This window comes from Vibrio sp. HS-50-1 (assembly GCF_024747315.1).
Lineage (GTDB): Bacteria > Pseudomonadota > Gammaproteobacteria > Enterobacterales > Vibrionaceae > Vibrio > Vibrio diabolicus.
On the sequence record NZ_JAMPZF010000005.1, the window covers coordinates 1 to 115343 of the forward strand.

95 protein-coding genes, 1 rRNA gene and 2 other annotated features (1 of these 98 running past the window's edge) are annotated in these 115343 nt (G+C 44.9%); of the genes, 39 read left to right on the plus strand and 57 right to left on the minus strand.

Annotation, left to right across the window (positions count from 1 at the left end):
* From NDJ01_RS05165 to rluD, 4 genes are all read right to left on the minus strand, one after another.
* Window positions 1-486 (minus strand): 16S ribosomal RNA (locus NDJ01_RS05165); the annotation flags it as partial.
* Window positions 487-994: 508 nt separating this feature from the next.
* Window positions 995-3568, minus strand: a complete 2574-nt coding sequence (gene clpB / locus NDJ01_RS05170; RefSeq protein WP_005397478.1) for an ATP-dependent chaperone ClpB — start codon at window positions 3566-3568, stop codon at window positions 995-997.
* 144 nt (window positions 3569-3712) lie between these two features.
* Window positions 3713-4441, minus strand: coding sequence for a peptidoglycan editing factor PgeF (gene pgeF / locus NDJ01_RS05175; RefSeq protein ID WP_053808618.1), 729 nt, complete (start codon window positions 4439-4441; stop codon window positions 3713-3715).
* A 1-nt stretch (window position 4442) separates the two neighbouring features.
* Window positions 4443-5420 carry a 23S rRNA pseudouridine(1911/1915/1917) synthase RluD gene (rluD, locus tag NDJ01_RS05180; RefSeq protein WP_005385913.1) on the minus strand — a complete coding sequence of 326 codons (978 nt, stop codon included), beginning with the start codon at window positions 5418-5420 and terminating at the stop codon, window positions 4443-4445.
* Window positions 5421-5556: 136 nt separating this feature from the next.
* Between rluD and bamD the strand changes: the two genes are divergently transcribed.
* The 5 genes from bamD to yjjX all read left to right on the plus strand — a co-directional run bounded on the left by bamD (window position 5557) and on the right by yjjX (window position 10546).
* Window positions 5557-6285: an outer membrane protein assembly factor BamD gene (bamD, locus tag NDJ01_RS05185; RefSeq protein WP_258586393.1), complete on the plus strand. Its 729-nt coding sequence runs from the start codon at window positions 5557-5559 to the stop codon at window positions 6283-6285.
* Window positions 6286-6433: 148 nt separating this feature from the next.
* Window positions 6434-7915, plus strand: coding sequence for a lytic transglycosylase F (locus NDJ01_RS05190; protein WP_309475423.1), 1482 nt, complete (start codon window positions 6434-6436; stop codon window positions 7913-7915).
* Between the two features lie 325 nt (window positions 7916-8240).
* Window positions 8241-8567, plus strand: coding sequence for a ribosome hibernation-promoting factor, HPF/YfiA family (gene hpf / locus NDJ01_RS05195; RefSeq protein WP_005397484.1), 327 nt, complete (start codon window positions 8241-8243; stop codon window positions 8565-8567).
* A gap of 108 nt (window positions 8568-8675) precedes the next feature.
* Window positions 8676-8797, plus strand: a sequence feature (Phe leader region).
* A gap of 12 nt (window positions 8798-8809) precedes the next feature.
* Window positions 8810-9988: a prephenate dehydratase gene (gene pheA / locus NDJ01_RS05200; RefSeq protein ID WP_005397485.1), complete on the plus strand. Its 1179-nt coding sequence runs from the start codon at window positions 8810-8812 to the stop codon at window positions 9986-9988.
* 24 nt (window positions 9989-10012) lie between these two features.
* On the plus strand, window positions 10013-10546 hold the full coding sequence (gene yjjX / locus NDJ01_RS05205; protein ID WP_046873939.1) for an inosine/xanthosine triphosphatase: 534 nt from the start codon (window positions 10013-10015) through the stop codon (window positions 10544-10546).
* Window positions 10547-10657: 111 nt separating this feature from the next.
* Here yjjX and trpR read toward each other — a convergent pair whose 3' ends face one another.
* Both trpR and sltY read right to left on the minus strand, forming a co-directional pair.
* Window positions 10658-10966, minus strand: a complete 309-nt coding sequence (gene trpR / locus NDJ01_RS05210; protein WP_012842123.1) for a trp operon repressor — start codon at window positions 10964-10966, stop codon at window positions 10658-10660.
* A gap of 13 nt (window positions 10967-10979) precedes the next feature.
* Window positions 10980-12926 carry a murein transglycosylase gene (gene sltY / locus NDJ01_RS05215; protein WP_374044590.1) on the minus strand — a complete coding sequence of 649 codons (1947 nt, stop codon included), beginning with the start codon at window positions 12924-12926 and terminating at the stop codon, window positions 10980-10982.
* Window positions 12927-13290: 364 nt separating this feature from the next.
* Here sltY and ettA point away from each other — a divergent pair, with 364 nt between their 5' ends.
* From ettA to NDJ01_RS05230, 3 genes are all read left to right on the plus strand, one after another.
* Complete coding sequence (ettA, locus tag NDJ01_RS05220) at window positions 13291-14958, plus strand: energy-dependent translational throttle protein EttA (protein ID WP_258586395.1); 1668 nt, start codon at window positions 13291-13293, stop codon at window positions 14956-14958.
* 231 nt (window positions 14959-15189) lie between these two features.
* Window positions 15190-15558: a PilZ domain-containing protein gene (locus NDJ01_RS05225; RefSeq protein WP_258586396.1), complete on the plus strand. Its 369-nt coding sequence runs from the start codon at window positions 15190-15192 to the stop codon at window positions 15556-15558.
* A gap of 28 nt (window positions 15559-15586) precedes the next feature.
* The gene (locus NDJ01_RS05230; protein ID WP_253652045.1) at window positions 15587-16588 is read left to right on the plus strand and encodes a peptidoglycan DD-metalloendopeptidase family protein; all 1002 of its coding nucleotides are present in this window, start codon (window positions 15587-15589) and stop codon (window positions 16586-16588) included.
* Window positions 16589-16665: 77 nt separating this feature from the next.
* Here NDJ01_RS05230 and tyrA read toward each other — a convergent pair whose 3' ends face one another.
* The 3 genes from tyrA to nagZ form a co-directional block, all read right to left on the minus strand.
* Entirely contained in the window at window positions 16666-17793 is a 1128-nt protein-coding gene (gene tyrA / locus NDJ01_RS05235) for a bifunctional chorismate mutase/prephenate dehydrogenase (RefSeq protein ID WP_258586397.1), read from the minus strand.
* A gap of 21 nt (window positions 17794-17814) precedes the next feature.
* On the minus strand, window positions 17815-18891 hold the full coding sequence (locus NDJ01_RS05240; protein ID WP_005397501.1) for a 3-deoxy-7-phosphoheptulonate synthase: 1077 nt from the start codon (window positions 18889-18891) through the stop codon (window positions 17815-17817).
* Between the two features lie 207 nt (window positions 18892-19098).
* Complete coding sequence (gene nagZ, locus NDJ01_RS05245) at window positions 19099-20082, minus strand: beta-N-acetylhexosaminidase (RefSeq protein WP_006743111.1); 984 nt, start codon at window positions 20080-20082, stop codon at window positions 19099-19101.
* A 99-nt stretch (window positions 20083-20181) separates the two neighbouring features.
* Here nagZ and NDJ01_RS05250 point away from each other — a divergent pair, with 99 nt between their 5' ends.
* Window positions 20182-21294: an anhydro-N-acetylmuramic acid kinase gene (locus tag NDJ01_RS05250; protein ID WP_258586398.1), complete on the plus strand. Its 1113-nt coding sequence runs from the start codon at window positions 20182-20184 to the stop codon at window positions 21292-21294.
* A 20-nt stretch (window positions 21295-21314) separates the two neighbouring features.
* On the plus strand, window positions 21315-22244 hold the full coding sequence (gene murQ / locus NDJ01_RS05255) for an N-acetylmuramic acid 6-phosphate etherase (RefSeq protein ID WP_258586399.1): 930 nt from the start codon (window positions 21315-21317) through the stop codon (window positions 22242-22244).
* 51 nt (window positions 22245-22295) lie between these two features.
* Here the strand turns inward: murQ and NDJ01_RS05260 are convergent, their stop codons facing one another.
* Both NDJ01_RS05260 and NDJ01_RS05265 read right to left on the minus strand, forming a co-directional pair.
* Window positions 22296-22568, minus strand: a complete 273-nt coding sequence (locus NDJ01_RS05260; protein WP_012842127.1) for a hypothetical protein — start codon at window positions 22566-22568, stop codon at window positions 22296-22298.
* A gap of 113 nt (window positions 22569-22681) precedes the next feature.
* Window positions 22682-23023 (minus strand): DUF2799 domain-containing protein, encoded by a 342-nt coding sequence (locus tag NDJ01_RS05265; protein WP_012842128.1) that lies wholly within the window; start codon window positions 23021-23023, stop codon window positions 22682-22684.
* A gap of 280 nt (window positions 23024-23303) precedes the next feature.
* On the opposite strand from NDJ01_RS05265, the gene NDJ01_RS05270 reads away from it, so the two are divergent.
* The 4 genes from NDJ01_RS05270 to NDJ01_RS05285 all read left to right on the plus strand — a co-directional run bounded on the left by NDJ01_RS05270 (window position 23304) and on the right by NDJ01_RS05285 (window position 27957).
* On the plus strand, window positions 23304-24788 hold the full coding sequence (locus NDJ01_RS05270) for a carbon starvation protein A (protein ID WP_005381914.1): 1485 nt from the start codon (window positions 23304-23306) through the stop codon (window positions 24786-24788).
* Window positions 24789-24981: 193 nt separating this feature from the next.
* Complete coding sequence (locus NDJ01_RS05275; protein WP_046873944.1) at window positions 24982-26652, plus strand: sensor histidine kinase; 1671 nt, start codon at window positions 24982-24984, stop codon at window positions 26650-26652.
* A 31-nt stretch (window positions 26653-26683) separates the two neighbouring features.
* Entirely contained in the window at window positions 26684-27412 is a 729-nt protein-coding gene (btsR, locus tag NDJ01_RS05280) for a two-component system response regulator BtsR (RefSeq protein WP_006743107.1), read from the plus strand.
* 71 nt (window positions 27413-27483) lie between these two features.
* On the plus strand, window positions 27484-27957 hold the full coding sequence (locus NDJ01_RS05285) for a low molecular weight phosphatase family protein (RefSeq protein WP_258586400.1): 474 nt from the start codon (window positions 27484-27486) through the stop codon (window positions 27955-27957).
* A 46-nt stretch (window positions 27958-28003) separates the two neighbouring features.
* Here NDJ01_RS05285 and ispH read toward each other — a convergent pair whose 3' ends face one another.
* From ispH to murJ, 6 genes are all read right to left on the minus strand, one after another.
* Window positions 28004-28969 (minus strand): 4-hydroxy-3-methylbut-2-enyl diphosphate reductase, encoded by a 966-nt coding sequence (gene ispH / locus NDJ01_RS05290; protein WP_047009110.1) that lies wholly within the window; start codon window positions 28967-28969, stop codon window positions 28004-28006.
* 23 nt (window positions 28970-28992) lie between these two features.
* On the minus strand, window positions 28993-29424 hold the full coding sequence (gene fkpB / locus NDJ01_RS05295) for an FKBP-type peptidyl-prolyl cis-trans isomerase (RefSeq protein WP_012842130.1): 432 nt from the start codon (window positions 29422-29424) through the stop codon (window positions 28993-28995).
* 156 nt (window positions 29425-29580) lie between these two features.
* On the minus strand, window positions 29581-30090 hold the full coding sequence (lspA, locus tag NDJ01_RS05300) for a signal peptidase II (RefSeq protein WP_005397302.1): 510 nt from the start codon (window positions 30088-30090) through the stop codon (window positions 29581-29583).
* 73 nt (window positions 30091-30163) lie between these two features.
* Window positions 30164-32992, minus strand: coding sequence for an isoleucine--tRNA ligase (gene ileS, locus NDJ01_RS05305; RefSeq protein WP_258586401.1), 2829 nt, complete (start codon window positions 32990-32992; stop codon window positions 30164-30166).
* 64 nt (window positions 32993-33056) lie between these two features.
* Entirely contained in the window at window positions 33057-33992 is a 936-nt protein-coding gene (gene ribF / locus NDJ01_RS05310) for a bifunctional riboflavin kinase/FAD synthetase (protein ID WP_046873948.1), read from the minus strand.
* A gap of 70 nt (window positions 33993-34062) precedes the next feature.
* The gene (gene murJ / locus NDJ01_RS05315; RefSeq protein WP_074192056.1) at window positions 34063-35625 is read right to left on the minus strand and encodes a murein biosynthesis integral membrane protein MurJ; all 1563 of its coding nucleotides are present in this window, start codon (window positions 35623-35625) and stop codon (window positions 34063-34065) included.
* Between the two features lie 305 nt (window positions 35626-35930).
* On the opposite strand from murJ, the gene rpsT reads away from it, so the two are divergent.
* Window positions 35931-36191, plus strand: a complete 261-nt coding sequence (gene rpsT / locus NDJ01_RS05320; RefSeq protein WP_005381938.1) for a 30S ribosomal protein S20 — start codon at window positions 35931-35933, stop codon at window positions 36189-36191.
* A gap of 306 nt (window positions 36192-36497) precedes the next feature.
* Here the strand turns inward: rpsT and NDJ01_RS05325 are convergent, their stop codons facing one another.
* Together NDJ01_RS05325 and nhaR are read right to left on the minus strand one after the other, a co-directional pair.
* Complete coding sequence (locus NDJ01_RS05325) at window positions 36498-36800, minus strand: metalloregulator ArsR/SmtB family transcription factor (RefSeq protein WP_005397309.1); 303 nt, start codon at window positions 36798-36800, stop codon at window positions 36498-36500.
* A 289-nt stretch (window positions 36801-37089) separates the two neighbouring features.
* On the minus strand, window positions 37090-37980 hold the full coding sequence (gene nhaR, locus NDJ01_RS05330; RefSeq protein ID WP_005381942.1) for a transcriptional activator NhaR: 891 nt from the start codon (window positions 37978-37980) through the stop codon (window positions 37090-37092).
* A gap of 386 nt (window positions 37981-38366) precedes the next feature.
* Here nhaR and NDJ01_RS05335 point away from each other — a divergent pair, with 386 nt between their 5' ends.
* Together NDJ01_RS05335 and NDJ01_RS05340 are read left to right on the plus strand one after the other, a co-directional pair.
* Window positions 38367-39512, plus strand: coding sequence for a Na/Pi symporter (locus NDJ01_RS05335; RefSeq protein WP_065645183.1), 1146 nt, complete (start codon window positions 38367-38369; stop codon window positions 39510-39512).
* Between the two features lie 148 nt (window positions 39513-39660).
* Entirely contained in the window at window positions 39661-40803 is a 1143-nt protein-coding gene (locus tag NDJ01_RS05340) for a flavohemoglobin expression-modulating QEGLA motif protein (RefSeq protein ID WP_065645170.1), read from the plus strand.
* Window positions 40804-40872: 69 nt separating this feature from the next.
* Here the strand turns inward: NDJ01_RS05340 and NDJ01_RS05345 are convergent, their stop codons facing one another.
* The 5 genes from NDJ01_RS05345 to rppH all read right to left on the minus strand — a co-directional run bounded on the left by NDJ01_RS05345 (window position 40873) and on the right by rppH (window position 46212).
* Window positions 40873-41724 (minus strand): thymidylate synthase, encoded by an 852-nt coding sequence (locus NDJ01_RS05345; protein WP_065645169.1) that lies wholly within the window; start codon window positions 41722-41724, stop codon window positions 40873-40875.
* 9 nt (window positions 41725-41733) lie between these two features.
* Window positions 41734-42555, minus strand: a complete 822-nt coding sequence (gene lgt / locus NDJ01_RS05350) for a prolipoprotein diacylglyceryl transferase (protein WP_239945566.1) — start codon at window positions 42553-42555, stop codon at window positions 41734-41736.
* An 88-nt stretch (window positions 42556-42643) separates the two neighbouring features.
* On the minus strand, window positions 42644-43435 hold the full coding sequence (locus NDJ01_RS05355) for a sulfite exporter TauE/SafE family protein (RefSeq protein WP_005385965.1): 792 nt from the start codon (window positions 43433-43435) through the stop codon (window positions 42644-42646).
* 6 nt (window positions 43436-43441) lie between these two features.
* Entirely contained in the window at window positions 43442-45688 is a 2247-nt protein-coding gene (gene ptsP / locus NDJ01_RS05360) for a phosphoenolpyruvate--protein phosphotransferase (RefSeq protein WP_053808601.1), read from the minus strand.
* Between the two features lie 2 nt (window positions 45689-45690).
* Window positions 45691-46212 (minus strand): RNA pyrophosphohydrolase, encoded by a 522-nt coding sequence (gene rppH, locus NDJ01_RS05365; RefSeq protein WP_005381953.1) that lies wholly within the window; start codon window positions 46210-46212, stop codon window positions 45691-45693.
* A 619-nt stretch (window positions 46213-46831) separates the two neighbouring features.
* Here rppH and mutH point away from each other — a divergent pair.
* The gene (gene mutH / locus NDJ01_RS05370) at window positions 46832-47512 is read left to right on the plus strand and encodes a DNA mismatch repair endonuclease MutH (RefSeq protein ID WP_258586402.1); all 681 of its coding nucleotides are present in this window, start codon (window positions 46832-46834) and stop codon (window positions 47510-47512) included.
* Between the two features lie 15 nt (window positions 47513-47527).
* On the opposite strand, the gene NDJ01_RS05375 is transcribed toward mutH, so the two are convergent.
* On the minus strand, window positions 47528-47839 hold the full coding sequence (locus NDJ01_RS05375; RefSeq protein ID WP_005397320.1) for a DUF6482 family protein: 312 nt from the start codon (window positions 47837-47839) through the stop codon (window positions 47528-47530).
* A gap of 154 nt (window positions 47840-47993) precedes the next feature.
* Between NDJ01_RS05375 and NDJ01_RS05380 the strand changes: the two genes are divergently transcribed.
* Window positions 47994-49028 (plus strand): NADP(H)-dependent aldo-keto reductase, encoded by a 1035-nt coding sequence (locus NDJ01_RS05380; protein WP_047009105.1) that lies wholly within the window; start codon window positions 47994-47996, stop codon window positions 49026-49028.
* Between the two features lie 134 nt (window positions 49029-49162).
* Here the strand turns inward: NDJ01_RS05380 and NDJ01_RS05385 are convergent, their stop codons facing one another.
* From NDJ01_RS05385 to xerD, 7 genes are all read right to left on the minus strand, one after another.
* Complete coding sequence (locus NDJ01_RS05385) at window positions 49163-49414, minus strand: hypothetical protein (RefSeq protein ID WP_005397324.1); 252 nt, start codon at window positions 49412-49414, stop codon at window positions 49163-49165.
* A gap of 528 nt (window positions 49415-49942) precedes the next feature.
* Window positions 49943-51277, minus strand: a complete 1335-nt coding sequence (gene vpsR / locus NDJ01_RS05390; RefSeq protein ID WP_046873964.1) for a cyclic-di-GMP-binding transcriptional regulator VpsR — start codon at window positions 51275-51277, stop codon at window positions 49943-49945.
* 244 nt (window positions 51278-51521) lie between these two features.
* Window positions 51522-53039: a lysine--tRNA ligase gene (gene lysS, locus NDJ01_RS05395; RefSeq protein WP_005397328.1), complete on the minus strand. Its 1518-nt coding sequence runs from the start codon at window positions 53037-53039 to the stop codon at window positions 51522-51524.
* A 34-nt stretch (window positions 53040-53073) separates the two neighbouring features.
* Window positions 53074-54172, minus strand: a protein-coding gene (gene prfB, locus NDJ01_RS05400; RefSeq protein WP_100068604.1) for a peptide chain release factor 2 whose coding sequence is annotated in 2 segments (ribosomal slippage) — window positions 53074-54096 and window positions 54098-54172 — 1098 coding nt in all. Because the reading frame shifts where the segments join, the coding sequence is not laid out codon by codon here.
* A gap of 173 nt (window positions 54173-54345) precedes the next feature.
* Window positions 54346-56085 (minus strand): single-stranded-DNA-specific exonuclease RecJ, encoded by a 1740-nt coding sequence (gene recJ, locus NDJ01_RS05405; RefSeq protein ID WP_258586403.1) that lies wholly within the window; start codon window positions 56083-56085, stop codon window positions 54346-54348.
* Between the two features lie 44 nt (window positions 56086-56129).
* On the minus strand, window positions 56130-56918 hold the full coding sequence (gene dsbC / locus NDJ01_RS05410) for a bifunctional protein-disulfide isomerase/oxidoreductase DsbC (RefSeq protein WP_258586404.1): 789 nt from the start codon (window positions 56916-56918) through the stop codon (window positions 56130-56132).
* Between the two features lie 59 nt (window positions 56919-56977).
* Window positions 56978-57895, minus strand: a complete 918-nt coding sequence (gene xerD, locus NDJ01_RS05415) for a site-specific tyrosine recombinase XerD (protein ID WP_005397336.1) — start codon at window positions 57893-57895, stop codon at window positions 56978-56980.
* 158 nt (window positions 57896-58053) lie between these two features.
* On the opposite strand from xerD, the gene fldB reads away from it, so the two are divergent.
* The gene (gene fldB / locus NDJ01_RS05420) at window positions 58054-58572 is read left to right on the plus strand and encodes a flavodoxin FldB (protein WP_005397338.1); all 519 of its coding nucleotides are present in this window, start codon (window positions 58054-58056) and stop codon (window positions 58570-58572) included.
* An 86-nt stretch (window positions 58573-58658) separates the two neighbouring features.
* Here fldB and brnQ read toward each other — a convergent pair whose 3' ends face one another.
* Window positions 58659-59969 (minus strand): branched-chain amino acid transport system II carrier protein, encoded by a 1311-nt coding sequence (brnQ, locus tag NDJ01_RS05425; RefSeq protein ID WP_006742676.1) that lies wholly within the window; start codon window positions 59967-59969, stop codon window positions 58659-58661.
* Window positions 59970-60299: 330 nt separating this feature from the next.
* On the opposite strand from brnQ, the gene NDJ01_RS05430 reads away from it, so the two are divergent.
* Window positions 60300-61019: a tRNA1(Val) (adenine(37)-N6)-methyltransferase gene (locus NDJ01_RS05430; RefSeq protein WP_258586405.1), complete on the plus strand. Its 720-nt coding sequence runs from the start codon at window positions 60300-60302 to the stop codon at window positions 61017-61019.
* Between the two features lie 107 nt (window positions 61020-61126).
* Window positions 61127-62350, plus strand: a complete 1224-nt coding sequence (gene srmB, locus NDJ01_RS05435) for an ATP-dependent RNA helicase SrmB (RefSeq protein ID WP_005396291.1) — start codon at window positions 61127-61129, stop codon at window positions 62348-62350.
* 109 nt (window positions 62351-62459) lie between these two features.
* Here srmB and yaaA read toward each other — a convergent pair whose 3' ends face one another.
* Window positions 62460-63236 (minus strand): peroxide stress protein YaaA, encoded by a 777-nt coding sequence (yaaA, locus tag NDJ01_RS05440; protein ID WP_012842137.1) that lies wholly within the window; start codon window positions 63234-63236, stop codon window positions 62460-62462.
* 111 nt (window positions 63237-63347) lie between these two features.
* Window positions 63348-64781, minus strand: a complete 1434-nt coding sequence (locus NDJ01_RS05445; RefSeq protein ID WP_012842138.1) for a sodium:alanine symporter family protein — start codon at window positions 64779-64781, stop codon at window positions 63348-63350.
* Window positions 64782-65502: 721 nt separating this feature from the next.
* Between NDJ01_RS05445 and NDJ01_RS05450 the strand changes: the two genes are divergently transcribed.
* Window positions 65503-65688, plus strand: a complete 186-nt coding sequence (locus tag NDJ01_RS05450; RefSeq protein ID WP_005396294.1) for a DUF3545 family protein — start codon at window positions 65503-65505, stop codon at window positions 65686-65688.
* Window positions 65689-65922: 234 nt separating this feature from the next.
* Here NDJ01_RS05450 and NDJ01_RS05455 read toward each other — a convergent pair whose 3' ends face one another.
* From NDJ01_RS05455 to nfo, 3 genes are all read right to left on the minus strand, one after another.
* On the minus strand, window positions 65923-66474 hold the full coding sequence (locus NDJ01_RS05455) for a hemerythrin domain-containing protein (protein WP_005396296.1): 552 nt from the start codon (window positions 66472-66474) through the stop codon (window positions 65923-65925).
* Window positions 66475-66586: 112 nt separating this feature from the next.
* Window positions 66587-67267 (minus strand): uracil-DNA glycosylase, encoded by a 681-nt coding sequence (gene ung, locus NDJ01_RS05460; protein ID WP_005396298.1) that lies wholly within the window; start codon window positions 67265-67267, stop codon window positions 66587-66589.
* A 283-nt stretch (window positions 67268-67550) separates the two neighbouring features.
* Window positions 67551-68438 carry a deoxyribonuclease IV gene (gene nfo / locus NDJ01_RS05465; RefSeq protein ID WP_046873969.1) on the minus strand — a complete coding sequence of 296 codons (888 nt, stop codon included), beginning with the start codon at window positions 68436-68438 and terminating at the stop codon, window positions 67551-67553.
* A 326-nt stretch (window positions 68439-68764) separates the two neighbouring features.
* Between nfo and grcA the strand changes: the two genes are divergently transcribed.
* Window positions 68765-69142, plus strand: coding sequence for an autonomous glycyl radical cofactor GrcA (gene grcA, locus NDJ01_RS05470; protein ID WP_005381814.1), 378 nt, complete (start codon window positions 68765-68767; stop codon window positions 69140-69142).
* Between the two features lie 92 nt (window positions 69143-69234).
* On the opposite strand, the gene NDJ01_RS05475 is transcribed toward grcA, so the two are convergent.
* The 5 genes from NDJ01_RS05475 to thrL form a co-directional block, all read right to left on the minus strand.
* The gene (locus NDJ01_RS05475; protein ID WP_258586406.1) at window positions 69235-69894 is read right to left on the minus strand and encodes an NADPH-dependent FMN reductase; all 660 of its coding nucleotides are present in this window, start codon (window positions 69892-69894) and stop codon (window positions 69235-69237) included.
* Between the two features lie 115 nt (window positions 69895-70009).
* Complete coding sequence (thrC, locus tag NDJ01_RS05480) at window positions 70010-71290, minus strand: threonine synthase (protein ID WP_047009100.1); 1281 nt, start codon at window positions 71288-71290, stop codon at window positions 70010-70012.
* The gene (gene thrB, locus NDJ01_RS05485; protein ID WP_047009099.1) at window positions 71287-72243 is read right to left on the minus strand and encodes a homoserine kinase; all 957 of its coding nucleotides are present in this window, start codon (window positions 72241-72243) and stop codon (window positions 71287-71289) included. Before thrB ends, thrC begins: the two co-directional genes overlap by 4 nt.
* 20 nt (window positions 72244-72263) lie before the next feature.
* Window positions 72264-74723, minus strand: a complete 2460-nt coding sequence (gene thrA, locus NDJ01_RS05490; RefSeq protein WP_065645164.1) for a bifunctional aspartate kinase/homoserine dehydrogenase I — start codon at window positions 74721-74723, stop codon at window positions 72264-72266.
* Window positions 74724-74776: 53 nt separating this feature from the next.
* Window positions 74777-74896 (minus strand) — a sequence feature (Thr leader region).
* Complete coding sequence (gene thrL / locus NDJ01_RS05495; RefSeq protein WP_074192076.1) at window positions 74832-74909, minus strand: thr operon leader peptide; 78 nt, start codon at window positions 74907-74909, stop codon at window positions 74832-74834. (Overlaps the previous feature by 65 nt.)
* Window positions 74910-75334: 425 nt before the next feature.
* On the opposite strand from thrL, the gene NDJ01_RS05500 reads away from it, so the two are divergent.
* Window positions 75335-75805 (plus strand): ribonuclease regulator, encoded by a 471-nt coding sequence (locus NDJ01_RS05500; RefSeq protein WP_065645163.1) that lies wholly within the window; start codon window positions 75335-75337, stop codon window positions 75803-75805.
* Here NDJ01_RS05500 and NDJ01_RS05505 read toward each other — a convergent pair.
* Together NDJ01_RS05505 and NDJ01_RS05510 are read right to left on the minus strand one after the other, a co-directional pair.
* Entirely contained in the window at window positions 75802-76284 is a 483-nt protein-coding gene (locus NDJ01_RS05505; protein ID WP_065645162.1) for a putative 4-hydroxy-4-methyl-2-oxoglutarate aldolase, read from the minus strand. The genes NDJ01_RS05500 and NDJ01_RS05505 overlap by 4 nt on opposite strands.
* Before the next feature lie 55 nt (window positions 76285-76339).
* Complete coding sequence (locus NDJ01_RS05510; RefSeq protein WP_031780532.1) at window positions 76340-76747, minus strand: DUF3293 domain-containing protein; 408 nt, start codon at window positions 76745-76747, stop codon at window positions 76340-76342.
* Window positions 76748-77108: 361 nt separating this feature from the next.
* On the opposite strand from NDJ01_RS05510, the gene arcA reads away from it, so the two are divergent.
* Window positions 77109-77825 carry a two-component system response regulator ArcA gene (arcA, locus tag NDJ01_RS05515; protein ID WP_005381824.1) on the plus strand — a complete coding sequence of 239 codons (717 nt, stop codon included), beginning with the start codon at window positions 77109-77111 and terminating at the stop codon, window positions 77823-77825.
* An 83-nt stretch (window positions 77826-77908) separates the two neighbouring features.
* Here the strand turns inward: arcA and NDJ01_RS05520 are convergent, their stop codons facing one another.
* From NDJ01_RS05520 to NDJ01_RS05535, 4 genes are all read right to left on the minus strand, one after another.
* Window positions 77909-78358 carry a hypothetical protein gene (locus NDJ01_RS05520; RefSeq protein ID WP_006742686.1) on the minus strand — a complete coding sequence of 150 codons (450 nt, stop codon included), beginning with the start codon at window positions 78356-78358 and terminating at the stop codon, window positions 77909-77911.
* 1 nt (window position 78359) lies between these two features.
* Window positions 78360-80714: an aerobic respiration two-component sensor histidine kinase ArcB gene (gene arcB, locus NDJ01_RS05525; protein ID WP_046873978.1), complete on the minus strand. Its 2355-nt coding sequence runs from the start codon at window positions 80712-80714 to the stop codon at window positions 78360-78362.
* Between the two features lie 241 nt (window positions 80715-80955).
* Window positions 80956-82704 (minus strand): diguanylate cyclase domain-containing protein, encoded by a 1749-nt coding sequence (locus tag NDJ01_RS05530; RefSeq protein WP_258586407.1) that lies wholly within the window; start codon window positions 82702-82704, stop codon window positions 80956-80958.
* 35 nt (window positions 82705-82739) lie between these two features.
* Window positions 82740-83699, minus strand: coding sequence for a TIGR01212 family radical SAM protein (locus NDJ01_RS05535; RefSeq protein WP_047009093.1), 960 nt, complete (start codon window positions 83697-83699; stop codon window positions 82740-82742).
* A 552-nt stretch (window positions 83700-84251) separates the two neighbouring features.
* Here NDJ01_RS05535 and gltB (NDJ01_RS05540) point away from each other — a divergent pair.
* The 10 genes from gltB (NDJ01_RS05540) to NDJ01_RS05585 all read left to right on the plus strand — a co-directional run bounded on the left by gltB (NDJ01_RS05540) (window position 84252) and on the right by NDJ01_RS05585 (window position 101359).
* Window positions 84252-88802, plus strand: a complete 4551-nt coding sequence (gltB, locus tag NDJ01_RS05540; RefSeq protein WP_258586408.1) for a glutamate synthase large subunit — start codon at window positions 84252-84254, stop codon at window positions 88800-88802.
* A complete protein-coding gene (locus tag NDJ01_RS05545; protein WP_258586409.1) occupies window positions 88802-90271 on the plus strand; it encodes a glutamate synthase subunit beta in 1470 nt (489 codons plus the stop codon). Before gltB (NDJ01_RS05540) ends, NDJ01_RS05545 begins: the two co-directional genes overlap by 1 nt.
* Before the next feature lie 450 nt (window positions 90272-90721).
* Window positions 90722-95185: a glutamate synthase large subunit gene (gltB, locus tag NDJ01_RS05550; RefSeq protein ID WP_258586410.1), complete on the plus strand. Its 4464-nt coding sequence runs from the start codon at window positions 90722-90724 to the stop codon at window positions 95183-95185.
* Between the two features lie 20 nt (window positions 95186-95205).
* Window positions 95206-96618 carry an FAD-dependent oxidoreductase gene (locus NDJ01_RS05555; protein ID WP_005396322.1) on the plus strand — a complete coding sequence of 471 codons (1413 nt, stop codon included), beginning with the start codon at window positions 95206-95208 and terminating at the stop codon, window positions 96616-96618.
* A 91-nt stretch (window positions 96619-96709) separates the two neighbouring features.
* Window positions 96710-97138: a DUF1499 domain-containing protein gene (locus tag NDJ01_RS05560; RefSeq protein WP_258586411.1), complete on the plus strand. Its 429-nt coding sequence runs from the start codon at window positions 96710-96712 to the stop codon at window positions 97136-97138.
* Window positions 97139-97201: 63 nt separating this feature from the next.
* On the plus strand, window positions 97202-97897 hold the full coding sequence (gene mtnN / locus NDJ01_RS05565) for a 5'-methylthioadenosine/S-adenosylhomocysteine nucleosidase (RefSeq protein ID WP_005396324.1): 696 nt from the start codon (window positions 97202-97204) through the stop codon (window positions 97895-97897).
* An 11-nt stretch (window positions 97898-97908) separates the two neighbouring features.
* Window positions 97909-98862, plus strand: a complete 954-nt coding sequence (locus tag NDJ01_RS05570) for a cobalamin biosynthesis family protein (protein ID WP_193447648.1) — start codon at window positions 97909-97911, stop codon at window positions 98860-98862.
* The gene (gene btuF / locus NDJ01_RS05575; protein ID WP_256965995.1) at window positions 98862-99686 is read left to right on the plus strand and encodes a vitamin B12 ABC transporter substrate-binding protein BtuF; all 825 of its coding nucleotides are present in this window, start codon (window positions 98862-98864) and stop codon (window positions 99684-99686) included. Before NDJ01_RS05570 ends, btuF begins: the two co-directional genes overlap by 1 nt.
* Before the next feature lie 69 nt (window positions 99687-99755).
* A complete protein-coding gene (locus NDJ01_RS05580) occupies window positions 99756-100376 on the plus strand; it encodes a TRIC cation channel family protein (protein ID WP_005387377.1) in 621 nt (206 codons plus the stop codon).
* A gap of 128 nt (window positions 100377-100504) precedes the next feature.
* A complete protein-coding gene (locus tag NDJ01_RS05585; protein WP_258586412.1) occupies window positions 100505-101359 on the plus strand; it encodes a LysR family transcriptional regulator in 855 nt (284 codons plus the stop codon).
* Here NDJ01_RS05585 and NDJ01_RS05590 read toward each other — a convergent pair.
* The gene (locus tag NDJ01_RS05590; protein ID WP_005396424.1) at window positions 101301-102080 is read right to left on the minus strand and encodes a TSUP family transporter; all 780 of its coding nucleotides are present in this window, start codon (window positions 102078-102080) and stop codon (window positions 101301-101303) included. The two genes, NDJ01_RS05585 and NDJ01_RS05590, sit on opposite strands and share 59 nt — an antisense overlap.
* A 234-nt stretch (window positions 102081-102314) precedes the next feature.
* Between NDJ01_RS05590 and NDJ01_RS05595 the strand changes: the two genes are divergently transcribed.
* Window positions 102315-103106, plus strand: a complete 792-nt coding sequence (locus tag NDJ01_RS05595; RefSeq protein ID WP_258586413.1) for a hypothetical protein — start codon at window positions 102315-102317, stop codon at window positions 103104-103106.
* Window positions 103103-103525, plus strand: coding sequence for a hypothetical protein (locus NDJ01_RS05600; RefSeq protein ID WP_074192040.1), 423 nt, complete (start codon window positions 103103-103105; stop codon window positions 103523-103525). Before NDJ01_RS05595 ends, NDJ01_RS05600 begins: the two co-directional genes overlap by 4 nt.
* A 529-nt stretch (window positions 103526-104054) precedes the next feature.
* On the opposite strand, the gene carB is transcribed toward NDJ01_RS05600, so the two are convergent.
* From carB to secA, 5 genes are all read right to left on the minus strand, one after another.
* Window positions 104055-107288: a carbamoyl-phosphate synthase large subunit gene (gene carB / locus NDJ01_RS05605; RefSeq protein WP_047009081.1), complete on the minus strand. Its 3234-nt coding sequence runs from the start codon at window positions 107286-107288 to the stop codon at window positions 104055-104057.
* 16 nt (window positions 107289-107304) lie between these two features.
* Complete coding sequence (gene carA / locus NDJ01_RS05610; protein ID WP_017821483.1) at window positions 107305-108444, minus strand: glutamine-hydrolyzing carbamoyl-phosphate synthase small subunit; 1140 nt, start codon at window positions 108442-108444, stop codon at window positions 107305-107307.
* Between the two features lie 481 nt (window positions 108445-108925).
* Window positions 108926-109735, minus strand: a complete 810-nt coding sequence (gene dapB, locus NDJ01_RS05615; RefSeq protein ID WP_258586414.1) for a 4-hydroxy-tetrahydrodipicolinate reductase — start codon at window positions 109733-109735, stop codon at window positions 108926-108928.
* Window positions 109736-109845: 110 nt separating this feature from the next.
* A complete protein-coding gene (gene mutT, locus NDJ01_RS05620; RefSeq protein WP_005396433.1) occupies window positions 109846-110244 on the minus strand; it encodes an 8-oxo-dGTP diphosphatase MutT in 399 nt (132 codons plus the stop codon).
* A gap of 166 nt (window positions 110245-110410) precedes the next feature.
* Window positions 110411-113140 (minus strand): preprotein translocase subunit SecA, encoded by a 2730-nt coding sequence (gene secA, locus NDJ01_RS05625; protein WP_258586415.1) that lies wholly within the window; start codon window positions 113138-113140, stop codon window positions 110411-110413.
* Window positions 113141-113548: 408 nt separating this feature from the next.
* On the opposite strand from secA, the gene NDJ01_RS05630 reads away from it, so the two are divergent.
* On the plus strand, window positions 113549-114007 hold the full coding sequence (locus tag NDJ01_RS05630) for a DUF721 domain-containing protein (protein WP_258586416.1): 459 nt from the start codon (window positions 113549-113551) through the stop codon (window positions 114005-114007).
* Window positions 114008-114121: 114 nt separating this feature from the next.
* Here NDJ01_RS05630 and lpxC read toward each other — a convergent pair whose 3' ends face one another.
* Entirely contained in the window at window positions 114122-115039 is a 918-nt protein-coding gene (lpxC, locus tag NDJ01_RS05635) for a UDP-3-O-acyl-N-acetylglucosamine deacetylase (protein ID WP_025768410.1), read from the minus strand.
* Window positions 115040-115140: 101 nt separating this feature from the next.
* A protein-coding gene (ftsZ, locus tag NDJ01_RS05640) for a cell division protein FtsZ (RefSeq protein ID WP_012842149.1) crosses the window boundary here: on the minus strand, window positions 115141-115343 show its final stretch. 1036 nt of this gene lie beyond the right edge of the window; 203 of the gene's 1239 nt are visible here — the last part of the coding sequence; its start codon lies beyond the right edge, outside the window; it ends in the stop codon at window positions 115141-115143.

A 115343-nucleotide genomic window follows, 5' to 3' on the forward strand; every position in this document is an offset into this window, starting at 1 on the left:
AATGCAGCTATTAACTACACTACCTTCCTCACGACTGAAAGTGCTTTACAACCCGAAGGCCTTCTTCACACACGCGGCATGGCTGCATCAGGCTTGCGCCCATTGTGCAATATTCCCCACTGCTGCCTCCCGTAGGAGTCTGGACCGTGTCTCAGTTCCAGTGTGGCTGATCATCCTCTCAGACCAGCTAGGGATCGTTGCCTTGGTGAGCCCTTACCTCACCAACTAGCTAATCCCACCTAGGCATATCCTGACGCGAGAGGCCCGAAGGTCCCCCTCTTTGGCCCGTAGGCATCATGCGGTATTAGCCATCGTTTCCAATGGTTATCCCCCACATCAGGGCAATTTCCTAGGCATTACTCACCCGTCCGCCGCTCGACGCCGTTATCGTTCCCCGAAGGTTCAGACAACTCGTTTCCGCTCGACTTGCATGTGTTAGGCCTGCCGCCAGCGTTCAATCTGAGCCATGATCAAACTCTTCAATTTAAGATTTTGTTCGGCTCAATGAATACTGAACATTACATAAAGTAATGTTTGAATTGACTGTGCTGAATCCGAAGATTCAATGGTCACTTCGTTTCATTGAAACCTAATTTGATACCGAAGTATCGAATTGGATTATCATCAACGAGTGCCCACACAGATTGATAGGTCTATATTTTTAAAGAGCACACTTTGAACTTCTCTTCAAAGTGGACGGCCATTTTAGCTAGATAACTTATCGTGTCAAACACTTTTTTAAGTTATTTATCTGCGAGTTAATTCTTAACTCACTAACCTTGTTGTCTAGGCTTCGCTTAACTTGCTTTCCCTTGACAACGGAGGCGCATTATAGGGCGTTCATTAAGGAACACAAGTGCATTTTTAAAAAAAAACTCACCTTTTTAGTTCATTCGTATAGAAAACAGGCAAAAGGTTCTAAAACATTATAGAAAAGGGGCCAAATGGCCCCTTGAATGTGATTTTCATCTCATTTCTTATTGTATCCGTGCAATTACTGATGGGCACGAATTTGGTCATTAGTAACGATTAGCTGCACTTTCTTGTCTGGAACAATTTCACCAGAAAGAATCGATTTGGCTAATGGGTTCTCGACATTCTGTTGAATTGCGCGTTTTAAAGGACGCGCACCATATACAGGGTCGAAACCAACTTGAGCGATCAAATCGAGTGCTTTGTCAGAAACCTCTAGTTGATATCCTTTTTCTTCTAGTCGTTTCGCCAAACGTTCTAATTGAATAGAAGCGATAGACTTGATGTGTTCTTGACCAAGAGGATGGAACACCACGATTTCGTCAACACGGTTCAAGAACTCCGGACGGAAGTGTTTGCTAACCACATCCATTACTTCACTCTTGATACCTTGATAGTCTAATGTTGCGAAATTCTCTTGGATACGAGATGAACCCAAGTTCGATGTCATGATCACAACCGTATTACGGAAGTCAACAGTACGACCTTGACCATCCGTTAAACGCCCATCATCGAGAACTTGCAGCAGAATGTTAAATACATCCGGATGCGCTTTCTCTACTTCATCTAACAAAATTACCGAATACGGCTTGCGACGAACCGCTTCCGTTAAGTAACCACCCTCTTCATATCCGACATAGCCTGGAGGCGCACCAACCAATCTTGCCACTGAGTGTTTCTCCATGAACTCAGACATGTCGATACGGACCATCGCATCTTCGCTGTCGAACATAAAGCTCGCAAGTGTCTTACAAAGCTCTGTTTTACCTACACCAGTTGGACCTAAGAATAAGAAGGAGCCAATTGGTCGGTTTGGATCAGAAAGCCCAGCTCGACTACGACGAATGGCATTCGATACAACAGAGACCGCTTCGCTTTGCCCTACCACACGATTATGCAGTACGTCTTCCATACGAAGTAGTTTCTCTTTTTCCGCTTCTAGCATCTTGGATACTGGGATGCCAGTTTGCTTAGAAAGTACTTCTGCAATCTCGTTGTCGGTTACTTTATTACGCAATAGTGTCATTTCCTGCATTTCCGCTTGGGTTGCAAGATCTAACTGCTTCTCAAGTTCAGGAATACGACCATATTGAAGTTCCGACATGCGGTTTAGATCACCAGCTCGGCGAGCAAACTCCATATCCATACGAGCTTGTTCAAGCTCAGACTTAATATGTTGAGTGCCAGAAAGTGCGGCTTTTTCTGTATTCCAAACCTCTTCTAGTTCAGCGTACTCACGTTCTTTTTCATTGAGTTCTTCATTAAGCGCTTTCAAACGCTTTTCACTCGCTTCGTCGTGCTCGTTACTAAGCGCCTGTTGCTCAATCTTAAGTTGGATGATTTTACGTTCAAGCTTATCTAATGACTCTGGCTTAGAGTCAATTTGTAAACGAATGCTTGAAGCCGCTTCGTCGATTAAGTCGATCGCTTTATCTGGCAGTTGACGGTCAGAAACATAACGATGTGACAAACTCGCCGCTGCAACAATCGCTGGGTCAGTAATTTCAACGTGATGATGAAGCTCATAACGCTCCTTCAAGCCACGTAAAATCGCCACTGTATCCTCAACGGTCGGCTCATCCACCAGCACTTTTTGGAAACGACGTTCTAACGCCGCATCTTTTTCGATGTACTGACGATATTCATCCAGTGTTGTTGCGCCAACACAGTGCAGTTCACCACGGGCTAATGCAGGTTTGAGCATGTTCCCCGCATCCATTGAGCCTTCACCTTTACCCGCACCAACCATAGTATGGAGCTCGTCGATAAATAGAATGACATTACCTTCTTCTTTAGCGAGTTCATTCAATACCGACTTCAAGCGCTCTTCAAATTCACCACGGTACTTAGCACCAGCAACCAGTGCGCCCATATCTAATGACAGCACGCGGCGACCACGCAGGCCTTCTGGTACTTCATTGTTAACTATGCGCTGCGCTAAGCCTTCAACAATTGCGGTCTTACCTACGCCAGGTTCACCGATGATCACAGGATTGTTTTTAGTACGGCGCTGCAATACTTGGATGGTACGGCGAATTTCATCATCACGGCCGATAACCGGATCCAGTTTGCCCTGTTCGGCTCGCTCGGTAAGGTCAATGGTGAACTTTTCCAATGCTTGGCGAAGTTCTTCTGCATTCGGGTCATTAACCTTTTGACCACCTCTGATCTTTTCGATTGCTTGGCTAACTTTTTGCTCTGTTAAACCGATCTCTTTGAGTAATTGCCCCAGTGGTCCGCGATCTTCTAAAGCAGCAAGCAGGAAGATTTCAGACGAGATATAGGAGTCTTGACGCTTTTGCGCCACTTTGTCACACAGGTTAAACAACGTGCCCATCGAACTAGAGAGCTGTACATCTCCACCGATGCCACTGACTTTTGGTAATCGATCTAGCATTTCACTCAATTTAGAGCGTAAATGCGTTACGTCCACATCCAGCATAGTAAGCAATGGACGAATTGGACTGCCATTTTGGTCAAGCAAAGCCACCATTAGGTGAACTGGCTCGATATATTGATGATCGCGCCCTAACGCTAGTGATTGAGCATCAGAGATAGCGATTTGAAACTTACTTGTGAATCGATCAAGACGCATATCTACCTTCCTAACCTCAACTAAAGGAAATTCTTTTGACAGTTAGAAAGATGGATACTCAGAGGAGGAATTTCAAGGGAGTGAATGAATAAAGATAGCTTTGCAAAAATAGCACTATGCATCTTGGCACTTTAGTGCTTATAACTAATCTTCAATCCAAATAAAGGTGGCTTGCCGACCAGTTTTACCATCACGGCGATACGAATAAAAAGAGGCTTTATCTTGGTAAGTACAAAGTCCAGAGTCAAACACTTGTGTCACACCAGCTCGATTTAGACGTTGCGTTGCCAGCTTTGACATATCAGCCAACCATTTACCTTTAGCCTCTCGTGGCATAAAAGCTTGATGTGCCAGAGAATCGACATCAACAAAAGCTTGCAGAACATCTTCACCGACTTCAAAAGCTTCAGGCCCAATAGCGGGCCCAAGCCACGCTATCACTTCACCTGAAAACAACGCTAATGCATTTTCGACAATACCATTTGCTAAGCCGCGCCAACCTGCATGAACGGCAGCGACCTGCGTGCCTTGTGTATTAGTCAATAATACAGGTAGACAATCGGCGGTCATCGCTGAACAAACAACATGGCTTGAAGAAGTAAATACACCGTCCGCATCAAGCACTTGTGTTGTTGGTTCATTTGCTTGAGCCACAACGGTCGAATGTGTTTGGTTTAACCAGATTGGCGCATTTGGCATGTTCGCCTGCTGCGCCAACCAAGCTCGGTTCTTCTCTACTAAAGACAAATCATCCCCAACGTGAGTACCTAAATTTAGCCCTTGATAAGGGCCTGTCGAAAAACCGCCTATACGTGTTGAGGCAAAAGCTTTGACATTTTTAGGCGCACGCCAATTCGGAATGATTGTCTTCATCTTAGAACTCTTCCGGTAAACCGTGCTCTTCCGTATCTTGACGAAGCGCTTCGGTCATCGCCACCATGTCATCAGGCACAGGGGCATGGAACTCAAGTACTTCTCCCGTAATTGGATGTTCAAAGCGTAGCATTACGGCGTGCAATGCTTGGCGATCGAAGCCACGGATCATTGCCGTTAGCTCTTCAGAAGCACCTGTCGGGATGCGAGCACGTCCACCATATGCAATATCACCGAGCAGCGGATGCTGGAGGTAAGACATGTGCACACGGATCTGGTGCGTACGACCCGTTTCAAGACGCAGACGGATACGTGTGTGTTCGCGGAAACGTTCAGCGACACGGTAGTGCGTTACCGCTGGTTTACCCATTGGTGCTACCGCCATAAGCGTGCGCTTGGTAGAATGACGACCAATAGGTTGGTCCACTTTACCGCCCGCTGTCATACGACCAATAGCGATCGCTTCGTACTCTCGAGTAATATTACGTTTTTGCAGTGCGCGAACCAGACGAGTTTGTGCAGGAACGGTTTTCGCCACCACCATCAGACCCGTTGTGTCTTTATCCAGACGGTGCACAATGCCAGCACGAGGCACTTCTGCGATATCAGGGTAATGATGCAACAACGCATTAAGCACCGTACCATCTGGCGTACCGGCACCTGGGTGAACCACAAAGTCACGAGGCTTATTGATAACGATAATATCGTCATCTTCAAAAACGATATCTAGCGGGATATCTTGCGCTTCCCAGCGTTCTTCATCTTCTAACTCGGCTTGCAATGTAATTTCCTCGCCGCCCATTACTTTGGTGCGAGGTTTGGTGACAACTTCACCATTAACTTGAACTTTCCCATCAAGCAGCCACTCTTTCAGGCGCGAGCGAGAGAAGTCCGCGAATAATTCGGCGATAGCTTGGTCTAAACGTTGACCTAACTGGCTATCTTTTACGGTATTTGTTAATACAATCTGCTGAGCCATATCGAACTTTTTTAAAAACTGTGAGACTAATGCTCACGACTGTGAAAAAATAGACTATTACGTCATTGTATCTGTTACTGGAAAGAAAGTAACGGCAGCTTAAGAAATATTTAGATTCAAGGAACAGACTCCTGATATGAAACGTCAGACTTTAACAGGCCTTTTAGCGGTATCCCTTCTGTTTGGATGTGCAAACAAAGAAGAAATCGTTCCTGATGTCCCGCCTTCGGAACTGTATGCAGACGCACAGATTTCTCTTCAAAGTGGTAATTGGCTTTCTGCAATTGAGAAACTGGAAGCATTAGACTCACGTTACCCATTCGGTGCCTACTCAGAACAGGTGCAGCTTGACCTAATCTATGCGTACTACAAAAACGACGACCTTGCTTTGGGCTTGGCAACCATTTCTCGCTTTATGCGTTTAAACCCAACCCATGAAAAGATGGATTGGGTGCTGTACATGCGAGGTCTAAGCCACATGGCGCAAGATCGTAACTTTATGCATGATTTATTCAGCGTAGATCGAAGCGATCGCGATCCTGAACCGGTAAAAAAAGCGTTTGATGACTTCAAAAAACTACTTCAACGCTACCCGAATAGCCCATATGCAGAAGATTCACAAAAACGTATGGTCGCGCTGAAAAACCGTCTAGCGAACTATGATTTAGCGACTGCTGACTTCTACCTTCGCCGTGAAGCTTGGGTCGCTGCTATTAATCGCAGCCAAGAGCTACAAAAAGCGTATCCAGACACAGAAGCTGCACGTAAGTCACTGACTATCCAGCTAGAGGCCTACAAGCAACTTGGTTTGGAAGACGCCGTAGCAAGAACTGAAAAGCTTATCGAGCTCAACCCTGTGAAGTAATTGAACTTGCTTTAAACTGAACCGCCACCGTTTTTACCGTGGCGGTTTTTTATTACTCTCAATAGTGTATTCAGCCCTTTCTTGATGATCTTCCTAGCTCCACATATGCTTAAAGTTCTCCTCCCCCCTTTATAAAAAGGATGTGAACGTGACGATATCTAAGCTTTGCGCAGTTATGCTGCTCCTATTGTCTGCTTCCGTTTGCGCACTGCAAATCTCGCCGCTCAAACAGCCTCCTTACACTGGGGACCTCGATGTCATCAAAGATAAGAATGTACTGCGCGTCTTAGTTTCTGCCGATTTAGGCTTTTACTACATTGAGGGCGGTACACCAAAAGGCATAGGCGCGGAATTGCTTGCGCATTTCGAAAAAGACCTTCGTAAACTCAAACCAAAGCTTAACGTACAAATTATTCCTGTTGCCCGCGACCAGCTACTGCCAGCCTTAGAAAACGGTTCAGGTGACTTAGTTGTCGCCAACCTGACTATTACCGACACGCGCAAACAGAAAGTGGAGTTCAGTTCACCCATCCTCACTGACATTCAAGAGTGGGTAGTGACAAACAAAAGCACACCAACGATGACGAAAATCGAGCAATTGAGCGGCAAAGAGATTTGGGTGCGTGCCAGTTCTAGCTACTTTGAGAGTATTCAAGCACTAAATAAGAAGCTAAATAAAAAAGGCTTGCCACCCGTTGTCGTACATTTTATTGAAGAAACACTGCAAGACTACGAACTGGTTGGGATGCTCAATAACGGCTACGTCAAAGCCATTGTTCTCGATAGTCATAAAGCCAAACTTTGGCTTAAAGTCATGGATGATATTCGAGCTCACCCAGAAATCCCTATTCGTGAAAATGGTAAAATCGCTTGGGCAATGCGGGAAAACAGCCCAAGTTTGAAAGCCGTCGTGAACAAGTTTATTCAGAAATCTCGTTCTGGGACACTGCTCGGTAACGTCATTTACGGAAAATACATCGATAACACAGGTTGGCTAAACAAAGCCCTTAACCCCAACAAAATTGCTCAACTAGAAAAGCTTGCTACGTTGTTTTCACGCTATGGCGAGAAGTACGATATCGACTATTTACTGATCGCAGCCGTCGCTTATAAAGAGTCCGGCTTTAATAACGACCTCGTTGGAAGTCGAGGTGCAGTCGGCATAATGCAAGTTCTACCCAGCACGGCTCGAGACCCTAATATCAATATCAAAAACGTTCGGCAGCTAGAAAACAATATTCATGCTGGCGTGAAGTATTTAGCATTTTTGCGTAAGCAGTACTTCAGTGATCCTGCTATTACGGCGGAAAATAAACTCTACTTTACCTTAGCTGCTTACAATGCTGGCCCCGGGAATGTAGAACGAATTCGTAAACGTGCAGCCCAGCAAGGCTACGATCCTAATGTTTGGTTCAATAACGTGGAAGTCGTTATGCGGAAAAGTTTAAGCTCAACGGTTGGATACGTTACCAGTATTAATCGCTATTACGTTATATACAAACAGCTAGAAAGTTTGGACCAGGTCAAAAATCTAGAGCGGGTATCACTGGCTCCAAAGGATCCCTTCTTCATGATACCGCTACGAAAAGTCAGTCAAACGCCAGACACAAAAAAGCCGCTTGTACAATAAGCGGCTTTGTAAATAAATTCGTCTGAGAGACTCAGTGACTATCATCACACTTTACGTATAGTTAAATTTTAACCACCTCTAATATTAGGCCGTAAAACTTCCCTAAAAACGAAGACGTTTTCAGCTGAGTACTCTATCCAATCTACGGATTTACTAACCGATAACAAGCAATTTCACGATAAATCTCAGCAGATCTTGAGTGAGATCACATTCATTTTTCATCATAAAAAACCCGAACAAAATAATGATCTGAGTCACATTTTTTTATACTTAAAGCGGTAATCTGAACTCAACCCATGAGGGATGCAACAGAGGAAAAACACTTATGACAATGAATATCACTGGCAAAAACATCGAAATCACCTCTGCAATCCGAGCTCATATTGAGAGCAAGTTTAAAAAACTGGAGAAATGGCAAGTAGACCTAATTGGTTGCCAAGCAACTTTCAGTGAGGAACCAAACAAACAGAAGAAATTCGAAGCGGTTATTAAAGTTCCTAAAGGCCAGCTCATTGCCTCAGCAACTCACGAAGATCTTTACGCAGCTATCAACGAAGTGGAGCAAAAACTAGAACGACAATTGAACAAGCTGACCCACAAACCTGAAGCTCGACGTGCAAATAAGCCTGAGCTAGTGGAAGAAGAAGAGTAAACTGACCAGATTGAGGAAATAGCGCCGAAAGGCGCTATTTTTTTGCTTGACGCTCTCCCCTGCCTTGCTTATTGTGTTTAAACACTCATAAATTAAGCACTATTTATGCATTTAACCTCACTGTTTATTTTTGACTTCTTTTTCCTCCCATAGTCGGAGGGGCGAACTCGTTTGTGAAAGAAAAGTCAAAAACAAACAGAAAGCCTCCCAAATCGGGAGGCTTTTTTATAAGGAAAGAATTGATGACTGACCAACCTATTTCCCTCGAAGAAATTCGTTTGCGCTTGAATGAGCTGGATGACCAACTTCTCAGCTTATTGTCTGAGCGCCGTAAACTCAGCATTGAAGTAGCCAAAAGCAAAGTACAAACCTCAAAACCCGTTCGTGATGCCGTTCGAGAACAACAACTATTAGTTAAGCTGATTTCTAATGGCCGAGATAAATACGAACTCGACGCGCAGTACATCACTAAACTATTCCATACCATCATTGAAGACTCAGTGCTTCTTCAGCAAAGTTACCTGCAAAACCTCGTTAACCCGCAACAAAGTCGTAAGCCACTTGCTCGCGTCGCTTTCTTAGGAGCCAAAGGCTCTTACTCGCACTTGGCAAGCCGCGAATACTTCAGCCGTAAAAATACAGAACTTATCGAGCTCAACTGCGAACACTTCAAAGAAGTGACTCAAACAGTAGAATCGGGCCATGCTGATTATGGTGTTCTGCCTATCGAAAACACCAGTTCAGGCTCTATTAATGAAGTGTACGACCTACTACAACACACGACGCTGTACATCGTTGGAGAGCTAACTCAACCAATCGAGCACTGCTTGGTTGCGAAAAAAGACATTCGTCTGGAAAACATTAAAACGCTGTATTCACATCCTCAGCCACACCAACAGTGCAGTGAGTTTTTAAGCCGTATGAAAGGTGTAAAACTGGAGTCTTGCGCCAGCACAGCAGATGCAATGCAAAAAGTCCAAGAGATGGATCGTGATGATGTTGCTGCAATTGGTAATGCATCAAGCGGTAAGCTATACGGCTTGCAAGCAATTCAAGGCAACATCGCAAACCAAACTGAGAACCATACTCGTTTTATCGTGGTTGCTCGCAAACCAGTTGAGGTTTCAACTCAGATTCCAGCAAAAACCACCTTGATCATGTCGACCTCCCAAGAGGCTGGCTCATTGGTTGAAACACTATTAGTGCTGCAACGTTACGGCATCAATATGACCAAGCTAGAATCACGTCCAATTATGGGGAACCCATGGGAAGAAATGTTCTACGTAGACTTGGAATCCCATCTTGCTTCGACAGAAATGCAACAGGCACTAGAAGAGCTAACAAAAATCACTAAACACTTGAAAGTATTAGGCTGTTACCCTAGTGAAAACGTAAAGCCTACCCAAGTAAAATTGAGTTAATAGACATCAGTGAGTAAAAAGATCATGGCAACCCAAAAAGTCGTAATCGCATCGCTAAACCCAGCTAAAATTAATGCCGTTCAAAGTGCATTTAACAGTGCATTTCCGCACCAAGAGTTCAACTTCGTTGGCGTCAGTGTACCGAGTGAGGTCGCAGATCAACCTATGACTGATGAAGAAACTCATCGCGGTGCACTAAACCGCGTTAAAAACGCAAAAGTAGAGATGCCAAACGCGGAGTACTATGTCGGACTTGAAGCGGGAATTGAAACAAACGTGACGTTTGCGTGGATGGTGATTGAATCGAATACTCACCGTGGTGAATCTCGCTCTGCGAGCTTAATGCTGCCGCCTAAAGTATTGGACAAACTCAAGCATGCGAATGAGCTGGGAGATGTCATGGATGAGGTGTTTGGTACCGAGAACATCAAACAGAAAGGTGGTGCCATCAGCCTGCTCACCCAAAACCAGCTGACTCGAAGTTCGGTTTACCATCAAGCCTTGATTCTGGCTCTGATTCCTTTCACAAACCCTGAGCATTTCCCTTCAAATTTATAACGCTCCCCCCCATTCGCTAGGTACGAAAAAGGGCGGAAATATCCGCCCTTTTTAACACGTTATCTTAACCACTAGTGATACCAATACCTAAAGGCGAATTGGAATCACTGGCTACTTAGATACCGCAACTTGCTCTAACAAAACCTTGAGTTTGTCTTTCTCTTCATCAGATTTAGACTTTAACTCGTTAGAGCCACGAGTAATAGTGGCAATACCCACGCCAAGCATCTGGCTGATCTGGCGTTGAGATAATTCTCCTTTAAGAAGCTCGTTAATAATATTAACGCGTGATATTAATGATTCTCTCTCATCACGTGACATCAGCATGGTTAACAGCATGTCATCTTGCTCACTGTCCATGCTAGTTCGAATTAGCTCAATAATCTGTTGCCAGTCTTTGTACTCGGGTTCGTGCGACATCAAGTTACCTCACTCAATACTTGGTATTGATCTCATGTTGATTCAAGAACGCGCCATCGATACCCAAAAGATCACGGTAATATGTTTCAAACATCAGGATGTTTTGTACATAACCGCGTGTCTCTCTAAATGGAATTGCCTCAATAAAGGCATAAGCATCCACTTTTCCTTGGGTACGCTCTCGCCACGTTTTTACTCTGTTAGGACCTGCATTATAAGCAGCAAGAGCAAAAATACGATTATTATCGTAATCCTCTAATAAGCCTTGCAAATAATGGCTACCAATTTCGATATTTTTGCCCACATTGTAGAGATCCTGCGTACCTTGATAACTCAACTTATATTTACGTGCCGTGTACTTCGCTGTAGCGGGCATGATCTGCATAAGACCACGAGCACCAACTGGAGAACGGGCTTCGACATCCAACGCACTTTCCTGTCGAGCTAGGGACATCATCGTCACGGGATCTATGTTGTGTTTTTTTGCATAAAAGTTAAACCACCAGCGATGCGCAATCGGGAACCTCAGTTCGATATTATCCCACATCTGCGCTTGAATACTCGCGGTCACCGTTAGGTTATGCCAACGCTTAGAAGACGCATAAGCCGCCAGCATCGCCTTTTCATCTTTCCCTACGCGGCGCAATAAATGTGCCCATTCACTTTTCGCTGCTGCAATTTTATCCGTCGCGATCAACTCTTCAATACGAACTAACGAGTCTTGATAGGGTTGAACCACTCGCTTATCAAACTTAACCGTATGCGTAGGGTATTTGATTGATTGTCCAATCGCATTAGCGGCTGCCACACTATAAAAGTTTCGCTGCCCGACCAAAGTCGCTAAACGCTGTTTCCCTGCGATGTCATCACCTAACGCAATTTCACTTCGTCCAAGCCAGTATTGCCAGCGAAGCGACGCTTGCTCTTCTTTATTGAGAACGGCAATCCACTCTTGTACGCCCTTCCAATCCGCGTTCTGAATCGCTAAGCGAATGCGAGTTTCAATGAGCGGTAAGTACTGGCTGGTTTTCGTTTTATCATCACGCCACTTAGCTAGTGACTCAGACTCAGTTCGGGTCAATCGAAATGCGATATAGTCAGCCAGGGCTTGCGCCTTTTCTGGAGAAAACTTCTGCCCTTTAATGACGGCATCATACGCACTCTGCGCTTGACTGGTATTCATGCGAGCTAGCTTTTCCAACGCATATTCGCTTTGCGCTCGATTAAAATCATTAGCCGGTTTTTTCTTCGCGAACTCCGCAACGCTTGAAGGGTTATCAAACAACGCCTTCATTTCTTTCGCTTGTTGCCTTGCCTGCGAGGATTTAGGCAATTTAAGTAAGTAACTCATCAAACTGCCATTACGTGCATCAAACGCCAGTAGCATACGCTGGAGAATTAATTCATCAGTACGTTCACCGGCCTTGTCCCATGCTGCGAATAATGGATCGCACTCATCGGCAATACTTCTGCCACGCAACCACATATGCTCAGCCCCTTTAAACGCGGCGACTTTCTTACCTTGCTCTAACTGAGCCACGTAGAAAATACATTGGTAACGCTCGCCACTTGGAATGACTTTTTGAAACTCAGTAATGGTTTTCCAATCTTTTTGCTTATAAAGATGGTTGAGGTATGGAGCGCGCACACGACGAGAAAAAGGAAACGACTCGTGCTCCGAAATAAATTCGTTCACCTGCTGTGGCGATTTTTCCGGTAACTGTCTAATAAACGTTCGGTAGTCCACATAAGGCGTCAGTGGATAGTCAGAAATTTTAGGACGGATCGAAAGGTATCCGTCGATGTCATTTTTATCTAATAAATCTTGAGCTTGCTCATAAACTTCACGCTGCTTTTCCAAACTCAGCGCGGCATTAGCACTCAAACTCATAGCACACAACGCGGCGGCGTAGCATACGTTTTTAGCCAATTCAGATACGTTGAATCTCATTTGTGTCATTTTCCCCAGACATATACTGCCCTAAAGCCTAGTTTTGTTAGAGTTCATGTGATGTTAAGGCAATTTTCACACATGCATCTATTTACACAGAATGCAGATGTCCATGTAAAGCAACTTAGTGTATTAAAAATTGTACTCGTCAAACTTTTAAGACGATGGAAACAAAGCGTTTCTAACTCGCATAGAAAACACTTCGTCATTCTTAACGAATAACAAAAGTGTATACCCTAACCGTGTAAGTTTCCGGTCAGCTCAAAATAAGAAATCCATTCGTTAGGGAAATTCTTGCAATGCGGTAACAAAAACAAAGCACTTGGTATAAAATGATGGGTTTGAATGACAGTTAATTTAGGAACGATCGGCAATGGCTGAATACGTATATACCATGTCGCGGGTGAGCAAGATTGTGCCACCTAAGCGTCAAATTCTTAAAGACATCTCTCTGAGCTTCTTCCCTGGTGCGAAAATCGGTGTTTTAGGTCTGAACGGTGCAGGTAAATCCACACTGCTACGTATCATGGCAGGTATCGACACGGATATCGACGGTGAAGCACGTCCACAACCTGGTCTAAACGTAGGCTACCTACCCCAGGAGCCTGTATTAGACGAATCAAAAACCGTTCGTGAAGTTGTTGAAGAAGCGGTTGCTGACGTTGCTGACGCACTGAAACGTTTGGATGCGGTCTATGCGGCTTACGCAGAACCAGATGCAGACTTCGACGCACTTGCAAAAGAGCAAGGCGAACTTGAAGCTCTGATTCAAGCGAAAGATGGTCACAACCTAGAAAACGCACTTGAGCGAGCTGCAAACGCACTTCGTTTACCTGAATGGGACCAAAAAATTGCGCACCTATCAGGTGGTGAACGCCGCCGTGTCGCTATTTGTCGCCTGCTACTTTCTAAGCCAGACATGCTGCTGCTTGATGAGCCTACCAACCACCTAGATGCAGAATCTGTTGCTTGGCTAGAGCGCTTCTTAGTGGATTACACAGGTACTGTAGTCGCTATCACCCACGACCGTTACTTCCTAGATAACGCCGCGGGTTGGATCTTAGAGCTTGACCGTGGTGAAGGTATCCCATGGGAAGGTAACTACACCTCATGGTTGGAGCAAAAAGATGCTCGTCTACAACAAGAAGCGTCTCAAGAAAGTGCTCGTCAAAAAACCATCGAGAAAGAACTTGAGTGGGTACGTAAAAACCCTAAAGGTCGTCAAGCGAAATCAAAAGCACGTATGGCACGCTTTGAAGAACTGCAAAGCTCTGATCACCAAAAACGTAACGAAACCAATGAACTGTTTATCCCGCCAGGTGAGCGCCTAGGTGATAAAGTTATTGAAGTGAAGAACCTAACGAAGTCATTTGACGGCCGTGTTCTAATTGATGACCTATCATTCAGCATCCCTAAAGGTGCGATTGTTGGTATCATCGGTGCGAACGGCGCAGGTAAATCGACCCTATTCAAGATGTTAAGTGGTACTGAACAACCAGATTCAGGCACAATTGAAATGGGTGATACAGTAAAACTAGCATCGGTCGATCAGTTCCGTGACAGCATGGACGATTCTAAAACCGTATTCCAAGAGATTTCTGAAGGCGCTGATATCATTAAGATCAACAGCTTCGAAATCCCTGCTCGCGCATACTGTTCACGCTTTAACTTTAAAGGCAGCGACCAACAAAAAATCATTGGTGAGCTATCAGGTGGTGAGCGTAACCGTGTCCACCTTGCGAAACTGCTTAAAGCGGGCGGTAACGTGTTACTACTCGACGAACCGACCAACGACCTTGACGTGGAAACACTGCGTGCTCTAGAAGAAGCACTACTAGAGTTCCCTGGTTGTGCAATGGTTATCTCGCACGACCGTTGGTTCCTTGACCGTATCGCGACCCACATCATTGACTACCGTGACGAAGGCCAAGTTAACTTCTACGAAGGTAACTACACCGAGTACATGGACTGGTTGAAGAAAACGTTGGGCCCTGAAGCCGCAGAACCACACCGCATCAAATACAAGCGTATTGCGAAGTAATCGCAACCCGCAAAGTTTGATTGTAATTTGTACAAAGGCCGCTATCATAGCGGCCTTTGTTTTCTTTGTTATAAAAAAGAGCTCATTAGCCCGTCTCGTTCGTTAAGAACATGACATTGCACTTACGTCACTCTGTAGCGACCTCGACACTTTTCAAACAGCAATCGAACATTTTTTGTTCGCATTGATATACTATTCAATTCTGTTTGAAGACATGACGAGAAAATGCACATGGCAGAGAGACGACGCTTTTCACGCATTCTCCATCAAGCGCCAGCGAAGGTAGAACAACGTGACTTGGCAATTGAAGCTAGGATTCAAGCTCTTTCCTTACATGGTTTACTCATGAAAGTGGAAGAGACTAAGGCTTTGGATCCAGCCCTTCCAACCCATGTTACTTTTTCATTTGATCAATCCGAACAAGTGATTACGTTAAAAGCGCAAATTGTGGATGTTTCTAAGTGTGAGATTAGGTTAAAGATCATCAAGATAGACATCGAGAGCATTAGCCAACTAAAACGATTTATAGAATTGAATGTAGGCAATAACGACCTTCTGAACCGAGAGTTAGAGCATCTCTCTGATTTAGGAGAAAAATAAATGAACGCCTATTTAAGTAACAATAACTATGTCTAAAAAAATCATCATGCAGATCCCGACGAAAGACGGCGATCAGCAGTTCTATTTGGGCCGCAGTTCGGTCCTAGCAGTATTTGCTTCGGTATTGGCATTACCCGCCGTCGTTGGTGGCGCGTGGTATCTCAATCAACAGCAGATACACAATAAAGACGAACTAACACAAACCATCGCCAAACTAGAAAGTGAAAAGGCCGAAATCACCGCGCTTTATGAAGAGCAGCTTGATACCAACCACTCGCTTTCTCAGTCATTGACCGATAAAAACAATCAAATTCAGCTATTAGGAAAACGGGTATTCGACGTCGAATCGGTTCTAGGTCTCGCTGACGAAGAGCTGATGATCGATGAAAACAACATGGCGTTAGAAGAGCGAATTGATGCAGCAGCTATCGATTCCGCGGTTCGAGCAACCATGTTTCGTTTGATTCCAAATGATAGCCCAGTGACATACCAACGTATTTCTTCTTCCTATGGCAGTCGCATTAATCCTATTTCAGGTAAACGACACGTTCATACTGGTATTGATCTTACCTGTAAACGAGGAGAAGAAATCCTCGCACCTGCAGACGGAGTGGTGGAAACCGTTCGCCCGAGTAATCGTGGCTATGGCAACTATGTCACTATTCGTCACTCATTTGGCTTTATGAGCTCCTTTGCTCACTTACAACGCTTTAAAGTGAAAAGCGGCCAATTTGTCAGTAAAGGCGATGTGATTGCTCAATGTGGTAGTTCAGGTAATTCCACTGGCCCGCACCTGCATTACGAGGTGCGCTTTCTCGGGCGAGCACTCAACCCTCAATACTTGATGGAGTGGACACCTGAAAACTTCAATTATGTATTTAAAAAAGAGAAAAAAGTGAAATGGGGCCCTTTAGTTCAATTGATTGATAATGTCGTGCGTCTGCAAGTCAATTTAACCAACTCCCCCTATCGCGACACCAGTATCAATACAGTATCAAGTGAAGATACCAGCAATACCGCGACTAACTGATTTATCTCTCGACACAAAAAAGAGCAGCGTAAGCTGCTCTTTTCGTTTCGGGCTCCACACGGATAGATAACCAGCGATTAACCGCGATGAATATTATCATTCGCCTGTTTGAGTAAGTTTTGGCTCTCATTCATAAATTGTTGTGAATAATCACCAAACCACTCACTCACCAGCTCAAAGCTTTCGACAAATTTGGCTTTATCTTTGCTATCCAAAATCGCAAGTGCTTCGCCGAAGCGTTGGTGGAATCGCTTAATCATGTCGATGTTTTCTTGCGATGAGAGAATAATGTCACCGTAGAGGTTTGGATCCTGACCAAACAGACGCCCTACCATCGCCAACTCCAGGCGGTAGATTGGTGAGCTCAACTTTAACAGTTGCTCAATGTTCGGGTTCTCTTTGCTTAGATGCATGCCGTAAGCAAATGAGGTGAAGTGACGCAGCGCTTGGATTAACGTCATGCCATGATCGTGCTCTTGCGCATCAATTTGACACAAGCTCGCGCCCCAAATACCAAACTGTTGCAGTAACCATTGGTATTGATCATTTCCACGCCCATCACAGTACACAATCACCTGCTTGGCAAGGCTCGGCACATCTGGACCAAACATTGGGTGTAAACCAACCACCGGTCCTTGGTGCACATTCAACATTGCTTGCAGTGGCTTAGATTTTATAGAAGTCAGGTCACACAGAATACAGTCTTGTGGCAGATTACCTAGCTTTTCAATCACACCTTCTGTTAGGTGAATTGGCACAGTAACCACCACCAGGCCCGCATCTTTTAGGATGTCATCCGCACGCTCCCAGTCTTTGCTACCAAGCACTTTGACTTGATAACCAGATAGCTTGAACATACGTCCAAACAGGCCGCCTAACTGGCCATTACCACCAATAATGACCACTGAGCGTAATTCAGGGTTCAAACACTTAAAACCGGAGTCTTTTTCACTGGCATAAGACTCACGCATGGTACGACGCAGAATATCTTCAATAAGCTGTGGAGGAATTCCCATTTTCTCAGCTTCTGCTCGGCGAGAAGCCAGCATCGCCGCTTCACGATCAGGGGCATAAATAGGCAAACCATGTTCGCTTTTTACTTCCCCAACTTTTTCTACGAGCGCCAAACGCTGAGCTAATAGCTCCAACATTTGCTTGTCGACTGCATCAATCTGCTCGCGTAATGCGTTAAGTTCAACTGCCATTGATGTTCCTTAAATCCTGTATTAATTAGCCTTTAGACGATTTTCTAAGAAAGGCACTAGCTCTTCATGTGCATGACGTAATAGTGCCTCAGTTGAATCCCAATTGATACATGCGTCAGTGATAGATACACCGTATTTCATTTCTTCAAGAGCTAAGTCAGAAGATTGATTTCCTTCATTGATATGGCTTTCAATCATAAGGCCGATAATGGACTTATTACCTTCACGGATTTGGTGAATCACATCCTCCGCGACTAATGGCTGGCGACGGTAATCTTTACGTGAGTTGGCGTGACTACAGTCCACCATTAGTGATGCATCAAGACCAGACTTCGCCATTTCTTGCTCACACTCAGTAACTGACACTGAGTCGTAGTTAGTTTGCTTGCCACCACGTAAGATCACGTGTCCATTAGCATTACCCTGAGTGGTCAATAGCGCTACTTGTCCCTCACGGTTGATCCCCATAAAACGGTGGCTAGAAGACGCAGCTTGCATCGCATTGATTGCGGTTGCCAAACTACCATCCGTGCCATTTTTAAAACCAATTGGCATAGACAGGCCACTTGCCATTTCACGGTGAGTTTGTGACTCCGTAGTACGTGCGCCGATCGCAGCCCAACTAAAAGTATCCGCCAAGTATTGTGGGCTAATTGGGTCCAGAGCTTCAGTCGCGAGCGGGATTTCCATCTCTGCCAATTCCACTAGCAGTTCGCGTCCAACATGCAGACCATGTTCAATATCGAAGCTGCCATCGAGGTGCGGATCGTTAATCAGCCCTTTCCAGCCGACCGTGGTGCGTGGTTTTTCAAAGTAAACACGCATAACAATATACAGTTGGTCACTTAGTTGTTCAGAGAGCGCTTTAAGACGTTTTGCGTAATCCTTCGCCGCTTCCACGTCGTGGATAGAACATGGACCACATACAACCAGCAGGCGATGATCCTTTTTATGAATAATATTAGCGATAGTTTGGCGAGACTCTTGAATAAAGCGGCGCGCTTTTTCACTCAAAGGAAGCTTGGTTTTTAGCTCCTCTGGGGTAATAAGAACCTGTTCTTCGCTAATATTAATATTGCTCAACTCACTTTTCTGCATAACTCTAACCTGTATATTTATTTTTACACCCAACCAAATCCTTGGTGAGACAACTAAGCTTTAACGACAAGATAACAGGCTAAAAAAGAAAAACAAGCGTACACAATAAAAAACATTTGGTGTAAATATTTATTTACAGACAAATAAAAAGCCAAAGTATAATTAACTTTGGCTTCTAATCGGTGTTTTGAATCGTTTACAAGAGGTTTAGCTGGTCAAGCGTTTCATCGCTTCACTCGCCGCTTTCCACTCTTGAGATAACTTGAGATCGCTTAGAGAAAACGACTGTTTTTTCAGTAACGCATCCGCCAGTGGCACTGTTGATACTGGCAAGTTATCCAACACCTCAATGTGTGCTTCACGCTTATTACACATCAATAGCATATCGCAACCGGCTTTCAAGGCTTGAACCCCACGCTCGGCAGGACTACCCATGATTGCAGCGCCTTCCATCGTCAGATCATCGGAGAAAACCAAGCCTTTAAAACCGAGTTGCTGTCGCAAAACTTGTTTCAACCAGTATTCTGAACCACTAGCTGGCTGAGAGTCGTAGTTCGGAAAAATCACGTGAGCAGGCATCATGGCATCTAAAATACCGGCATCAATTTGCGCTTTAAAGATAGCCATGTCTTGTTCAAAAATGTCGCTGCGCTCGTCGTATGGCGTTTCTAAGTGTGAATCAGCAATCACACCACCGTGACCCGGGAAGTGTTTTCCTGTTGTTGCCATGCCAACACTCTTCATACCCTGCATGTAAGCGGTGCTAAATCGAAGAATGGTATCGGCATCTTCGCCAAATGCTCGGTTACCGATCGCTTTACATTGATGACCTTTATCGAGCACGGGTGCAAAGCTTAAATCAATGTCGTGTGCTATCAACTCCGCTGCCATTAGCCAACCGCCCATACGTGCTAGCTCTTCGCCATTTTGATGTTTGGCGTATTCTTCGGCTGCAGGGATCAACGAGAAACCTTCACGGAAGCGTTGTACTCGCCCCCCTTCTTGATCCACACCGATCAAAATCGGGCGCTTGGCAGCCTTGCGGATTGATTGAGTAAGTGCTTGAAGCTGTTCACTATCATGATAGTTGCGAGCAAATAGAATTAAGCCACCAACCGTAGGATGTTCCAGAATTTCTTTGTCTTCAGCGGTAAGTTCATAACCCGCAACGTCAACCCATAACGGTCCCATGTTTTCTCCTCAAAATCGGCTGAATATCTCGTATTCGATGAGGTTATTCGCTTCAGATTTGCTTTACAATAAGTGAATGAAGAATTGACGAGATCGGCTATGAAATTTAACGAACTGTACATTGGTGTGATGTCTGGAACGAGTATGGACGGCGTTGATACCGCTCTGGTTGAAATAAGTGATGAGCACGTTCGTCTGGTTGCGCACGACGATTACCCAATGCCCACAGCACTGAAAGAAATGCTGTTATCTGTTTGTACCGGTCAAGCCACAAATTTAAAAGCCATAGGTGAATTGGATCACCAACTTGGCCACCTCTTCGCTGACGCCGTTTTACAACTGCTCAATAAGTCTGGCTACGTCGCGGAACAAATTCGTGCGATTGGTAATCACGGTCAAACGGTATTCCACCAACCTACTGGAGAGTTACCCTTTACCACTCAGTTGGGTGATGCCAACATCATCGCAGTGAAAACAGGGATTGATACGGTTGCAGATTTTCGACGTAAAGATATGGCGCTAGGTGGTCAAGGTGCACCGCTGGTTCCCGCTTTTCATAAAAGTATCTTTGCCATGCAAGATTCCACCACCGTCGTGCTGAACATCGGTGGCATTGCCAACATCTCTGTACTGCATCCCGAGCAACCAGTCATTGGCTATGACACAGGTCCGGGCAACATGTTGATGGACGCGTGGTGTGCGCTGCATACTAGGCAAAGCTTCGACAAAGATGCACAATTTGCACTGAAAGGAACGGTAAACGCTACTTTATTGACTCAATTACTTAAAGAAGCTTACCTCGCCATGCCAGCACCTAAAAGTACCGGGCGAGAACTGTTCAATATTGACTGGCTGCATCAGCAACTGGCTCATTACAATTTACCAACCGAAGACGTACAGCGTACACTCTGCGAATATTCTGCGATTACCATTGCCAACGAAGTCGACAAGTTTTCTCATGGCATCACGCCTCAACTATTGGTCTGTGGCGGTGGAGCAAGAAACCCACTTTTAATGCAGCGATTGACTAAGTTATTGCCACAATGGCACGTTGCGACAACGGCAGAAAAAGGCGTTGATGGTGACTACATGGAAGCCATGGCATTTGCTTGGCTCGCACAGCGCTATATTCATAGCCTCCCTAGCAATTTACCGGAAGTCACAGGGGCAAGTCGTCTCGCTTCACTTGGCGTACTCTACTCAAAAAATTAATCACGAAGGCTTAAATTACTATGACAAATGACGCGCTTATTGCGGCTCTTTCTCACCTTGTCTCTGAAGGTCGAAATCCTGAAACAATGGATATCGATCTTCTTCCTTCATTCGATATTGTGCAGCGTTTAAATCAACAAGATAAACTCGTCCCAATTGCGGTCGAGAGAGTGCTACCAGAGATCGCTCAAGCCGTTGATAAGATCACGGAAGCATTTAAGGTCGGAGGTCGGTTGTTTTACATCGGTGCAGGCACCAGTGGTCGGCTCGGTGTCTTGGACGCTTCAGAATGCCCGCCGACTTTTGGCACGGATCCAGAGATGGTCGTTGGTATTATTGCGGGTGGAAAAGAGGCAATGTTCCGCGCGAAAGAAGGGGCAGAGGACGATCCTGAACTAGGCGAGCAAGATCTCAAAGAGAATACGCTAACACAACGCGATGTCGTCGTTGGTATTGCGGCAAGTGGACGGACACCGTACGTGATTGGTGGCTTAGAGTATGCGAACGAACTTGGTGCCACCACTGTAGCACTATCTTGTAACCCTGACTCTCCGATTGCAGATATTGCCGATATTGCGATCAGCCCCGTTGTTGGACCTGAAGCGTTAACGGGATCCACTCGCTTAAAATCAGGGACGGCGCAAAAGCTCGTCCTGAACATGCTCACTACTGCAAGCATGATTCGCCTAGGCAAAAGTTATCAGAACTTAATGGTAGATGTGAAAGCGACAAATGCAAAGCTAGTTGCAAGAGCGGCTCGTATTGTTATGCAAGCAACAGATTGTACTAACCAAGAGGCTAAAACTGCGCTCAAAGAAACGGACTACGACGCCAAGTTAGCTATTTTGATGATTTTAACCGGGCTGGATAAAGAGAGCGCGACTGAGCAACTGAAAGCCAAACAAGGATATTTAAGAAAAGTCGTGATCGATCAAGCGAATCAATCTTAATCAATAAAGCGCCTCACTTATTTAAAAGTCAGGCGCCTTTTATGGCTTAATTTAGTAGTTCAATCGTTCAATGTGAGTAATACCGACTTTACCTTCAAGGTCGCTGAACATATGAACCATTGCTGGGTATGGTTGTGCTCCAGGGTAGACAACTTCTGCATTACAGAAAAACGCATAGTTTTGTCCGGCTACGACTTGAGTAGCCACAACCAAAGGGGAATATTTGACGCCGACAAACCCCTCGATACCTTTAGCAAATACTTCTTTATCCTCTGCTTTGAGTTCATTAAATGGACTCCAGCCACCAGCCATTTGCGTTGACATAATGTGATTCCTTTTTTCTGTACTCACTATCAAGCAATATGAACATAGTTTAATAATGGGAGTTTTGCCACAATTATGTTTTGCGGACGGTATCACAACGGCTTTATTGACTATTAATTTGAGTACTCATTCCAGCCACGCTGCCATTCCATACGGAATTTTTGTGCTTGCTCAGTACCCTCACAAACCCCTTCATAATACTGACCAGATAGCCCCATTTGATACGCAAAAGCAGGGTTGCAGTATTCACGTAGCCCCTCTAAATAACCTTGGTCGTAATCACTTTGCTTAACGCTACCCAACTCACGCAGCTCGCTCATCGTGCGTGATGTATGTCCGGCTACACCATCTTGATATCCGATCTGATGCCAATCTCCTGACTTGGCAAGATCTTCCGTCGTTGCAGCGCATCCTGCAAGTAAAGCCAGCGCCAAACCTAACGTTGCCTTTTTCATGGTTCTTCCTTAAGTAATTGTTTTCAAAAATAAGCTTACCACTAATTATTGGCGTTTGCCGCTTAGCTTGCAGATTAAGCCACTGACGCCTCGAATCAACCGCTCACTACTGCAATCAACCGTTCGCCAATTTTAAAAACCGCTCAAGCAGTATATCGACCACTCAGTGCTCTATTCGACCACTCATCTACTAACCGAATGCATTTAACACAAGTGACGCATAACATGCATCCTGAGATTAAAAAATTACCCTACCCAACTAAGACCAAGGACAATTGCTATGATGTGGTTTCTAACCTGTGTCGCAGCCCTAATCGGCGGATACTTCATCTACGGCGCTTTCGTCGAGAAGATTTTCGGCATCAATGAAAAACGCCAAACGCCTGCTCACACCAAATCGGACGGTGTTGACTTCGTTCCAATGTCAACAAAGAAAGTTTATCTAGTTCAGCTACTTAACATCGCTGGTGTTGGTCCAATTTTCGGCCCAATCATGGGTGCACTATACGGTCCAGCGGCAATGCTTTGGATTGTTGTCGGTTGTATTTTTGCTGGCGCAGTACACGATTACTTCTCAGGCATGCTTTCAGTGCGTAACGGCGGCGCATCTGTACCTACTATCACAGGTCGCTACCTAGGTAATGGCGCAAAACACTTTATGAATATTTTTGCCATTGTCCTACTGCTTCTTGTTGGCGTAGTGTTCGTTTCTGCTCCTGCAGGCATGATTACTAACCTCATCAATGATCAAACAAGCTTGAGCGTAAGCATGACTACAATGGTTATCGCTATCTTCGCTTACTACATCATTGCGACGATTGTTCCTGTCGATAAAATCATTGGCCGCTTCTACCCACTGTTTGGCGCTCTACTTATCTTTATGTCTGTTGGTCTAATGACAGCCGTTGCGTTTTCTAGCGAACACACAGTAATGGGTGACTTCCAAGTTTCAGACATGTTCTCGAACCTTAACCCAAATGATATGCCACTATGGCCAGCACTGTTCATCACTATCGCATGTGGCGCGATCTCTGGCTTCCACGCGACTCAGTCTCCACTGATGGCACGTTGTATGGAAAACGAGAAAAACGGTCGTTTCGTCTTCTACGGAGCAATGATTGGTGAAGGTGTTATCGCGCTAATCTGGTGTGCTATCGCTCTGTCTTTCTTCGGCTCTCTAGACGCACTATCAGAAGCTGTGAAAAACGGTGGCCCTGGTAACGTGGTATACAGCGCATCATTTGGTCTGCTTGGTGTGTTCGGTGGTATCCTTGCGTTCCTAGGTGTGGTTATCCTACCAATTACGTCTGGCGATACAGCATTCCGTTCAAGCCGTCTGATCCTTGCTGAATACTTCAACATGGAACAAAAGACGCTACGTAACCGCCTACTGATGGCACTTCCACTGTTCGTTATCGGCGGTATCTTAACTCAAGTAGACTTCGGCATTATCTGGCGCTACTTCGGTTTTGCTAACCAAACAACAGCAGTAATGATGCTTTGGACTGCGTCCGCTTACCTACTACGTCACAACAAGCTGCACTGGATTACCACTATCCCTGCTATCTTCATGACCACGGTATGTGTCACGTTCATCTTAAACAACAGCTCGCTAGGTTTTGGCCTGCCAATGCAACTATCAACTATCGTCGGTATTGTGTTTGCCCTAGCTGTGACTGGTTACGTTATCAAAACCTCTAAGGGTAAAGGTGAAACTGAACTGGCTGACGAAGAGAAACCACAAGCCGTATCAGAAACAGCGTAATACTCGTCACATCCGAGTGACTAAGATAAGAGCCTGCCAATTGCAGGCTCTTTTTGTTTTATACCCAAGTCACTTTAAGATTCAGAACTCGGAGCGCAGCGCCATGTATTTAGGTGTCTTTATTTATCTGAGCCAAGTATCTTGAGGTGACTTAGGTATACAATAACAACATTGATTCTAGGTTAGGTTCACTATGGAACTGGTCATTTCCCTTTTACAACAGATGTGTGTTTACTTAGTTTTGGCTTACATGCTAAGTAAAACGCCAATCATCTTACCTTTGCTGAGTATTTCTTCGCGCTTAAGCCACCGCCTAATTTGTTACGTACTTTTCTCTGGCTTTTGTATTCTCGGCACCTATTTCGGTCTGCACATCAACGATGCTATTGCTAATACTCGCGCGATCGGCGCGGTCATGGGCGGGCTGTTTGGTGGCCCAGTGGTGGGTTTCGCCGTCGGATTTACTGGTGGCATCCATCGATACTCTCTTGGTGGCTTTACTGACCTCGCCTGCGCAATTTCAACCACCGCCGAGGGTGTAATTGGTGGCTTGCTCCACGTTTACCTTATCAAGCGAAATAAAGGCGCATTGCTGTTTAATCCAAGCGTCGTATTCAGCGTCACGTTTGTTGCAGAAGTTGTGCAAATGATTTTGCTGCTCGCCGTCGCTAAACCCTTTGATCAAGCCTATGAGCTGGTGTCTGCCATTGCAGCACCGATGATCATCGCGAACTCATTTGGTGCGGCATTGTTCATGAGTATCCTGCAAGACAGAAAAGCGATCTTTGAAAAGTTTTCTGCGACGTTTTCGCGTCGAGCACTCACCATTGCTGATCGCTCAGTGGGAATTCTAAGCAACGGCTTCAACACCGAAAACGCTGAGAAAATCGCGCGTATTATTTATGAAGAAACCAAAGTGGGCGCTGTCGCGATTACCGACCAAGAAAAAATCTTGGCGTTTGTGGGCATTGGCGATGATCACCATAAACCGAACACGCCGATTTCATCGCAAAGCACATTAGACTCCATGGAGAAAAACGACATCATTTATCTTGATGGCGCAGAACGTCCATACCAATGTTCCATCGCAAAAGACTGCAAACTTGGCTCCGCGCTGATCATCCCACTGCGTGCGGGAAAAGAGGTCATTGGTACCATTAAGCTGTATGAACCGAAGCGTAAATTGTTCTCCACGGCCAACATGTCAATGGCGGAAGGGATAGCTCAGCTTCTCTCTAGCCAAATCTTGTATGGCGACTACCAACAACAACAAGCCTTACTCGCTCAAGCAGAAATCAAATTGCTTCACGCTCAGGTGAATCCACACTTTTTGTTTAATGCACTCAATACCATTAGTGCGATTACTCGTCGTGATCCTGATAAAGCACGTGAGTTGATCCAAAATTTATCGCACTTTTTCCGTAGCAATTTAAAGCAAAACATTAATACCGTGACGCTAAAAGAAGAGCTAGCGCATGTGAACTCGTACTTGAGCATCGAGAAAGCCCGCTTTACGGACCGCTTAGAGGTTGAAATCGATATTCAGCCTGAATTGCTGGACATCAAATTGCCAAGCTTTACACTCCAGCCTTTGGTTGAGAATGCCATTAAGCACGGCATTTCAAACATGCTTGAAGGTGGTAAAGTTCATATATACAGCGAAGCACACCCACAAGGTCATTTGATTACTGTCGAAGACAATGCTGGCAGTTTTGAACCGCCAAAAGAAAACCACTCCGGGCTAGGTTTAGAAATTGTCGACAAACGTCTCACTAATCAATTTGGGCGTGATGCATCGCTAAAAATTACGTGCGAGCCACATCAATTTACTAAAATGAGCTTTATCATTCCCCCAAAATCATAAAAGCACGCTGAAGCAATAAAGGTAATGTTGGATGTTAACCGCACTCGTCATTGATGATGAACAGTTTGCTCGTGAAGAGCTGACAGAGTTATTGGATGAAACAGGACAAGTTGAAGTGGTGGGCAATGCCTCAAACGCGATCCTTGGTCTAAAAAAAATCAATGAGCTCAAACCTGATGTGGTGTTTCTCGATATCCAAATGCCTCAAGTCACTGGGATTGAACTACTTGGAATGCTTGATCCAGAAACCATGCCTTATGTGGTTTTTGTCACGGCTTACGACCAGTATGCAATTCAAGCGTTTGAAGACAACGCCTTTGATTACTTGCTCAAACCTGTCGACCCATGCCGTTTAACCAAAACGGTCAAACGGCTAAATAAAGTCATTAGTCAATCCGCCCTAACTCAACAGCTGTCTGCTATTACGCCCGACACTTTAGATCAGATTCCGTGCATCGGGCACAACCGTATCGTGATCATGGCCACCGACACGGTAGAATGTGCTTACAGTGATATCAGCGGCGTGCATGTACGCTCCACCAGCCAAGCCGCGAGCACTCAACTGACATTAAAAACCCTAGAAGAGAAAACCCCACTGGTACGCTGTCATCGCCAATACTTAGTCAGTATTAAGGCCATCAGCGAAATCAAATTACTAGAAAACGGATTAGCAGAAATCATCACCAAAACTGGCTTTGAGATACCAGTAAGCCGCCGCTACCTTAAAGTGCTCAAAGAGATGCTGGGCATTAGCCACTAACACAAAAAGTTCACACATCACCGCTGAGTTTCCGCTAGCGTATAAATAAGACGCTCCGAAAAGACGAGGCGATGATGTATAAAGTTTTGTTCATATGTAAGCACAATGCTGGACGAAGTGTGCTCGCTGAGTCGATCGCAACCCATATCCTACCAGCAGATTTTAGTGTCGCCAGCGGTGGCTCTCATCCCACAGGCAAAGTTCACCCGGTGGTGCAAAAATATTTAGATGACCACCAACTTCCCATTCCACATATCCACACCCACTCATGGGAAGAGCGAACTCAGTTTCTTCCTGACATCGTTATTATTCTCTGTGACTCTTTACATCAAGAGGCAGCTCCTCAGTGGCTTGCGGGTGGCGTTCGAGTAAACTGGCAAGTCGATGCCTTTCCGACCGATGTCTCTGATGAATACATGTACGCACATTGCGAAAGGGTTGCTCAGTTGCTTGAGCGAAGAATCACGAAGATGTCCGATATGATTATCGATGGTTTAGGGAAAGACCAAATTCGTGATTACCTAAATGAACTGAGAGAGATGTAAAAAAGGCGACCCTCTGGTCGCCTTTTGAATATTCGATAAATGGAGATTAATCCACTTGCTTGATTTGCAGTTCTTTGGGTACTTCAAAGAACATATTCTCTTCACGACCAAGTACTTCATCGACCGCTTCGGCACCGACGAGTTCTTTGATTCGCTCTAGAATCTGATTAACGAGCTCTTCCGGAGCAGATGCCCCCGCAGTCACGCCGACCTTTGTTTTGCCTTCGAACCATTCAGGTTTGATATCTTCCGGACAGTCGGTTAAGTAGCCAGGTGTCCCTAGCTTTTCAGCTAGCTCTTTAAGACGTGTAGAGTTTGATGAGTTTTTCGAACCCACCACAACCATCACATCTACGTCACCCGCTAATTCACGTACGGCATCTTGGCGGTTTTGTGTCGCGTAACAGATATCGTCTTTACGTGGTCCTTGGATATCTGGGAAGACGCGGCGTAGCTCTTCGATAACATCGGCAGTTTCATCTACAGAAAGTGTCGTTTGGCTTACGTAATGAAGATCAGATGGATCTTTCACAATCGACTTCAGTTTCTCAACATCGGCCGGGGTTTCAACCAAGTACATACCACCGGTTTCACTCGCGTACTGCCCCATTGTGCCTTCCACTTCAGGGTGACCTGCGTGACCAATCAGAACCACTTCCATATTGCGGCGGCTTGCTCGCGCTACTTCCATATGCACTTTGGTTACCAACGGGCACGTCGCGTCAAATACCGTCAAATCTCGCTGCTTGGCTTCCTGACGAACCGCCTGCGATACACCATGAGCAGAAAAAATCACAATGTTGTTGTCTGGCACTTCATGCAGCTCTTCAACGAAGACAGCGCCACGTTGTTTTAGCCCTTCAACCACAAAACGGTTATGCACCACCTCATGACGAACATAAATCGGTGGCTGATACATCTCTAGCGCACGCTCTACGATGCTAATCGCACGGTCTACACCAGCACAAAAGCCGCGTGGGTTAGCTAATAGGATTTTCATTTCATTGCTCATGGAAATTATCTTTATTGGGTTCGCTATTCTACTGACAAAATTTCAACTTCGAAAGTCACGTCTTGTCCCGCTAGAGGATGGTTGAAGTCCACAGTGACTGAATCGCCTGCAATCTCTGTAATAATGCCCGGGATTTCCATGCCATCAGGGCCACTGAAGGCCATGATTGTACCCACTTCTACTTCTGCATCACCTACAAACTTAGTGCGATCCATATGGTGTACATGGTCTGGGTTTGGCATGCCAAACGCGTCTTCTGCTTTTAGCTCAATCGCTTTTTGGGCGCCTGTTTCTAAGCCTATTAAGCACTGCTCAAAGTTTTCACTCAAGCTGCCATCACCCATAACAAATTTCGCTGGTTTACCCATGTTATGTGTACTATCCGCAACCGATCCGTCTTTCATTTTAATCGTAAAGTGAAGGGTTACTACAGATTCATTGGTTATTGTTGTCACGTTACTGCTTCCTTGTTCTTGGGTTATTACGCTGTCAGCTTGGTCTTTTTATACATTGATATGCTGATTGGCGCTCCAACATAATAAAAAGCGTCGCCCGAATCAACGGGCGACGCTTAGGGTTATTCAACTTTTCGCAATATACACTGCCACTACTTAGGCTTTCGCCTCGTCTTTCTTTCGAAAGCCGTCAAGAATAATCATCGCGGCACCAATACAGATCGCCATGTCTGCAAGGTTGAACGCTGGCCAGTGATAATTACCCCAGAAAAAGTCCAAATAATCCACGACAAACCCATGTATTACTCGGTCGAATACGTTGCCTACTGCGCCACCAATAATCATGGCATAAGCAATATTATTCCATTTCTCTTTCGCTGGTAGTTTGCTCATCCAGTAAGTCAAAAGACCTGTAACGATAAAAGCAATACCTGTAAATAACCAACGTTGCCAGCCCGCTTGATCACTCAAAAAGCTAAAAGCAGCACCATAGTTATGCACGTACAAAAGATTAAAGAATGGCAAAATTTCTATGCGGTTTGCCCAGCCATATCCCATGTTGTTCATTACAACATACTTAATGCCAATATCAGCTAAAAAGATAACCACCGCTAACCATAACCAGCGAATACCAGATTGCTTTAAAGACAGTGCTTTTTCACTCATTACTTTACCTACAAACAGCCCCAGTAAATACTGGGGCTGTTAATTTTAAAAAAAGTTCAGTCGTTCTAGGTAATTACGCGAATTTACGTACTTCACCTTCGCCTTCTACGTTAGATACACAACGACCACAGATTTTCTCGTGACCTTCAATTGTGCCTACGTCTGGCGTGTGGTGCCAACAACGATCACACTTCTCGCCTTCAGCTGCTGCTACTTCAACAAACAAGCCTTCGATATCCGTGGCTTGTGCTGCATCAGTCTTCTCACCTAGAGGCTTAACTTTCGCCGCAGAGGTTAGTAGAACAAAGCGCAGTTCATCTTCAAGTTTGTTGATCTTCGCTGCTAAAGCGTCATCAGCAAATAGAGTCACTTCAGCTTGTAGTGCACCACCGATGGTTTTCTCTTTACGCGCATCTTCTAGAAGTTTGTTTACTGCACCACGAACCGCTTGGATCTCAGCCCAGAATTCATTGTTCAGCTCTTCACCTTCAGCAAGGCCGAATAGACCGTCGAACCACTCACCAGTGAATACGAACTTGTCGCGCTCGCCTGGCATTTCGTTCCAAATTTCATCTGCAGTGAACGACATGATAGGAGCCATCCAACGAACAAGCGCTTCAACAATGTAGTAAAGCGCAGTCTGACAGCTACGTTGAGCGTTGCCGCCACGTTTTGCTGTGTACTGACGGTCTTTAATTACGTCTAGGTAGAAAGAGCCCATTTCGATCGAACAGAATTGCATTAGACGCTGAGTCACACCGTGTGTGTTGTACTCTTCGTATGCTTTAACAATCTCTTCTTGTGCTGCTAGCGCACGACCAACTGCCCAGCGATCTAGCGCAACCATCTCTTCAACAGGAACGATGTCTGTTTCTGGGTTGAAGCCGCTCAGGTTAGCTAGGAAGAAGCGAGACGTGTTACGGATACGACGGTAAGCATCTGCACTGCGTTTTAGGATTTCATCCGAAACCGCAACTTCACCAGTGTAGTCTGTTGAAGCAACCCATAGACGAAGAATGTCAGCACCTAACTTGTTAGTTACGTCTTTTGGCGCAACCACGTTACCGATAGATTTAGACATCTTACGACCCTGACCATCAACCACGAAACCGTGTGTCAGTACTTGTTTGTAAGGCGCTTCGTCTTTCATCGCGATAGATGAAATTAGAGAAGATTGGAACCAACCACGGTGTTGGTCAGAACCTTCTAGGTATAGGTCTGCACTGTTGCCGTTGTACTCTTCACGAGCATCAACAACGGAGAAGTGAGTGACACCTGAATCGAACCATACGTCTAGCGTATCTAGTACTTTTTCGTATTGGTCAGCGTCAGCACCTAGTAGTTCAGCGGCATCTACATCCCACCATGCTTGGATGCCTTTCTCTTCAACCAACTTCGCGACTTTTTCAATCAGCTCTAGTGTGTTTGGATGAAGTTCTGATGTTTCTTTATGAACAAACAGAGCGATTGGCACACCCCAAGTACGCTGACGAGAGATACACCACTCAGGGCGACCTTCGATCATACCTTCGATACGGCTTTGTCCCCACTCAGGCATCCACTGAACACCTTTGATAGCTTCTAGTGCTTTTGTACGTAAACCAGCTTGGTCCATTGATACAAACCACTGAGGCGTTGCGCGGAAGATGATTGGAGTCTTATGACGCCAACAATGTGGGTAGCTGTGCTCGTAAGCGTGGTGATGTAGCAGAGCACCTTTTTCTTTCAGTACTTCTACTACTGCATCGTTCGCTTTAAATACGTGCTGACCAGCGAATAGCTCAGTGTCTGGCAGGTAAACACCGTTTGAGCCAACTGGGTTTGCTACTTCTAGGTTGTACTTGTTACCAACCGCGAAGTCTTCTTGACCGTGACCAGGTGCAGTGTGAACAACACCAGTACCTGAATCAGTCGTAACGTGATCACCTAGGATCGCCGGCACAGTGAAATCGTAGAATGGGTGTTGGAATTGAGAAAGCTCTAGAGCCGCACCTTTAGCAAAACCAAGGTTGTGGAAGTGCTCGATACCAGCACGGTCCATAACGTCTTTCGCTAGTTCAGCTGCAACGATGATACGTTCAGGTTGCTCGCCTTCAACTTGGATAAGTACATACTCAAGGTCATCACGTAGACACACAGCACGGTTCGCAGGAAGCGTCCAAGGAGTTGTCGTCCAGATGACAATAGAGATATCGCCTTTACCTTCATGGCCTTCAGTCAGCTCAAACTTAGACAGAAGCGCAGCTTCGTCAGCCGCTTTAAAACGAACGTCGATAGATGGCGATACTTTATCTTTGTATTCTACTTCCGCTTCAGCAAGAGCAGAACCACAGTCTGTACACCAGTGAACAGGTTTGAAACCTTTTAGCAGGTGACCATTGCTTGCGATCTTACCAAGAGCACGAATAATGTTCGCTTCAGTTGCGAAATCCATAGTGCGGTATGGCTTGTCCCACTCACCCATGATACCAAGGCGTTTGAAGCTCTCTTTCTGACCTTCAACCTGACCTGCTGCGTATTCACGACATTTCTCGCGGAATTCTGCTGCCGTCACTTTTTGGCCTGGCTTGCCTACTTTTTTCTCTACCATTAATTCAATAGGTAGACCGTGGCAGTCCCAGCCAGGAATGTAAGGTGCGTCAAAACCTGAAAGTGTTTTGGATTTAATAATAATGTCTTTAAGAATCTTGTTTAGTGCGTGACCAATATGAATGTCACCATTTGCGTAAGGAGGGCCATCGTGCAATACGAATGACTTTTTGCCTTTCTTAGCTTTACGGATTTCACCGTAAAGATCTTCTTTGTACCAACGCTTAAGCATTTCTGGCTCACGATTGGCCAGATTGCCGCGCATTGGAAACCCTGTTTCAGGTAAGTTCAGGGTATCTTTATACTCACTCATCGATTCTTAATTCCGTTATATTGGGCGAAAATTAGACATTATGTTGAACGGTGGAATAAACCGCTCAACGCTTAAGCTGACGCAGCCACACCCTTGCTGCTTCAGCATCCAATTCGATTTGTTGTTTAAGTGCTTCAAACGACTCAAACTTTTGCTCATCTCGAAGTTTATGCAAAAGTTCCACTTCTAGTTGCTTGCCATATAAATTGGCATGAAAGTCGAATAAGTGTACTTCTAACTGCTGGCGAACGCCATTGACAGTCGGTCTTTGACCAATATTAGCGACACCACCAATTGGCTTATTTCCTAAGCCAAGCGCTTGAACAACATAGACTCCGGAGACCGGAGAAACACAGCGTTTCAAAGGAATATTCGCAGTAGGAAAACCTATCGTTCTTCCCAGCTTTCTTCCGTGAGAAACACGACCGCTGATGCTGTAGTTTCTTCCCAGCATCTGTTGCGCGGAATGCAAATCGTCACGCGCCAGCGCTTGACGGATAGCCGTACTGCTGACACGTAATTGTTGTAAACAAAAGCTCTGGGTACTCACGACATCAAAACCGTACTTTTCCCCTGCTTCCTGCAGCATTGCAAAGTTACCTGTACGGCCTTTGCCAAAGCAGAAATCATCACCAACGACAAGAAACTTAACACCCAAACGCTCGACCAACAAGTCACGGATAAATTCTTCCGCGGTTAAACTTGCAAAATGACGATTGAAATTGACGCAGAGCAAGCGATCAATATCGAGCTTACTCAATTGCACGAACTTATCGCGTAATCGCGTCAACCGTGCAGGTGCCTTATCTTTGGCAAACAGCTCCATCGGCTGAGGTTCAAAGGTCATCACAACAGAAGGCAATGATAGCCTGTCCGCTTGCTCAGACACTTGCTGCAATACTTGTTGATGGCCTTTATGGACACCATCGAAATTGCCAATAGTCAGCACGCAACCATGATGTCGCGGGGTGATATTGTGAATGCCTCTAATCAGTTCCATTGGATACTGCTTTCTGCCTCTGTTTTTACTTTACACTGTGTGAAACTGACGGATTATATACTAATCACCCTTAGTCTGTCCCAGCTTTTAGGTCTTTTAAGCGTGCACCAGTTAAAAATAGAACCACTAGGTAAACCACGGCTCCTAGAGCGATCAACATTCCTAGTACACCGCTGCGGTGAGCAAAGCTCCAATCGAGCCACACTGACATGTCTTCCAATTGCCATAAGATCGCAGCCACCATCGCCGCACCTGCAATAACCAAACGTATAATAAAGAAGACGGTTCGTTTGGTGATTTGGTATACCCCTGCGATATGTAGACCACGATACAGCAATGCCATATTTACGAACGCCGAAAGTGCCGTCGCGATAGCCAAACCAACGTAGCCATAAAAGTACGCAAAAATTGCGTTAAACACCATGTTTGTCACCATCGCAATGATGCCGTACTTTACTGGCGTTTTAGTATCTTGGCGCGAGTAATAACCTGGCGCGAGAACCTTAATCAACATGAAGTTCAACAAACCTGAAGCGTAGGCAAAAAGCGACAATGATGCTTGATGTACGTCTTGAGGAGAAAATTCACCTCGCATAAACAGAACCATCAGCATAGGTTTTGCCAGTACCATCAGACCAAGCATTGCAGGAAGGCCAAGCAAGATCACCATGCGCACCCCCCAATCCATGGTTTGTGCGAAGCCTTCACTTTGTGCGTCAACGTGTTTACGTGAAAGCGCGGGTAAAATCACAGTCGCAATCGCAATACCGAACAGGCCTAAAGGAAATTCCAATAAGCGGTCTGAGTAATACAGCCAGCTGATCGAACCGGTTTGCAAAAAACTGGCGATGAACGTATCAAACAACAGGTTAATCTGACTGACCGATACGCCAAATAAAGCGGGGATCATCAAAGTACGGATTTTCACTACACCCGGATCGCGCCAGCCCCATTTTGGCTTAACCATGACGCCTGCTTTAATAAGGAAGGGAATTTGGAATAAGAACTGGACCAAACCACCTAAGAAAACACCAATAGAAAGCCCTATTTCTGGCATTTCCATTTGCGGCGAGATAAACCACGCCGCCAAAATAATCATCACATTGAGGAAAACAGGGGTAAAGGAGGAGACCGCAAATTTACCTAATGTATTGAGGATAGCGCCCGATAGAGCGACAAAGGTAATGAACCATAAATAGGGAAAGGTGATTTTGAGCATCACGCTAGCAAGCTCAAACTTTGCTGCAGCCGGGCCACCATGCATCCAGTCAAGGAACCAACCAAAACCAAACACTGCAGTGACCACGCCGGAGCCTAGGACACCTAAAATGGTAACAATAGAGACTATCACCCCTAACGTACCCGCCGCTCTAGCAATCAGTTCCCGAGTTTTATCCATGTCGCCTTGAGCATGGCTTTCCGTTAAAACAGGTACAAACGCTTGGGAAAAAGCCCCTTCAGCAAACAAACGTCGTAAAAAATTAGGAATTTTATTGGCGAAGAAAAAGACGTCTGCGCTTGCTCCTGCCCCCATTAAATTTGCCACTACAACATCACGAACTAGGCCAAGAACGCGGGAAATAAATGTCATAGCACTGACGATCATGCCAGACTTGAGTAGTCGTTTACTCACTGTAACCTCGGAATATCACCATAAGACAGCTAACCCTATACTGTTTCTCTGACAGGTGCTGTAAATAGACGTCAAAAATCTATCCGCGGGTTGTAAGGAATAAGTGTGCCTTTCGCGGATAATTATTAGCATTGGTATAAAAATGCTGTTAGAATCCCCGCCATCTTAACCGCGATAACCTCTCTTACCAAAATTTGTTTTGGCTTAGATCGGTTTTTGCACAAATCATTTGACATTTAAGCGCAAATGAGGGATATTCCTCGCCCTTAAATTGTCACAGAACTAAGTTTTTGGGAGTTAGACCCTTGGCAAATAGTAAATCTGCTAAGAAGCGCGCTATCCAAGCTGAGAAACGTCGTCAGCACAATGCTAGCCGTCGCTCAATGATGCGTACTTACATGAAGAAAACTGTTGCTGCTATCGAAGCAGGCGACAAAGAAGCTGCAACTGCTGCATTCGCTGTAGTTACACCTATCCTAGACCGCATGGCAACTAAAGGCCTTATTCACAAGAATAAAGCAGCTCGCCATAAGTCTCGTTTCGCTGCACAAATCAAAGCTCTTTAATAGAGTCCTGGTTTTACAGTGAAGAAAAAACCGACCTTGTGTCGGTTTTTTTATATCTACAAAATTTTCTTAATAAAAAAGCTGGCAATGCCAGCTTTTCTTTTTTCTGCACGCCTATTCAAAGGCATCAGCTTATTTACCTTATAAAGCTCAAACTGGAAAGCACCAATAAAACACTTGAGAACAAAGCAAATTGGTCGATGCGCAGCAACTCTACCATCAAAAGTTTAACGCCACTCTCAAATATTCCAACGAGTTAGATTCACAGCCTAAAATGAACGATATATTAGGTATATGTAATTAACGCTAAGCGCTTTCAGCACAATAAAGACTATGCAGTGTTTTTATTAACGCTTTCACTTCATCACTCTTTAATGTGTAGTACACGGTTTGTGCTTCTTTCCTTGTCGTGACTAGCTCATCACGGCGAAGCCAAGCAAGATGCTGAGATAATGCCGACTGGCTTAGCTCTAACTTTGCACACAGCTCTCCCACGGACAGCTCTTGGTTATGCAGCATACAAAGGATTTGTAGGCGTCTCTCGTTTGCCATCGCTTTGAGCAACACGACGGCTTTTGCGGAGTTCTGCTCCATTTCTTGTAGATTCATGTGTTGGACCTCTAGCTACAACTTACTTATTCCAACCCTGGCCAGCTTGTTGTGTTGCACTGATTTATATATCTAAGAAAATCAAGATACACTTCCAGAGTCTTCATTATTAGAACCTCTAATTTAGTTGTTAGTGATACACCAATATTATCCAACAAAGTGGAGAATTGATGCGCCATCAATAATTAATAGTTTTGCTCACTAAAACAAGTATCTTGAGTTACTTAGGTATTATTTAGAATTATATTTTTATTGATAGTAATCTATTTATTTGCGCAACGATACGGGTTTACTCAAACATTTGACTGAAATCAGCATCACAAACATTTTTTACCGCTGGGTGTTGGATCATTCGTTCCGCAAAAATCACGTAGTACTCTTCTTTTAACCCATCGACATGACCAATTAGCTGTAGATTTCGGTCGTCCTCAATCTCCGACATGTATACGGTCGGCGCTAAGAAAATCACATCATCGTGATACCGTGCGAAAGCCTTCATCAACGCGACATCATCAAATTCTCCCAACACATTAGGCTGAAGACCTTGACGATCAAACCACTGAATAACCTTACGCCCCATTGCTGTTCGGCTTGCAGGAATCAAAAGCTTTTTCTGTTCCAGAATCTCAGGGAAACGCACATTTTCAATTTCAGAAGAGGCGAAAAAGCTCATGCTGCTCTCACCTAGCTTTTTGCTATAAAGGCCAGGGCTTTGAGTTGAGTCAACGGGACAATCCGAGAGGATCATATCCAGCTTGTGCTGAGACAGTCGTTCAAGTAGCAATTCGTGGGTTGACTCATAACAGCGTAAATGAATACTGTTATCTTCCGGGACAGTCGTCATTAGTACTTTACTGACCAAGCGTTTAGATAACGCATCGGCTACGCCAACTTCAAACAGAATGTTCGAGTGCTGGCTGTAATTGACGATATCTAACATCTCATAACTCAAACCAAACATTCGGTCGGCGTACTTAAAAACAAGTTGCCCTAACTCAGTTGGCTCAACTGTACGACCATTTCGTTTGGTTAACTTTCCTTTCATGCGTTCTTCAAGCGCTTTAATCTGCCCTGTCACGGTTTGCGGTGTCAGGAAAAGCGCATCGGCCGCTTTAGTTACAGAGCCCTGTTTGCACACCATCCAGAAATAATATAGATGGTTGTAGTTTAGATGTGACATGATCAAGTCCCGAAAAGAAAGTGATGCTTTTTATACCAAATGTGACAGAGACAAACAATAAACTCGACAAAACCATACAATACATTACAAAAACATAAGTTTTACCGAATATATAAAATTAACACTGTCATAAAAATTGAACTGAGGCGCATTTTCTTTCTAAAGAAAACGCAAAAACCACACAAAACGAACGCCAAATTTATTCATTAAATTCAAACAGTTAAAAACCTTCACTTTTCCCTAATCACACCACTATCAAAAAGAACAATAAAAATTACTCACAGCAAGAAATCTGTAATATTACTGAAATATTTGTTCTCTAACATCGCCCGCAGTTTCAACTACAGACCGAAAAATGAACTGAAAGGTCAACGGAGAAAATTATGATGAACCAAGCTACTTCAACAGTGGCGCCAATTTCGAGCACTGCTCGTTGGTTACGCTGGGCTAACTTGGCATTCATGTTGTATCTGCTTCTTCTAGCAGTATCTATGGTTGGTAGTGGCTTCAAATGGGCAACTGGCGATCAAGCTAAGGTGCTATTTGAGTTTGCCGCTCACCCTGTTGCAGGTCTAATGATCGGCTTGGTGGCAACAGCCTTAATTCAGTCCTCAAGTACTGTAACGTCTATTATTGTAGGTTTGGTTGCAGGTGGCTTACCAGTAGAAACCGCGATTCCAATGGTAATGGGTGCCAATATTGGTACCACAGTGACCAATACGCTTGTTTCTCTTGGTCACGTACGTTGTAAAGAAGAGTTCAAACGTGCATTTGCAAGCGCAACTATTCACGACTTCTTCAACTTACTTGCTGTTGCTATTTTCCTTCCGTTGGAAATGATGTTCGGCATTTTAGAGAAAGTTTCTCATTGGCTTGTTTCTCCACTACTTGCTACTGGCGATATGAGCATTAAAGGCTTCAACTTCATTAAGCCAATAACAACACCAGTTGTGGGTGCAATTAAAGAGCCACTTTCAACATTCGGTGATACTGTTGGTGGCATCATGCTTATCGTTTTGGGTATTGCGACAATCTTCGTTGCAATTACGGTAATGGGTAAGCTAATGAAGAGCCTAATGGTTGGCCGCGCACGTGAAATTTTGAAAAACGCGATTGGTCGTGGCCCTATTCACGGTATTGTATCGGGTTCAATCGTGACTGTGTTGGTACAATCTTCATCAACAACAACTAGCTTGATGGTTCCACTTGTGGGTACAGGCGTTCTTAAAGTTCGTGATATTTACCCATTCACGCTAGGTGCAAACATTGGTACTTGTATTACGGCGCTACTAGCAGCAACAGCCGTATCGGGTGAGTTTGCGGTATTCGCGCTTCAAATCGCTCTGGTACACCTAGTATTTAATATCATGGCAACGCTGTTTATCTTTGGTATTCCGTTCCTACGTGAAATTCCAGTGAAAGGCGCTGAGATGATTTCTGAAATGGCTATCAAGAACAAAGCTGTTGTCGGTGGCTACCTAATGTCTGTATTCGTTATTTTACCAGGCGCGATCTTAGCCCTAACGACATAACAATAACTTACATACCATCGCTTATTGTTTAGGCTCCACATTGTGGGGCCTTTTTTGCGTTAATGACGCTGTTCAAATTCGTTGTCTGGTGATAATTTGAGCCATACCAGCATACTTATGCTGGGCTACCTCATTTGGAGTCGACAACATGACGCAGCTTAATGGCACTATTTCTGATCAGCTACTCGCAATAGACGAAAACCTAACTCAACTGGTTGCTGATATTGATATCCTCAGTAGCGTGAATCCTCTCAATTATGCTCAGGAAAGAGAGCGCTTTATTAAGAACAAATACTCTCAAGAGCCTAACTTCCAATACTCAACTACCAATCTAGATACTCACAGCGCAAAGCGACGTCTGTATGAACTGCCTTTAGAAAATATTCAAGACACCCAATTACAAAAGCTGTACGCGGATGTGATTCAGTCTTACGCAGATAAATTGGATCAAGTGAATACTATCGGTACACAAGAGTTTCTTTATAACTCCTTGCGCTATTACGGAGAGCCGAGCGCCAAAGATATTGCCAACGCCCATTTCATTTTACACCTTCCCACGGAAGAAGAGAGCAAACCGCAGCATGATAGCCGCGCGATAGCACACTTCATGCAAAACTTTGCTCAACGTAATGGATATGAGTGTGAAATACAGGTGTTGGATGGGATGTTAGCAAACGCACTCGTTTCGGGGTCTCGAGTCAAAATTAACCACGCAGCATACATCACGACCGATGAGTTAGAGGCTCTCGCACATCATGAAATGGGTGTACACCTTCTTACTACGCTTAACGGTCGTCAACAACCGCTAAAGGTCCTGAGCTTAGGGTGCCCAGCTAATACAAACACCCAAGAAGGGCTGGCTATATTGTGTGAATATCTGTCAGGACATTTCAGTATCAAACGCCTAAGAACCTTAGCCTTACGAGTCCTGGCGGTAGAGTCGATGATCAAGGATCGCGATTTCCGCCATACGTTCATGCTATTAAAAGAACAGTATAAAACGTCTGACCTTCAAGCATTTACAACGACTGCTCGTGTGTATCGAGGAGGCGGTTTGACGAAGGATTACTTGTACCTCAGGGGGTTCCGAGAGGTGCTCAATGCCTACGATAAACTGGGCGATGACTTTTCATTGTTGCTATGTGGAAAAACAGAACTGAAGTATTTTGAGCTTATCCGCTCATTAGTGAGGAAGCAAATATTCACCCAACCCAAGTTTATTAGCCCGGCACTGTCTGCGCCGAAGCAAACCAACCCTATTCACCGCTATATTGTCAGTGCACTCAAGTAATACCTTCAAAGTACAAAAAGCAAAAAAGCTCCATTTGGAGCTTTTTCATATCTTGAAGAATAATACTGGTTACACTGAGAATGGGTAACGAATAGGGTCGTGATGCTCGTATCCTTCAACCCAAAAGTCATCCAGTGTGACCCATGTTTCCAGATCTTCTAGAGATTTAATCTCTGGATTGATGTGGAACGTCGGCGCTTTTAATGGTTCACGTTTCAACTGAACATCACGCATCAGTTCAAGCTGATCTTCATAAATGTGCGCATTCACAATCTTATGAGAGGCCTGACCAGGTTTCTTGCCCGTGATTTGCGCCATGATCGCCAAGAACACGTAAACTTGAACCATATTGAAGTTTAAGCCAAGCGGTACATCACACGAACGCTGAGTACTGTTCAGGTAAAGCGTATCATCCAGCAATGAAAAATGGTGGCTATACATGCAAGGACGCAAGCACCCCATGTGGAATTCACCCGGGTTGTAGAAGTTCAAGATTTCACCGCGATCATCAACACCACGCGTTAAGTCATCCACTATCTTGCGTAATTGATCAACATGCCCGCCATCAGGCTTCGCCCATGCGCGCCCTTGGACACCGTAGACACGGCCCATGTCGTCTTCGCCCTTACGATATGGATTATTTAACCAAGCATCATTTAGGTTGGCATTGGCATCCCAGGTTTTCGTGCCCAGCTTACGAAAATCTTCCGCATTATCGTAACCACGAATGTACCCTAGTAGCTCTGCAACGGCCGCTTTCCAAAAACTTTTACGTGTGGTGACCAACGGAAATTGATTGTTCGCAACATCGTAGGTTAAATCCGCGTTGATTACGGTCAGGCAGCGCTTGCCTGTACGCTCATTTTCAACCCAAACACCTTGGTCAACGATGCGTTGACACAAATCTAAATACTGTTTCACACCAATACCTTACTTCGTCTTTTGTGGTAACTCGTCTTTGTAATGACCACGTTTGTATGCCCAAACCATCATTAGGACACCGATAACCACCATTGGCAGGGATAGAATCTGTCCCATGGAAATAAAGCCACCGAATAAACCCAAATGAGCGTCTGGTTCGCGCACGTACTCAACTAGGAAGCGGAATGTACCATATCCAGCTAAAAATAGCCCTGAAACAGAACCTAGAGGACGAGGTTTCTTGATGAACCAATTCAAGATGAAGAAAAGTACGATACCTTCAAGCACCATTTCATAAAGCTGCGATGGATGACGTGGCAGTGGACCGCCATTTGGGAAAACGATCGCCCAAGGTACATCTGTTACTCGGCCCCACAATTCGCTGTTCATGAAGTTACCTAAACGCCCCATACCCAAACCAAATGGCACAAGCGGCGCGATAAAGTCGGCAACGCCGAAGAACGTTCGCCCGTTTTTGTGTGCATACCAGAACATCGCGGTAATCACACCCAGTAAGCCACCGTGGAAAGACATACCACCGGTCCACACTTTAAACAGATACAAAGGATCAGCCAGGAAGAGCTCAAAATTGTAGAAAAGCACGTAGCCAACACGGCCACCAATCACCACGCCAAGGAAGCCTGCGAACAACAAATCAGAAACCTGTTCTCGTGTCCAACCACTTCCCGGCTTATCCGCACGTCGGTTCGCCAACCATAGGGCGAACATAAAGCCCACAAGGTACATCAAACCGTACCAACGAACCGAAACAGGACCAATAGAGATTAAAACCGGATCAATATTGGGAAATTCAATATATCCCTGAGACATAAATCATTCTCTTCTTATCACAAACAAAATAAATATACCCAAGTAACCTCTAGATGCTTGGTTCAGCGAGAATGACTTGGGTACAAATTTAGAGCAGCATGGTCGCTGCTACAAACATTAAGAACACCGCGAATATCTTTTTTAATACCGCAGTTGGAAGGTTAGTTGCCAGCTTCGCACCCACTTTTGTTGTGAGCATCGAGGCCATGGCAATCGCTAATAAAGCGGGAAGATAAACATAACCAATACTGTATGAAGGTAAGCCTTCCACTTTATAGCCATGTAAGATGAAACCGATCATACCAGAAATAGCAATCACGCAACCACAAACGGAAGATGAACCCACCGCTTTACGCATTTCTATCCCGTGTTTATTTAAAAATGGGACCGATAGTGAACCACCACCAATACCAGCAAGGCTTGATACAACGCCAATCCCCGTGCCATACACAACGGTCACCGGGCTGCTCGGCATAGGTTTACTGCTCGTAACTTTAATGGAACGAAACATTTGTACTGACAGGCAAAGAACAATGACACCAAATACTTTCGGCAAGTAGTGCGTAGGGATCCACTCAGCAATATTGGCACCGACAAAACCACCAATAACCACACCTGGCATCAACCATTTTACGACGAACATATCGACATTGCCGAGCTTAAGGTGATTCATCGCCGATGAGCCTGACGTGACAATAATACTCGCTAACGAAGTGGCTAGGGCCATGTGCATACTCATTTCTGGAGAGATTCCAGCAAGAGGAAGCAAATACAACAAGGCAGGAACAACAATCAAACCACCACCGATACCGAGTAACCCCGCCATCACACCCACAAAAGCGCCTAGCGCCAACAATAACAAAAATAAAGAGACGGTCACGATTTCCTACTTTTTACCTGCACGGATAAAGCCCGCAAAACCCTGTTGGATGAAGAAGTCATGCATCATTTGATGAATGTCCTCCCCGTAGGACTTTGTCATTGCTTGCTCCGCTAATTTTTCTAATTCTTCTTGTTGGCTATGACGAATCAAATATTTCACCTTAGCCACGTTGGAGGTGTTCATACTCAAACTGGTATACCCTAACCCAAGTAAGAGAAGAGCGCCAAATGGGTCGCCAGCTAACTCACCACAAATACACACTGGCACCTGATACTTATCGCACACGTCATGGATTTGCTTAAGCGCTAGCAGTACCGCAGGATGCATAGATTCATAGACATCCGCGACGCGGGAATTGTTCCTATCAACTGCTAATAAATACTGGGTTAAATCGTTTGTCCCGACAGAAACAAAATCAACACGGTGAGCAATCGTTGGCAATAAATACACCATTGATGGCACTTCGATCATGACCCCAACTTGTGGGAACTGAATTCTATCATCAAGCAACACGGCTTCACTGTGAGCTTGATTAATCAAGCTAATGGCATCGTCTAGCTCTTTTACCCCTGACACCATTGGCAATAAGATACTTAAGTTTCCGCTTTCTGCACTCGCCCTTAACATTGCACGCAACTGGATCAAGAAAATATCTGGGTGATCCAATGTAAAACGAATGCCACGCCAGCCTAGAAACGGATTATCTTCTTCGATGGGCAAATACGGCAAAGGTTTGTCACCACCAATATCCAAAGTGCGCATCACCACTCGTTGATTCGGATAGCTGTTAAGTATTGCTTGGTATTGATGATACTGCTCATCTTCCGACGGAAAGTGATGCTGAAGTAAAAATGCAATCTCAGTTCGGTACAACCCAACTCCATCAACACCTGTATTGATGGCAATATTACTGTCTGCACTGAGCCCCGCATTGAGCATAATTTCGATGTAGTGATTGTCTTGCGTAACCGCTGGGAGTGCGAGGTCCTTGTTTACCATTGCAAACAATTCTGACTCTTCACTCACTAAGCTGCGATACTCTCGCAATAATTGACGGTTTGGCTCTAGGAAGATCTCGCCCGTATAACCATCCACTATCCCGAGTTTGCCATTGACCACATCCGGGTTAATGTTGGCGCCCATGACAGCGGGAACTCCAAGTGCGCGAGACAAAATAGCCGCATGAGAGTTCGCGCCACCTTCTAGTGACACGACGGCTAACAAAAACTCTTTAGGTACAGACGCGAGCAAGGTGGCTGTGAGTTCACTCGCCACCAAAATAATGGGACGATCAATTGCAGAATTTTCTTGCTCACTGTTATGTAGAAAATAGAGCAGCCTTTGCCCTAACTCTCGGATATCTTGCGCTCTTTCACGCATGTAGACATCCGACATTCTGGCAAATCGATTCGAGTATGATTCTACCACTTGGCGTAACGCCCAATCTGCCCTGTCTCCTTTTTCAATCTGTTTCTTCAAATCACCACGAAGCATCGGGTCATTGAGTAAGTGCGTAAACAGATCGAAGATCGCCAGCGCATCTTTGTTGATTTCACTGTCCAGCTTTTTCCGCATACGGCGAAAATCATTTAACGCTCGCTCTATGGCCACCAGCAATGTCTCGTGCTCACGTTCCTTATCTAACGTGGACGATGGGAAAACATCCGATAAACTCGGTTGGGTATTGTCGAACCAAAACTCTCCAATCGCGACACCAGTAGATGCAGGCAAACCTTTTAATACCGTGGGTTTAGATGCCAACTGCCAATGCCCAAGATTCTGCGCATGCGCAATAAGCACTGCTAGCTGAGCGGACAACGTGACAAGAAACGACTCTTCCATTTCACTGAACAAGCGCGGTGTTTTTTGCTGGATCACCAACACACCTAAAACTTGTTTTCGATGAATGATTGGAGTGGCTAAAAAGGAGTGGTAAATCTGTTCGCCGAGTTGAGGGAAGAATTTAAACTCGGGATGTTTTGAGGCTTCGGCAAGGTTGAGTGGCTCTGCGCTTCGTTTAACCAACCCAACCAAGCCTTCATTGAAGTTGATATGAATACTATCACCTTCAAAAATAAGGCCTTGAGTTGCCATTAACTCAAGGCGCTGCATTTCTTCATTAGCAAGATAGATAGTACAGCACTCAGTGCGAAGGGCAGCACAAGTCTCTTTCACCAATATATCGAGTGCCAGATGCACATCATCGACCCTGGAGACTTTCTCAACTATTTCCCTTAGCTGACTGAGCATGATTATCCTCTACGTTGCTTTTTTCTTTTCCCTTTCGCTTTTCTCTCTCGAAAAGGCATGGCTAAGGATGCAAACTCTTTCATCGCTCGTCGATAAACATCTCGCTTGAAAGAAACAACTTGCCTAACTGGATACCAGTAACTCACCCAGCGCCAACCATCAAATTCAGGGGATTTTCCGCGTTGCATATTAATGCGAGATTCATCGCATTCTAATCTCAGCAGAAACCATTTCTGTTTTTGGCCGATACAAACAGGCTTGGAGTCCCAACGCACCAATCGTTTTGGTAGCTTATATCTTAACCAATGACGACTTGTTGCAATGATCTTAACGTCTTTTTTCGTTAAACCGACTTCTTCATATAACTCCCTGAACATGGCTTGTTCAGGAGTTTCACCTTCGTCAATTCCACCTTGTGGGAATTGCCATGAGTGTTGCCCGTATCGTTTAGCCCAGAAGACCTGACCATGGTTATTACATATCACAATACCAACATTAAGTCGGTAACCATCGCCATCTATCACTGGCTAACCTCTATGAATAAATTTTTTATTACCGTGATTTTTCCACATATCCCCATTACTAGCAAACTTACTGATGTGATATGAGCAAGATTTATTACCTTTTCACCATATTTGGATATCTTTTAATCACATCATACCTTATCAACACAAGAGTGAGACATTGCCCACATTTATTCACCTTTTCTGTGAATAACTTTGTGAAGAATTCAATTCAAATGAGTAATTCAGTTCAATCCCATCAAAAGCAAAACAAATAAAGAAACAAGAAAATAAACATAAAACATTGATAGAAAAGTATTTATTTTTAAAAATAACGATAAATCGATCTTCAGTTTCTTGATGATCTTTTCACCAAACTCAGATCGGTCAAAGATCCACCAATAGGCTATTTATCCACACTCCCCTGCTATTCGTTTAGATGATTACAACAAAATCAACCCCAAAAATGCATTTTAACCCCTGTTTATTCATACAGACCCCGTCAGGATCTTATCAATACCTCCTCCATCTGTGGATAAGTTATGAATTGATCGTTCTTACACCGCCTCGGTGAAATCTTAAACAGTAGATTTGGCCGGAGTTTGATAAACTATATTTTTTGTAATACCACCTTGTGACTATGAAACCAGAACCACAAACAGAAGCAGAGCTATTGGAACGCGCTCATGATATGGCAGGACTTAGCTTTGCAGAGCTGGCCGCCGAGGCGAATATGATTGTTCCTGAAAACTTAAAACGTGATAAAGGTTGGGTGGGTCAATTACTCGAATGGCATTTGGGCGCTCCGGCTGGCAGTAAACCTCAACAAGATTTCGCAAAACTAGGGATCGAGTTGAAAAGTATTCCGATCAGTTACTCTGGCAAACCTTTAGAAACAACCTTTGTTTCTGTGGCTCCCCTCACTGGTGTTCATGGTCTTACATGGGAAACAAGTCATGTTCGAAACAAGCTATCTCGTGTGCTTTGGGTACCAGTGGAAGGGGAACGAGAAATTCCACTTGCAGAAAGACGTGTTGGTAGCCCACTGATTTGGTCACCAGACAACGAAGAAGAGCGTATTTTACGAAACGACTGGGAAGAGCTAATGGAGATGATCGTCTTGGGGAAATTTGATCAAATTTCCGCCAGACACGGAGAAGCGCTACATCTTCGCCCTAAAGCCGCGAATGCAAAAGCCCTCACCGAAGCATATAGCTCAAATGGCAAGCCGATAAAAACTCTGCCCCGAGGTTTTTACCTCAGAACACAGTTTACTGAGCAGATCTTACTCAAGCACTACATCAGCACGCCATCTGAGTAATGTTGTTTCCACCATTTAGTGCGTCACGAGCGATAACTCGATATCACAGTACGAGGCTGCCTCTTCAGTGCCACATTCGTCATACGCATTGTGCAGCCTTAAGTACGCTTTATCTACCCCTAACCTCAGCAGCTCTTCTTTCACCAAATCTAGCGAACCGAAATGTATCGGATCTTCACCGTCTTTAATCGGCTCAAGTTGATGCTTGTACTCCACTGCTAGCAAATAGTCAGAGACATCAGAACACCCAATCACAAATACTTTGGGAGTTTTATAAGTATCTTTATGGGGACCGTGTAACCACATGTCCAATTGATGCTTCTGCATAACGTACCTCCTTTACACGATCATTTAAGTGTAGTTAGGCTATGTATAGCTTTCGAGTTTGGTCTTCCTTTATACGTAAATCATTTGCGATAGCGGTTAAAAATCCCCTATATTGGAATCACTTATTTAGTCGGTAACTCTTCAAGGACGTGATATGCAATACACAAAACTACCGCACTCATCACTTGAGATCAGTAAAATCTGCCTCGGAACCATGACGTTTGGCGAGCAAAATACAGAAAAGGACGCCTTTGAACAGCTCGACTTTGCCCTTGATCATGGGGTGAATTTCATTGATACCGCAGAGATGTACCCTGTACCTCCCAAAGCGGAAACGCAAGGACTCACCGAGCAATACATCGGGAATTGGTTAGCAAAGAGCGGCAAACGTGAAAAAGTTGTGCTGGCAACAAAAGTGGCTGGCCCTCGCGGTGTCCCTCACATCCGAGACAACATGAGCCTTAATCGTCGCCACATCCATACAGCAATTGATGACAGCCTTAACCGCCTGCAAACGGATTATGTCGATTTATACCAATTACATTGGCCTCAACGTCAAACTAACTGCTTTGGTCAACTCAACTACCCTTACCCAGACAAGCAAGAAGAAGTCACATTAATTGAAACCTTGGAAGCGCTGACTGAGCTAGTGAATGCAGGCAAAGTACGCTACATCGGTGTATCAAACGAAACGCCATGGGGTGTGATGTCATTACTGCGTTTAGCTGAAAAGCATGATTTGCCACGCATTGTCTCGATTCAAAACCCATATAACTTGTTGAACCGCAGCTTTGAAGTGGGCTTGTCTGAAATCAGCCACTATGAAGGTGTCCAGCTACTGGCCTACTCTCCACTGGCATTTGGCTGCCTAAGCGGCAAATACTTGAATGGTGAGAGACCAGAGGGTGCTCGATGCACGAAGTGGGAGCGTTTTGCGCGCTACTTTACTCCTCAGGGGATAAAAGCGACCGAAGCTTACGTCAATTTAGCCCAAGAGCATGGTTTGGATCCTGCACAAATGGCACTCGCATTTGTCAATCAGCGCCCATTTGTAGCATCTAATATTATCGGCGCGACCAACCTCGACCAATTAAAAGCCAACATCGACAGTATCGACCTAAAACTAAGCGATGAGCTCCTTACTGAGATTCAAGCAATTGGTACAACCTACTCGAATCCATGCCCTTAACAGTAAAGCTCCCCTCAAACGAAAACAGCTGACCTTCAAGGTCAGCTGTTTATCAAATGAAGTATGACTTCATATCGCACGTTAAGCGTGTTGAATGACTTGATAGCAACTCAGTCAGTCCAACACGCTAACGATTACGTCATTATTCGCGACGTTAAAACTCGACGAAGGTGACGAACTCGACGTTCAACTTTTACTGCATCCGGAACATTGGCGCGTGTGGAACGACCATCGCTATCTAAACCAATATCTCTCAATAAATGAACATTCGTCCATGGAACATCATGAGCAGTGCGACGTATGGTTCGCTGCCATTGCTTTTCTTCGCGTTTAAGGTCTGCTTTCAATAGCAAAGTGGCCAGTTGTAGGTAAATAGAGTGACGCATAATATTTTCTCCGATTATCGATGTATTCGACTGGGAAAAATAGTGCGTAAAATGAACAGAGGCGCTCTGTTGATACTAAGCCGCTACTTTTCCGCAGCCTAGTAATAAATAAGATAGGTTACGGATTAATTTTTATCTTGTGAGCCAGTGGTATTGGTATCATCCGACTTAAGAGTCATCGGAGCGATAGGCATACGATCAGCGCAAGCAGTGGTGTTAACAACGTAATGTTTCATCTTGCGCCTCCTAGCTAAAAATTAATCCGTTTATGAAAGGTATAACTCATTGAGTTACGGTTAAATTGTAAGCTTTGATGAATATATATCAAACATTTTTTGTCTTTTTGATTAAAAACAAATCAATACACCGCAATTCAGTTTCATATACTTTTCTATATAACATATTCACCTAGGGAATATATGAAATTACGGATTTTATAAATCAAACTGAATACAAAACAAAAAGAGCGGCTTTGTAGCCGCTCTTTCACTGATATTCATTCACCAATTTAACTTCAGAAAGAACAAATCACATGGCTTGATCAGAAATCAAATTATGTTTGTTCAGTAGTCGATACATCGTCGCGCGTGAAACACCAAGCTCCTTCGCCGCATTCGAAACTTGACCAGAATGAGATTCCAAAACAACCAGTAACGCGTCACGCTCACTCTTCTCACGAATCGATTTCAAACTACGCTTTGAGTCATTACGCTGAGGCAAATCTAGGTGATGCTCTTCAATCATTACGCTGTCAGACATCAGAACCGCTCGTTTCACTTGGTTCATCAACTCACGTACGTTACCTGGCCAGAAATAACGTGTCAGTGCCTTGAGTGCATCCTCAGAAAAGCTTTTTGCTTGCGAGTTATACTCTTTAGAAAACTCTTGTAAGTAGTAGCGCGCTAACAAAGAAATATCGCTCGCGCGCTCTTTTAAGCTCGGGACATTAATGCGTAATACGTTAATGTAGTGATAAAGCTCTTCATTAAAATCTCCGTCAATCAAGGCTTTTTCTACATCTGACGAGTTAGCCGCAAGGATGCGCACATTGACAGCTTTTACACCATCTTTGGTATCAATGGTGCCTTCTTGCAAGAATCTCAGCAGATTCATTTGTTGCTCTTTTGAGATGGTAAGAATGTCATTAAACAACACCGTACCGCCATCCGCTTGTTCGAGCATGCATGCTTCCATATCTTCATCGGCGTTAATACCAAATACTTCCGCCTGGAAACGTTGCTCATTGAGCGCGCGACAGTTAATTGCCATAAACGGTTTATGGGAGCGTGAAGAGACTTTGTGGATAGCGCGAGCAACCGCTTCTTTACCTGTACCACTTTCCCCAGAAATCAGAATACTGACGTCCGTCGGACCGATTCGCTTTACTTGATCGCGTAAACGCTTCATCGGGATAGATTCACCGATCAGCCCCATGTCTAAGCTGCTACCAAAACTAGGCCAAACTTTTTTCTCCAACTTGAGCATACCAAGCTGGTGACCAATCGTGCTTAAAAGTTGGGCATCCGGGATTGGCGCAGTGAAAAAGTCGATACAAAAGTTAACAATGAACTGGCATATGGTGTCGGTGCCAAGCTGAGATTCACGAATAAACGCTAACCAACGCACGTGTTTGTGAGAACTGACTAAGTTCGCCAAACCGTTCAAGCTGAATTCGTCATGGCTGAGATCGACAATACCGATACATGGACCAATATCCTCTAACAACGTATTAGCTTTGCGTAAGTCACCCACTTGGTGACACTTCCAGCCCACTTGCTCAAGTACTGATAACCAAGGCTCATAAGTACCGCCAACTACCACAAGCGATCCCGGGATGGAATCCATCTTAAACTGCCCAGCCATTCTCTAACCCTTTTTCATTGTTAATAGAAATTTTGCGCCACAAACCTATCTTTGCGAGCGGGTAACATTATCGAGACTCCGCGCCCCCACGTCTGTCTCAGTATTAAGACTATGCAATAGATTGAGATTTGGCGAATGTTTATTTGCATATCCTATTAAAAAGCAAATGCAACAACTTGAACTTATTTAACTAAAAGGCATAAAAAAACCACCCGAAGGTGGTTTTTTTGATCATCCTGCCAAATTACGCTTGTGGGCGCATTGCTGGGAATAGGATCACGTCACGGATAGTGTGCGTGTTAGTCAGTAGCATAACCAGACGGTCGATACCGATACCTTGGCCTGCCGTTGGTGGTAGGCCGTGCTCTAGTGCAGTGATGTAATCTGCATCGTAGAACATAGCTTCGTCATCACCAGACTCTTTAGCTTCAACCTGTGCTTTAAAGCGCGCGTCTTGATCTTCTGCATCGTTAAGCTCTGAGAAGCCATTCGCTACTTCACGACCGCCGATGAAAAATTCAAAGCGGTCTGTAAAGAACGGGTTGTCATCGCTACGGCGAGCCAGTGGAGAGATGTCCGCTGGGTAGCCAGTGATGAACGTTGGCTGCATTAGCTTAGGTTCTGCTGTTTCACCGAAGATTTCTTCTAGAAGCTGACCACATGTCCAGAAGTCTTCTACTTCAACATGTACTGATTTCGCGATAGAAACCATCAGTTCACGGTTTTGTAGATCTTCTTCGGTTAGCGCTTGGATTTGCGCGTGATCTGGGTTGTACTGCTTGATTGCTTCAAACATGCTCATACGAGTGTAAGTGCCACCAAATTCAACCGTTTCATCACCGTAAGGCATTGATGTTGAACCTAGAACTTCTTGCGCTACCGAGCTTAGTAGTTCTTCAGTAAAGTCCATCAGATCTTTGTAATCCGCGTACGCCATGTAGAATTCCATCATAGTGAATTCTGGGTTATGACGTGGAGAAAGACCTTCGTTACGGAAGTTACGGTTAATTTCGAATACGCGATCGAAGCCACCAACCACTAGACGCTTCAGGTACAACTCAGGTGCAATACGTAGGTACATTGGCATGTCTAGCGCGTTGTGATGCGTGATGAATGGGCGTGCACTTGCACCACCAGGGATCACGTGCATCATCGGCGTTTCTACTTCCATGAACTGTTTTGAGATCATGAAGTTACGAATTGCAGACATTACTTTAGAACGTACAATAAATGCTTTACGTGAATCTTCGTTCACAATCAGATCAACGTAACGCTGACGGTAACGCATTTCTTGGTCAGTAAGACCGTGGAACTTCTCAGGAAGTGGACGAAGTGCTTTAGTTAGCAACTCGTATTCTTCCATGTTCACGTATAGGTCACCCTTACCAGATTTGTGCAGCGCACCTTTAACACCGATGATGTCACCGATATCAAGACCTTGGTATTTCTCTTTTAGCTCTTTTTGTACGTCTTTAGCAGCGTAAGCTTGGATACGGCCAGATGTTTCTTGAATTACTAGGAATGGACCACGCTTAGCCATAATACGGCCAGCAATTGCAACCACGTGGTTAAGCTCTTCTAGCTCTTCCTTCGTCTTTTCACCGAACTCTTTTTGAAGGTCGCCCGCTAGTGCGTCACGACGGAAGTCGTTTGGGTGGCCGTTTGCTTTGCAGCTCTTTCGGATTTCATCCAGTTTAGCGCGGCGTTCAGCAATCAGCTTATTTTCTTCTAGTACAGTTTCGTTTTGAACAGCATCAGTCATTTTCGATGTATCCTGTTTTTGTCGGTGAAAAGCTTTATAGGCCTGATTTCAGGCTAGCTTCAATAAATTTGTCCAGATCGCCATCAAGAACCGCTTGAGTATTACGGTTTTCAATGCCCGTACGGAGGTCCTTAATACGTGAGTCATCCAATACGTAAGAACGGATCTGGCTACCCCAGCCAATGTCAGACTTAGCGTCTTCATTAGCTTGTTTTTCCGCGTTTTGCTTTTGCAATTCAAGCTCAAATAGCTTCGCTCGAAGCTGTTTCATTGCCTGATCTTTGTTCTTATGTTGAGAACGGTCATTCTGACACTGAACCACGGTGTTCGTTGGTACGTGCGTAATACGTACCGCAGATTCTGTGGTGTTGACGTGCTGACCACCTGCGCCTGACGCACGGTAAACGTCGATGCGTAGGTCAGAAGGATTAATGTCGATGTCGATGTTTTCATCAATCTCTGGATAGATAAACGCAGACGCAAATGACGTATGGCGACGGCCGCCTGAATCGAACGGAGATTTACGAACAAGACGATGAACGCCCGTTTCAGTGCGCAACCAACCGTAGGCATACTCACCAGAGATGCGAACTGTTGCCGACTTAAGACCCGCAACTTCACCTTCAGAGACTTCAATCACTTCAGCTTTGAAGCCCTTCGCCTCTGCCCAGCGTAGGTACATACGCAGCAGCATGTTGGTCCAGTCTTGTGCTTCCGTACCACCAGAGCCAGCTTGCAAATCGATGTAGCAATCTGAACTATCATGGTCGCCCGAGAACATACGACGGAATTCAAGCTTTTCTAGCTTCTCTTCCAACTCAGCAAGTTCTGGTTCAATTTCGTCAAATGTTTCTTGATCTTCTTCTTCTACAGCCAGCTCAAGAAGACCTTCTACGTCTTCTACACCTTGCTCTAGTTGATCAATAGTTTCAACAACCGCTTCTAGCGATGCACGCTCTTTACCCAGTGCTTGTGCACGTTCAGGTTCGTTCCATACATCGGGTTGTTCAAGCTCTGCGTTGACTTCTTCTAGACGCTCTTTCTTCGCGTCATAGTCAAAGATACCCCCTCAGGACATTTGTGCGCTGAGACACGTCCTGCAGACGGTTTTTAATTGGATTGATTTCAAACATGTTTACTCAACATTTTAGAATAGAATTTAACCGAGAAATTCTACTGAAAAATGTGACCGAGATACAGGAAAATTTCGGATGAGAAATCAGATTGCGGTTAGAGAGAGCACGGTCATAAAATTTTACACCCTCTTAGGGGCAACCGTACTCTATAAGAAAGGTTAATCTAGATATTACTTAGCTTCGATATGATCGATCATCAATTGCAGTGATTGATTACCACGAAATTCATTCACATCCAATTTGTAAGCTAAACGTACCGTTTTAACTGATGCATCCGGCCAGCGACGCAAATCGACATTAAATGCAATGCCATCGATCATCACATTGGTAGGATGACTTTTGTAAAGCGGCTCTAACATCAATTTAAGATGCTTCTCACCCACCAGCTTTTGATGCAACACTTTAAACTCACCATCAAAGATCGGTTCAGGGAAGGCTTGTCCAAAAGGGCCACCAGACCGTAGCTGTTCAGCGACATGCATAGAGAATTCTTCAGGCTTAAGTTCACCATCTGACATGATCACGCCTTTTAGCGCCGCTTCATCGAGTTCCTTTTTTACCACTTCATCAAATAAACGGCTGAAACGTTCGAAATCCTGCTCTTTAATTGTTAAGCCTGCCGCCATCGCGTGACCACCAAATTTGATGATCAAACCTGGGTTTTGCGTGTCGATGAAATCCAACGCATCACGCATGTGTAACCCCGGAATAGAACGACACGAGCCCTTAATTGTCCCTTCTCCGCCATCAGCAAATGCGATGACTGGACGGTGAAACTTCTCTTTGATGCGCGAGGCCAAAATACCAATCACACCTTGGTGCCAATCACGTTGGAACAAGGCTAATCCGTAAGGAAGCTCACTGCCTTCACCAAACTGAAGACGTTCGCAGAAAGCCATCGCTTCTTGCTTCATGCCTTCTTCAATCTCTTTACGAGTTTGGTTCAAACCATCCAGTTCACTTGCCATACGACGAGCGGCGTGAATGTTGTTACACATCAACAGTTCAACACCAAATGACATGTCATCAAGGCGACCAGCAGCATTGATACGAGGACCTAAAGCAAAACCAAAATCGGACGCCACCAAACGACGCGCATCACGCTTCGCGACCTCAATCAATGCTTGAATGCCAGGGCGCGCTTTGCCCGCACGAATACGTTGCAAGCCTTGGTGTACAAGAATGCGGTTGTTTTCATCCAATGGCACGACGTCGGCGACGGTACCCAGTGCAACAAGGTCAATCAGTTCCATCAACTTAGGCTCTTGCATCCCCTGTTCTGCAAACCAATTGTGTTTTCGCATATGAACGCATAGTGCCATCATGAGATAAAATGCGACCCCGACACCAGCGAGCGCTTTAGACGGAAAATGACAGCTCTCAAGGTTTGGGTTCACCATTGCATCTACATCAGGCAACACTTGTCCCGGTAAGTGGTGATCGGTAACGAGCATGGTAATGCCGTTTTCTTTTGCGTAACGCACGCCTTCGATTGATGACACACCGTTATCTACCGTCATGATCATCTCAGCGCCAAGCTCTAATGCCTGGTCAACGACTTCTGGGCTTAACCCATAACCGTCTTCAAAACGATTCGGCACTAGGTAGTCCACATTGTGACTACCAAGCATACGCAGCGCGAGCACCGACAATGCAGAGCTCGTCGCACCATCAGCGTCAAAATCACCGACAACGATGATGCGTTTTTGTTCTTTTATTGCCTGAAACAAAAGCTCGACCGCTTGCTCAATCCCCCCGAGTTTTTGGTAAGAATGCAAACCACGAGCTGACGTTTCTAGTTGCGCAGGATCCGTAATCCCACGGTTGATGTAGATACGTTTGAGAATCGGAGGAATGGAATCAGGAAGAAGGGAAAGATCAGGTTCAGGACGTCGTTGAATTTCTATCATGCTTGAAAAGAGCCGGCGACTTTGCCGGCTCTGCTCCTAAAGGATTATTGTTGCTTTAAACGTTTCAATAGCTCTGCAGGTGGTAGGTAACCGCCAACCATTTCGCCATTCGGTAAGAAGATCGCTGGCGTACCAGAAATTCCCAATTGGCGGCCTAGATTGTAATGTGATTGGATGGTTTCTTTACACTGTTTTAAGTCTTTCGCAGGGTTATCAAACGTACGATTCACTTTCGCGTTGTGCATTGCCGACTTTGGATCTTCAGCACACCAAATCGTCGCCATTTGCTCTGCCACTGGGCCAGTAGCACCTTGGCGAGGGTAAGCCATGTAACGCACTGTAATGCCTAGATCGTTATAGCCTTGCATTTGGCTGTGCAGACGCACACAGTAACCACAAGTGATATCAGTAAATACCGTCACAGCATATTTTTCATCGTCGGCTTTGTATTCAATCATGCTATCGGAGAACTGCGCGATTTTCTCCGCATTAAGCGGCGCTTGGCGCTCTGCAATGACATCTTTGTAACTACCATCGTCATTGATGGCATAAAGCGTACCGGCGATAAAATGGCTACCATCATTTGAAGCAAACAAGATCCCGCCACTAGTTTGGATTTCCAATAAACCAGCAACTTCTGATGGCTGAATATCAACGATAGATAAACCAAGCTTTGAGAACTTAGTTTTTAATGCTGCTTCATCAAAATTGCTTTGCGCAGCTTGCGCCACTTGCTGTGCAGGAGTGTCCGTTTTAGCCTGACTTTCTTCTGCACCACACGCGGTAACAAAAAATGGTAAAGTCAGCAGAGTTAGTCGGCGTAATACGCTCATGAAATTCACCTTAATATAAAATCGTTTTTCCAAGAAGACATGGATGAATCTAACCATTGTTATGCTCTTGGGTGGTGTTGACTGTGGATCTGCTTCAATCGTTCAGTCGCCACGTGAGTATAAATTTGCGTGGTCGATAAGTCACTATGTCCTAATAGCATCTGTACGACCCTGAGATCTGCGCCATAGTTCAATAAATGCGTGGCAAAGGCATGACGCAGTACGTGCGGCGACAACTGTTCAGTGTCAATCCCTGCTATCAAAGCATAGTACTTAATACGGTGCCAAAACGTCTGACGAGTCATTTGCCTTGCGCGTTTGCTAGGAAAAACAATATCAGATGATGTATCACCAAGTAACGCAGGGCGCCCTTGTTGAATAAACGTCTCGATCCAATCTACCGCGTTCTCCCCCATTGGCACTAAGCGCTCTTTACCGCCTTTACCTGTGACACGCACAACACCTTGACGCAAACTGATGTTTTCCATAGTTAAACTGACCAATTCCGTCACACGCAAACCAGTTGCATACAGCAGTTCCAGCATCGCTTTATCCCGCAATTCCACAGGATCATTCGGGTCTGGCGCTTCGAGCAAGGCGTCCACTTGCTCTTCACTAATATCTTTGGGCAAGCGTTGTGGCAGTTTAGGACTGACCAAGAGCGCACTCGGATCATCAGCACGTACTTTCTCACGATGCAGATATTGGAATAAACGGCGAATTGCCGACAACATACGCGCACGGGACGTCTGCTTGTAATCCAAGTCTACAAGGTAGCTTTGGTATTCTTGCAAGCCAGACAAACTAATGAAATCAAGACGGTAGCGATGTTTCTCCATCCACGTGAGCAGCTTCATCAAATCATTTCGATAGGAAGCCAGCGTGTTCTCTGATAGCCCACGCTCCATCCACATCGCATCTAAGAATTGTTCAACAAGCGAAAAATCTTGTTGATTGACAGGCTGTTGTGCCGTCATGAACGCTTCCTTATCTGTTTATATTTACAGTACTTAGATTAAGGCACCTACCGATCCAATACCATAAAAAAATCATCCCGCTTAGGATATTCGCTGCAATCTTCCTCAATTTATGGTTAGAATCTTCCACAACAGCAATACAAATAACGATGAATATAATGAAAATCGGACTCTTTTACGGCTCAACGACCTGCTACACCGAAATGGCAGCAGAGAAAATTCGTACCATTATTGGTGAAGACCTTGTCGACATTCACAATGTGAAAGAGACACCGTTATCACTAATGGCAGACTACGACTTATTACTCCTTGGCATCTCAACTTGGGACTTTGGTGAAATCCAAGAAGATTGGAACGCGATTTGGCAAGACATCGCAACAACACCATTAAAAGGTAAAGTTGTCGCGCTGTTTGGTCTGGGTGACCAAGAAGGCTACGGTGAGTGGTATTTGGACGCGATGGGCTTACTTCACGATGAATTACAAGCGACCGGCGCAACCTTTATCGGTTACTGGCCAAATGAAGGCTACGAATTTGAAGCATCGAAAGCACTGATTGAAGATGGCAGCAAGTTTGTTGGACTAGCGTTAGATGAAGACTCGCAGTACGAACTGAGTGATGAGCGCATCGAAAAATGGTGTGAACAAGTTCTTGTAGAGTTCCACGACACACTTTAATAGTGTGAACGCTTCAAAGATAAAAAAATAAAAAGCCCGATGAAGTCATTCATCGGGCTTTTTAATATCTTGATAGTGCGAAGTTATTACGCTGTTTCTTGTGCTAGCTCTGGACGAGGTTTCGCGATGAAGAACATGCACACAATAGCCGCAAATGTTGGAAGCACCCAACCCATGCCCACTTCGAATAGTGGCAACATGTTAAACGCAGAAACATCAACACCCGATACTTTTGCCGCATCAACCAACGCAAACAGCAGAGATACAAGCAGTACCGCGCGGTAAGCAAAACGTGGATTTGGCAGTTTGCTGCGTACAAATGTTAGTGCAACCAACGCAATCGCCACAGGGTACAGCGCAAACAATACTGGCACTGACAGAGAAATCAGTTGTGCAAGGCCGACATTCGCAACCAACGCACAAACAGACCCGTTAATAAGTACCCATTGCTTGTATGACAGTGGCGTTTTTGAGCTGAAGAAGTCTGAACACGCAGAAATCAAGCCAATAGCCGTTGTCAAACACGCTAGTAATACAATGACAGACAGAACGATTTGACCGTATGGACCAAACAGCGCTTGAACGTATTGGCTAAGTACCAGACCACCGTTATCTGCACCAGCAGCAACAGTTGCACTCGTCGCGCCCAAGTAGAATAGTGAGATGTAAACAAACGCAAGACCGGCAGCTGCAATACAACCTGCATAGATCAGATACTTAGTGGTTGCAGAACGCTCAGTAATGCCTTTACCGCGCAGTGCATCAACCATCAGCATGCCAAACATCAATGACGCGAACGTATCCATTGTGTTGTAGCCTTCTAAGAAGCCTTTGGTCAATGGTTGCGTTAAGTACTCACCGTGCGCGCCCAGCATGTCACCTTGAGGATCAATAAATACCGCGACAGCAAGAATGATCAAACCCACGAACAATGCCGGCGTCAGTACTTTACCGATAAGATCAATCAAACGGCCTTGGAACCATGAGAACATCATCGCCGCAATAAAGAAGATCACTGAAAATGCAGTGAGATGCGTTTGTGACGCTTCAAGGAAGAAAGGTTTCACCGCCATCTCGTAAGCCACTAGGCCAGTACGAGGCGCAGCAAACGCAGGACCGATGATGATGAAGATCAACGCAGCCATAATAACCGCTGCTTTTTTCGGAAGGTCTTGCGTTAAGTGATCCCAAGAACCACCAGCTACAGCAATAGCAACGATAGTAATAAGAGGTAGACCTACCGCTGTTAGCAAGAAACCAAACATCGCTGGCATTAAGTTTTCACCGGCTAGCTGACCCGCTAGAGGTGGAAAGATGATATTGCCCGCACCCAAAAAGAACGCAAATAGCATAAAGCCTACTGCGATAATATCTGTTAGTTTTAACGTCTGCTTCACAGATAACCCTTGTCTTTTAATTAATGAATGTTGTGTATGCTTAGACCACTTTTTGTATACCTAAAGTCAATAAGTACACGTGGTTCAATCTATAAAATTTTCGCCGCATAATGACGAAAGACTCATCATTTGGCAACCTTTAAGAAAAAAACACCATATTAATTTAGTTTTCAAACTTAAAAGCAGTGGATATAACCAGATTTAAATAACAGACCAGTTCTTTATCTCGATCAATTAACAATACAATTTAATAACCAACAAAACAACAATCTATACAATTAAGAAACAATAGAGAAATTCACTTAATTATTGAGCAAACATAAAACAATCATGAAGAGCAAAAAACTGAAAACTAAAGGCTTCAATTTTAAGCAATTTTGTATTGAGTGCGGCGAGAGTGGTATGCCCGTCAGCACTGATGGGGTAATGCTTGGTGCTTGGATTCAAAGCCCGAACAACGCTCAAATTCTCGATATTGGCACTGGCACCGGGTTGCTTGCCCTGATGTGTGCCCAACGCTTTACAGAAGCTCAAATAACCGCGGTCGATATTGAATTAACAGCCATTGAAGCTGCGCAAAAAAATGTAGTTCAGTCGCCTTGGTCAGATCGTGTAAGTGTGCATCACATCGACATACTGCACTTTACGCCGACACATCCATTCCAACGCATCGTTTGTAACCCGCCCTACTTCAACAGCGGCGAACAATCGAAACACAGCCAACGTGCAACCGCGAGGCATACTGATACACTAGGCCATAACGTATTGCTGCAGCGTTGCTATCATTTGCTTGATGACGAAGGGAGGGCTAGTTTTGTGTTGCCAATCACCGAAGGCGAGCAGTTCATTGAGCTAGCATTACACCAAGGTTGGTATCTATCGAGGATCTGTCGTGTGCAACCATCAGAAAAGAAACCAGTACATCGACTGTTATTTGAACTGGCGAAGCAGCCTTGCGATACTCAAGAATCACATTTAATAATTCATTCGCATGACGGTTACAGTGACGATTTCGTCCAATTAACCCGCGAGTTTTATCTTAAGATGTGAAATAACATGTGATCCTTATCACCAATCACTTTATAATGTGCGACCTTTTTGTATTCTATGCTGTTGTGGCGAACCATTAACCAAGCTTTGCTTGTGGAGAACTCATTGTGATCAGAACCTTTGCTGAACTTGATCTAGACCAAAACCTACTTGAAGCCATTGAAGAGATGGGTTACGAACGCCCAACAAAAATTCAGGCAGAAGCGATTCCACAAGCGTTGGATGGTCGTGACATTTTAGCGTCAGCGCCAACAGGTACTGGTAAAACGGCAGCCTTCGTCCTGCCTGCATTGCAATACTTGCAAGACTTCCCTCGTCGCAAGCCTGGACCTGCGCGTATTTTGATCCTAACGCCGACGCGCGAATTGGCGATGCAAATCGCCGATCAAGCACGAGCTTTGGCAAAAAACACTAAACTGAACATTTTCACCATCACAGGTGGTGTTCAATACCAAGAGCACGCCGATATCCTTGCGACAACACAAGACATTGTGGTTGCAACGCCTGGCCGTTTAAAAGAATACATTGATGCAGAGCGCTTTGATTGCCGTGCGATTGAATGGTTAATTCTGGATGAAGCAGACCGTATGCTAGATATGGGTTTTGCTCCTACTGTCGATCGTCTATCTAACGAGTGCCGCTGGCGTAAACAAACCCTTCTGTTCTCAGCAACACTAGAGGGTAAAGGCGTAGAAGGCTTTACCGCTGATCTGTTGAATGACCCTGCAGAGATTGATGCAAAATCGCCACTGCGTGAACGTAAGAAGATTGCTCAGTGGTACCACCGTGCTGATGATGCAGAACACAAGCTTGAATTACTAAAACACATTATTACTCAGCAAGCAGAACGCACCATTGTCTTCTTGAAGACACGTGAGCGTTTGGCAGAGCTACGAGCGCAGCTTGAGAGCGCACAGATTCCATGTTCTTGGATTCAAGGTGAAATGCCTCAAGATCGTCGTAACAATGCGATTTCTCGCTTCCGCGATGGTACTGTGAACGTGCTGCTCGCGACAGACGTAGCGGCGCGTGGTATCGACCTTCCGGATGTGTCACACGTTATTAACTACGACATGCCACGCACGGCTGATGTCTACCTTCACCGTATTGGCCGTACGGCTCGTGCGGGTAAGAAAGGTAATGCTATCTCAATCGTAGAAGCACACGACCAACCAATGATGGATCGCGTTGCACGTTACGTGAAAGAAGACATCAAAGAGCGTTTCGTGAAAGAGATGCGTCCAAAACACAAAAAACCTGTGTTTAAGAAGAAAAAGAAAAAAGAAGACAAGAAGAAACCAGCGAAAAAGAAAACCGCTAAGAAGAAATAATTTTGTTAGGGCGAAATAGCCCAAGCTAAAACATAACAAAGGGTTGGCACTGCCAACCCTTTTTCGTTTGTGTTTATTGAGATTAACGTAGACTACGTCTCAATCAGTTTTAGTTTTGCTCTTCGCGTTTAAATACTAACTCTGTTGGTGTCGATTCATCTTCAACAAAGTAGTAACCCGCCGTATCAAACTTAGTCAGGTCTGCCACGCTCTCAATACGGTTTTCGATGATGTAACGCGCCATCATGCCGCGCGCTTTCTTCGCGTAGAAGCTGATGACCTTGTATTGGCCATTCTTACAATCTTTGAATACTGGCGTGATCACTTGCGCATCTAAGTTCTTTGGCTTCACCGCTTTAAAGTATTCATTTGATGCAAGGTTGATAAGGACATTATCACCTTGAGCAGAAATCGCTTCGTTAAGCTTGTCCGTAATAACATTGCCCCAAAACTGGTACAAGTTCGTACCTTTGTCGTTTGCAAGCTTGGTACCCATTTCAAGACGGTATGGCTGCATCAAATCAAGTGGTTTTAGTAAACCATAAAGACCCGATAGCATACGCAGATGATCTTGAGCATATTCGAAGTCCGCCTCAGATAAGGTTTCGGCGTCTAGTCCTGTGTAAACATCACCTTTAAACGCTAGGATCGCTTGTCGTGAGTTTTCTGTGGTAAACGTTTCACTCCACTCTTGAAATCGCCCGACATTCAAATCGGCAATCTTGTCGCTCACTTTCATTAAAGAGGCAACATCAGCAGGAGTCAGTTTGCGGCAAACATCGATAAGCTCTTTTGAGTATTCGACCAACTCAGGTTGAGTAAATTTTTCTGTCGCTAACGGAGACTCGTAATCAAGAGTCTTCGCTGGAGAAACTACGATAAGCATGACTTTCCCTTCTCTAATTCTGTTTTTTAATAGGGTACAAAAAAAGCCATGCATTGTCTGCATGGCTTTTTACATCGTACTAATAGCTTTCAACTATGAGTGATAGCTCACTTAGTCTTTTTTATCGTTGTACCAAATGCCCTCTTCAAGCTGAGATTTCAGCTCAGGGAAGTCATTCGCATCAAACGTTGGTACTTTACCTTCACCAAGTTGGCGGTTGTAATCTTTTGCTAGCTTAATCACGATGCCAGATAGCAAGATGATTGCCACCAAGTTGACTATCGCCATCAGCCCCATCGAAACATCAGCAAGTGACCATACGACTGGGAGCGAAGCAAGTGCACCAAACATCACCATACCAAGAACAACAACGCGGAAAATGCTTAGGCCCGCCTTGTGGTTGTGCTCTAGGAAGATTAGGTTCGTTTCTGCGTACGAGTAGTTCGCGATGATTGATGTAAATGCAAAGAAGAAGATTGCCACGGCAACAAAGATGCCACCCCAATCACCAACTTGCGAGCTCAATGCACGCTGAGTTAGCTCGATACCCGTCACTTCTGTTGCTTGACCGACATACTCACCTGACATCAGGATGATAGCCACTGTCGCTGAACAGATAACGATCGTATCCATAAATACACCTAGCATCTGAACATAACCTTGAGATGCAGGGTGTGGTGGGTAAGGCGTTGCTGAAGCCGCCGCGTTTGGCGCAGAACCCATACCCGCTTCGTTCGAGAATAGACCGCGTTTAATACCGTTAATCATTGCCTGTGCAATCGCGTAGCCAAGACCCCCAGCCGCCGCTTCTTGCAGACCAAATGCACTCTTAAAGATAAGCATTAATACATCAGGTAGCTTCTCTAGATTAGAGAACATGATGAACAGTGCTAGAGCCAAGTAAAGCAGCGCCATGATCGGAACGATCATCTCTGCGACTTTTGCGATACGCTTGATACCACCGAAAATTACAATCGCAGACAGTGCTACAACCGCGATACCAACGTACAGGTCACTCCAACCAAATGCGGTGCTCATTGCATTTGCAATTGAGTTAGCTTGTACGGCGTTGAATACCAAACCAAAAGCGATGATTAGGAAAACTGAGAACAATACGCCCATCCAACGCATGCCCAGGCCTTTTTCCATGTAGTAGGCAGGACCACCACGGTAGTTGCCATCATCATCTTTGGTTTTGTATAGCTGCGCCAGAGTACTCTCTGCAAACGACGTTGCCATACCAAGCATTGCGATCAGCCACATCCAGAAGATCGCGCCAGGACCACCTGCAGTCAATGCAACTGCAACGCCCGCCATGTTACCTGTACCAACACGTGCAGCAAGACTAGTACAAAGCGCTTGGAAAGAAGAAATACCAGCTTTGTCTGCTTTACGACTGTTCTTAAGAACAGAGAACATGTGGCCGAAATGGCGGAACTGAATGAACCCTAATCGAACGGTGAAGTAAATACCAACACCAACAAGAAGATAAACCAGAATCGAACCCCAAAGGAGATCGTTCATCAAATTGATTAAGTCTGTCATGTGTACCTCAAAGTGAGTTGCGCCGGTCTATGCGTCCAAGCCATCCACCAAATTGCCTGCTAAGTGTCAAAGTGTGCTTAGCTTTTTAAGTAATGTTTATGGGCAATCTAGAATCGTAAACGTCGCTTCATGCATCCATTTTACGTACCAGCGTATTTTTTGACGGGCGGATAATGCAACCTAGGAGCGCAAAAATCAATATGCAATCATGATAATAACATTGTTATTTTTCACTATAAAGTCACCAAAAAATAACATAAATGGAAGACTTAACACCCATAAACCGCAACATTTCAATTACCAAATGCCAACATAAATAATTATCACCCACCAAACAGAACGGAGACCCATATAATTAAGACCAAGCTAGTATTCACAAGGTGTTACATAAATTTGCTCTAGTGCCTTACCATCTAATTGAACACTATTTCATCAAACTGGTTTTATGCAACTTTGACCTTTGCACTGTCTCCCCACTCGCCAAATCGAATTAACATTGAAAATCTCTCTATTTAATCGTTTTCTTGAGATCGTTTGTGCATTTTTTAGCCACCACATTGCCATGAAAAGTGTGATTTTGAGAATATTTTTGCACGAAAATGTCATGCTACCGACACAAATGCGAAATATATCATGGTTATTCTCACGGCTATTGTGGTACTTAAAAAACTCCACAAGGACTGGTTACAACAGTTTAGCTTAAGAAAGGTAAAGGTGGCTTATGGAAGGCTTTCAACTAGATGACATTTTTAATCTGGATACTACCTCAACAACCAAATCTCGTGCCAAACCAGTAAAGCGAAAGTGGCGTGAAATAGAAGAGATGAACGACAGGCGCAATTTGCTTAAAGAGCTACGCGAACTTGATGCCTGTACCGACTACAACTTGGAAGACATTAAACTCTAATTCAAACAAAAGGCACCTTAAGGGTGCCTTTTGTTTTTGTTTACAGTAACCGTAAACGACTTGAGTTTAGGCGCCAGGATTTAAGTATGAGTACCGTTATTACTCAATAAGAATTTTCCTATCTTTTGGTCGAGAAGCGCAAACGATAAATTTACGTCCAATTCTCAATAAATAAGAAATGCAGCTAACAAACCCGAGTGATACTTTCGCTCGCTCAGGTTTTATCGCACACACTTAAACATACTCAGCATCACTTTGACGCACACGTTCAGCTAACTGTTTATAACGGTCGGCAATGGTGTCACCAAAAACTGGGTCATCTTCACTGACGCTCCATAAGCTTTCAACATGCTGCCAATCTTCGGTAGTGAACAGCTCCTCAATGAGAGGCAGGATTTTTCGCTCCTCTAACTCCAAGTGGCGTCTTTGTGATTCAATGAAGTCCTCTAGGTGGGCCACAAACATGTCTTGAGGCACAACTGCATCCTGCAGGATCATCTCTATCAAGGAAGCAAACTCTTTGGTTTTACTTGCTAGCTCTTGGTGTTCTTTCTCTAAGTTTTCCATGGTCTGTTGCTTACCATAGTGCTCCAGAAAGTGGTGATAGAGAATATCTTCTTTCGGATGGTGAACTTTTTCTGAATGATTAGAGAGGTAATCAACTATCTCGCTTACTAATGCGTAGTTGATCGCACGTTCTTCTTTTATCTCATTAAGTTTATGGCGCAGTATCGCCAACAGACGAACCATATAGCCGTGTTCGCGTCGAATTCTTTCGATCATCATAGCGTCTCTCCTTAACACCTACTTTTAATAAGTGTACATGAGAAATTTGCCATCAGCCTCGAGCGTGCTCAAAAAAACAGCGATAATGGCAGCATTATCGCTGTCTCTTCTTTTATACAGTTAATGGCAAATGCCAGTTGATTGGTGCTTTTCCTTGCGAGGCAAGTAACTGGTTTGCTTGAGAGAAATGCTTACAACCAAAAAAACCTCGGTGTGCTGAGAGTGGTGATGGATGTGGTGCGGCTAACACATGATGTTTATTGCGATCAATAAAGCGCCCTTTCTTCTGAGCGTGAGAGCCCCACAATAAAAACACCACGCCTTCCTGATGCTGGTTTATCGCTTCAATCACTCGGTCAGTGAACGTTTCCCACCCCGTTTTTGAATGTGAATGCGCTTTACCTTGCTCAACCGTCAATACCGTATTGAGCAGCAATACACCTTGCTCTGCCCAGCTTTGTAAGAATCCATGCTGAGGGATTTGGAACCCTTCAATATCTTGAGCCAGCTCTTTATACATATTAACGAGTGATGGTGGCGTTTTGATTCCAGGAAGAACGGAAAAGCACAAGCCATGCGCCTGATTTGGACCATGGTATGGGTCCTGCCCCAGAATCACTACTTTAACATCGTTAAACTCGGTAAAACGAAACGCATTAAAGACATCTTTCGCTGGCGGAAAAATCGCTTTGCCTGCGGCGCGTTCTGCTTCTACAAAATTCAAAGTGTCTACAAAGTAGCTCTGTTTTTTCTCTTCGCCGATCACATCGTGCCAAGTGGGTGACTGATTCATGGAAAGTTCCTGTCCTAAATTTTGCTTCTATTCTAACGAGCGAAACCCAAACAAACAAAAACTTACCACGAACTTGAGAACAGTAATAAAAGACTAATGCTTCTGTGGCGTTCGAAAATGCCCCTGTCCGGTAATGTGACGATTAGGCATCGGCAAACGAAGCACGCGGCGGCTATATGCGCAAGAAGCAAAAGAGAGTGGTCGAGACATAGTGGTATCCTTCTTTCTTAATTCAAATTGACTTAAGTGGCTAAGAAAGAAAGGTGCCAACTCTGTGATCACATCATTGGTTATCTATCGCCGCTAGATGAAACTGACGCAGTGCGTTGATTTCTTGCTGCCAGATGTCCGGATCAATTGTTTCTAAAATCAGAGGGATACCATCAAATCGAGGGTCTTTAGCGATGTACTCAAAGCAATCCCACCCGATCTCTCCTTTGCCTAATGAGTGGTGACGATCCACTTTGCTGGCAAACTCAACTTTTGAATCATTTAGATGCATTGCTCTTAAATAGTGCATCCCAACAATACGGTCGAATTCAGCAAAGGTATGCTCACAATCCTCTTTAGTACGCAGATCGTAACCGGCGGTAAACGTGTGGCAAGTATCGAGACATACACCAACACGTTCTTTGTCTTCCACTTGATCGATGATTTCAGCAAGATGCTCAAACTTCCAACCTAGGTTTGTACCCTGACCTGCCGTATTCTCGATTACCGCGATCACATTCGGCACCGCTTTGTGCGCAAGATTGATCGACTCAGCGATCGTCGCTAAGCACTCCTGTTCCGAGACTTTCTTTAAGTGGCTCCCAGGGTGAAAGTTCAGCAACGTTAAACCCAATTGATTACAACGCTCCATCTCATCGATGAATGCAGCGCGTGACTTATCCAACTTATCCGCTTCTGGTGCACCTAAGTTAATTAGATAAGAGTCATGGGGAAGAATATGTTCTGCGCCGAAACCCAGCATTTTACAGTTCGCTTTAAACGCACTGATGGTTTTTGCTTCTAAAGGCTTCGCCACCCACTGGCGTTGGTTTTTTGTAAATAGTGCGAACGCATTCGCCCCAATTTCGCGAGCTCTCAACGGCGCTTGATCGACCCCACCAGCAGCAGAGACATGTGCACCAATGAGTTTATTCCCAAGCTTGTTTTTCATGTTTGTCATTTAATCACTTTAGACTTTCAGTATTGCTACCTAAATACAGATAGTTGCGTTAATCAGTTTAAACTTTAAGCTCAATTTGTAGTAAATTTACAACAAAATGAGTTATTAAATATTTTTTATATTATCAAATAAATTGTAATTAGTTTATTTTCAAAGGTTTTATTGATTTAACTCAACAAAATCACCTTAATAAAAATAATGTTTTTGGTTGTTTTTTGACTTAAATCAATATTAAAATAGTGGATATTAGCTATATAATACTCAGCTCAACGAAAATTCGAAAATTAACACCAATAATCACCACGTAAGTGGTCTAGGAGATAGTGATGATCCAAGGTATCCAAATTACAAAAGCGGCAAACGACGACCTACTAAACTCTATCTGGCTATTAGATAGCGAAAAAAATGAAGCTCGTTGTGTTGCTGCAACTGCTGGCTACGAAGCAGACCAAGTTATCGCAATCAGCGATCTAGGTGAATACGAAAGCCGTGAAGTAGCAATCGAAACAGCTCCTCGCATCGAAGGCGGTCAACACCTAAACGTGAACGTGCTTAAACGCGAAACACTAGAAGATGCAGTTGCACACCCAGAGAAATACCCACAGCTAACAATCCGTGTTTCTGGTTACGCAGTACGTTTCAACTCGCTAACTCCAGAGCAACAACGTGATGTCATCGCTCGTACTTTTACTGAGACGCTATAATCTCAATAAAATCGACTTACTCACATTTAAAAAGCTTGGTCTCAATGGCCAAGCTTTTTTTGTTTTTCCATGCATCTAACCGTTCTGTTCCTTTACGGAGCATTTCTCTGTGACGGATCCTTCTTAAACACTTCAGCCAGTGAGGTTGGGTCAAGCCTTTCTCTTTGTTGTGAAGCGCCTTCTGCCCACCAAATGAGTTGATGTATTGTGCGATTCATATAGCTGTCCCACTGCGCCTGCTGCAATTCATCCGCAACGACACCCTGTTCGTCAAACACTTCTTGCGCTTTCGGAATGTGAATCATCGCCGAGACAGGTAAACATCCAAGTTCAGATAAGAAGGTACGCATCGACACTGCAGCTCGAACACCACCCCATTGTCCAGCAGAATAGGTCACGATAGCACTTGGCTTATAAGAAAACAGCGAACTACCAAAATGGTTAAGCATATTAGCCAAGGCAGGACTTATCGAATGGTTGTATTCCGGACTGACCATCACGTACCCATCGGCACTTTTAATTTTGTCTGCCAGTTCTCTCAAGTGGGCTGGCACTTTAGCGCGATGGTAAGCAAACTCAGGCTTAAACACGTCGTCAAAGTCGTAGTTCAATGGGTCAATGATTTCGACGGTATGTTGCGAATACTGATTCTTAAACAACGTTTCACAAGCTCTACTCACTCGCATGCCCAAGCGGGCTGGTCGTGGCGGTGTGCTGTCCCTTACTGAGCCTAGAAAAATCAAAAAATGCATGCTTCTATTTCCATCTTTAAGTTCATTTCTCAATCATAAAGAGAGTCGAGACTTACCGACAATAAAAAAGGCGAATGATTGCTCATTCACCTTTCGTCGTTCATCATTTTAATAATTACTGTACGCGGCGCAGTACTTGTTTCAATGCATCAAAGTCTGCGTCTAGCTCTTCCGATAGCAGTTCCATCGCCGCGTGCTTCGCTAGCGGTGCAGGAAGCTCGATGTCAGATTGCAAAATGTCATCCACCACTTCTTTGAACTTCGCTGGGTGCGCAGTACATAGGAACAGACCGGTTTCACCATCTTGCAGTTGCTCTTCAAGAACGCGGTAAGCAATCGCACCGTGCGGTTCACATAGGTAACCCAATGAGTACAGGTCTTTCACAGATTGTGCGCTTTGCTCATCTGAAACCGCGCCTTTACCTAGTGTCTCTAGGCCCCACTCTTTCACGCGGCACAGCTCTTCAATACGCGGCCAGTTGTTTGGTTGGCTCACGTCCATCGCGTTCGATGTCGTTGCAACCGTTGGTTTTGGCTCCCACTTACCTGTTTCTAGGTAGCGCGGAACCGTGTCATTAGCGTTAGTTGCAGCGATAAAGCGTTTGATCGGCAGACCTAGCGCTTTTGCCAGTAGACCTGCCGTCAGGTTACCGAAGTTACCACTTGGTACAGACACGACTAGGTTTTCACGCTCTTCCTTACTCATTTGCGCAGCTGCTTCAAAGTAGTAACAGATTTGCGCCATCAAACGGCTGATGTTGATTGAGTTTGCAGAATTCAGACCGATCTCTTCACGCAGTGCGGAATCATCGAAAGCTTGCTTAACCAGAGCCTGGCACGCATCGAAGTCGCCATCGATCGCGACAGTGTGAATGTTCTTGCCTAGCGTACAGAATAGCTTCTCTTGCAGTGGGCTGATCTTGCCTTTCGGGTAAAGAATCACAACGTTGATGTCTTCCATACCATAGAAAGCGTGCGCAACGGCTGCGCCAGTATCGCCAGAAGTCGCAGTCAGAATGGTGATCTTGCCACCGTCCGATACCGCCGCAAGAGATTGCGCCATAAAGCGACCGCCAAAATCTTTAAATGCCAGCGTTGGACCATGGAAAAGCTCTAACGCGTAAACACCGTCTTTGACTTGATTGATTGGCGCAGGGAATTGGAACGCTGCGTCCACAAGCGCGTTGACTTGCTCTTCCGCCAGCTCATCACCGATAAACGCAGATAAAATCTTAGTGCTACGAGAAACAAAGTCTTCTGCTAGTAGCGCATCAACGTCTTCAAACTTTGGTAATTCCGATGGAAAAAATAGACCTTGGTTACGGCCTAACCCTTGGCGAACGGCTTGGCCAAAGGAAACTTGTTCATCATTTTCTTTTATATTGTAAAGCTTCATAGCTCACTTCCTGTTACTTTCGAACCCTGCTTATCTAGACGACAAACGTGGACGAATCCTTCTTCGTTTTGTACGTAGTTCTGTTCTAACCAGCGAGCAACTCGCTCAGCGACATCTTTCTCTTTGCAAATACTGAACAGTGTTGGACCACTGCCAGAAATACCGGTTGCTAACGCACCTGCTGATGCAGCGTATTGACGTGCATTCGCAAAGCCCGGAAGCAGTTTCTCACGATACGGTTCTGCGATCACGTCTTTGATCATTTTTGCAGCTAGCTCTGGTTGACCAGAATGACACGCATGAATAAAGCCCGCAAGGTGACGACCATGAGCGATGATATCTTGTCGGCGGTATTGAGATGGTAGGATCTCACGCGCTTCTGCTGTTGATACTTTGATTCCCGGATACGCCATGACCCAGTACCAATCATCAAAACAAGGCACTTCTTGACTGATGATACCAAGCTCTTCAAGCATCAACTGAACACCACCAAGGTAACACGGCGCCACGTTATCATAGTGAATACCACCAGAGATCTTGCCTTCCATTTCTCCCATCAGCGCTAACAACTCTGTCTCGTTAAGCGGCTGACCATGGAATCGGTTTAATGCATCTAATGCAGCAACGATAGAACAAGCACTGGAGCCAAGACCAGAGCCGATTGGCATGTTCTTTTCTAGCGTCATTTCAAGTGGCTTTAGCTCAACGCCTTTTTTATCTAGCTCACGAGCAAACACCAACCAACAATCGTAAACGATGTTCTCTTTTGGCTCTGTAGGCAACTTAGAGACAAAATTACCCGCAGTTTTCAGACTGAACGGCTCAGTCCCTGCCTTAACTTGCACTCTGTCACCTAGCAAGGTCCCATCCACTGGGGACACCGCCGCCCCCAATACATCAAAACCAACACTTACATTACCAATTGATGCTGGGGCATAAACCACTACATCCATATCACTTGAACTCATTCTTGTTATACCCCTAGTTTCCAACCTAAAGTACGCATCACGTCAGAGAATACACCCGCAGCCGTTACCTCAGTACCTGCGCCATAGCCACGCAACACAAGTGGGATTGGCTGGTAGTAACGGCTGTAAAATGCCAGTGCGTTTTCACCGTCTTTGATTTTATACATCGGATCGTTTTCATCCACCGCAGCAATGCTTACTGTGCACTTGCCCTCGTTAATTTCACCAACGTAACGCAGTACTTTGCCTTCTTTTGCTGCTTTAGCTGATAACTCTTTGAAATAGGCGTCCGCTTCTGGGAGACGCGCCATAAACTCATCAACACTGCCTGAATCATCAAAACCTGGCGGTAGCGCTTGGTCAACAACAACATCTTCAAGCTCTAGTGACATGCCCGCTTCACGAGCTAGGATCAACAGCTTACGCGCGACATCCATACCAGACAGATCATCACGAGGATCTGGTTCAGTAAAGCCATTTTCTTTTGCGATATTCGTCGCTTCACTTAAGCTCATTCCTTCATCTAACTTACCGAAAATATAAGAAAGAGAACCGGAAAGAATACCGCTGAAACGCTCCAGTTCATCGCCTGCAGAAATTAGGTTTTGCAGGTTTTCAATAACCGGTAGGCCTGCACCTACGGTTGTTTCATACATCAATTTACGACGGGAGCTACGAGCCACATCGCGAAGCTGATGGTAGTACGCCATGCTTGCTGTGTTTGCTTTTTTGTTTGGTGTTACAACATGAAAACCTGCCGCTAGGAAGTCGGCGTATTGTTTAGCAATGTCTTCACTGGAAGTACAATCAACCAATACAGGGTTGATAATATGATTGCGTTGTACCAAAGAAATCAGACGCGCTAGGCTGAATTCTTCTGTGGCTGCTGACATACGATCACGCCAGTGCTCGAGCGGTAAGCCTTCGCTATCAAGCAACAGACCTTTGCTGTTTGCTAAGCCACAAACTCGAATCACAATGCCTTTCTCAGCCAGTTTGACTTGTTGGCGCTCGATCTGATCCACCAGCTCGCCACCCACACCACCAACACCAACAACGAACACATCGAGGAAGTGTTTCGAGTTGAATAGGTTTTCGTGACACGCTTTGATCGCCTCAGAAATTTTGTCTTCTGGAATAACGGCAGAAATCGCACGTTCTGATGAGCCTTGTGCTATCGCCACGATATTCACGTTCACTTCAGCAAGAGAAGAGAAGAAGCGAGAAGCCACACCACGCGATGTGCGCATACCGTCACCAACAAGCGTAATGATTGAAACATTATCAATAAACTCGACCGGTTCTAGTAAGCCATCTTTCAGTTCTAGCTCGAACGCATCTGCCAGCACTTGCTGCGCTTTCGCTTTATCTTCAGCCTCAATACAGAAGCTGATGCTGTATTCAGAAGAAGACTGAGTGATCAGAACAATAGATACACCAGCAGACGACATCGCACCGAATACACGGCTCGCCATGCCTACCATGCCTTTCATACCAGGGCCTGATACGTTAACCATGGTTAGGTCGTTAAGTGTTGTAATACCTTTGATCGCAAGATTATCTTCACCAGTATCTTGGCCGATAAGAGTACCTGCACCTTGAGGGTTAAAGCTATTTTTGATCAGACATGGAATGTGGAATTGAGCAATAGGGGCGATGGTTTTCGGGTGCAGAACGGAAGCACCAAAATAAGAAAGCTCCATCGCTTCTTGGTAGCTTAGTGATTTAAGTAGGCGAGCATCTTCGACTAAACGTGGGTCACAGTTGTATACACCATCAACGTCGGTCCAGATTTCACAACAGTCTGCACGTAAGCAAGCTGCAAGAACCGCTGCCGAGTAGTCAGAGCCATTACGACCAAGCGTGACAAGCTCTCCTTTTTCGTTGCCAGCTGTAAAGCCCGGCATAATGTTCACATGACCCTGAGGAAGGGGTTTTTGACGGAAGTTTTGCGTTGAAATATCCACATCAACCATAGCTTCAAGATGATCACCTTGGGCATACAGATACTCGACAGGATCGATCAAGCTCGCTTGTTGTCCTTTCGCCTCCAAGACAGCTTTCATCAACTGAATGGAAACACGCTCACCTTTACTAATAATGCGCGCATTTACGTTGTTTGGGCACATACCTAATAGATTGATGCCGTGAACAAATTGACGTAATTGAGATAGCGAGGTTTTCACTTGGTTATCGAAAGCTGAGCCATCAATATTGGGTAGTACTGCTTGGATTTGAGTGAAGAGCGTTTTAAACGATTCATCCAACTCTTTGATTTGCAGCTCTGCTTCACCATTGCGCAACGCGCCTTCAATGACCGCAACCAACTTATTTGTTGTTTTACCTGGGGCTGAAAGAACAACCGCCACTTCTTCTTGTTGAGCGTTATTGGCAATGATGTCTGCCGCTCTTAAAAAGCGATCTGCATCAGCTAGTGATGAACCGCCAAACTTCAATACTCGCATCCCTTCCTCCGGTATATCTTCTCAAACTTGTCTAAATTCTGGATAAAAAAGCATAAAAAAAGGCCTGTATCTTGTTGGATACAGGCCTTTTTTGTGAATTTCTTTCGCTCAGCAGCCTGCCCCAACATGTGTCGTGTCGGTAATAATAATGGTCGTGGTCATTACTACTAGGCTGTTAGATGGCATAAATAAATATTCAACGTTAATTGTGTTTGCTTAACTCTACGTTTACCGAGTTTCCGATTCATAGTCAACAAAAAATTGTTTGTTTTTCAGTCTTACAGCGATTTCTGCTAAGCAATCTTATTGATATTTAAAGCTAATTGGATGTTATTGCTCGTTAGGAAATCTGTCGCTTATTTTTGTAGGGGGCTCATCCCATCGTCATCAGTCTCACTTTTTACTCCATAACTAGTCTGATCTTCGTCATAAAGCGTAAGATCAAATTATGAAAGGGAGTTGTTGACACTTAACAACAACCTAACTGTGACCTATGTTCACAGGATCGAATTATTTAGAAAATAGGTGAGCTAGCTTTCATATTCTATGCTTTAATAGTGAGAAGCTTTGGGCACATACTAATAAAAAAGTTGACACAAGGAGTGGTGAGCATGAAAAGAGGGCTTTTTCTGTTGCTGTTTTTTGTGCCTGGCGTTTGTCTAGCAAACGAGCTTCCGCCTCTTCCAGGCAAAACATCCCCTTCTCCTCATAAACTATTTATTTCCAGCGACAGCTATCAATCTGACAGTTTCGATGTTTGGAATATCGACACGGGTTATGCGTACGAACTTTTTGACTCAGTAGACGTTTACGTCGGTGCACGAGTCAACAACTCTCCAACCCAAAACCAAAGCGGTTTTTTGAGTGGGATCAGCTATCACTTCAATGATCGTGTCACACTAAAAAGTACGGTTCGCTCTTACAAGAATGAGACTGCGGAAGGTATTCGCCAAGAAGACAGCAGCCTCGCAGCTGAAGTCTCAAGTCGCGTAAAAATCACCGATAAACTGGATCTTCACGCGACTCTTGATTACCAAGATTGGCAACAAGGTATTGAGGTAGGTTTAGGCTTTCGTTTTTAGAAATCTAATTTTTGCTTTGAAATCAACACACCATTCCAATCAGCGTACACATAATGCTTCGGCTGCACGATTTGGTTTTGCATCGTTAAAGTCACATTGACCTCTCCCATACCTCGCTTCTCTGTCTTAAACGGATTGGTACCAAGTGCTTGCACGCCAATGTCCATCTGAGATATTTGTGCTACGTCGCGTATTGCACCATAGACAATAATACCTTCCCACCCATTTTCTATTCCGAGTATTGCTAATTGATCGCCAAGCAATGCTTTCTGACACGAACCATGTCCGTCAACAATCAATACTTTCCCCGTTCCATCTTCGCCCAGTACTTCACGTACTTTTGAGTTGTCGTGATAGCAACGCACTGTGACAATTTCTCCGTAAAAAGCGGTGCGTTGACCAAAGTTCTGCAGTGGCAAAGTAAGCAGGGTAACTTGGGCTTCAAATTGGTCACAAATATCGGGTGTAATGTCTCTCATATTTCCTCCGTGAATTTTCTCACCCAAGCAGTGCTTCGGTGAGTAGTATCCTTTCCTATACGAGTCGAGGCTTAAGGGAGCCTAACTTATGCAACACTTTCGGCTGTGAGCACGCAATAAGGTAAAGTTGATCATCAATGACGTAGTAAATCGCGTTTTGTTGAAAGTCATTCGCCAATGCGACCGCCGCCTCTGGTGATAACTCGACGGCAAAGCTTTCCTCATACCATGTAAAAGAGCTGTCACCTACTGTGATAGGCGCGTAATTAACGTGCTGTAGCAGTGTTTCTAATGCTTGATTGCTTATGCAGTTCTCTTCTTTGGACCGCAAATTACTGTATGGGTTCCAAGCGGTTATCACAGCGTAGTTTGAAACGCACCACTCGGCCTCGAATCTGAAAAAAGATTCTGAATAAGCATTCCATAACGATGCGTCTATGTTCGTATTACTTTTTTCTATCATAAGTCTTAAACGATTAATAACAGTTACATTTCATCAATTGATATAAATCAACAAACTGAATGGAATTAACATTTGAGCATTGTTAGCATGCTGTTAACAATATAAAATCCGCTCCATATCTTAGGGTGTTTACGTTTCAGGCCCCACAGAAAGCAGGAAATGAAAGGTAAACAAGCCCTTTAGAATAAACGTCGCCATTGGATACTGGTGAGTTGGCAAAATTCCATGGAGGGCGGATAACTGAAAGAAGTGTTTTTTTGATCAACTTGATTTATTATCAAAATCACATTACCTGTATGTTATATTTTTGCCTAGAATTTATTCTATTAGCACAATTTTGTCACAAATTTAGGTACCGCCAATGCAAACCCCGCAGATTCTTATCGTTGAAGATGAGCAAGTAACTCGTAACACTCTTAAGAGTATTTTTGAAGCAGAGGGATACGCTGTTTTTGAAGCCAGTGACGGTGAAGAGATGCACCAAGTGTTGTCTGACAACTCAGTCAACTTGGTTATTATGGACATTAATCTTCCAGGCAAGAATGGCCTTCTGTTAGCGCGTGAACTACGCGAACAAGCGAACATTGCTTTAATGTTCCTGACAGGCCGTGACAATGAAGTGGACAAGATCCTAGGTCTTGAGATTGGTGCAGATGACTACATCACTAAACCATTCAACCCACGTGAACTTACTATTCGTGCTCGCAACCTACTTAGCCGTTCAATGAGCTCTAACGCGGTGCAAGAAGAGAAACGCTCAGTAGAAAAGTATGAATTCAATGGTTGGGTACTGGACATCAACAGCCGCTCTCTAGTAAGCCCTGCTGGTGATAGCTACAAGCTCCCTCGCTCTGAGTTCCGAGCTCTACTGCACTTCTGTGAGAACCCAGGTAAGATTCAAACTCGTGCCGATCTTCTTAAGAAGATGACTGGCCGTGAACTTAAGCCGCATGACCGTACTGTAGACGTAACGATTCGTCGTATTCGTAAACACTTTGAGTCTGTTTCAGGTACTCCTGAAATCATCGCGACTATCCACGGCGAAGGTTACCGCTTCTGTGGCGATCTAGAAGACTAATTGAATCGCTAATACGCAAAGGGCTTGCTCATTGAGCAAGCCCTTTTATTTTGGGTTTAGCAATTAACGAACAATCACTGAATCTAATAAACCTTATTAATCTTCACGTATTTTTCCACTAACCAGCGCTGTTTACCTGCGTCGTCTAAAAGTACCGCGATATCAACCGATTTTTCTGTGTCCGCGTCTACCTGAGACGTGAAGGCTACTTCCCATTGGCTCTCACTATGAGTTCGAGTTTCTAAAGAGTCTTCATCCACCCACCACTCTTTTTCCCCTTGCTTGATGATAAGCGCTTCGGCAGTCAGGTTGGCTGGGAGTAACTGGTCTCCTTCAAGGTAAAGTGATCCTTGAATGCTTTGCTCTTGTACTTCCCCAACAGTCGGCATCAGGTTCACCCATAAGTTACTTTTGAGCTCGACATTCACCTGGTTAATCGTAATCTGACTGTTTTGTTGCCAGTTCACACTTGGAACGGAACTGCAACCTGCCATCAATGCTATAACCAACGCCAACGGTGCGATTTTTTTCATGTTATTTCCTTTGTTCCAACCAACTTTTGAGGACTTGAATATCGTTTTGGTATTCATTTTTGATCTCTTCAACCCAGTCTGAAATGTTTTCCCACCATGCTGGCATATCGGGAGATTGCGCTTTCTGCGCCACACTTTGGATACGTTTGAGGCCAATCGAACCTGCAGCGCCTTTAATTTTATGCGCTTCAGAAACAATCCCATCTTGATCTTTTGCCGTCATGTTTGAGTCTAAGACATCAATATAGTCTGGCATCATGTCTTCAAACATTTTTATGCTGTCGTAGACCGGCTTGGCACCAACAATGTCGACGTAAGACTCTAACATATCCATATCGAGCAAGTGTGTCTCAATCACAGGAGAAGGGGTCGGCTCTTCCACTGTTTCTGGAACGCTCTCAGGTTGCTCTTGCTGCTCTACCTGATGCGCGAAGAATTTATCAATTACAGACTGAATGGCGTTCACAGCAAGCGGTTTACTGATGGCATCATCCATACCGTTATCTAAGTATTCACGACGATCTTTCATCACATTAGCTGTTAGGGCGACCAATGGAGGTAGATTGTTATAATGCTCGCGATAATAATTTGCGACATCAAACCCCGTCATATCAGGCAGCTGAATATCCAACAACGCCAAGTCATATTTTTCTGGCACAAAGTTCACGAGCGCTTCTTGTCCCGTCATCGCCACGGTAACGGAGTGTCCTAAGCTCTCAAGCAACGATTTGGCAACAGTGACGTTAAGCTCAATGTCTTCAACCATAAAGATGTTGAGATGCACATTATCGCGTTTTGCATCAATGACAGGTTCTTCGAGTTCCACAATAGGAACGTGAATCGATACGGTAAAAGTACTACCAAAACCTTCTTCACTGGCGACAGTAATGTCACCATCCATCATATTGATCAATTGTTTTGACACCGCCAAGCCTATACCAGTCCCGACAGCATGCAGGTTGTCTTTACCTGATTTCACTTGGTAATACATGGCGAAGATTTTATCGAGCTCATCTTCCGGTATACCAATACCTGTGTCTTCCACTTCCATAATAATGGTGGCAAAATCGTCTTCTACATCCGCGCTCACCGTCATCACAACGCCACCTTCTTTGGTAAACTTCATTGCGTTGCTGACCAAGTTCCAAATTACCTGACGCAAACGGGTCGCATCCACTTCAATTGCTTTTGGTAAATCACTCAAACGTTCTAAGTCAAAGCGCAGCCCTTTTTGCTCCGCCATCAAAGCAGAGATGCTTTCAATCTCAGCGACGAAGTCTTCGAAGTTAAGTGGCGCAGGTAATAGTTCTAGCTTGCGGCGATCAAACTTATCCATATCGATAATATCGTTGAAGATGTTACCTAGCGTAATCGCACTCACATTGATGGTCTGCATGTGTTTGCGCTGCTCTTCTGTCAACGGACTATCGAGAAGCATGCGACTTAAACCCACAATGCCATTTAGTGGCGTTCGCAGTTCATGACTGATGGTTGAGATGAAAGTAGTCTTATCACGGCTTGCTTTCTCTAACGACTCTTCATGACGTTTACGTTCAGTGATATCACGGCCAAAACCTACCAATCCAAGGTGACGACCATCTTTGCTGTAAAACGGCACTTTACGCAGTTCAAAGTAGTGCTTGCGTCCATCAGGATACTCTAGCCACTGCTCGTAAGTGATGGCTTGATTATCGGCGAAGACCTTTTGGTCAGTATCAACGATGTGCTCAGCGATTTCTTTGCTATAAACATCCCAAGGGCTTAATCCGACTAACTGGTGCTCTTTCTTGCCTGTTAGCTCTTCCATTGCCCGGTTACAACCGGAGAACACACCATCGGCATTGCGGTAGTAAATTAAGTCTGGCGAGGCATCAATAAATGAACGCAGTAGTGCAGTGCGTTCCGCAAGCTCTAACTGAGTACGCTCTCGTTGGAACACCTCGTTTTCGAGATCTTGCATCGCCTCTTCACGAGCTTCTTCTGCTTTAATGCGCTCTTCAATTTCTTGGTTGAGCTTTTCGATGTTTTGTTGCAGTTGATAATTCAGTTCTTGGTCTCGCGAGCGCATGTCTTTCAGTTTGGACACCAACTTGGTTAAACGCTGGCGAGACTCTTCTAGCTGATCAACAACAACAGAAAGAAAATAAACCGCCCAAGGTGTAATCAAGAGACCAAAAAACACCGAACGGACAATGTCGATATCGTCGACTCGCCCCTTGAGAGCTAAAGTAATCCCCACCTGCACCACAACGGCTAATGCCACCAGCGCAAGGGCCAGCAAAATCGAGAAACGAACAATCCCCAGTTTGACTAGCAAGTCGACATAATACTGGGCGAGATTTTTCATGGGTTTCATTAACTACTCCATGGTGCTGGCTAGATGTTGCCCTTCAATGATAAAAAACGAGCAGACATATTCGGCCTAACGCAATTTAGGTCTGTGTGATTAGTGAAAAATACGTAGTGCGAACTGCGCTTGCTAAACAAGATAAAAAGATAAGTTAACCAACGAACGCACAGGCTTCGGTAAGTTTAACGTGTTTAATACGGCGATTTAAACAATCAGCTATCAACTTAGAGCAAGCGGTCACAAAGCGTTAGCAAGAACTTGGGTGAATACAGGTGCGATTACGTCCATCCGCTTTGGCTTGGTATAGCGCACTGTCAGCCATGGCAATACCCATTTCCGGTTCATCACCATGTTGAGGAATATAAGAGACAAGACCGATACTGACCGTGAGACGTTCCGATGCTTCTGAGCTGTCGTGCTCCATATCGAGTTGTCGAATTTGTTCATGAATACGCTGTGCTACATTGCTCGCGCCTTCCGTTGTGGTATTCGGCAGGATAAAACCAAACTCCTCACCACCATAACGCGCAACACAATCCGAAGAGCGATTGATGACTTTTGTGAATACGGTAGCAACACTGACCAATGCTTCATCACCTTGCTGATGGCCGTAACAGTCGTTGTAATCTTTGAAAAAGTCGATGTCACACAACATGATAGTGAGCGGCAGCTTTTCGCGGGCATGGTGGTACCATAGTACCTGCAGTTGTTCATCGAAGCGGCGTCGGTTCGATACCTGAGTTAAGCTATCCATAAAGCTCAACTTTTCTAACTCTAAATTGGCTCTCTCCAACTTTTGTTCGGCAAGGTAACGTTCAGAAATATCACGCGCCATGATCAACACACCATTCGTTCCTGAAGCTTTATCTTTAAAGGGCGATTTCACCACATCAAACCACGTACTTTTGCCATCACTGCTAACGACTTTATCTATGTATCGGACAGGTTCTGACTGACGCAATGCATCTAAATCACTAGCGGCTAGGCGAGCGTACATCTCTTCAGGAATGACATCTTGAAGGCGCTTACCGATCAAATCAGACACGTCTGAAATACCTAATGCATTAACGAACGGTTTATTACACGCTTGATAGACCATATTCTCATTGAAGATACCGATAGAGTCAGGGCTAGCGTCAAGAATAGTTTGTAAGATGGTATCCCTTTGCGCCAACGCAACTTCTGTATCTTTACGGCGCTCCATTTCATCTCTCAGGTTTTGCTGCATTTTGTGCCACTCGGTCACATCATGACTAATGGATAATGTACCGATCAGCTCACCACTCGGTGACACAAGGGAATTTTGATTCACTTCCAATAAGCAACTGCGACCTTGTGGATCCGTCGTCCACTTGCGCTCACTCTTTCTGCTAGCCTCACCCATGGAAACCTTTGATGCGCAGGCTTCTTCCCTTCGCCCTTCCCAAAATTGATCAAATGCTCGGTTCGTCGTTAATAAATTCCCTTGGCGATCTTGGGTACAGATTAACTCAGAGAGTGAGTCTAGTGCCGAACGGGCGATCGTTAATTGCGCAAGCTCTTGTTGCTGCTCTTGATGAGTGGATTGATATGGCTGCGCGTAGATGATCCAAACACGGTGATTGCGCAGCAAACTCTTTCTTCCTGACAACTCCACCTTGATAGACTCGCTTTCAGATAAGCGCCAATCAAATACCTGCTGGCTAAAATGACAACTAGAGACACTGTCGAGAAACGACTCAAGCGCACGAATATCGAATAAAGCGGGATACAAATATCCCGTGCCTAGAGAGCGAATACCTAATAACTGCATCGCAGCTTGGTTAGATAACAAGATCTGAGCATGGCCAGTATCCAGCACTATGACTGGATAGGGTGAATCCGTTACGAGTTGCTTAAGTGATGTTTGAAAGTGCAAATAGATCAGTGCTAACGCGCACACGCTAGCAATTAATAACAAGACGACATAGCCATAACCGCCTTGACCATCCCAAAGCCAATTGAGTAACTGATCCATCGTTTAAACCTTTAAAGAAAACTGGTTAAAATATATCAGTTATTTATTGAGCGATCTGCTATTAATTCCGGTTTAGTATAGATAAAAGCGTTTCCCGTTAGGCTTCCTTGAGCACCATGTTCACTGAGGGCTCGACCAATTTCAGTCATCGCCAGCCAGCGATTTTCACACCACAGTGGCGATAATAAGGTAGGTCTACGAGCTGCTGATGAAACGCGATGGTAAATCACGTCCGGTGGCGTCATACGAATCATCTCACTGGCAATTGCGACATATTCTTCTAGCTCTGGCGCCTCTAATCGTCCTGCACGCCACGCTTTCGCCATCGTGCTGCCTTCCACAATATGCAAGCCATGTAACTTAATGCCATCCGTGCCCACGGCTAACACTTTTTGCAGCGTCTCAATATTATCGTCGCGGCTTTCTTTCGGTAATCCAACAATTAAATGAGTACAGACTTTAATACCTAGCGCACGCGCACGCTTGGTGATCTCGGCATAACATTCGAAATCATGACCGCGATTGATGCGCTTAAGGGTGTCGTTATTAGCGGTTTGAAGCCCTAACTCTAGCCAAATTTCATAACCTTGCTGTACATAGTCAGACAGCAAATCTAATACGGCATCAGGCACGCAATCTGGACGAGTCCCGACACACAATCCCACAATATCAGCCGCTTTTAGTGCTTCTTCATACATATTTTTCAGCACTTGCACTTCCGCATAAGTACTGGTGTAAGCCTGAAAATAAGCGAGATACTTCTTCGCTCGATGAATTTCGCCCGCACGATCTTTCAACTGATCGTGAATACTCTTTATCTGTACTTCTTCATCCGCAAACGAAGCCACATTACAAAAAGTACATCCTCCCCGACCAATCGTGCCATCTCGGTTAGGGCAACTAAATCCACCGTGCAACGTTAGTTTATGGACTTTTTCACCGTATCGACGCTGAAGATCTTGGCCGATTGTATTGACCAACTCATGTAACTGCATAAATTCTCACCAACAATGAACCGTAATCAATCTCACTACGATCTGTGTAAATAAATTACATCCCTGCAAGAAAAAACACACAATACTAGTCAATTCAAACAAACATCATACGGCTCAAAATCAATAAACCTGCATAAATACAGATAAAAAACGTTCATGTTGCGTAAATGTTAAACTAAAAATGCATAATTAAACGAAAAAATTGGGTCACAACGTCGACTTTTTCATTGCATTCTGAAGTAACAAAATTGTAGGATACTTACACAACCCCGTTATTTTTGTGACTTTTATTACAAAGTACACTGCGGGATTTGTCGGTGTTATCCCACTCCTACCTATATAAATCACTAAATAGTGGCAATAAATAAAGGGATACCACCAAGGATTGTTTTTCTCGCAAAACTTTTCCTGCGAGATACGGAAAGGAATCAAGATCGGTCAACCTAGATCGGTGGCGATAATAAATATAAAGGACAAGACGTAATCAATGGTCTAGGTGGCATTTGCCTGCCTGGTGCTTTTGCGTCGACATTGAACTGGAAGGATGTATCTATGGTAGATAGAGAGCAAAATCCACAGGGTCTATATACTCCTGAATTGGAGCATGACGCGTGTGGTATCGGTTTTGTTGCTCACCTTAAAAACCGTAAATCTCATGAAGTAGTGACTCAAGCATTGGATATGCTAGCTCGCATGGAGCACCGTGGTGGTCAAGGTTGTGATCCATGCAGCGGTGATGGTGCGGGTATCTTGCTACAAAAACCTCATGAATTCCTATTAGAAGAGGCCGTTAAGCTCGGCATTAAACTACCTTCATTTGAAAAGTATGGTGTGGGTGTCGTACTTTTCCCGAAAGACGAATACAAACGCGAGCAATGCCGTGACATTCTAGAACGCAACGCTCAGCGTCTAGACCTTGAAGTTATTGGCTACCGCGTTTTGCCAACCGATAACTCGATGATCGGTGCCGACCCGCTAAGCACAGAGCCTCAGTTTGAGCATGTGTTTATCTCTGGTGGTCCAGGTATCACACCTGAAGAGCTAGAGCGCAAACTGTACGTACTTCGTAACTACACTGTACGTGTTTGCCTAGAAAGCGTTTCGAACATTGGTGATGACTTCTACATTAACTCAATGTCTTACAAGACATTGGTGTACAAAGGTCAGTTAACGACCGAGCAAGTCCCTCAGTACTTCCTTGATCTGCAAAACCCGGCCATGGTGACCGCACTGGCACTGGTACACTCTCGCTTCTCTACCAACACCTTCCCGAAATGGCGTCTTGCACAACCTTTCCGTTACATTGCCCACAACGGTGAAATCAATACAGTTCGAGGTAACTTGAACTGGATGAAAGCCCGTGAGGCGATCATTAAATCCGATCTATTTACCCAAGCTGAAATCGACATGCTGCTTCCTATTTGTCAGGAAGGCAGTTCGGATTCATCTAACTTTGATATGGCACTTGAGCTCCTAGTTCTTTCTGGTCGTAGCCTGCCGCACGCATTGATGATGATGATCCCGGAAGCATGGCAAGAAAACAAAAACATGGATCCTAAGCGTCGCGCGTTCTATCAGTACCACGCTAACATCATGGAACCATGGGATGGTCCGGCTTCAGTATGTTTTACTGATGGTGTTCAAGTTGGTGCGACACTCGACCGTAACGGTCTGCGCCCTTCTCGCTACACAGTGACCAAAGATAACTTCCTAGTAATGGCATCAGAATCTGGTGTTGTGGATATTGAGCCAGAGAACGTTGAGTTCCGCGGTCGTCTACAACCAGGTCGCATCTTCGTTGCAGACTTAGAGCAAGGTCGCATCATCTCTGATAAAGAAGTGAAAGACACCATCGCAACAGCGCAGCCTTACGAAAAGTGGGTAGAAGAAAACCTACTGAGCTTGAAGAAGCTGCCAGATGCGAGCAACCAATTCAGCCAACCTAAGCCAGAACATCTTCTACACCGCCAACAAGCGTTTGGCGTAAGTACTGAAGAAGTGAACGAAATCATCGTTCCAATGGCGAATGATGCGAAAGAGCCATTATCAGCCATGGGTGCAGACTGGCCTCTTGCGGTTCTATCTCATCAGTCTCAACATCTTTCAAACTACTTCAAGCAACTGTTCGCACAGGTAACTAACCCACCGATTGACCCGATCCGTGAGCGTATGGTTATGTCGCTGAACACTTACTTGGGTAAAGACCAAAACCTTCTGACTGAAACACCACTTCACTGTCAGAAAGTCGAATTGGAATCGCCTGTTCTGGCGAACTCTGAGCTTGAGAAACTGCGTGCTATTGACAACGAGCATCTTCAGGCGAAGACACTGGATATCGTATTCCAAGCCAGTGAAGACCAAGGCAAGCTTGAGCGCGCACTAAAACGCATCTGCCAATACGCAGAAGATGCGGTTATTGATGGTTACTCAATCATCCTGCTAACTGACCGTGCAGTGAACTCAAACCACGCCGCTATCCCAGCAATGCTGGCAGTTGGCGCAGTACATCACCACCTGATCCGTAAAGGCCTACGTGCGAAGTGTGACATCGTGGTTGAAACCGGTGACGCGCGTGAAACGCACCACTTTGCAACCCTTATTGGCTATGGTGCAAATGCGGTTAACCCTTACCTAGTTATCGAAACTATCATTGAACTACAACGCACGAAGAAGCTGGATCCAGAAGCGAACCCTCGTGATCTGTTCAACAACTACCGTAAAGCGATCAATGGCGGTCTTCTGAAGATCTTCTCGAAGATGGGTATCTCAACCCTGCAGTCGTACCACGGTGCGCAAATCTTCGAAGCCTTAGGTATTCATAAGTCAGTGGTAGACAAGTACTTCACAGGTACAGTTTCTCGTATCCAAGGTCTCACCCTTGACGATATTGCTAAAGAAGTGCTAGTTCGTCACCGCATCGGTTACCCACAACGCGAAATCCCAATTCAAATGCTGGATGTGGGTGGTGTTTACCAATGGAAACAGCGTGGCGAGAAGCACCTCTTCAACCCAGAAACCATTTCTCTACTACAAGAGTCTACGCGCAACAAGAACTACGATCAGTTCAAGCAGTACGCGACAGCAGTCGATAAACAAGGTGACAACGCGGTAACTCTGCGTAGCCAGCTTGAGTTTATTAAGAACCCAGCCAGCTCTATCTCTATCGACGAAGTCGAGCCAATTGAAAGCATCGTGAAACGCTTCGCGACGGGTGCTATGTCATTCGGTTCTATTTCTTACGAAGCACACTCCACACTAGCTGTTGCGATGAACCGTCTTGGCGCGAAATCGAACTCTGGTGAAGGTGGTGAAGACCCAATGCGTTTCGAGCGCAAAGAGAACGGCGATTGGGAACGCTCTGCAATCAAGCAGGTAGCTTCGGGTCGTTTCGGCGTAACCTCTTACTACCTAACCAACGCTGATGAGCTACAAATTAAGATGGCTCAAGGTGCGAAACCAGGTGAAGGTGGTCAGCTACCAGGCGATAAAGTAGATGACTGGATCGGTGCTACACGTCACTCAACTCCGGGCGTCGGTCTTATCTCGCCACCACCACACCACGATATCTACTCAATCGAAGATTTGGCTCAGCTGATCTACGATTTGAAAAACGCCAACCGTGCTGGTCGTGTAAACGTGAAACTGGTATCGGAAGCGGGCGTAGGTACGATCGCTTCTGGTGTTGCGAAAGCAAAAGCGGACGTAGTGCTTATCGCAGGTTTCGATGGCGGTACGGGTGCATCACCAATGTCTTCAATCCGTCATACTGGTCTTCCTTGGGAGCTGGGCTTGGCAGAAACCCACCAAACGCTACTGAAGAACGGCCTGCGGAACCGTATCGTTGTTCAAGCAGATGGTCAGATGAAGACACCTCGCGACCTTGCTGTGGCAACACTACTAGGCGCAGAAGAATGGGGCGTAGCAACCGCAGCATTGGTGGTTGAAGGCTGTATCATGATGCGTAAGTGTCATAAGAACACCTGTCCTGTTGGTATCGCGACTCAGAACAAAACACTTCGCGAGCGCTTTGATGGTCGCGTAGAAGACGTCGTAACCTTCTTCCAATACATGGCCCAAGGTCTGCGAGAAATCATGGCTGAACTTGGCTTCCGCACTATCGATGAGATGGTAGGGCAAGGTCAAAAACTGAAAGTTCGCCAAGACGTTTCTCATTGGAAATACAAGAACCTAGATCTATCTCCTGTACTTCATGTTGAACAGCCTCGCGAAGCTGATGGCGTGTTTAACCAAGCGCAGCAGAACCACAACCTTGAAGCAGTACTAGACCGTAAGCTGATTCAAGCCGCAATTCCAGCTCTAGAAAAAGGTGAAGCAGTAAATGCTGACTTCCCTATCGTTAACACAGACCGCTCTGTCGGAACCATGCTGTCGAACGAAATCTCGAAAGTGTACAAAGATGCCGGCCTACCTCGACCAATGAACGTGAAGTTCAAAGGTTCAGCGGGTCAGTCATTCGGCGCATTCCTAGCTAAGGGCGTGAAGTTCGAAGTAGAAGGCGACGCGAACGACTACTGGGGTAAAGGCTTATCTGGCGGTACGTTAGTACTTTACCCAGATGCGAAATCAAGCATTGTCGCAGAAGATAACATCGTGGTTGGTAACGTGTGTTTCTACGGTGCCACTTCGGGTGAGTCTTTCATTCGCGGTATGGCTGGCGAACGTTTCTGTGTTCGCAACTCAGGCGCGAAAGTAGTAGTAGAAGGCGTCGGTGACCACGGTTGTGAATACATGACGGGCGGTGCAGCAATTATCCTTGGTTCAACAGGTCGTAACTTTGCCGCAGGTATGAGTGGCGGCGTGGCTTACGTATGGGATAAATCAGGCGACTTTGAGTCGAAACTGAACCCAGAGTTAGTAGACCTAGATCCAATCGAGCAAGAAGACAGAGATCTATTACTCAACATGCTAACTAAGCATGTTCAATTCACAGGAAGTGAAGTCGCTCAGTCTTTCCTAGACAACTTTGAAGCAAGCCTAGCCTCTATGGTTAAGGTAATGCCGCGTGACTATAAAGCGGTGCTTCAAAAGCGTAAAGCTGAAGCACAGTCTCAAGGAAACGAAACTCAAGTGGAGGCCGTATAATGGGTAAGCCTACTGGATTTTTAGAGCATGGTCGTGAACTACCACAGAAGATCGACCCAGCTGAACGCATCAAGAACAACAAAGAGTTCGTTCTGAACGAGGAGTTTGGTGACAAGATCAATACTCAAGCGTCTCGTTGTATGGATTGTGGTGTGCCGTTTTGTCATAACGGCTGCCCTATCGGTAACATCATCCCAGAGTTTAACGATGCGGTTTATCGTGATAGCTGGGAAGAAGCATGGAACATTCTAAGCTCAACCAATAACTTCCCAGAGTTTACTGGTCGTGTTTGCCCTGCTCCATGTGAAAGTGCTTGTGTACTTGGCATCAACCAAGACCCAATCACCATCTGTAACATCGAGAAAACCATCGTAGAAACGGCGTATCGTGAAGGGTACGCCAAGCCAAAAACGCCACGTTCTCGCACTGGTAAAACGATAGCGATCATTGGATCTGGACCAGCGGGTCTTGCGGCTGCTGAGCAGCTAAACAGCGCTGGTCATACTGTGACAGTATTCGAGCGAGACGAGAAGGTTGGTGGTCTGCTGCGTTTCGGTATTCCAGATTTTAAACTGAGCATGGAAGTCATTGATCGTAAGATCAATCTAATGGCAGAAGCTGGCGTTGAGTTTAAAGTAAACCAACACGTCGGTGTTGATGTAAATGCTCAGCAACTGCGTCAAGAGTTCGATGTGGTTCTACTGACGGGTGGCTCAACGGTTCCACGTGATTTGCCAGTTCCGGGTCGTGAGCTCAAAGGCGTTCACTTCGCAATGGAATTCCTAGGTCAAAACAACCGACGTGCAAATAACATGGACCTGAAAACGGACGAGATTCACGCAAAAGGTAAACATGTGGTTGTCATTGGTGGTGGTGATACCGGTTCAGACTGTGTAGGTACGTCAAACCGTCACGGCGCAGCAAGCGTAACTCAAGTGGAAATCATGCCGCTCCCACCAGAGAAGCGCCCAGCTAATATGCCTTGGCCTCAATACCCAATGATCCTACGTACTTCGACCTCTCATGAAGAAGGTGTCGATCGTCACTGGAACATCCTGACCAAAGAGTTCATCGGAAATGACAAAGGTGAAGTCACAGGCCTTCGTCTTGCTGATATCGTTTGGCAAGATGCAAAACCAGGCGAGCGCCCAAGTTTCAAAGAAGTAGAAGGCAGCGAGCGAGTGATCCCATGTGATATGGCATTCCTAGCAATGGGCTTCTTACACCCAGAACCTACAGGCGTGCTTGCTCAACTGGATATCGCGCTAGATGATCGCGGTAACGTAGCAACTCAAGGCTTTGCTACTAACCAAGAAGGCGTATTTGCTGCTGGTGATATGCGAACAGGCCAATCTTTGGTGGTTCGTTGTATCAACGAAGGTCGCGAATGTGCTCGTGCTATCGATGACTACCTAATGGATGGCACAAACCTAGAAGCAAAAGCAGATTCACTGATGCTTTCGGCTTAACGGAAGTATTCACGCTTCCCTCTTTCAATGCCATAAATAGCCATCAGCGATATCGATGGCTATTAGCAAAGAAAGAAAACAATTCCTTCCAATCTTTCTATTTTGACCAGCATTTTATGCTGGTCTTTTTTATTTCCCACAGAATCAAATGTTACTTTTTTGTAACAATCAATTTTCTATCTATTTGAAATCATTAAACTATTTTAGCTTATTAAATGGTAAATCGCATATTCACGTGATTATCCACTAATAACTTGACCTTTTTTACAATAAGCTATAGCTTGTGAAGTTGATGAAAATAAAACACTCAAAAAATGTTAAATATTTCACAGCTTTTATTGAATAAATATACATAAAACCATAAAGATGACGCATATTCAGTCATCACTATCAACGTAAGCAGTGTTGATATATCTGTCGGGATGACGGATAAGCAAAGGGAGAATTGCAATGGCTCTTTATGATCCAAGTCTTGAGAAAGACAACTGTGGATTTGGCTTGATCGCGCATATGGAAGGCGAACAAAGCCACAAGCTGGTTCGTACAGCAATTTCTGCACTTGACCGAATGACCCACCGTGGTGGTATTGCCGCCGATGGTAAAACCGGTGATGGTTGTGGTCTTCTATTACAAAAGCCCGATTCCTATTTACGTCTTATTGCCGAAGAAAATGGTTTCAACCTTGGCAAGCAATACGCCGTAGGGATGATTTTCTTCAACCAAGATCCGGTCAAAGCTCAACTCGCTAAAGACATCGTCAACAGAGAACTTGCGCAAGAGACGCTAACAGTGGCCGGTTGGCGTGAAGTACCAACTAATTCAGAAGTACTCGGTCCAATTGCGGCTAACTCGCTTCCAAATATTCAGCAAGTCTTTATCTCTGCACCAGCTGGTTGGCGAGAGCGTGACATTGAACGTCGTCTCTACATCGCACGCCGTCGCATCGAGAAACAAATCACCGAAGATCCTGATTTCTACATCTGTAGCTTGTCGACTCAAGTTTTGGTGTACAAAGGCCTGTGCATGCCTGCGGATTTGCCTCGCTTCTACCTTGATCTTGCTGATCTACGCATGGAATCCGCTATCTGTCTGTTCCACCAGCGTTTTTCTACCAATACTCAACCGCGTTGGCCATTGGCTCAGCCGTTCCGCTATCTTGCTCATAACGGTGAGATCAACACCATTGAAGGTAACCGCCAATGGGCGCGCGCGCGCGCTTACAAGTTCTCGTCACCACTGCTGCCCGATCTTCAAACTGCAGCACCATTTGTGAACGAGACAGGTTCAGACTCCTCTAGCTTGGATAATATGCTGGATCTCTTCTTAGCTGGTGGCATGGATATCTTCCGCGCCATGCGTATGCTTGTGCCGCCTGCATGGCAAAACCATCCAGATATGGATCCGGATCTGCGGGCGTTTTACGATTTCAACTCCAAGCACATGGAACCATGGGATGGCCCAGCAGGTATCGTACTGTCCGATGGTCGTTATGCTGCTTGTAATCTAGACCGAAATGGTCTGCGTCCTGCACGTTATGTAATTACCAAAGACAAGTTGATCACTCTGGCATCTGAGGTAGGGATTTGGAATTACGCCCCAGATGAAGTTGCCGAAAAAGGGCGTGTAGGTCCGGGTGAATTGCTCGTCATCGACACTCGTAAAGGTAAGCTTTGGCAGTCTAGCGAGATCGATAATGATCTGAAATCTCGTCACCCTTATCGCGAATGGATGGAAAACAACGTTCGCAAACTCACACCATTTTCTCAGCTACCTGAGGATCAAGTAGGCGAGCGCAGCTTTGATGAAGACTTACTTAAGACTTATCAAAAGCAATTCGCGATGACGAACGAAGAAGTCGACCAAGTTCTGCGTGTACTCGGAGAAATGGGCCAAGAAGCCGTTGGTTCTATGGGTGACGATACTCCAATGGCAGTGCTCTCCTCAAAAGAGCGCTTGGTAACTGACTACTTCCGCCAGAAGTTCGCTCAGGTCACCAATCCACCGATCGATCCACTGCGTGAAAAACACGTGATGTCACTGGCGACCAGTATCGGTAAGGAAATGAATGTCTTCTGTGAAACCGATGGCCACGCGCATCGCGTAACATTTGATTCGCCTGTACTGCTTTATTCAGACATGCAGCAACTGCTCGAGCTTGGTGACGATCACTACCGTAATACCATTCTAGATATCAACTACGACCCACAAGAGAAAGATCTTAAACAAGCCATTAATGATCTCTGTGAGCAAGCAGAGCAAGTCGTACGTGAAGGCACGGTTTTAGTGGTACTTTCAGATCGCGCTTTGGTCAAAGGCAAGTTACCAATTCCAGCGGCAATGGCAGTCGGCGCCGTTCAAACTCGTTTGATTGATGCGAACTTACGTTGCGATGCCAACATTGTAGTCGAAACCGCAACTGCACGTGACCCACACCAATTTGCTGTCTTGCTTGGCTTTGGTGCGACTGCAGTTTACCCATACCTTGCTTATGAAGCGTTAGGTAAACTGATTGATGATAAGGCACTAGAGAAAGACTATCGCGATGTGATGCAGAACTACCAATACGGCATCAACAAGGGCCTGTATAAAATCATGTCAAAGATGGGGATCTCAACCATCGCCTCTTACCGCTGCTCACAACTGTTTGAAGCAGTTGGCTTGAGCCAAGATGTGGTCGATCTGTGTTTTAAAGGCGTCACAACTCGAATTGAAGGCGCGAATTTTGACGACTTCCAACAAGATCTTACAAACTTATCTCGTAAAGCATGGGCGAAGCGCAAATCGATTGATCATGGCGGCTTGTTAAAGTACGTCCATGGAGGTGAGTATCATGCTTACAACCCCGATGTTGTCGGCACGCTGCAACAGGCCGTTAAATCTGGCGAAAGTAACGACTATCAGAGCTTTGTTAAGCAGGTAAACCAACGCCCTGTTGCCATGCTGCGTGACTTAATGTCGCTGAAAAAATCAGACTCACCGCTGCCACTTGAGCAAATAGAACCACGCACTGAACTGTTCAAACGCTTTGACTCAGCGGCAATGTCCATTGGCGCACTTAGCCCAGAAGCGCATGAAGCCCTCGCGACTGCGATGAACCGTCTTGGTGGCTATTCAAACTCCGGTGAAGGTGGTGAAGATCCTCGCCGTTTCGGCACTGAACGTAACTCGCGCATCAAGCAAATTGCTTCAGGCCGATTTGGTGTCACGCCTCATTACCTTACTAATGCGGATGTACTACAAATCAAGGTAGCGCAAGGAGCTAAACCGGGTGAAGGTGGACAGCTACCGGGACACAAAGTCACCGCAGAAATCGCCAAGCTACGTTACTCCGTGCAAGGGGTGACGTTAATCTCCCCTCCTCCACATCACGATATTTATTCTATTGAAGATTTGGCCCAGCTGATCTTCGACCTTAAACAAGTCAACCCGAATGCGCTGGTTTCGGTAAAACTCGTCTCCGAGCCAGGTGTTGGCACCATCGCAACGGGCGTAGCCAAGGCTTACGCTGATCTTATTACCATTTCGGGTTACGACGGTGGTACCGCAGCAAGCCCATTAACTTCGGTAAAATACGCTGGTAGCCCTTGGGAGTTGGGGTTGGCAGAGACACAACAAGCACTGGTTGCTAATGGTCTGCGTCATAAGATCCGCCTACAGGTAGACGGTGGTCTAAAGACTGGTTTAGACGTAGTTAAAGCCGCAATTTTAGGTGCAGAAAGCTTCGGTTTTGGTACCGCGCCAATGGTTGCTATGGGTTGTAAGTTCCTGCGAATTTGTCACCTCAACAACTGTGCAACAGGGGTTGCGACTCAAGACGAAACGCTGCGTAAAGAGTACTTCAAAGGCTTACCTGAAATGGTGATGAACTACTTCACCGGACTGGCAGAAGAAGTGCGCGAGCTGCTTTCTGAGCTAGGCGTTGAAAAACTGACTGACTTGATTGGTCGTACCGATTTACTTGAAGCAGTAGAGGGCTTTACCGCGAAGCAAACCAAATTGGATCTATCCAACATTCTAGAAGCTCCCGTCTCGCCTGAAGGTCATCCACTGTTTTGGACGGAACCAAATAAACCGTTTGATAAAGCTGAGCTCAATCAAAAGATCATTGATGATGCCATGCATTCGGTAGAAAACAGCCAATCGGCAAGTTTCTTCTACAATGTCATCAACACTGATCGTTCTGTGGGTGCACGCTTATCTGGCGAAATAGCGAAGCGCTATGGCAACCAAGGTTTGGCAGCTTCCCCTATTAAAATCTACCTTGACGGCACAGCCGGCCAGTCGTTTGGCGTTTGGAATGCGGGTGGCGTAGAGCTTTACCTCACAGGTGATGCGAATGACTACGTAGGGAAAGGCATGGCAGGCGGCAAGATCGCCATAAAGCCTCACTTAGGTACAGCGTTCAAGTGTCATGAGGCCACCATTATTGGTAACACGTGTTTGTACGGCGCAACGGGCGGTAAACTGTTCGCAGCCGGTAAAGCGGGTGAACGTTTTGGGGTACGTAACTCAGGTACGATTGCCGTCATTGAAGGTGCGGGAGATAACGCTTGTGAGTACATGACTGGCGGTATTGTTGCCATTCTAGGTGCAACAGGCGTGAACTTTGGTGCAGGTATGACCGGAGGCTTTGCCTATGTTCTGGATGAAAACCAGAGCTTTGAAGGTCGAGTCAATACAGAATCCGTCGAAGCCATTTCATTGTCCGATCTATACATCCACCAAGAGCATTTGCGCGGCCTGATTGCGGAACACCTTGAAGAAACAGGGTCGAGCCACGCAGAAAATATTTTGGCGAACTTTGATGAATGGATTCCAAAGTTCTATTTGGTGAAACCACAAGCGGCAGATCTTCGCACGCTACTTGGTCACCAGAGCCGCAGTGCCGCTGAGCTGCGCGTTCAAGCACAGTAATCATGGAGGATGTTTGAATCATGAGCCAGAACGTTTATCAATTTATCGATGTGCAGCGCGTAGATCCGGCCAAAAAGCCGATCAAAGTTCGTAAGATCGAGTTCGTTGAAATCTATGAACCGTTTACTAAGCAACAGGCGACTGCACAAGCGGATCGCTGTTTAGATTGCGGTAACCCATACTGTGAATGGAAGTGCCCAGTACACAACTACATCCCTCAATGGCTAAAACTGGCAAATGAGGGACGTATTCTTGAAGCTGTTGAGCTATCGCATCAAACCAATAGTTTACCTGAAGTATGTGGACGCGTTTGTCCTCAAGACCGTCTATGTGAAGGTTCATGCACGCTTAATGATGACTTTGGTGCCGTCACCATCGGTAATATAGAAAAGTACATTACCGACAAAGCCTTTGAAATGGGCTGGAAGCCAGATATGTCCAAGGTGGAGTGGACCGATAAAAAGGTCGCAATCATTGGAGCTGGCCCAGCAGGCTTGGCAGCCGCTGATATCCTAGTGCGCAATGGCGTTAAGCCAGTCGTGTTTGACCGCTACCCAGAAATCGGCGGACTACTGACTTTCGGTATCCCTTCGTTCAAGCTTGAAAAAGGGGTAATGGAAAATCGTCGCCGTGTGTTCACTGAAATGGGCGTCGAGTTTCGCATGAACGTGGAAGTCGGTAAAGATGTACAAATGCAAGATCTAATCGATGAGTACGATGCCATTTTCTTAGGCGTTGGCACCTATAAATACATGCGTGCAGGACTAGAAAATGAGGATGCGCCGGGTGTATATGACGCGCTGCCATTTTTAATTTCGAATACCTACAAAGTCATGGAGCTTGAGAACAACCAACCTTTTATCGACATGGCAGGAAAGAAAGTGGTCGTGCTTGGTGGTGGCGATACCGCAATGGACTGTGTACGAACCTCTATTCGCCAAGGAGCCTCCAATGTGATTTGTGCTTATCGTCGTGACGAAGCCAACATGCCTGGCTCTCGTCGCGAGGTAAAAAACGCGAAGGAAGAAGGCGTGAAGTTCATGTTTAACCTGCAACCACTCGGTGTGGAGGTCGACGCCTCAGGTAACGTATCGGGCGTTAAAGTGGTAAAAACTGCTTTAGGTGAGCCCGATGATGCAGGTCGTCGCAGACCAGAACCAGTGGAAGGCAGTGAACATGTATTGCCTGCGGATGCCGTGATCATGGCATTTGGTTTCCAGCCACACAAAATGGACTGGTTGGAACCGTATGGTGTCGATTTAGACCAATGGGGACGTATCAAGGCACCTGTTGAGCAAGCGTTCATGTACCAAACCAGCAATGCGAAAATCTTCGCTGGCGGTGATGCGGTCCGTGGCTCAGACCTCGTCGTAACCGCCATTGATGAAGGGCGAAAAGCGGCAGAAGGCATTCTTGATTACCTAGAAGTCTAATCACAGCTAACATCACAAAAAGGATCCTATTATTGGATCCTTTTTCTTTTGTATCCATATAATTAGAAGCAAAATTATAAGAGTAAATACAATGAAAAAAGCCGCTCTCCTTTCCATCACTTTGCTCGGCTTAACCGCTTGTAGCCAAGGAGTCACAACCATGACGGATCGTTCTCAATCACCTTGTGGTGACAAACCAAACTGCGTCTCCACTCAAGATACGCGTGCAGAATACAACCTAACGCCATTCACCCTGACTGATTCAGCGAACATCGATGCTATTGAGCAAATTGCACTTGAACTGCCAGGTGCGAAAACAGCGGTGAAAGAAGGCAACTACATACGCGTAGAGTGCACATCTAAAATCATGCGCTTTGTGGACGATTTAGAACTTAAGGTAGAAGGCGATCAGCTGATTGTTCGCTCAGAATCTCGTGTTGGCTATTCAGACTTTGGCGTAAACAGAAAGCGCGCCGAACAATTACGAGAAAAGCTCACTCAAGCTAAGCTCATCAAATAGAAAACTGCTCACGGGGAGTGCTATACTCTCGGCCAACTAAAATATTTACCGAAAGAGAGTGTTATGAAAGTTGGTATCATCGGTGCGATGGAACAAGAAGTCACCATCCTGAAAGAAGCAATCACAAACTGCAAAACCGTAAATAAAGCGGGTTGTACGTTTTTCTCTGGTCAAATTAATGATGTAGAAGTAGTCGTACTACAATCAGGTATCGGTAAAGTTGCAGCTGCAGTAGGCACTACCATTCTTCTTGATGAATACCAGCCAGATGTTGTGATTAACACAGGCTCTGCTGGTGGCTTCGATTCAAGCCTAAATCTAGGTGATGTTGTTATCTCAACAGAAGTTCGTCATCACGATGCAGACGTGACCGCTTTTGGTTATGAAATTGGCCAAATGGCTGGCCAGCCTGCTGCATTCAAAGCGGATGAAAAGCTAATGGATTTAGCAGAAAAGGCACTAGCGCAAATGGAAAACACTCATGCAGTTCGCGGCCTGATCTGTACTGGTGATGCATTTGTTTGCACCGCTGAACGCCAAGAGTTTATTCGTAAGCACTTCCCATCCGTTATCGCGGTAGAAATGGAAGCATCTGCTATCGCTCAAACTTGTCACCAATTCAACACGCCGTTTGTTGTTGTGCGCGCAATCTCTGATGTCGCTGATAAAGAGTCACCAATGAGCTTTGATGAGTTCCTACCGCTAGCAGCAAAAAGCTCTTCTGAAATGGTATTCAAAATGCTGGAACTCATTAAGTAAACGACTCATTCATGGAAGAAGTTTTTCAGTCATTTTATGCCAACGGTGCGCTCCTTATTATGTGGGGCGCACTGCTCTTTCACCTTATTTTACCAATCCCCCGTTCATCGCATCCCATCACTTTATGGCGAAAGTTAGCTGAGAACCTCGCCAACAAAGTGAATAATAATCACAGTTACTCACAGAGCCTGACCTCCGGCAGTCTTGCATTGGGCTTGATGCTATTGCCTTGCTTGATCTTGCTGATTGCCGTGGAGCCATTCGTTTGGCAAGTGCCTTTATACGAACTAGTGCTATTGATCATTGCTTTGGACTGGCGCAACAGCGAAGCCTTAACGAAACAACTCGTCACAAGTATGTCGAGAGAAGACAAAGCTCAGTGCCGACAATTACTAAGACCATACCTTAATCGCGATACTGACAGCCTCTCGATCATCGGCATAGGTAAAGCAAGCTCAGAAGCTGTGATTATGGGATACAGCCGCAACGTAATCGGTGTGTTATTTTGGTACGCACTAGCAGGTGGTATTGGTGCGTTAATGTATCGACTAGCCACAGAGTTAGCTCGAGTTTGGTCCCCTAGCCGACGCCAATATTTGCCCTTTGGTAAACCTGCCGTTCAGCTGGTTGCCGCTCTGGATATTATTCCACTTCGTCTCTTTGCCATACTTTTAGCTGTAGGAAAGAACGTAAGCAATGTGCTTTCTGGTGTACAGCAACAAGCGAAGTCTTGGCCACTACCCGGGCCCGCCTGGGTGTTGTGTACCATCGGACACAAACTACAACTCTCTTTATGCGGCCCTGCTATCTATCAAGGTATACGTGCGGAACGCGCAAAAATCGGTGGACGAATCGCCCCATCGGCTATTCACCTTTCACAAATACATACGCTGCTCGTTTGGCGAGTCTTCGTTTGGATAGCTATCCAAAGTCTGCTTTTAGGAATGATTTATCAAGGATTATGATGAATAAACTATGCTTCGCATTAACGCTGTTTGTTTCGACAGCGACCTTCGCCCAAACACCAGCGCAACGCATTGTAAGTTTAGCTCCGCATGCCACTGAAATTGCCTTTGCGGCAGGGCTAGGAGACAAGCTTGTTGCTGTCAGCGAAATGAGTGATTATCCAGAGCAGGCAAAGCAGCTGGAAAGAGTCTCTAATTACCAAGGAATTAAATTAGAGCGCATTATTGCTCTTCAACCGGATTTAGTCATTGCTTGGCCGGCAGGAAACCCGGCAAAAGAGCTGGAGAAAATTAAACAGTTCGGCATTCCTATCTATTATTCCACTACAGGCTCACTGGAAGATATCGCCAATAATATCGAGCAGCTAAGCCAATACAGCGAAACCCCGCAAATAGGACAAAAGGCCACTGAAGATTTTAGAACGCAACTGAATACACTAAAAGAGAAGTACAACACGCACGAGAAAGTTCGTTACTTTTATCAGTTGAGTGAAAAGCCTATCATCACTGTCGCCGGGAAGAACTGGCCAAGTGAAGTCTTTACTTTTTGCGGTGGTGAAAACATTTTCGCAGCATCCAGCGCGCCTTATCCTCAGGTCAGCATCGAGCAGGTCATCACTCGCCAACCAGAGGTTATTTTTACTTCTCGTCACGCAATGAGTAATGATGGTATGTGGGCAGAGTGGAGCAATGAGCTTCCCGCACTTAGAAATAAACACATCTGGTCTCTAAACTCAGATTGGATTAACCGCCCAACCCCACGCACACTAAATGCGATCACAGAAGTGTGTGAGCACTTTAAAAGCGTTCGTCAAAAACGCTAACGATTTCGTGGCAAATACCGTACAATTTCCGCCCATTTTTTCTCACACTATATAAAGGTACTAAGTAACATGGACTCCATGCTGCTTTATATGATCGATTTGTTCGGTACCGCTGTTTTCGCTATCTCTGGCGTGTTACTGGCGGGCCGTTTAAAAATGGATCCATTCGGCGTTATCGTTCTCGGCAGTGTGACTGCTATTGGTGGCGGAACAATCCGAGACATGGCGCTAGGTGCCACTCCTGTATTTTGGATAACAGATACTACGTACTTATGGGTGATATTTGTTACGTGTCTACTAACCATGCTTGTTATTCGAAGACCCAAGCGACTCTCATGGTGGGTATTACCCGTTTGTGATGCCATCGGTCTCGCTGTATTTGTGGGAATTGGAGTAGAGAAGGCACTCGCCTACAATGCATCTGGAATGGTCGCTGTGATAATGGGGGTTATTACTGGCTGTGGAGGTGGCATTATACGAGACGTGCTGGCTCGCGAAGTTCCTATGGTATTAAGAAGTGAAGTCTACGCTACGGCATGTATTATTGGCGGCATCTTCCATACGATGGCGGTAAACATGGGTTATGACCACTCAACGGCTTTACTCGCTGGTGTAATCTCAACGCTCATTATACGTCTCGGTGCTATTCGTTGGCATCTATCCCTGCCAACTTTCGCAATTAACCGTTAAACACAAACAGCATCACTCATCATCGAGTCGACCAAGTGTCGGCTCCTCTCATTTATACTCATTTGATTCGCCAATTCTTGTACAATTCGCTAAATTATTTCAACCATTCCTAACTTTCATTAATTATTATGTTGCTTGAAGGTATTGAGACGTTACTTGTCCTCAGTAAAGAAAAAACCATGAGCCGTACGGGCAGCCAACTCTATATTAGTCAATCTGCGGTGAGTAAGCGCATTTCGAATCTAGAGAAGAAGTTAGGAAAAAAATTGATTGAGCCAAGTGGTCGGCATATAAAGCTGACCTCCGATGGCCTCGCGCTCATCAACACGATCGAGCCAACGTTCAATGAGTTAAGAGGTCAGATCTATGATCAGCAAGAAATAGAAGATACTTCTTTGATCAAGATAGACTGCTCTGAAACCTTAGTCGCTGGATACCTTAGTGTGATCATGGCAGAACGCTTTGCTCATGACCAGTACATACGAATATCGACCAATCATACACCACGCATTATTGAGAACGTCAAATCAGGTAAAGCGACACTGGGATTCTGTGCCGGTTATTTACCGTCTCATCATGGATTAATGAGCCTTCACCTCGCTGATGAACCTTTTTCAATCGTCAGTAGATACCCACTTTTGCAACTACCCAAAGCCATTTTGACCAATGACTTAACCAATCCTGCCAACACTTACCAACAAGCTATTTTGTCAAAATACGGAATTGAGCCTTTGATGGAAATGGATTCATACACTGCGGCAGCACAACTGGCTTTGGGCGGAATGGCTCCCGCTTTAATTCCTAAATCTATCCTGAAGACACTTAATATCACATCCAAGTTCTGCTATGACTTTGAAGAACTAGGACAGTTAATTCGACCAATACATATCTGCTTGCGCCACAGCACATATCGCAGCGAACGAGTTAAAGCACTGACAAAATCCATTGCTGATGTTGTTGCCAAAGAAGTTTCGTTGCCATGAGCATCGACATCACAATAACTAGAGGGCGAATCCATTTTTGCCCTTTACTTACCACGACCTTCGCCCCTAACTGAGCACCAAGAAAACCGCCAACAGCCATGGTTAAACCGAGCTTCCACACTGGTAACCCTGCTAAGATAAAAAAGAGTAGTGCCGCGATGTTTGACGTAAAATTGAGGATTTTGGTTCTAGCTGTGGCTTCGACCAAAGAGAAATGACCTAGTGCAACAAAACAAACAGTAAAAATAGATCCAGTTCCAGGGCCAAAAAAGCCATCATAGAAACCGATCCCCCCACCAATGCATAGCGCAAACATCGCTTCAGATAACTTTGGTTCTCCATCGATTTTTCGCGTACTTGGCGCGAGTAAAAAATAGAGGGAAATGGCTATCAAAAGAACAGGGATCAAACTGGTGAGTACGCTAGCATCAATAAACTGCACAGCCTCGGCACCGATCGCTGCACCGATAAAAGTACAGAGTATCGCGAAACGCATTTCCTTTAGGCTGACAATACCGTTACGCACGAAATACCAACTAGCAGAGAAGCTGCCAAACGAACTTTGTAACTTGTTAGTTGCTAGAGCTTGAGTAGGACTCAACCCCGCAGCCAAAAGCGCAGGGAGCGTAATGAGTCCTCCCCCCCCAGCCATCGCATCAATAAAGCCTGCGGCAGTCGCAACAAAAAATAGGGCCAACAAAATCTCAACCGTGATTTCCACTACACATCCTTTTTGAAGAGGTATCAAAGAGGAAGAAACGGTAGCACTTATTCACAAAACTACCAATGGAAAGTCAAGACACCAATCTATTCCTAATTTTCATCTTTGTGAAATTTTCATTTTAGTTTCACAAAAAAAAGATACATGCCTCAAGGATACGAATGAAATAGTATTTTCATTGTGTCAGCCGTGTAGGCAAGGTCATAATAAAATTATGGTTTCAAGGAGAAAACGATGTACCCTGCAATACAACAAGACTCAAGTAGCAATACCAAAGAAGTACATATAGTATCAGTAAGCGTACTTGATGACTTAATTAACAAAAACATCAAAAGGAAAGGTGTTACTGAAAAATGGAAAGTTATCAAAAATAAACTAGAAAATACTGCAAACTATTACACAACAGCCGATGATCTTATATTTTTAACAAAACTAGCGAATAATCTAAGCGGAGCAACAAACCCTGTCCATATAAATTACTATTCTGGCCAACCACATTTTGTCTTTACGGGGACACCGGCCCTGAGAATAAAGTTAAGTGCTTTGGGTTCTCATGCACCGACTCCAACAATTACTAACTTTGCTGTAGGTCCAAAAAGTGCTATCCAGTCTATTAAAAGTGGAACAATTATTACAATCGTACTAGTAAGCTCTTTTAGAGCAATGGAACACTTCTTTTCGGAAAAGAATAAATCAACATTACTGAGTTTGTTTGGCACAATAACTAGTGACATCCTAAAGTTAGGAATTTCATCCGCAATTGCTGCAATTGCTGTAAAAGGAATTTCTGGAGCTACTACTATTTTCGCTCTAACTTCTGGCCCATTATTTTTAGCTATAGGTATAAGCTTGGTTATTGGGAGCATATTAAATCATATAGATAAAAAGCATAATATAACAAAAAAATTCAAATTAACATTAGAGAAAAAACTAGATGAATCAATAAAAAATGAAATAAATCAAGAAGAAGCAAGAATAAAAAATTTAATTGGTTCTACATATATAAAAAATGGAATGTTTTTATGAAAAAAGAAGACAACCTAGATCTAACATCAACATTTTTAACATCACTGTTATTCCTTTCTCTAGGATTGTTATGCATTTATTTTTTTTACAACGATACCATAAATAACATAAAAGACATATATAACGAAGAACGTATTATAGAAATTTCTCAGGGATCATTTTATGGGTTATTTGGAAGCTGGGTATTTATATCTATATTTATTCTTTTAATTACTGTGTTTTTAAAAAAAAGAAAATTATCATATAAGAAAGAAGGCATGTTCATTAAAGTTATAATTTCTTTTTCAATTATAACAATTATAGCACCAAGTGCATTTGTGTTTCTCACTAAAAAACACTTAACAAATCAGGGTTACTCTGTTTCAATTGATAAAGAAGACTCCTGGCTACAAGATAAGGTTTATATTTTCAAAAAATAAACTTCAATTTATGTTACATAAAAGAAATTAAAATTTGAGAAAAAATTCAATTAGCATAGCGAACATCTCAATAAGTGTATGTTTATACTTGGCATTGACTATTGGTCTGACTATTAGCTTAAGCATTTGGAATGACTGGTTTTCTTTTACTCAACACATTGATCTAGATACGTACCTTCTTACATTGGGAGCTATTACGGTTGTTGTTGTATGCATTCCAAACATCCTGACAATAAGCAAAGGATTAAGTATTGCTGCAAAAATAAACTTAATCACTATCTCTTTTATCATTCTTACCTGCAGTATCAACTTTGTTGTAGCAAGTGGTAGTACTATTTCTTCATCTTTAGGAACATTGCTTGCCATAATTAGCTTGATGATCTTCAAAAGCGAAGCATACCAATCGTTCCTAGCACATTTTAATACTCTTCATTTTAGAAAAACCTCGATATAAAAAAGCCCGCTCAAATGAGCGGGCAATGAGGTTGTCATGTAAGCCCTGATTAACGAGCTTACTGATTTTTATCTGTTACGCGTCTAGACTCGCTTTCACTTTAGCATGTAACTCTTGAACCGAAGTTACTGACGCTTTTGCGTCTGCAGTGTGAGACATACATGTAGCGAACGCTGCGTTCAGTGTCGTTGTGTAGTTCACTTTTTCTGCCAGTGCACCGCGGCGTAGAACTTTCGAATCTTCAATCGCTTGACGACCAGCTGCCGTGTTTACGATGTAGGTGTATTCGTTGTTCTTGATGCGGTCAAGAATGTGTGGACGACCTTCGTGTACTTTGTTTACCAAGCGTGGGTTGATACCCGCTTCGCCCAGAATCACAGCAGTACCGTGTGTCGCATCCAACTGGTACCCCAGTTTCACTAGCTTAGAAGCCAGGTCAACAACACGCTCTTTATCGCCTTCACGTACTGACAGTAGCGCACGACCACCTTCAGGATAAACCGCACCACAACCTAGCTCTGCTTTCGCGTAAGCTTCTGCGAATGTTGCGCCAACGCCCATTACTTCACCTGTTGAGCGCATTTCTGGGCCCAATAGCGGGTCAACGCCAGGGAACTTGTTGAACGGCAGAACCACTTCTTTCACTGAGTAGTAAGGAGGAATAATCTCTTTAGTAAAGCCTTGTGACTCTAGAGATTGACCCGCCATTACACGTGCAGCGATTTTCGCTAGAGGTGCACCTGTCGCTTTCGATACGAATGGAACCGTACGAGCAGCACGAGGGTTCACTTCGATTAGGTAAACGTCGTTGTCTTTCACAGCAAACTGCGTGTTCATCAAACCGCGTACACCGAGTTCGAACGCCAGCTTCTCAACTTGCTCACGCATCTTGTCTTGAATTTCCTGACTTAGCGTGTATGCAGGCAGTGAACATGCAGAGTCACCAGAGTGAACACCGGCTTGTTCGATGTGTTCCATAATACCGCCGATAACGACGCGTTCACCGTCACAGATAGCATCAATATCAACTTCGGTTGCATCATCCAAGAAACGGTCTAGTAGAACTGGAGACTCGTTCGATACGCTTACTGCTTCATTGAAGTAGCGACGCAGGTCTTGCTCGTCGTATACGATTTCCATCGCACGACCACCGAGTACATAAGATGGACGAACAACTAATGGGAAGCCAATTTCTTTCGACTTCTCAACCGCTTGCTCCATCGTTGTTACTGTCGCGTTTTCTGGCTGAAGTAGACCTAAACGGTCAACAGCGGCTTGGAAGCGTTCACGGTCTTCCGCACGGTCGATAGCATCTGGGCTCGTACCAATGATTGGAACACCGGCCGCTTCTAGAGCACGAGCCAGTTTAAGTGGCGTTTGACCACCGTACTGAACAATCACACCTTTTGGTTTTTCAACGCGAGCGATAGACAGTACATCTTCCAGAGTTACTGGTTCGAAGTACAGACGATCAGACGTATCGTAGTCAGTAGATACCGTTTCTGGGTTACAGTTAACCATAATGGTTTCGTAACCGTCTTCACGCAGCGCAAGTGATGCGTGTACACAACAGTAATCGAATTCAATACCTTGGCCGATACGGTTTGGACCGCCACCAAGAACCATGATCTTGTCTTTGTCTGTTGGGTTTGCTTCACACTCTTCATCGTAAGATGAGTACATGTAAGCCGTATCAGAAGAAAACTCTGCGGCACACGTATCCACACGTTTGTAAACCGGGTGAATATCAAACTGTTCACGAGCACGACGAATTTCACTTTCAGCGACACCAAGCAGTTTAGACAAGCGCGCATCAGAGAAGCCTTTACGTTTCATCTGGCGAAGCACTTCTTTGGTCAAACCTGCGTAGCCGCCCGCCTTGACTTGCTCTTCGAGTTTTACGATTTCTTCGATTTGAACCAGGAACCAACGGTCGATTTGAGTCAAGTTGAACACGCCGTCAACTGACATGCCAGCTCGGAATGCATCGGCGATGTACCAGATACGCTCGGCGCCTGCTTCTTTAAGTTCGTGACGAATCTTAGTCAGTGCATCTGGTGCTTCTAAATCGACCATCTCGTCAAAACCAGTTGCGCCAACTTCTAGACCACGAAGTGCTTTGTGAAGAGATTCTTGTTGGTTACGACCAATTGCCATTACCTCACCAACCGATTTCATCTGAGTAGTCAGACGGTCGTTTGCGCCAGCAAATTTCTCGAAGTTAAAGCGAGGAATCTTAGTTACGACGTAGTCGATAGTTGGTTCGAATGATGCTGGTGTTGCACCGCCGGTGATGTCGTTTTGTAGTTCATCCAGAGTAAAGCCAACAGCAAGCTTCGCGGCAATCTTAGCGATTGGGAAACCTGTTGCTTTTGACGCTAACGCAGAAGAGCGAGATACACGTGGGTTCATCTCAATGATAACCATACGGCCATCTTTCGGGTTGATACCAAACTGTACGTTTGAACCACCTGTCTCAACACCGATTTCACGCAGAACCGCTAGCGATGCATTACGCATTAGCTGGTATTCTTTGTCAGTCAGTGTCTGTGCTGGTGCAACCGTGATTGAGTCACCCGTGTGGATGCCCATTGGGTCAAAGTTTTCGATTGAACATACGATGATACAGTTGTCCGCTTTGTCACGAACGACTTCCATTTCGTACTCTTTCCAACCGATTAGTGACTCATCGATAAGAAGTTCGTTGGTCGGAGATAAGTCCAGACCGCGACGACAGATTTCTTCGAACTCTTCTTTGTTGTACGCGATACCACCACCAGTGCCACCCATGGTGAACGATGGACGAATGATACAAGGGAAGCCAACCATATCTAAAACTTTGTAAGCTTCTTCCATGCTCTTCGCTGTATCTGCGCGAGGACACTCAAGGCCGATAGACTTCATCGCTTTATCAAAACGAGAACGGTCTTCCGCTTTGTCGATTGCATCTGCAGTTGCGCCGATCATCTCTACGCCGAATTCTTCTAGTACGCCGTGTTTCTCTAAGTCTAACGCACAGTTAAGTGCAGTCTGGCCACCCATGGTTGGCAAAACTGCATCTGGACGCTCTTTTTCAATGATCTTGCGTACCACTTCCCATTGGATTGGCTCGATGTAAGTCGCATCAGCCATCTCTGGGTCTGTCATGATCGTTGCTGGGTTCGAGTTAACCAGAATAACTCGGTAGCCTTCTTCACGAAGTGCTTTACAGGCTTGTGCGCCAGAGTAGTCAAACTCACATGCCTGACCGATAACAATCGGACCAGCACCAAGAATTAGAATACTTTGAATGTCAGTACGTTTTGGCATTATCTACTACTCCGAATTAAGCGCTGTGTTTTTTGATTAGTTCGATAAAGTGGTCAAATAGCGGTGCCGCGTCATGTGGACCAGGGCTCGCTTCTGGGTGACCTTGGAAGCTAAATGCTGGCTTGTCTGTGCGGTGGATACCTTGCAAAGAGCCATCAAATAGCGATACGTGAGTAGCACGTAAGTTTTCCGGTAATGTTGCTTCATCTGCCGCAAAGCCGTGGTTTTGCGAAGTGATCATCACAACGTTACGCTCTAAATCTTTTACTGGGTGGTTTGCACCGTGGTGACCAAACTTCATTTTCACCGTTTGCGCACCTGATGCTAGCGCCAGAATTTGGTGACCTAGACAAATACCAAAAATTGGCAGGCCTTTTTCTAGGAACACTTTGGTTGCTTCAATCGCGTAAGTACATGGTTCTGGGTCACCAGGGCCGTTCGATAAGAATACGCCATCTGGATTTAGTGCCAGAACTTCTTCCGCTGACGTTTCTGCAGGTACAACCGTTAAGCGGCAGCCGCGGTCAACCAACATTCGTAAGATGTTGCGTTTTGCGCCGAAGTCGTAAGCGACAACGTGGTATGGCAGCTCGCTGTCATCTTTCGCCTCTGGAAGTCCACCTTCAAGCGTCCACGAACCTTGCTTCCATTGATACGCTTCTTTTGTTGTAACTTCTTTCGCAAGGTCCATTCCTTTTAAGCCTGGGAATTCTTTTGCTTTCGCTAGTGCCAAAGCTTCGTCTAGGTTGTTGCCCGCAACAATACAGCCGTTTTGAGCACCTTTTTCACGCAGGATACGAGTGAGCTTACGAGTATCGATATCAGCGATGCCAACGATATTTTGAGACTTAAGATAATCAGAGAGGGATTGTTCGTTACGGAAGTTAGAAGCGATTAGAGGAAGATCGCGAATCACAAGGCCTTGTGCATGAATGGAAGAGGATTCTTCATCTTCGGAAGTGGTTCCGGTATTGCCAATGTGAGGATAAGTGAGAGTGACGATTTGCTGAGAATAGGAAGGATCAGTGAGGATTTCTTGATACCCCGTCATCGAGGTATTAAAAACGACTTCACCAACGGAAAGACCATCTGCCCCTATGGACACTCCGCGGAACACTGTCCCATCTTCTAGGACCAACAGTGCTAATTTACCCAAGACAACCTCCAGAATAAAAATGCAAAAAAAATAAATCAAACTGCAAACATGCCTTCCTTTACCTATAAAATCTACATAAATAGGTATTTCAGACAAATTGGCGGTATTCTAAAGTTGGACTCGAAACCTGTCAACCTACAATCAAAAATAAATGATTAATTTCTAGCGAGTAAGGTCATTTTGAATCAGTAAGGCCCAAAAAGATAACTTTTACATGCTATTACATAGAGAGGCATAGAGGTTTAATGAATTTTACAAATTTGAACTTTTTAGAGATCACAAAAAAGTATGAGCTTTTCACGCAAACGTTCACCCGACAAAAAAGACATTAGTTTTTAGACATCAAAACCCAAAAAACCCACAAATCAACCAAAACAACAACAAAAGTAAGCACCAAAACACTTTCTGTTAGAATCATTTCATTTACAAATAATTCTATAGATATAAAAAAGCCGGCTACCGCCGGCGAATAATTATGTATTTAGAGTTCATTCAATCCCAAAACATCTGTCATGGTATAAAAGCCCGCTGGTTTGGCACTCAACCAAACAGCGGCCTTGACGGCGCCATTAGCAAACGTCATACGATCGGTCGCTTTGTGCGTTATCTCCACTCGTTCCCCGATATCAGCAAACATGGCTGTGTGCTCACCGACAATATCGCCAGCGCGAATTGTAGCAAAGCCGATCTCATCTTTAGTACGTTCACCTGTGATACCTTCTCGCGCATAGACAGCTACATCATTCAGCTTGTTTCCCATCGCACCAGCAATGGCTTCGCCCATCCCGATAGCGGTACCAGAAGGAGCATCAACTTTATGACGATGATGTGCTTCGACAATCTCAACATCACAGTAGTCGCCCATCACTTTGGCTGCTTTCTCAAGAAGCTTAAATACTAGGTTCACACCAACAGAGTAGTTAGGAGCCATGACAACAGGCACTTGCTTAGCGGCTTCGTCAATCAGTTCACGCTCTGCATCACTGAAACCAGTCGTCCCAATCACAATACTCTTTCCATGCTTCTTACACAGTTCAAGATTCGCCAACGTACTTACTGGGGCAGTAAAATCGATGATTACATCAAAATTATCGACGTCTTTAGCAAGATCATCCGTTAAGAGCACATCGAATTTACCTTCACCACAAAGCTCACCGATATCGACGCCGACAAGTGAAGACTCAGGTCGTTCTGATCCCGCGCTCACTGTCGCTTCAGGATTAAGGTGTGAAGCTTTAACCAAATTGCGGCCCATTCGGCCAGCTGCTCCTGCGATTGCAATACGAACCATTGCGCTTTCTCTCCTTCTCTGGATAACGAGGTTTGCTCTCGTTCTCTCGTTTCGCTTAATCTGTTTAAACTAACAACATACCGTGGTTACCACAAGCAAGTTCATCGAGCTTAAGCAAACTCTTTTACAACACGCTCCAAGATAGGTACGTTCGCTTCAGGAAAGGTGTAGTCGCCCAATTCGCTGATTTCAACCCAGCATCCTTCTTGACCTTCTCGACCGTAAGGCTCATTACTGAATTGAGATACTGTAATAAAATCAAACTTGAGTGATTTGTCTGGATAGTCGTATTCCAAATGTTCAAAAGGGGCTTGCTCAATAACTTCAATTCCTACTTCTTCTTCGAGTTCTCTTGTAATTGCAAGCTCAATGCTTTCTCCCGGCTCGACTTTGCCACCCGGAAACTCCCAAAACCCGCCTTTGTGCTTATCATCAGGACGCTTTGTAATAAAGATCTTTGATTTATCTTGGTTAAAAATAATTGCCGCGACTATGTGAATTCTTTTCATGGGGATTCCTAACTCTCAAGACCGTTGTACTTTACTATTGTGACAACGAGCTTCTACATCTCAAAAACTTTCTGACCTATCAAACTTATGGAATTTGATAGCCAAAGAATTTATTTAAAAAAAGAGTCGCCTAAGCGACTCTTTGATAAATAATCCGACTAACAGATTAGTCGATTTTGCCGTGGCACTGTTTGTACTTCTTGCCACTGCCACAAGGGCAAGGTTCATTACGACCTACTTTACGTTCATCACGTACCATTGGTTGATTTGAACCTTCTTCAGATTCTTCGCCTTCAGAAAGCGGATTTTGTGCTGCAGCGTGTTGCGCTTGCGCACGACGAGCGGCTTCTTCAGCTTGCGCACGACGCTGTTCTTCCATACGTTCAACTTCTTCTTGTTGCTGAACGCGAACACGAGATAGAACAGTAATAACGTCTGTTTTCAGCGCTTCTAGTAGACCCTCAAACAGTTCAAACGACTCACGTTTGTATTCTTGTTTTGGGTTCTTCTGTGCGTAACCGCGTAAATGGATACCTTGACGCAAGTGATCCATCGCAGCCAAATGCTCTTTCCAAAGCGTATCCAGAGTCTGAAGCATGACCGATTTTTCGAAGTTGCGAAGCACTTGTGCACCCACCACTTCCTCTTTCTCTTTGTACACTTCAACGGCTAGGTTGATGATCTTTTCACGTAATGCTTCTTCGTAAAGCTTGTCGTCTTCTTCAAGCCATTGCTTCACTGGCGCATCAAGATCGAAGTCCGCTTTCAAGCGCTCTTGTAGACCTTCAACATCCCACATATCTTCTAGTGACTGTGGTGGAATGTACTCATCAATAACCGCTGTTAGCACATCTTCACGGTTTTGCTCGATCATGCCGCTGATGTCTTCAACGTTCATTAACTCGTCACGCAGTTCGTAGACAACCTTACGTTGATCGTTCGCTACATCATCGTATTCAAGCAGCTGCTTACGGATATCAAAGTTACGACCTTCCACTTTGCGCTGTGCTTTTTCAATTGAGCGAGAAAGCATTTTCGATTCAATAGCTTCACCTTCTTCCATACCACTTTGAATAAGGCTCGCCATACGATCAGAAGTGAAAATACGTAGCAAAGAGTCTTCCATAGATAGGTAGAAGCGCGATGAACCCGCATCACCTTGACGACCAGAACGACCACGTAGCTGGTTATCAATACGGCGAGATTCGTGGCGCTCAGTACCGATGATATGTAGACCACCAGCTTCTAGTACTTGGTCATGCACCACTTTCCACTCTGCTTTAATCGCATCGATTTGCTCTTGAGTTGGGTTCTCTAAAGCTTCAACTTTTGATTGCCAGCTACCGCCAAGCACAATGTCCGTACCACGACCGGCCATGTTGGTCGCGATAGTTACCGCACCAGGCATACCCGCTTCAGCAACAATTTCCGCTTCTTTCTCATGGAATTTCGCGTTCAATACGTTGTGTTTGATCTTAGCCTTCTTCAATGCGTTAGAAAGAAGTTCTGACTTTTCAATCGACACAGTACCAACAAGCGTTGGCTGCCCTTTGGCAACACGCTCTTTAATATCTTCAATTATTGCCGCAAACTTCTCTGCTTCAGTACGGTAAACCACATCTGGCATATCGTTACGAATCATCGGCTTGTTGGTTGGGATAACCACCGTTTCCAAACCATAGATAGACTGGAATTCGAACGCTTCAGTATCCGCTGTACCTGTCATACCTGACAGTTTTTCGTATAAACGGAAGTAATTCTGGAATGTGATAGAGGCTAGCGTTTGGTTTTCGTTTTGGATCTTAACGCCTTCTTTCGCTTCGACAGCTTGGTGAAGACCTTCTGACCAACGACGACCTGGCATTGTACGACCAGTGTGTTCATCAACGATCACAACTTCGCCGTCATCGTTAACGATGTAATCCACATTACGCTCAAACAGCACATGTGCACGCAAAGCAGCATTCACGTGATGCAACATGCTGATGTTAGCCGGAGAGTAAAGTGTATCCCCTTCCTCCATCAGACCGTTTTTCACCAACAGTTCTTCAACGTATTCTTGACCCGTTTCTGTTAGGTATACTTGCTTTGATTTTTCATCAACAGTGTAGTGGCCATCACCACGGTATTCTTCAGAGTCTTCTTTATCTTGCTTTTTCAGATGCGGGATCAAAAGGTTGATTCGAGTGTATAGCTCAGAGCTATCTTCAGCAGGACCAGAAATGATCAAAGGAGTACGAGCTTCATCAATTAGGATTGAGTCCACCTCATCGACAACAGCAAAGAAGCGATCACGCTGTACACGATCTTCGCTACGGAAAGCCATATTGTCACGAAGGTAGTCAAAACCAAATTCATTGTTGGTTCCGTATAGAATGTCAGCTTGGTACGCTTCTTTTTTCTCTTGAGGAGGCATGTTTGGCACGTTTACGCCAACGGTCATACCTAAAAATTCAAATAGAGGGCGGTTCGTCTCAGCATCACGTTTAGCTAGATAATCGTTCACTGTTACGATGTGAACGCCTTTACCAGCAAGAGCATTTAAGTAAGCTGGAAGCGTTGCAGTCAGCGTTTTACCTTCACCTGTACGCATCTCCGCAATTTGACCCGCATTTAGAACCATACCACCGATAAGCTGAACGTCGAAGTGACGCATGCCGTAGACACGCTTAGATGCCTCACGAACCGTAGCAAAAGCTTCAGGAAGTAGTTTATCAAGAGTTTCACCTTTCTCTAGGCGCTCACGGAACTCAACCGTCTTTGCTTTTAACTCTTCATCACTTAGAGCTTCGAATGTTGGCTCGTAGTTATTAATTTCTTTTACAATTTTTCTAAGGCGGCGCAGTGTTCGGTCGTTGCGACTGCCAATCACTTTTGTCAGTAGCTTAGTTATCATTTTTCGTGAATCTCTCTTTAATCAGACCGTTCCCGATCTACTCATAATGCCTTCAGTCTCTGCCAGTTTGGAACTAAGAATACTGAGATAAATCATTTATCAAAGATATTGAGTTCAAACATCCATATTTCAAGGCTAAGTTTCGAAACAATGTGGCTTAGTGTAAGGATTTTTCATCGATACAACCATAAATAGACGTATTTGTTTGAAGCACTCTGAAGTTTTTACTTAAAGTGGTGACTGATTAGACGATATTGCATACCACAATATGTGTAATCTATTCAGAGCAGACTTTGCTTTTTACCTTGCTACATTGTAAAACTGAAGCGAAAGACGTTAATGTAAACTATACCTTGATAGAAAGCTGCTCTAGAATAGCTGATATCTCAACAAAATTAGATTTTACCTATGCGTGATCACCGTCCAACCTCGACTGAAGATGTTATTGCTGAATCACAGTTCAAGCAGATTCAAGAACATGCTGGAGAAATCTTACAGCTTAACCAAGCTTTGCAAGAGATCTTACCCACAGGGACGGCCGATCATTGCCGGGTGGCGAATGTTCGTAACGGCCACCTATTGATCGATGTTTCTAGTGCCGCGATCAAAATGAAGATCGATTACGATCGCCTCATGATCCTAAATAAACTTCGTACTCAAGGCTTTGCCAAACTGATGAGCGTTGAAGTGAGGATCAATCCATCATTATACCGAAATCGTTTCGAACAAGACGACAGACCTAAACGTCCACCATTAACAGAATCTGCAGCAACGTCATTGATGACGATTGCCGACATGGCACCGCCTAAAATTCAAGAGCGTTTAAAGCGATTGGCCGATATGGCAGAAAAGAAAGACCGTAAGTAACCGTTATTTCAATATGCTGAAAAGCTCGAATGCTATTAATAAGCCCAAGATTAAAGCCAAATAGCAAAAAACCAGGCATGAGCCTGGTTTTTTATTAATTTTAATGCCGAGTATTTACGCAAGCACCATATTTGGTTCAGCGAATGCTACTGGTGAGCCCACTTCTTCTTCGAATGTAGTCCACTCCCACGCTTCCTGATCAGCAAGAACAGCTCGCAGAAGTTGGTTGTTCAAACCGTGACCCGATTTAAAGGCGCGAAATTCACCGATGATTGGGTGACCACACATGTAAAGATCACCAATCGCATCCAACACTTTGTGAGTCACAAACTCATTTTCAAAGCGTAGACCTTCTTCGTTAAGAATACGGTAATCATCCAATACGATAGCATTGTCGAAACTACCACCCAAAACTAGGTTTTGAGACTGTAGATATTCGATATCACGCATAAAGCCAAACGTACGTGCACGAGAAATTTCACGAACGAAGCCTTTTGAGGAGAAATCAAACAGCAAGCGCTGCTCGTCTGACTCAATTGCAGGGTGATTAAATTCAATTTCGAAGTCCATGCGGAAGCCGTTAAATGGTACAAACTCTGCCCATTTATCGCCATCTTCAAAACGAACTGGCTTTTTAATACGGATGAAACGTTTTGGCGCATTTTGCGTTTCGATACCTGCTTGTTGTAGCAAGTATACAAATGGGCTAGCACTACCATCCATAATTGGAATTTCAGGTGCGTCTACTTCGACAATAATGTTGTCGATGCCCATACCAGCAAGTGCCGCATTCAAGTGCTCTACAGTTGAAATACGCACACCTTCGTCGTTTACCAAAGCAGTACATAGCATGGTGTCACGAACAGAAGCTGGATCAGCTGGAAAATCTACAGGTGGGTTTACATCTGTACGACGGTAAATGATACCTGTATTTGCAGCAGCCGGGCGCAGAGTAAGCGTGACTTTACGACCAGAGTGGAGGCCCACACCAGTTGTTTTCACTATTTCTTTCAGAGTACGTTGTCTGATCATCTGCTTGCCTCTCAAAAATTTGCTACAAAACACGGCCGTCTGTAACGTCGACCGTGAATGCTACCATAATTTTGAGCCATGTCAAATTTATGGATTAAAGATTAATCAGCCTGACGACGCAAAAATGCCGGGATATCTAAATAACCACTTTCCTTCTCTTGCTTCGGAGCCGCAGAGCTTTGGCTCGACGATGCTGGAGAAGAAGAAACTGTATTTGTAGGCTGAGGAGTTACCTGTGGCTTCTCTTGCACTTGATTATTTTGCAAGGTTTGTGCCGGTTTCTCTTCAGCTTGCGTTGCCGCCG

Excerpts from the sequence above, each read along its gene's own strand:
- clpB (WP_005397478.1), bottom strand. The coding sequence starts at position 3,568 with ATGCGTCTTGATCGATTCACAAGTAAGTTTCAAATCGCTATCTCTGAT.
- pgeF (WP_053808618.1), bottom strand. The coding sequence starts at position 4,441 with ATGAAGACAATCATTCCGAATTGGCGTGCGCCTAAAAATGTCAAAGCT.
- rluD (WP_005385913.1), bottom strand. The coding sequence starts at position 5,420 with ATGGCTCAGCAGATTGTATTAACAAATACCGTAAAAGATAGCCAGTTA.
- bamD (WP_258586393.1), top strand. The coding sequence starts at position 5,557 with ATGAAACGTCAGACTTTAACAGGCCTTTTAGCGGTATCCCTTCTGTTT.
- hpf (WP_005397484.1), top strand. The coding sequence starts at position 8,241 with ATGACAATGAATATCACTGGCAAAAACATCGAAATCACCTCTGCAATC.
- pheA (WP_005397485.1), top strand. The coding sequence starts at position 8,810 with ATGACTGACCAACCTATTTCCCTCGAAGAAATTCGTTTGCGCTTGAAT.
- yjjX (WP_046873939.1), top strand. The coding sequence starts at position 10,013 with ATGGCAACCCAAAAAGTCGTAATCGCATCGCTAAACCCAGCTAAAATT.
- trpR (WP_012842123.1), bottom strand. The coding sequence starts at position 10,966 with ATGTCGCACGAACCCGAGTACAAAGACTGGCAACAGATTATTGAGCTA.
- sltY (WP_374044590.1), bottom strand. The coding sequence starts at position 12,926 with ATGACACAAATGAGATTCAACGTATCTGAATTGGCTAAAAACGTATGC.
- ettA (WP_258586395.1), top strand. The coding sequence starts at position 13,291 with ATGGCTGAATACGTATATACCATGTCGCGGGTGAGCAAGATTGTGCCA.
- NDJ01_RS05225 (WP_258586396.1), top strand. The coding sequence starts at position 15,190 with ATGGCAGAGAGACGACGCTTTTCACGCATTCTCCATCAAGCGCCAGCG.
- NDJ01_RS05230 (WP_253652045.1), top strand. The coding sequence starts at position 15,587 with ATGTCTAAAAAAATCATCATGCAGATCCCGACGAAAGACGGCGATCAG.
- tyrA (WP_258586397.1), bottom strand. The coding sequence starts at position 17,793 with ATGGCAGTTGAACTTAACGCATTACGCGAGCAGATTGATGCAGTCGAC.
- NDJ01_RS05240 (WP_005397501.1), bottom strand. The coding sequence starts at position 18,891 with ATGCAGAAAAGTGAGTTGAGCAATATTAATATTAGCGAAGAACAGGTT.
- nagZ (WP_006743111.1), bottom strand. The coding sequence starts at position 20,082 with ATGGGACCGTTATGGGTTGACGTTGCGGGTTATGAACTTACCGCTGAA.
- NDJ01_RS05250 (WP_258586398.1), top strand. The coding sequence starts at position 20,182 with ATGAAATTTAACGAACTGTACATTGGTGTGATGTCTGGAACGAGTATG.
- murQ (WP_258586399.1), top strand. The coding sequence starts at position 21,315 with ATGACAAATGACGCGCTTATTGCGGCTCTTTCTCACCTTGTCTCTGAA.
- NDJ01_RS05260 (WP_012842127.1), bottom strand. The coding sequence starts at position 22,568 with ATGTCAACGCAAATGGCTGGTGGCTGGAGTCCATTTAATGAACTCAAA.
- NDJ01_RS05265 (WP_012842128.1), bottom strand. The coding sequence starts at position 23,023 with ATGAAAAAGGCAACGTTAGGTTTGGCGCTGGCTTTACTTGCAGGATGC.
- NDJ01_RS05270 (WP_005381914.1), top strand. The coding sequence starts at position 23,304 with ATGATGTGGTTTCTAACCTGTGTCGCAGCCCTAATCGGCGGATACTTC.
- NDJ01_RS05275 (WP_046873944.1), top strand. The coding sequence starts at position 24,982 with ATGGAACTGGTCATTTCCCTTTTACAACAGATGTGTGTTTACTTAGTT.
- btsR (WP_006743107.1), top strand. The coding sequence starts at position 26,684 with ATGTTAACCGCACTCGTCATTGATGATGAACAGTTTGCTCGTGAAGAG.
- NDJ01_RS05285 (WP_258586400.1), top strand. The coding sequence starts at position 27,484 with ATGATGTATAAAGTTTTGTTCATATGTAAGCACAATGCTGGACGAAGT.
- ispH (WP_047009110.1), bottom strand. The coding sequence starts at position 28,969 with ATGAGCAATGAAATGAAAATCCTATTAGCTAACCCACGCGGCTTTTGT.
- lspA (WP_005397302.1), bottom strand. The coding sequence starts at position 30,090 with ATGAGTGAAAAAGCACTGTCTTTAAAGCAATCTGGTATTCGCTGGTTA.
- ileS (WP_258586401.1), bottom strand. The coding sequence starts at position 32,992 with ATGAGTGAGTATAAAGATACCCTGAACTTACCTGAAACAGGGTTTCCA.
- ribF (WP_046873948.1), bottom strand. The coding sequence starts at position 33,992 with ATGGAACTGATTAGAGGCATTCACAATATCACCCCGCGACATCATGGT.
- NDJ01_RS05325 (WP_005397309.1), bottom strand. The coding sequence starts at position 36,800 with ATGAATCTACAAGAAATGGAGCAGAACTCCGCAAAAGCCGTCGTGTTG.
- nhaR (WP_005381942.1), bottom strand. The coding sequence starts at position 37,980 with ATGTCACATCTAAACTACAACCATCTATATTATTTCTGGATGGTGTGC.
- NDJ01_RS05335 (WP_065645183.1), top strand. The coding sequence starts at position 38,367 with ATGAACCAAGCTACTTCAACAGTGGCGCCAATTTCGAGCACTGCTCGT.
- NDJ01_RS05340 (WP_065645170.1), top strand. The coding sequence starts at position 39,661 with ATGACGCAGCTTAATGGCACTATTTCTGATCAGCTACTCGCAATAGAC.
- lgt (WP_239945566.1), bottom strand. The coding sequence starts at position 42,555 with ATGTCTCAGGGATATATTGAATTTCCCAATATTGATCCGGTTTTAATC.
- ptsP (WP_053808601.1), bottom strand. The coding sequence starts at position 45,688 with ATGCTCAGTCAGCTAAGGGAAATAGTTGAGAAAGTCTCCAGGGTCGAT.
- mutH (WP_258586402.1), top strand. The coding sequence starts at position 46,832 with ATGAAACCAGAACCACAAACAGAAGCAGAGCTATTGGAACGCGCTCAT.
- NDJ01_RS05375 (WP_005397320.1), bottom strand. The coding sequence starts at position 47,839 with ATGCAGAAGCATCAATTGGACATGTGGTTACACGGTCCCCATAAAGAT.
- NDJ01_RS05380 (WP_047009105.1), top strand. The coding sequence starts at position 47,994 with ATGCAATACACAAAACTACCGCACTCATCACTTGAGATCAGTAAAATC.
- NDJ01_RS05385 (WP_005397324.1), bottom strand. The coding sequence starts at position 49,414 with ATGCGTCACTCTATTTACCTACAACTGGCCACTTTGCTATTGAAAGCA.
- vpsR (WP_046873964.1), bottom strand. The coding sequence starts at position 51,277 with ATGGCTGGGCAGTTTAAGATGGATTCCATCCCGGGATCGCTTGTGGTA.
- lysS (WP_005397328.1), bottom strand. The coding sequence starts at position 53,039 with ATGACTGATGCTGTTCAAAACGAAACTGTACTAGAAGAAAATAAGCTG.
- recJ (WP_258586403.1), bottom strand. The coding sequence starts at position 56,085 with ATGATAGAAATTCAACGACGTCCTGAACCTGATCTTTCCCTTCTTCCT.
- dsbC (WP_258586404.1), bottom strand. The coding sequence starts at position 56,918 with ATGAGCGTATTACGCCGACTAACTCTGCTGACTTTACCATTTTTTGTT.
- xerD (WP_005397336.1), bottom strand. The coding sequence starts at position 57,895 with ATGACGGCACAACAGCCTGTCAATCAACAAGATTTTTCGCTTGTTGAA.
- fldB (WP_005397338.1), top strand. The coding sequence starts at position 58,054 with ATGAAAATCGGACTCTTTTACGGCTCAACGACCTGCTACACCGAAATG.
- NDJ01_RS05430 (WP_258586405.1), top strand. The coding sequence starts at position 60,300 with ATGAAGAGCAAAAAACTGAAAACTAAAGGCTTCAATTTTAAGCAATTT.
- yaaA (WP_012842137.1), bottom strand. The coding sequence starts at position 63,236 with ATGCTTATCGTAGTTTCTCCAGCGAAGACTCTTGATTACGAGTCTCCG.
- NDJ01_RS05445 (WP_012842138.1), bottom strand. The coding sequence starts at position 64,781 with ATGACAGACTTAATCAATTTGATGAACGATCTCCTTTGGGGTTCGATT.
- NDJ01_RS05450 (WP_005396294.1), top strand. The coding sequence starts at position 65,503 with ATGGAAGGCTTTCAACTAGATGACATTTTTAATCTGGATACTACCTCA.
- NDJ01_RS05455 (WP_005396296.1), bottom strand. The coding sequence starts at position 66,474 with ATGATGATCGAAAGAATTCGACGCGAACACGGCTATATGGTTCGTCTG.
- ung (WP_005396298.1), bottom strand. The coding sequence starts at position 67,267 with ATGAATCAGTCACCCACTTGGCACGATGTGATCGGCGAAGAGAAAAAA.
- nfo (WP_046873969.1), bottom strand. The coding sequence starts at position 68,438 with ATGACAAACATGAAAAACAAGCTTGGGAATAAACTCATTGGTGCACAT.
- grcA (WP_005381814.1), top strand. The coding sequence starts at position 68,765 with ATGATCCAAGGTATCCAAATTACAAAAGCGGCAAACGACGACCTACTA.
- NDJ01_RS05475 (WP_258586406.1), bottom strand. The coding sequence starts at position 69,894 with ATGCATTTTTTGATTTTTCTAGGCTCAGTAAGGGACAGCACACCGCCA.
- thrC (WP_047009100.1), bottom strand. The coding sequence starts at position 71,290 with ATGAAGCTTTACAATATAAAAGAAAATGATGAACAAGTTTCCTTTGGC.
- thrB (WP_047009099.1), bottom strand. The coding sequence starts at position 72,243 with ATGGATGTAGTGGTTTATGCCCCAGCATCAATTGGTAATGTAAGTGTT.
- thrA (WP_065645164.1), bottom strand. The coding sequence starts at position 74,723 with ATGCGAGTATTGAAGTTTGGCGGTTCATCACTAGCTGATGCAGATCGC.
- thrL (WP_074192076.1), bottom strand. The coding sequence starts at position 74,909 with ATGCCATCTAACAGCCTAGTAGTAATGACCACGACCATTATTATTACC.
- NDJ01_RS05500 (WP_065645163.1), top strand. The coding sequence starts at position 75,335 with ATGAAAAGAGGGCTTTTTCTGTTGCTGTTTTTTGTGCCTGGCGTTTGT.
- NDJ01_RS05505 (WP_065645162.1), bottom strand. The coding sequence starts at position 76,284 with ATGAGAGACATTACACCCGATATTTGTGACCAATTTGAAGCCCAAGTT.
- NDJ01_RS05510 (WP_031780532.1), bottom strand. The coding sequence starts at position 76,747 with ATGATAGAAAAAAGTAATACGAACATAGACGCATCGTTATGGAATGCT.
- arcA (WP_005381824.1), top strand. The coding sequence starts at position 77,109 with ATGCAAACCCCGCAGATTCTTATCGTTGAAGATGAGCAAGTAACTCGT.
- NDJ01_RS05520 (WP_006742686.1), bottom strand. The coding sequence starts at position 78,358 with ATGAAAAAAATCGCACCGTTGGCGTTGGTTATAGCATTGATGGCAGGT.
- arcB (WP_046873978.1), bottom strand. The coding sequence starts at position 80,714 with ATGAAACCCATGAAAAATCTCGCCCAGTATTATGTCGACTTGCTAGTC.
- NDJ01_RS05530 (WP_258586407.1), bottom strand. The coding sequence starts at position 82,704 with ATGGATCAGTTACTCAATTGGCTTTGGGATGGTCAAGGCGGTTATGGC.
- NDJ01_RS05535 (WP_047009093.1), bottom strand. The coding sequence starts at position 83,699 with ATGCAGTTACATGAGTTGGTCAATACAATCGGCCAAGATCTTCAGCGT.
- gltB (WP_258586408.1), top strand. The coding sequence starts at position 84,252 with ATGGTAGATAGAGAGCAAAATCCACAGGGTCTATATACTCCTGAATTG.
- NDJ01_RS05545 (WP_258586409.1), top strand. The coding sequence starts at position 88,802 with ATGGGTAAGCCTACTGGATTTTTAGAGCATGGTCGTGAACTACCACAG.
- gltB (WP_258586410.1), top strand. The coding sequence starts at position 90,722 with ATGGCTCTTTATGATCCAAGTCTTGAGAAAGACAACTGTGGATTTGGC.
- NDJ01_RS05555 (WP_005396322.1), top strand. The coding sequence starts at position 95,206 with ATGAGCCAGAACGTTTATCAATTTATCGATGTGCAGCGCGTAGATCCG.
- NDJ01_RS05560 (WP_258586411.1), top strand. The coding sequence starts at position 96,710 with ATGAAAAAAGCCGCTCTCCTTTCCATCACTTTGCTCGGCTTAACCGCT.
- mtnN (WP_005396324.1), top strand. The coding sequence starts at position 97,202 with ATGAAAGTTGGTATCATCGGTGCGATGGAACAAGAAGTCACCATCCTG.
- NDJ01_RS05570 (WP_193447648.1), top strand. The coding sequence starts at position 97,909 with ATGGAAGAAGTTTTTCAGTCATTTTATGCCAACGGTGCGCTCCTTATT.
- btuF (WP_256965995.1), top strand. The coding sequence starts at position 98,862 with ATGAATAAACTATGCTTCGCATTAACGCTGTTTGTTTCGACAGCGACC.
- NDJ01_RS05580 (WP_005387377.1), top strand. The coding sequence starts at position 99,756 with ATGGACTCCATGCTGCTTTATATGATCGATTTGTTCGGTACCGCTGTT.
- NDJ01_RS05585 (WP_258586412.1), top strand. The coding sequence starts at position 100,505 with ATGTTGCTTGAAGGTATTGAGACGTTACTTGTCCTCAGTAAAGAAAAA.
- NDJ01_RS05595 (WP_258586413.1), top strand. The coding sequence starts at position 102,315 with ATGTACCCTGCAATACAACAAGACTCAAGTAGCAATACCAAAGAAGTA.
- NDJ01_RS05600 (WP_074192040.1), top strand. The coding sequence starts at position 103,103 with ATGAAAAAAGAAGACAACCTAGATCTAACATCAACATTTTTAACATCA.
- carB (WP_047009081.1), bottom strand. The coding sequence starts at position 107,288 with ATGCCAAAACGTACTGACATTCAAAGTATTCTAATTCTTGGTGCTGGT.
- dapB (WP_258586414.1), bottom strand. The coding sequence starts at position 109,735 with ATGGTTCGTATTGCAATCGCAGGAGCAGCTGGCCGAATGGGCCGCAAT.
- mutT (WP_005396433.1), bottom strand. The coding sequence starts at position 110,244 with ATGAAAAGAATTCACATAGTCGCGGCAATTATTTTTAACCAAGATAAA.
- secA (WP_258586415.1), bottom strand. The coding sequence starts at position 113,140 with ATGATAACTAAGCTACTGACAAAAGTGATTGGCAGTCGCAACGACCGA.
- NDJ01_RS05630 (WP_258586416.1), top strand. The coding sequence starts at position 113,549 with ATGCGTGATCACCGTCCAACCTCGACTGAAGATGTTATTGCTGAATCA.
- lpxC (WP_025768410.1), bottom strand. The coding sequence starts at position 115,039 with ATGATCAGACAACGTACTCTGAAAGAAATAGTGAAAACAACTGGTGTG.